A 112,463-nucleotide genomic window follows, 5' to 3' on the forward strand; every position below is an offset into this window, starting at 1 on the left:
CCGCCGATGATCAGAATGAAGGTCATGCCGACGGCCAGGACCATCAGGTCCGGGATCTGGTTGGCCAGGGTGCTGAAGGTTTCGTAGGACAGGAAGTGATCGCTGAGAAAGGAGAACAGCACGATCATCGCCAGCAAGGCGCCCGCCAGGCCCAGATAGGTACCGAGGCCGAAGTAGATGCCGCTGCGCTTGCCTGGCGAAGGCAATGCGGCGGGTGTGGTAGAGGTTTTCATCAGTCGTTCCTGGGCGCGGCTTCAGACAGCAGCGCATCACGTTTTTGGTAGCCGGCGAAGGCTGCGGCAAGCAACTCGTCCTGAGTCCAGGTATCGCGCTCGAAGGTGTCGATCAGCCGGCCGGCGGAGAGCACGCCGATGCGGTCACAGATCAGCATCAGTTCACGCAGATCGCTGGAGACCACCACCAGCGCCCTGCCCTGACGGGTCAGTTCGCCCAGCAGGGCATAGATGTCGAATTTGGCACCGACGTCGATCCCGCGTGTTGGCTCATCGAACAGCATCACTTGGCAATCTCGCTCCAGCCAGCGGCCGATGACCACTTTCTGCTGGTTGCCGCCGGACAATTCCGACACCAACTGCGTCGGGCTGGAACTGCGGATGCGCATGGCGTCCACCTGACGTCTGGCCAGGGACATTTCTGCGCCGCCGTTGACCACGCCAGCGTTGGAAATGGCTTGCATGTTGCCCAGTGCGATGTTGGCGCTGATCGACTGAGTCAACAGCAGGCCTTCACCCTTGCGGTCCTCGGTGATCAGGGCGATGCCATGGCCGACCGCGTCGACCGGCGAGTTGACGCGAACCGTCTGCAACGGGCTACCGACCGCGATGGAGCCGCTGTCGGCGGCGTCCGCTCCGTAGATCAGACGCAACAACTCGGTGCGGCCGGCGCCGATCAGTCCGGAAATCCCGAAGATCTCTCCGGCGCGAACCTCGAATGACACATCGCGCACCTTGTCGGAACGGCTCAGGCCTTTGACCGACAGGGCGACCTCGCCGATTTTTCGTGGCCCCAGGTCGATCTGCTCGCCCAGTTCACGACCGACCATCAGCGTGACCAGTTGCTCGCTGTTGTAATTGGCCATGGCGTCAACGCACACCAGTTTGCCGTCACGCAGCACGGCGATGCGCTGGGCGACGCGCGCCAGTTCTTCGAGGCGATGGGAGATATAAATGATGGAAACGCCGCGATCCTGCAGACGGGTAATCTGCTCGAAGAGCATTTCCACTTCACGGGCCGTGAGCATTGCCGTTGGCTCGTCGAGAATCAGCACGTGACAATCGCCGATCAGGTTACGGGCGATTTCGACCATCTGCTGATGACCGATGCCCAACTCGCTGACCAGGGTGTCTGGGTCGATGGCTTCCAGCCCCACTTGGGCCATGGCCTTGATTGCGTCTTCACGCAGCTTTTTACGGTTGATGAAACCGGCACGGCTGGGCAGGTTGTCGAGGAACAGATTCTCCGCGACCGACAGCGTCGGCAACAGATTGAGTTCCTGCATGACCATGCGCACCCCGAGCTTTTCAGCCTGGGTGCGACTGGCAGGTTCGTAGGACTGACCCTGAAACTGCATCTGGCCGGTGGTGGGTGTCACCAGCCCGCCGATGATTTTCGACAAGGTGCTTTTACCCGCTCCGTTTTCCCCGGTCAGCGCCAACACTTCGCCGCGCATCAGCGTCAGGTCGATGTCACCGAGGACAGGTTGGGCGTAGGTTTTGCCGATACCGCTGACAGATAGAACAGCGGCCTGAGCAGACGCTGACATAACGCTCTCCACGCGCCAGCCCGGATGGACTGGCGGTATTTACGGATGTAGAAGACCAGCCAGGCTTACTGAGGCTTGGTGACCAGTTCGACCGGGGTCTCGATCACACCGTCCTTGATGTCGAGCTTTTGGCCCTTGACCATTTTCAGCGCGGTATCGATGCCGAATACTGCCTGTCGCGCGGCAAACTGGTCAGCCGTCGCCAAAACGCGACCGTCCTTGAGCATTGGCTTGATGGCGTTGATGTTGTCGTAACCGACGACTTGCACCTTGCCTGCCTTGCCCGCTGCGCGAACGGCCGACACTGCACCCAGCGCCATGCTGTCGTTACCGGCCAGCAGTGCTTTCAGGTTCGGGTATTCGTTGAGCATGGCCGAAGCGACGGCGTTGCCCTTGTCGATTTCCCAGTTACCCGACTGCGTGGAGACGATTTTCATCTGCGCCGCGTCCATCGCATCCTTGAAGCCGGCGGTGCGCTGTTGAGCGTTGGTGGTGGTCGGTACGCCTTCGATGATGCCGACCTGGTCACCCGCGGTCAGCTGCTTGGCCAGGTAGTCACCCACCAGCTTGGCGCCTTTACGGTTGTTCGGGCCTACGAAAGGCACTTCCATCCCTTTGCTTTTCAGTACGTCAGCATCGAGCTGGTTGTCGATGTTGACGACCTTGATGCCTGCGTCCTGAGCCTTCTTGAGCACTGAGGCCAAGGCTTTGGAGTCGGCGGGGGCGATGACCAGGGCATCGACTTTCTTGACGATCATCTGGTTGACGATGTCGATCTGCGCGGCAGTGTCGGACTCGTTCTTGATGCCGTTGGAGATCAGGTCGAAATCGGCGGAATGGTCTTTCTGATAAGCCTTGGCGCCGTCTTCCATGGTCAGGAAAAATTCGTTGGCCAGGGATTTCATCACCAGTGCGACGGTAGGTTTCTTCGCGTCGTCGGCGTAGGCAGAAGAGAGAGGCAGGGTAACAGCGCTCGCGGTGAGCATGGCAACAGCAAGAAGACGTGCAGCGAATGGCAGCTTCATGGAAACACTCCGACATTATGATTATTTTATCGGCACCGGTTGCGGGTCGGTTTTGCGGACCTGGACCAATCGCAAACGTTTGCGTGAGCGAAACTATGAGAATCCTTCCGGGTTTTGTCAACAGCGTCTTCGCACACCGCTCTACGGCGCGCCCTGATCGCGAAACATATTCTCGCTGCAGAGTTCTGCGGCCGCTAACCCTGAGCTAAGATGGGCGGCATTAAGGCATCACCGCTCGCACAATAACGATGCCGCCATATTCAAAGGACTCCTGGAGCAGTAACGATGGACCCGGCCGTAATGGACATTCGAATCGAGGAAGGCGCCGATCCCGCCTCCGACTTCGTTCAATCGATCATCTCCACCTTGCCCGGCTCGGGCGCTGTCGCAAAAAGCCGTGAGGCCCAGCGGCAGTGGTACGAATCCTTGTCCCAGGAACAGCAGATGCAGGTTCGCGACCGGATTCGCCAAGAGATTTCCCGCGTCAGGGCCCAGTTCGGCAAGCGGACCGACGCCGTGTCCTCGCATTATCCGGTCAGGCTCAGGGACCACGGTTAAGCCCAGGTGCTGCTGACTCAGCCGAAAGATCCTGATTCACTAAAAACTCGCGCCCATGGCGCGAGTTTTTCGTTGCGCGCCGGTATCGGCGCAGCCGATAGAAACTGCGAATCAATCGATTTGAGCATTGGCGATGACGCCGTGATGATGATTCCCACGAGAACAACAACAAGAGGAATCGCAATGGCCGCTCTTTTTCACAACCCTGTCGCGACGTACTTCGGCAGCGGCAGCCTTGATCAGATCACTGCCCTGACTACAAATCAGCGTGTGGCATTGGTGACCTTCCCGGAAGCTCGCGGTCTGGGGCTGATCGACAAGGTTCAGGCGTTGCTCGGCGACCGTCTGGTGTATGTCTTCGAGGACGTTCAGCCCAACCCTGACGTCGCTCAGTTGCGTGCGGTCTACGAGGACTTCTGGTCCAGCGCCGAGCACTGCGACACGGTGTTCGCCCTCGGTGGCGGCAGCGCCATCGACACGGCCAAGGCATTGATCGTCGGAACCGAGTCCGGGCGTTTCGATGATCTGCTGGCGCTGCTCGCCTTGGGCAAGCCCTTTACCCCGTCTCGCCACAAAACCCTGATCGCCGCGCCCACCACGGCCGGGACCGGCAGCGAAGTCACGCCTTGGGCGACGATCTGGGACACCGCGCAGAAAAGGAAATATTCGCTGCATCTGGACTGCACCTGGCCCAAAGCCGCGATCGTCGACCCAGACCTGATGCTCACCGTGCCTGCCGGCGTCACGGTATCGACCGGGCTGGATGCGCTGTCCCACGCACTGGAGTCGATCTGGAACGTCAACGCCAACCCGATCTCCGACACCTTCGCCGTGTCTGCCATCGAGGAAGTGTTTCAGTGCCTGCCCGGGCTGCGCCACGACCTCGGCAACAAGGAGCTTCGCTCGCGCATGGCGCTGGCCGCGCTGAAGGCCGGCATGGCCTTTTCCAACACCAAGACTGCCCTCGCCCACTCCATTTCTTACGAAATGACCTTGCGACACGGCCTGCCCCACGGCATCGCCTGCTCGTTCTCCCTGCCCTACGTGCTCGGTCTGGCCTGGGGCCGCGATGCCGGACGCGACCGCGTGCTGCAACGCATCTTCGGCCCGGACCTGGCTCACGCCCAGAGCCAGTTGCAGCAGTTCCTGCAAAGCCTTGAGGTGAAGACCGAATTCTCCGACTACGGCGTCAGCGACACCGAAGCCCGAGAGATGGTCGAGTACGCCCTGCAAGGCGCGCGCGGCAAGAATTTCATCGGCGCTCTCGCTGCCTGAAGCCGCCATCGAAACTACGCTGGAACGAAGAACCGTCTCGTTCCATTTCCTGTTGCACCGTAAAGAGTGCCGACTCGCCGGCTGCTGGCCTGCGAGAGCGAAACAAGAAAGGAAAACACCATGAATCGCGCCGAAAGTCTTTCAGGTCTTGCCGTACCGATGTCGCGTTTTCGTATCGCTCAGTGGCGGATGTTGCTGGCCGCCATGTTTTGCTACCTGTTTTTCTACACCGGCCGGCAGACCTTCGGGTTTGCCATTCCCGGCATCCAGGCCGAATTCGGACTGAGCAAGGAAACCCTGGGCTGGGCCTCCAGCGCAATGCTCTGGGCGTACGCCATCGGCCAGGCGATCAACGGCAACCTCGCTGACAAGTTTGGCGGCCGACGCATCATGACCCTCGGTGCGGTGCTGTCCTGCGGCGCCAACTGGGTCACCAGTTTCGCCGGCGGATTTGGCAGCCTGATCCTGCCGTGGGGCATCAACGGTTACTTCCAGGCCCTCGGCTGGGCGCCCGGCAGCCGCCTGCTCTCCAATTGGTGGAGCGCCGGCGAGCGCGGCAAAATGTATGGTTTCTACGTGTTCGCGGCCGGTTGCGCCTCCGTTCTGTCCTACGTCACCTCGGTCGTGGTGCTGGAGGTCTTTCATCTCGAATGGCGCTGGATCTTCCGCTTGCCTGTGCTGCTGATGCTCGCGGGCGGAATCATCTTTTATCTGGTGGCCCGGGAAAAACCCCAGGACATGGGCTTCGAACCACTGGGCGACACTGGCGTCGCCAACGCCGACGACAAGTCCCACGAAGTCGACCACGGCAACGAAGAGACTTCTGCGCAACGCTACAAGGCGGTGTTGAAAAACGTGCGCCTGCTGATCGCCGCCGTGTCCTTGGGCTTTCAGAACGCTGCGCGTTACGGGCTGATCGTCTGGGTACCGGTGCACTTCCTCGGCGCCGACTGGCAGAAGGGCCAGAGCTTCGTCGATCCGAAGTGGATCACTGTGGCGCTGCCGGTCGGGATGGCGGTCGGTGCGCTGAGCAACGGCTGGGTGTCGGACAAACTGTTCGGCTCCAAACGCTATCTGGCGATCATGCTTTACATGTGCCTCGGCGCGATGACCAGCCTGTGGATGTGGAGCCTGCCCGCGCACAGCTCGGTTGGCCTGATTGCCCTGTTCCTCTGCGGGTTCTTCGTCTACGGCCCGGCTTCCAGCTTCTGGGCGCTGTGCCCCGATCTGGTGGGCGCAAAACGCGCGGGTACTGCTACCGGCATCATGAACTTCTCGTCGTACCTGTTCGCCGGTCTGGCAGAACCCTTGATCGGGCGCATGCTGGACAGCACCGGCAACACCTCGCTGATCTTCATCGTGGTAACCATCAGTTGCCTGTGCAGCGCATTCGTGGCGTTGTTCGTCAGACGCTGACCGCCGCCTACACTAGAAAGCCGACGACTCAGGATCCGAACGTTCATGTACCAGTATCACAAGTGGTTACGTTCCTTTCACGCAGTGGCCAAGACCGGGAGTTTTTCGCTCGCGGCCCAGTACCTGAGCGTCGGCCAGCCCACCATCAGCGAGCAGGTGAGCGCGCTGGAAAAACGTTTTTCGGTGGAGCTGTTCCACCGTCGCGGCCGGTTCGTCGAACTGAGTGCATCGGGCATGAAGCTTTACGAAATCACCCAGGGGGTCTTTGGCCAGGAAGACGAAGCGCTGCAACTGCTGCAGAGCTTCAGTCAGCGCAAGCACGGGATGCTGCGGATCGGCGCGGTGTCACCGCCGATTGCCATGAGCCTGACCTACTCGCTGATGCAGCAGTATCCCGACATCGATCTGGAAACCTCGTTTACCACCGAAGCCGAAACCCTGGAGCGTTTGTACAGTTTCGACATCGACGTGGCGATTCTGGCGCTGTCCGAGTTCGACCACAGGCTGACAACCCAGCTGTATCGCACTTACCCGATCCTTGGCGTAGTGCGCGAAGACCATCCCTGGGCCGCGCGCGAACAGGTCAGCATCAAGGAGATCAGCTCGCAACGGGTGGTGCTGCGGGAGAAAGCTTCGCGTACCCGGCAGCTGGTCGAAGAGGCCTGCCACAGACACATGGTCGCGCTGGACTGCGTGATGCAGCTCAACAGCCGCGAAGCCATCGTGCATGCGGTGGTTCAGGGCATCGGCATCGGATTCGTATCGGCGGTGGAATACGCCGATCAGCCAGGGACCAAGGCGGTTTCTTTCATCGAGGACCCGATCCACATCAACTACTTCCTGTGTTGCCTGGGTATTCGGCGCAACCGGCCGATCATTGCCGAACTGTTCGAGTCCTGCGCCCTGACGCCTGCATCGCCTGACTGAACGCCTGACTTCATCTGCTTTACCGGCCTTTTTCCTTACGAAGAAGCGGGCCACTTTTATCTAAAAACAAGGAGAACACCCATGAACTACCAATCCCCTGAACGCCTGCAAGCCGTGGTCCTCGACTGGGCGGGTACGGTCGTCGACTTCGGCTCCTTTGCCCCGACGCAGATTTTCGTCGAGGCCTTCGGCGAGTTCGGCGTTGCGGTTACCCTCGAAGAAGCTCGCGGCCCGATGGGCATGGGCAAATGGGACCACATCCGCACCCTGTGCAACCAACCGGCAATCGCCGAGCGCTATCAAGCCGCCTTCGGGCACCTGCCGACCGATGAGGATGTGACGGCAATCTACAACCGCTTCATGCCGCTGCAGATCGAAAAGATCGCCGAGCACTCGGCGGTGATTCCCGGCGCGCTTGAGGTGATTGGCGAGCTACGTGAAAAGGGCCTGAAAATCGGTTCGTGCTCCGGCTATCCGGCGGCGGTGATGGCCAAGGTCGTGGAACTAGCGCGCACCAACGGCTACGTCGCCGATCATGTGGTAGCCACCGACGAAGTCCCCAATGGCCGACCCTACCCTGCCCAGGCCCTGGCCAACGTGATCGCGCTGGGTATCGATGACGTCGCTGCCTGCGTGAAAGTCGACGACACCTGGCCGGGAATTCTGGAGGGACGCAAAGCGGGCATGTGGACGGTCGCGCTGACTTGTTCCGGCAACGCACTGGGGCTGACTTTTGATGAGTTCAGGAAGTTGTCGAGCGAAGAACTGGCGCGGGAACGCTCGCGCATCGGCGAGATGTTCGAAGGCTCACGCCCGCATTACCTGATCGACACCATCGTCGACCTGCCAAAGGTGATCGATGACATCAATGCGCGCCTGGCCAGAGGGGAAGTGCCTCAGGCCTGCTAAGGGTACTGCTGGATGTGAAGATGCCCGCCCCCACGAGCGGGCATCTGCATCCAGGCTCAGCCGCGCTGCCTGGCCAGCAGTTGCTCCAGCACCACTTCCAGCGGATGACGCAGTTGCTTGTCGGCCATGCGCTTGACCTGGCTGCGGCAGGAATATCCGGTCGCCAACGCTTCACCCTGCTTGTCCAGTCTGGTGCCCCAAGACTGCTCGAAGATGGTCCGAGAGGTGTCCTGATTGCGCGCGTCGTGGCCGTAGGTGCCCGACATGCCGCAGCAACCGGTGGCTTCGGTCACCAGCTTGAGGCCCAGTCGACCGAACACCTTCTCCCATTGCGAGGTACTGGCCGGCACGTTGGTTTTCTCGGTGCAGTGCGCCATCAGGCGGAATGTCTGCGTGGTGTCTTTCGGCGCGTCCGGCAGCGCATCGATCAGCCATTCCTGCGGCAACAGGACCTTCGGGCAATCGTCCAGCCCAGGTACCTTTTGATACTCCTGGCGATAGACCAGGGTCATCGCCGGATCCAGACCAACCAGCGGCACGCCACAATCAGCCAACGCTTTGAGCTGACTGCCGTTGCGCACCGCCGCTTTGGCAAAGGCACCGAGGAAACCCTGCACATGCAGCGGCTTGCCGTTGGCGCTGTAGGGCGCGAGGAATACGCGATAACCCATCTGATGCGCCAACTGGATGAAGGACGCCAGCAGCGGTGTTTCGAAGTAACGGGTGAAGGCGTCCTGCACCAGCACCACGCTGCGCTGACGTTGCTCCTCGGTCAGTTCGCGCAGGGCCGGAACGCTGGCCACGCCGACCTTGCATGCACTCAACGTTGCCTGCAGGTTGTAGCGATGGATCAGCGGGCTGTCGAGCATGCCGACGTGGCGCTCCAGCAAGCCACTCACCCACTTCGAGCCCATCACCGCGTTGTACAGGCCCGGCGCGTAAGCCATGTAGGGAATGGTGAATTCCAGCGAGCCGATCAGATAGTCGCGCAGTGGACGCTGATAACGGCCGTGGTACAGCTCGAGAAAACGCGAGCGGAATTCAGGGACGTTGACCTTGATCGGGCATTGCCCCGCGCAGGATTTACAGGCCAGGCAACCGGCCATGGCGTCGTAGACTTCGTGGGAGAAATCCGCCTCTCCTCGTTGCCGGGCCCTGTTGTTTCGCACACGCGCAGGAAGCTCCTTGAGCCAGGCCACCTTGCCTCGCGCAGCTTCCAGTACATCGATGTTGGCAGCACCCTGCAGACGCAACCACTCACGAATCAGCGAAGCACGGCCTTTGGGCGAATGCTGGCGTTCGCGGGTGGCTTTCCACGACGGGCACATGGCGTCATTGGGGTCGAAGTTGTAGCAGGCACCATTGCCGTTGCAATGCACGGCGCTGCCGAAACTCTGCCAGACGCGCTCGTCGATTGTGCGGTCCAGATCGCCACGCAGGGTTACTTCGTTGACCTTAAGCAGACCTTCGGCGGCATCCGGCGGGGTGCAAATCTTGCCCGGGTTGAGTTGGTTGTGAGGGTCGAACGCGCCCTTGAGCGATTGCAACGCCGGGTACAGTTCGCCGAAAAACGCAGGCACGTATTCGGAGCGCAAGCCCTTGCCATGTTCGCCCCATAGCAGGCCGCCATAACGCTGCGTCAGCGCCGCGACTGCATCGGAAATCGGTTTGACCAACGCGGCCTGCGCCGGGTCTTTCATGTCCAGTGCCGGACGCACGTGCAACACGCCAGCGTCGACATGCCCGAACATGCCGTAGGCCAAGCCATGGCTGTCCAGCAGCGCGCGGAATTCGGCGATGTAATCGGCCAGTCGCTCCGGCGGCACGGCGGTGTCTTCCACGAACGGTTGCGGGCGAATCTCGCCTTCGACGTTGCCCAACAGACCTACCGAACGCTTGCGCATGGTGTAGACCCGTGTGACAGCTGCCGCGCCTTCGGCCAACGTGTGGCCCAGACGCTCGATGGTCTTGTCCACTTGCAGGTGCTCGACGAAGGCCGCAACGCGCGCGCTCACCTCATCGACTTCATCACCGCTGAATTCCACCAGATTGATGCCCAGCGTCGGGCGCTCGGCATCGGCCGGGAAGTATTCGGCGACGCTGTGCCAGACGATGTCCTTCATCGCCAGCATCAACACTTTGGAATCCACGGTTTCGATGGACAGCGGCTTCTTGGCGAGCAGCGCATTGGCATCGCGCAAAGCGTCCATGAAGCTGCTGTAGCGCACGTTCACCAGTACCGAGTACTTCGGAATCGGCAAGACGTTGAGCTTGGCTTCAACGACGTAACCGAGCGAGCCTTCGGCGCCACACAGCACGCTGTTGAGGTTGAACCTGCCTTGCTCGTCACGCAGGTGCGCCAGATCATAACCCGTCAGGCAGCGGTTCAGTTTGGGGAAAATCGACTCGATGAGATCTGCCCGGGTTTCCTGAATCTGCCGCGCGGTGCGATAGACCTCACCGATACGGCCGGGCTGCGCGCATGCCGCTTCAAGCTCGGCATCGGACAGCGGCTGGCTGTGCAGACGCTCCCCGCCGAGCAACACACTGTGCAGTTCCAGCACATGGTCGCGAGTCTTGCCGTAAGTGCAACTGCCCTGCCCGCTGGCGTCGGTGTTGATCATGCCACCGACGGTCGCGCGGTTGGAGGTAGACAGCTCCGGCGCGAAGAACAGGCCGTGAGGCTTGAGCGCGGCATTGAGTTGATCTTTGACCACCCCCGCCTGCACCCGCACCCAGCGCTCGTCGACGTTGATTTCAAGGATGTTGTTCATGTGCCGCGACAGATCGACGACGATGCCATCGGTCAACGACTGGCCGTTGGTCCCGGTGCCGCCGCCGCGCGGGGTCAGCTTGATCTGCTGGAAACGCGGCTCGGCCATCAGCGTGGCGATGCGCGCAACGTCGTCGCCGTCCAGCGGAAACACCGCCGCCTGGGGCAGTCGTTGGTAGATGGAGTTATCGGTCGCCAGCACGGTGCGCGTGGCGTAGTCGGCACTGAGCTGGCCGCGGAAACCGCTGGCGCGCAGGGCGTCGAGAAAATCGGGGTACTGTGCCGCAGGTTTAACGGTAGGCAGTTGGGCGATCATCGTGGGATGGCCTCTTGTCGGTCTGATCACGGAAAACATCAAAATACTTGTCGCCCAGGCATTAATCGGTCAGCCTCGGGTCGTTGTTTGCGCCAATGATCCCGCAGGTTCTGGCGCGGTACAAACAGATATTCCTGCCGCTATCGATGACTTTTCTGAATGAATTACCGTCACCTCACGCCCTCCATGTCACTGCTGCTGGCTTTTGAAGCGGCGGCGCGTCATGAAAGCTATACCCGCGCTGCCGTCGAGCTGTCGCTGACTCAGAGCGCGGTGAGTCGTCAGGTACAGGCGCTGGAACAGCAACTGGGCCTGACGCTGTTCCGTCGCGAAGGCCGGCAAGTGCAGCTGACCGATGTCGGGCGCCTTTATCAGCGGGAAATGAGCGATGCCCTGGGGCGTATTCGCAGCGCCACCTTGCAGGCCATGGCCTATCAATCCGGCGGCGGCACTCTGCGTCTGGCCACGCTGCCCACCTTTGGTTCGAAATGGTTGCTGCCGCGCCTGCATGACTTCTACAAGACCCACCCCGGCATGCTGGTGCACATCAATTCACGCATCGACGCCATCGACTTCGAAACCAGCGGCATCGACGCCGCCATCGTCGTCGGCCATGGCGATCTGCCTGGGCTGATCAGCCATCGCCTGCACGCCGAAGAACTGGTGGTGGTGATCTCGCCGCAGACCGCCGAAGTCCACGGGGAATGGACCCCGGAACTGATTGCCGGAGAAATGCTCCTCAACGTCGCGAACAACCCCAATGTCTGGGGCGACTGGTTCAGCCATCATCGCCTGCCCCACCGCATGATGCGGCTGGGGGCCAGTTTCGAATTGACCTCGCACTTGATCCAGGCCGTGAGGGCCGGCATCGGCATCGGCCTGGTACCGCGTATTCTGGTGGCCGACGAACTGGCGAACGGCGAGCTGATCAGCCTCGACATGCCGTTCGCCAGTCAGCGCAATTACTACCTGACCTACCCGCCACGCAACGAAATGCTGCCCTCGCTGCAAGCGTTTCGGGCGTGGTTGCTGGAGCAGATTTGAACGCTGGAATATTTCGCGGGTTTGCCAATGCGATGAGCGGGCGGGATGCTCATGAAAGCCGCGAGCTGGAACGGCGGACGATCTTGATCGAATGCTTGACGTTCGGCTTGCGGGTCACGCTGATCGCGCGCTGGGTCACCGTGTCGATGGTGATGTTCCAGAAACCGGTGCTCGGCACGACGATTTTTGCCGGGAAGCGGTCGAACGCACCGCCGTGGTAGGTGTGGCGTCCACCGTTCTTGAAACTGCGAAAGTTGGCATCGCTCATGAGGCGGATGTTGCAGGTATTGGAGCACTCGATCACCACGATGTCGCCTTCGTTGAGGTGCTCGCGCTGGTGGATGAATTTCACGGAAATCCCATAGGGTTCAGGGTTGGGGCGCAAGAATATCACTCCAGCGTCGGTTAAGCCCCGGTGCGGCCTATCGAATTCGGACCGACTGTCTGCAACGAAACGGTCGGGCAGAAAAAAGCCTGATCGAAACGGCCTCGATCAGGCTCTGTGTATCAATCTTCCTCCTTGACCGTCGCGACCTCGTCAGCGCGAACTTTCACGGTCTTGCCGGAGATGTCCTGGAACTCGTAGAAACCATCCTTGCTCTTGGTCTTCGGCGCGTCCTTGGTCACGTATTGCGTACCGTTCTGCAGCGTCACCACGGTGGACGTCGAGCACCCGGCCAACACAGCGCAACATGCCAGCGCCACAGTCAGACCCAACCCTTTGATATTCATGCCGACTCCTTTATTTCCGATCATCGCGAACTCAATCGCTAACAAGGGATCAGATCGACTCAATCACGTTTGGTTCGCGGATGAAATGTGCGTAGGGGAAATCAGCGATTAAAGTCGCCATCCAGGTTCACCCTACTCCAGAGTTGCGAAACGTCCCACACTGAAATACTGTATGCACATACAGCAAAAACAAGGGATCACTTTCGTGTCTAACTCTGCCGCTTCAGCCCCTGCTCCTGGCCCCTATGAGCGCATGGGCATTCGCATCCAAAAGATCATCAACTCACCTACCGCGCAGAAATCCCGTTCCGCGCTGATCTTTCGTCTGACCGACGAACTGGAAGATGACTGGAATCAGTTGCTCGAGGAAATCGCCGAAAACGACAACGTCACTCTCGCCTACCGCGATGACGGCGGCGTGCAGATTTTCTGGACCGTGCCCAAGGAAGACTGATCCCCCTCTGAACCCCTCATTTGGTCGAACCCGCTCAGCATTACCGGCGAGTCATTGCTGTCTCGCCTTCGCGTCAATCAGCCCGTAGTTGGAAAACAATGCTCAGATTTTTTGTTTCATTCCTGTTGGCCCTTTCTTTTCTGCAAAACGCTTCAGCCGACGTCAATATCGGCACCTGGAATCTGGAGCACCTGAGCGTGCGACCGAACAAGGATTTTCAGGGCATTGCCAAGGTGGCGCAGAAGGTCGACTTCCTTGCTGTACAAGAGTTGATGAACGAAGACGCGCTGCAGGCGCTGGCCAAGGAGTTGACCCGACAGACCGGCAAACACTGGAGCGCGATGGCGTCCCACGCGGTAGGCCGGTCGTCTTACAAGGAGATGTATGGTTTCGTCTGGCGTGACGACGTCGTGGCCTATGAAGATGGGGCAGTGACCTACCTGGACCGCAACGACACCTTCGAACGCGAGCCTTACTCTGCCCGATTCAAATCGCTCAAGGACGGCACCACCTTCGTAGTCGCCACGGTGCACATTCTGTACGGCAAGAGTCAGGCGGACCGCGCTTCGGAAATCACCGCGCTGTCCGATTACTGGGCGTGGCTGAAAGACACCTACCCCGGCAATAACCAGATCATGCTGATGGGTGACTTCAACACACCGCCGACCTCACCCGCCTGGGACCATCTGGATGCCAGCGCCAAACCGCTGATGCTTGCAGGGGCCAGCACGCTGTCGACCACCGATGGCAAGTTTGCCAACCTCTACGACAACATTTTCGTCAGCAAGAACACGGCGATCCGGGTCAACGACGTGCAAGTGTTCAACTACCCGAAATTCCTGGGCATGACCCACGCCAAAGGACGTGACAGTGTTTCCGACCACGCGCCGATATTCCTCAGCGCCAACTTCAGTGGCGGTAGCCCTTCAACTGCCTCGGCGCAGCCACGCCCTACACTGCCCAATCCCATGAAGCCCGCGGTAATCGCCAACAACGGTGCGAAGAACCTGACCGTGGCGATTCGCGGCAACAAGAAAACCATGGTCTACCATCGCCCGGATTGCCCGTCGTACAACGCGATCTCGGAGAAAAACCGGGTCGAATTCGATACCGCCGCAGCAGCCGAAGCACAGCACTACCACTTGGCGGGCAACTGCCACTGATAGTGGATTTCGGCATCATTACTTTTTGTGGCAGTCGGGCCTTGCGGTAGCGGCGATCTCAACGAGTTCACCGCCGGCAAGCCGGACTGCTATGGGCGTGTCACTTGCGCGCCAGGTCGTGCTGGATGCAGCCTTCGTAATAAGTCTGCCTGACCGCTGCCGGTTTCAGACGCGAAGGACTCTTGTAGGTTTGTTCGGTGATGCCCACCGCCATCTTGCTCATCCACGGCTTTGAATATTTCTTCGCCTGTAGCTTTTTTCGTGCGCTATACAGCGTGGTCCCGGAGAGCTTGGATTGCTGTGCCACGCCTGCTATGCCCGCTCCCCATTTGCACACCTGCTGGTCGTTCTTGCTGACGCTCCGGGCCTGAGCGGGGAATGCCGCCACCATCAAAATAAACGCCGCCACGCCAAAACCCACTTTACGCATACGCTCTCGTCCCGGAATTGCCTGAAAAGAAAGGATTTTTCCAGAAAAGCGGCTGCCTGCGGGCCATCAGATTGCCCTTTTTCGACAAAAGATTTCCGCTTACGCCTGTTTTCGAGCGCCCTGCCATAAAGGGCCGTGCAATACCTCCAAAACAGTGTAAAAACGGGCGCACCGATGGCCTCGAAGTAGCGGGTTCATCCAAACAGATGTGGCACATTGCCGCTGATCGGCTGGGGATGCAAAAGGTCCTCGAACAATGCAATTCTCTCGCAGTCGGTGGGACCGCACGGCAGCTGCGGACCACTCGTCTCAGGCAGAGAAAACGCAACACGATCCCGGGCCCTTGACGCAGAGGTACGCCTGCATCGGTCTCGAAATGAAGTGACAGCACCGTGGATGCACACGACGGCCATCCTGTCAGGTACATAAGGAAGTACTCAATTTCAGCGCGGCGTGCACGACGCCCCACAGGCCAATGACGATGAATGACTCTAAGGATTTTGAAATTCATTACCGGTTTCGAGGCGAACCCAGGCACTTCTCCCACCACGCGAGACATCTGTGCGAAAGCGACGCCCTGCATTTCGCTACCCTGCACGCGGGCGTAGGAAATCTTGATGGCAGTGTCGTTGCGGGCCCTCTCAGGCTCGCCCTGCTCTACGCCGAAGGACTGGGCGTCACTCAGGTTCAGTGGAAGCGAACCTGAAACGATAAAAGTCCAAACGAACGTGGCACACCGTGGTCGGTATTTACATGCAGCGCTCATGAAACCAGCAAAGCGAGGTAAATATGACCATTGATAACGCGCTCAAGAAAGAAGTCCTGACCCGGCTGTTGCACGCTCATCCGGCCGGTTTGGGTAAAGAGGTGCTGGACAATTACAGGGGGGAACATGCCGTCGCCGACACCTTGGAACATCTGCAGAACGCCGGGTTGATACACGACGGATGCGTCGACAGCCCGGCCAAGGGTGAACGCTTGCTGAAGTACCCGGTCAAGTTGAGTTCCGCGGGCGTTGAAGCCGCCAAGCAACTGCAAGACTAGAATCGACGCCCACAAAAAAACCGGCCAAGGCCGGTTTTTTCATGAATGACGTATGGTGTTCTCCCCAAGTGCTGCCGATCTGATCATCCATGAGCCGGTCAGGCAGCAGCACTACAGGGGAACGAGAAAGAGCCTACAAGGTAAGTCGTCTTTTCGTCACTTATGCAATTGTGACTTTATTCTTCCAGGAGAGACTTTTCTCACACCGCCGGGTAATCGCCGGTGCCTTCCGGCCAAGGGGTCAGCAGCTCGAAACCGGTGTGCGTCACCGCCACCATGTGCTCCCATTGTGCCGACAATGACTGGTCGCGGGTGAGCACGGTCCAGCCGTCGTCCAGCACATGAGTTCCGGGCTTGCCGGCGTTGATCATCGGTTCGATGGTGAACACCATCCCCGGTTTCAGCCGCAACCCCTTCCCCGCCGCACCGTAGTGCAATACCTGAGGCTCTTCATGGTATTTGCGACCAATGCCGTGGCCGCAATACTCACGCACCACACTGAAGCCTTCGCGGTACGCCACGGTCTGGATTGCGTTACCGATATCGCCCAGCGTCGCCCCAGGTTTCACCGCATGAATGCCGGCCAGTGTCGCTTCGTAGGTGGTTTCCACCAGACGTCGAGCCAGCGGGCTGACCTCGCCGACGTAGTACATGCGACTGGTGTCGCCGTACCAGCCGTCCTTGATCACCGCGACATCGATATTGATGATGTCGCCGTCCTTGAGGATGTCATCGGCGGACGGAATGCCGTGGCAAACCACCGAATTCGGCGAAATGCAGGTGGTTTTGGTGAAGCCGTGATAGCCGACGTTGGCCGGGATGACCTTCAGCTCATTGACGATGTAATCGTTGCAGATGTCGTCCAGCGCTTCAGTGCTGATGCCCGCCTTCACATGCGGAGCAATCATCGCCAGCACGTCGGCCGCCAGACGCCCTGCCACTCTCAACCCGACCAGATCGGCTTCGCTCTTGATACTGATGCTCATCGCGCCACCGCCCTGACTGCGAGTTCGTTGGAGACAGCCTCGTCTGGCTGCGCGCTCAGCGACACATCGCCCGCCGCTTCGGCGCGGATCAGCAATTGGCAGATATCGCTGTAATTCAGACCGGGATTGAGTTCGGCGAGCATGCCGACGCGCATCCAGTGCTCGGCTTGAGCATTGATCGAACGGCTCAGCGCGGCGCTGGCCGAGCGAATGTTGTCGTGCATCTGTTCGGAAATCTTGACCAGTCCCATAAATGACCTCGCGTTTAATATACGAAGCATATACGTTTCATATATTTTTTCGCAAGCAGGCGATCAGCTCACCCCTCCTTGCTTCACGCGGACTGTTGCGCGGCGGCGTCCATCGCGCACTCGGACAAGGAATTGGCCAGTTGCGAAATCGCATCCCGATCGTCCTCGCTCAAGGCACGGTAATGGGTGATGATCGCGCGTTCGGCGTCATTCAGGGTGTCGACGGAGATCGGCGTGCGCTTGCCAGAGAGCACGTAAAGGACATCGACCCCCTTCTTGCCCAATGCCGCGAGGTAGTCGGAACGAGGAATGCGCTCGCCGCTTTCATATTTCCCCTGGGCGTTGGCTTCGACTCCGCCAATCGCACCGAACTCCTGTTGCGAGAGGCCGAGGCTTTTGCGTTCTTCTTTCAGGCGTGAACCAAGATCTTTCATAAACATGGGCCTCGAGTTTGACTATGTTTAATGCAAGACCCCATTGGTCCGGGGGAGTTGCGCAGTACCCGACAATTGTTCAAGCTGCGCGCTTTTCGGCCTCAGGAAATTCGCGACACGGCCGATAGATTCGGATGGACAGCTTGTCATTTTTCATGGCAACCCGATTTCTGCAGTTCGGAGAACCAGACGTGATTACATTTTTGCTCGGTTGGTGCGTTTTATCCGTCATTGGCACGCTGATCGCACTCAGCCTCATCAGAACCGGCAAGCAGCGTCAGCCCGAAGCTGACAGCGCGCCAGTTCCGGAAGTCGCTGTGACGTCCGCCACACCCTACAAGGCCTGACTCACCTGTACCGATGTTCACCATAGGCCTGTTATGACGCCAGCGGTGAAATCATTCGGCTGCAAGCTGAGCGTGTTCCGTAGAATAAGACAGAGTCCCGGAGACGAACGCCAGGTCGACCTGGGTTGCACTGAACTGGCGCACGCCAGCGGCCAGGGCGAGAAAGTCTTCGCGTTGCATCTCGTTGCCCCAGACACTGCTGAAGGTTGGCTCTGTGGCCTGGACGGTAAATGCAATGTTGTTGTCGGCTTGGTTCACTTGCATGGTCGATTCCTCTTCGCTGAATACTGTTTAAACATACAGTATTTTTATCAGCTTCCAAACGCAAGCCTCGACTCGACGAGCGGTCGTTCGGTTGCGTCCCCTGCAATCGTGCCTGAACCCTGTCCAAGGCAGGGTCAGGGCAGTAATCGAACACGCCTAAACGCTGGCCAGTTCTCTGAGGCGGACCAGATCTTGCGCCGACAGGACGATGCCTTCGGCCAGAGACTTCTCGCGCTGGCGATAACGACGGTCCCCCGGCATGCGTTGCTGGCCGACGCCGTGCATCTGCCTGACCAACTCTTCACTGCGCTCGGCGAAAGCCTTGCCCCGGCCCTTGTCCGGATCGATGACGATGATCGTCTGGCCGGTCCACGGTGTTTGCGCGCCGGGCTTGCTGGACATGTCGAAATCGAACGAGAAATTGCCGCCGGTGAGTGCTGCTGACAACAGTTCGACCATCATCGACAACGCCGAACCCTTGTAGCCCCCGAATGGCAACAGTGCACCGCCGTCGAGAATCGCCTTGGGGTCTTCGGTCGGCTGACCTGCGCTGTCCACGCCCATGCCGGGCGGGAGCATGCGCCCCTCCCGCGCGGCGATCTGCACATCACCGTGGGCGATGGCGCTGGTGGCCATGTCGAAGACAATCGGCTGACCGCCAGCGCGGGGCGCGGCGAAGGCAATCGGGTTGGTGCCGAACAGCGGCTTCTGCGCATCGTGCGGGACCACGCAGGTCATGCTGTTGACCACGCTCAACGCCACCAGCCCTTCTTGGGCGAACGGTTCGACGTCCGGCCACAGGGCAGCGAAGTGGTGTGAGTTACGAATCGCCAGAATCGCGATCCCGGCAGTCCGGGCCTTGTCGATCAACAATGCCTTGGCCGCTTGCATCGCTGGCTGGGCGAAGCCGCCGCCTGCGTCCACCCGCACGAACCCGGCACCGACGTCTTCGACCTGCGGCACCGCCTGGCCATCGACCCAGCCAGCGGCCAGCGACGACAGGTAACCCTTGATCCGGAATATCCCGTGACTGTGCGAACCGTCGCGCTCGGCACTGGCGCAGTTCTGCGCCAGAACCCCCGCAACCTCATCCGACGTGCCGTGGCGCAGAAAGATCTGCCGCAGCAGTTCGGTTAGATCAGTAAAGGAAATGGACTGGGTTTCAACGGGGTCGCGGGGTGAAGACATCTGAAGCTCCGGTGTGATTATTGGAAGAGGAAGCCGAACAGAACGTAGCAAGCGTCTGGAGAGTACTGCGCGCCAGCAAACGGGTAAACTGCGCGCCTGTCTCTCGCTGCACGTTCGTTTACAGCCCTTCAAGGATCGATCATGGATTGTCAGACCCTCGTCCTCGGCGCCGGAATCGTCGGCGTCTGTTGCGCATTGCACCTGCAAGCCGCAGGCCAGAGCGTCATTCTGCTCGATCGCGACGAGCCCGGTCGCGGCACCAGCCACGGCAATGCCGGCCTGATCGAACGCTCCAGCATGGTCCCCTATGCATTCCCCCGCCAATGGTCGCGGTTGCTGCGCTATGGCCTGAACCAGCAGTCGTCGATGCGATTCAGCCCGATGTTTTTGCCAAGGCTGGCGCCGTGGTTGCTGCAGTACTGGCGGCAGTCGTCGCCGGCGAATCTGGCCGAAGCCGCTCGCGCCATGCGACCGCTGATCGAGCGGTGTGTCGAGGAACACGATGTGCTGGTGGAAGCCTCGGGAATGAGCGGGCTGATTCGCGCCAAAGGCTGGATCGAGTTCTATCGCGACCGAGACGAACTCGACGTGGCCGTTGCCGACGCCAGAACCTACGACCAATACGGCTTGCGCTACGACATTCTCGACGCTGCGCAACTGCGTGAACGTGAACCCGACTTGAAGGGGGTGGTCGGAGGCATTCACTGGCTCGACCCGAAAACCGTGAGCGATCCCGGTGCACTGGTGCGCGGTTACGCGGCCTTGTTCGTCAAGCGCGGTGGCGTGTTGCTGCAGGGCGATGCCGGCACGTTGCGCCAGCAAGGCAGCGAATGGATGGCCGACAGCGACGAGGGCACAGTGCACGCGCGTAACGTTGTGATCGCCATGGGGCCGCAATCCGCTGAGGTGTTTTCACGGTTTGGCTATCGCATCCCGCTGGCGATCAAACGCGGTTATCACATGCATTACGCCTCGCAGCCCGGCGCCGAACTGCGACATTCAGTGATCGACGCCCAGGCCGGATTCGTCCTCGCGCCAATGGCTCGTGGCATCCGCCTGACCACCGGAGTGGAGTTCGCGGCCAGCGACGCACCCATTAACGAAATCCAGCTACGTCGCTGCGAAACCATTGCCCGAACCCTTTACCCGCTCGGCGCGCGTCTGGACGCGGAACCCTGGCTGGGACGCCGCCCCTGTCTGCCAGACATGCGCCCGGTGATAGGCGCGGCGCCAAACCATGAGGGCCTGTGGTTCAACTTCGGTCACGCGCACCATGGCCTGACCCTGGGGCCGGTAACCGGCCGCCTGCTGGCGGAATTGATGACCGGTGCGCCGACTTTCACCGACCCCGCGCCGTACAGCCCGGGTCGCTTTCGATAAACGCGCCGTTGAATCGATCAGCCCGCGTGGCTGATCAATCGAGCCGTTTCTGGAAGAACAAGCGCTGGTGGCCTGGCGGGTAATCGTCCAGATGGCCGAATTCCTGATAGCCATGCTTGCGATAGAAATCCGGGGCCTGGAAGTCGAAGGTGTCGAGCCAGACCCCGACGCAATTGCGTTCACGGGCGAAGCTTTCAGCCATGTCCATCAACTGGCTGCCCATGCGCTGCCCGCGCGTCTGTTCGGGGATCACCAGCAGTTCGATGAACAGCCAGCGGTAGAGAATCCGCCCGTGCAGGCCGCCGATTACAGCATCGGTGGTTTCGTCACGAACGAACAACGCGAACTTTTCCGACAGCCCGTCCCCTGCCTTCGCGGCGTTGTAGGCCCTGAGGGGTTCGAGGATCTGTAGACGTTCGTCTTCGCTGGGGTTGCTTTTGAACTCGATCCGCACGCTCATGCGTCGCTTCCTGCTGACGTGAAATAGGACGGCAAGGGTGTCGGATTCGGTGAGGGGAGTAAAGAGAGGGAGTGGGAGCCGCCGGACGGCGACCCCACAGGCGGATCAGGACTGAAAGTAATCAGTCTTTCTGATCGCGCAGAATGTTGCCGGAAGTGCCATCGATGCGGAATTCGTAGGTCAGGCTGTCAGCCTTGCGGCCCTCGCCTTCCCAATAACCGTTGTCGTCGGCTTCGATCTTGTAGATCTCGGTGTAGCCCGCCGACTTGGCTTTTTCGATCGCCTTTTCGATGGTGATCCAGCCAGCGCCCGGCTTGTCCGCCAGCGCGAACTGGGCAGTGGTCAGGGCGGCAGTGGCGAGGACGGCAGCGGTAAGTTGTTTGATCATGTTTGAACTCCATTTCCCTTTGCGGGCTTTATGACAGGCGAGTTTTTGGAGTTCAAGGGATAAAAAATAGTTCAGGCGAGGTTATGTAACGGAGTGCTGCGAAGCGCATTCAGGCATTCACCGCATCCTCCTGTCCCAGTCCGGCTTGCTGGCGGCAAGCAGTCTCACAGACACCGCCGCCCTCACAGACCGTCGCCCTCACAGACGCCACCGCCCGCAAGCCGGACTGCTGCAGGTGAGGTGTGCGGGCAACCCCGCACAACCGCTCGGTCAGTGCTTGACCTTGCGGCGCAGGACGCCGTTCAAGACCACCACGACCACCGCAACGAAGATCGCGATGTACTGAAAGGTCTTCTCGTCGAGCACGCCAATGCTCTGCAAGTGCGACAGGCCGAGCATGATTACCAGCACGCTCAAGGCAATGATGATCGAGTAAATCAGACGCTGTTTGTTGGTCATTACGGGTTTCCTGAAAACGGGTCGAGATCATGTGCGCGGCGCAAACGCGCCCGACATGTTACGCCGTCACGGCGCCGCTGGCACGTCGGGGTGCCGAACGAACCTGCGGCGAAGCGTCTCGGTCGGCGTTCGTTGTCACTTTGACGTGGTTTAATACCCGCCTCGCGTAAGAAGTTTCCCAGTTTTCTGTAAGGAGTCCCCAATGCCCCATGAAGGCAGCCTGTTACAGGCCGCAGTCGTGTTTCTGCTCGCCGCCGTGGTCACGGTCCCTCTGGCCAAGCGCCTGCAACTGGGCGCCGTGATCGGTTACTTGATCGCCGGCGTCATCATCGGCCCGGCGGGTCTGGGCCTCATCGGCAACCCCGAGAGCGTCGCGCATTTTTCTGAACTCGGCGTGGTGTTGCTGCTGTTCATCATCGGTCTGGAACTGTCGCCCAAGCGCCTCTGGGTCATGCGCAAATCGGTGTTCGGCGTCGGCCTGGCGCAGGTTCTGCTCACGGGCGTGGTGATCGGCGTCGTCGCCCTGCTCGGCTTCGGTCAACCGCTGAACAGCTCCATCGTGTTGGGTCTGGGGCTGGCACTGTCGTCCACCGCTTTCGGCCTGCAAAGCCTGGCCGAACGCAAGGAATTGAATGCCCCCCACGGCAGGCTGGCCTTCGCCATTCTGCTGTTTCAGGACATCGCCGCAATCCCGCTGATCGCGCTTGTTCCGATGCTCGCGGGAGGCGAACACAACCCCACATCCGCCGACTCGTTGCGTCACGGCCTGGAAGTCCTCGGTGGCATCGCGGTGGTGGTGATCGGTGGGCGCTATCTGCTGCGACCGGTGTTCCGCATCGTCGCCAAGACCGGGCTGCAGGAAGTGTCCACGGCCACTGCGTTGCTGGTGGTGATCGGCACGGCGTGGCTGATGGACCTGGTGGGGGTGTCGATGGCCCTCGGAGCGTTCCTTGCCGGTCTGCTGTTGGCGGACTCCGAATATCGCCACGAGCTGGAATCGCAGATCGAACCCTTCAAGGGTCTGCTGTTGGGTCTGTTCTTCATCAGTGTCGGCATGGGCGCCAATCTCAGCCTGCTGTTCAATTCGCCGGTCACGGTACTGGCCCTGACGCTGCTGCTGATCGCCCTGAAGCTGCCACTGTTGTTCGTCGTCGGCCGCCTGGCCGGGGGGCTCGGCAAGCAAAGCGCCCTGCGTCTTGGTCTGGTCCTGGCGGCGGGGGGTGAATTCGCTTTCGTGGTTTTCAGCATCGGTCGTGACAAAGGCCTGTTCGATGCCAACCTCTACGACACCCTCGTTCTGACCATCACCCTGTCCATGGCCCTCACACCGCTGCTGTTGCTGGTGATGGCGCGCTGGCTCAAGCCCAAGCCGGTGGTCAAGGAAGTGCCGGACGAGTACCGGGAAATCGAGTCCGACGACCCGCGTGTGGTCATCGCCGGCATGGGCCGGATGGGGCAGATCGTGGCGCGTATCCTGCGCGCGCAGAACATCCCGTTCATTGCCCTCGACACGTCGGTCGAAACCATCGAGTTCACCCGCAGTTTCGGCAATGTACCGGTGTTCTACGGCGACCCGCTGCGCCCGGAAATCCTGCGTGCGGCCAAGGTCGATCAGGCCGAGTTTTTCGTGATCGCCACCGACGACCCGGACACCAACATCAAGACCGCCGAACTGGTGCGCAAGCTCTACCCGCACTTGAAAATCATCGCCCGGGCCCGTAACCGCCAGCACGTCCACCGCCTGATGGACCTGGACGCCCAGGCCGTGCGGGAAACCTTCTACTCCAGCCTTGAGATGACCCGCCGTACGCTGATCGGCCTGGGGTTGAGCGAAGCTCAGGCGGCGGCGCGGATCAACCGCTTCAAACGTCATGACGAACAGGTGCTCAACCGCCAGCACCTGATTTACGACGATGCCGCCAAGGTCATGCAGAGCGCACGGGAAGCCAGAACCGAGCTGGCCGAGTTGTTCGAATCCGACCGCGTGGACGAGGAAGCCGAAGCCGCTAAACACTAGAGCGGCTCAGCGGCTCAGCGCGACCACGAATTCGAGAAAGGCGCGCACCTTGGCCGGGGGCAAGTGCCGCGACGGGTACAGCGCATACAGCGGGAAGTACTCGTCCGGCCAGTCCGGGAACAGCTCGATCAATCTGCCCTCGCGCACAGCCGATTCCACACCCAGTTCCAGCACCTGCGCCACTGCCTGGCTTTCCTCGCAAACCCGGTGCATGGTCCCGACATCGTTGACCATCAAGCGCCCACGGGTGTTGACGAACAATCGCTCGGCCCCTCGATGAAACTCCCACGGATAGGGTCGGCCGGTCTGCGAATCGCGAAAATCGATGCAGACGTGCTCCGGGCTTTCCAGGTCGGTGGGATGCTGCGGTCGGCCGTGTTTCTTCAGATAGGCAGGTGACGCTACGGTCAATACACGGGTCTTGAGCAACTGCCGACCAATCAGCGAAGAAGACGGTTGCTCGCCGAAGCGCACCGCCAGATCAACGCCATCGGCTACCAGATCTCCCAACTGCTCGCGGGTGACCAGATCCAGTTCCAGCTCGGGATAGGTGGCCATGAAGTCGCCCAGGGCCGGGGCCAGAATCAATCGCGAAAAGTACGGATCGACGTTCACCCGCAAGCGCCCGCGCACCGCCGTGGCACTGCCGGACGCCAGCGCAGCCGCCTCCTCCAGCCCGGCCAGCAGTGGCGCTATTTCCTCGTAGAGTCGCCGACCCTCATCGGTCAGTTTGACTGAGCGCGTGGTGCGATCGAACAGGCGAATTCCCAGTCGGGTTTCAAGCCGGGCTATGGCGCGGCTGACGCCGGACTGGGTCATGTCCAGCACGTCGGCGGCCTTGACGAAGCTGCCGGTGTCGACCACCGCTGACAGCACCCCCATGCCACTGGCCAAGCGTCCATCGAAGCTCATTGATGATTCCTAGGCATGTATGCAATGACACCCATGCTATCGGAGAATCAACGCACTGGACGCAATAATTCTCGCAACGGCGGCAGTGGGTCGCCCTCTCTGAGGAGTTGTGGGCATGTACACGATCATGGGCGTTACCGGGCAAGTAGGCAGCGAAGTCGCGAACAACCTGCTGGCCGCGGGCAAGCCAGTCCGTGCGGTGGTGCGCAGCGCCGAAAAAGGCCAGGCATGGGCGGCCAAGGGCTGTGAAACAGCGATTGCGGATGTTGATGATGTGTCCGCCCTGACCCGCGCGTTTCAGAACAGCGCAGCGGTGTTCATCCTCTTGCCGCCCAACTTCTCACCCACCGAGGGCTTCCCGGAAACCCGCAAGGTCATCGCCAACATTCATGAAGCACTGGCCAACGCCAGGCCTGGCAAAGTGGTGTGCATTTCCACCATTGGCGCTCAAGCCTGCCAACCCAACCTGCTCAATCAACTGCAACTGCTGGAGAAAAGCCTGAGCAATCTGGAGCTGCCGGTGACCTTTCTGCGCCCCGGCTGGTTCATGGAGAACTGCCTGTGGGACGTCGAACCGGCAATCCAGACCGGGGTGATCCCCAGCTTTCTGCAACCGCTGGACAAGCCAGTGCCAATGGTCGCCACCGCCGACGTCGGCCGGGTCGCGGCCGAGCTGCTGCAAGAGCAATGGTTCGGCAAGCGCATTGTCGAGCTGGAGGGTGAAACACCGGTCACACCGAACCAGATCGCCGAGACCTTCAGCCAATTATTGGGCAAACCGGTGACGATGCAGAGCGTGCCTCGTGAGACCTGGCAGGCGCTGTTTACCGCTCAGGGCATGAGCAACCCAGTGCCGCGCATGCAAATGCTCGACGGTTTCAACGAAGGCTGGATTCGCTTTGAGGGCTTGCCGCGCAAAGGCATCGTCGATCTGAAGAGCGTGCTGCAAGGGCTGCTCGCGCGCGAGGGATGATCAAGCCTCGCGCGAGGCCTTGACGTGCTCGATGAAGCGCGTGACCGCCGGCGCTTTTTCGTAGCGCCGGTGGATCAGTGACAGGTACGAGGTCGGCTGACAGTCCTCGATGCGCCTGAACACTACATTGGGCAAGTTGATGTGATCGACGACCGACTCCGGCACCACCGCCACGCCCTGTCCCAGGCTGACCAACGCCACCACCGAGACCAACCCTCCAGGCTGCGGCCCCAACGTCGGCGCGAATCCGCCCTGTGCCGCGACTTCGAGCGTTCCGGAAATCTGCTCGGGGAGGATGAAGGTCTCGTTCTGCAAATGCATCGCGTTGATCGTCTTGAGCTTGCACAGCCAAGAGCTGTCCGCCAGTGCCAGGGCAAACCCTTCGGTCAGTAGCTTCACCACGCTGACCGACTCCGGCAGGCTCATGGGTGAGCGGATGAAACCGACGTCCAGCCGGCCCTCCTCGATCATCCGTGGCAGGGCCGGCATCAGGTATTCAGTGATGGTGAAATCGACGTCGCTGTAGCGCTGACGAAATTCGCCGACCTGACGCTGCAGTACACCTGAAAACACCGCCGACGCCACGTAACCCAACTCGATCTTGCCGGCCTCGCCACGTCCGGCGCGCTGCACGTTGTATTGCGCGGTTTCGAACTGACGCACCGCCAGTTCCGCTTCGATCTGCAAGGCGCGGCCCGCGTCGGTCAGGCGCACCTCGCGCTGCTCGCGCACGAACAAGCGGGTGCCGAGGGCGCTTTCCAGGTCCTGAATCTGCCGTGTCAGGGTCGGCGGCGCGATGCCCAGCTGCTCGGCGGCGCGGGTGAAATGCCGGTGTCTGGCGACCGCCAGAAAGTAGCGAAAATGACGGATTTCCATGAGTCGTTACCTGACAGGTAATGAAATTGCTGGATGCGGGTAACGAAGCATAAGCGATCCCGGAATATTCTGTGTGCAGCGCGCAACATCTGTAGCAGCTTGGGGTGCCGGCAGCCGCACTAGTAACACCACCGCCGCCGGCAAGCCGGGTTGCTACAGAACAGGGCGCACCGTGAGAAAATCACGCCTGGATATTAGCTGAAACCTAACAGCTGTCGGAGTTACCGCTATGCCTGTTCACAAACCCAGCCCACGCATGACGCTGCTTACCGCTTCGGGCGTGTGTGCGCTGATCGTGCTCGATACCAATATCGTTGCCGTGACCCTGCCCAGCATTGCCCGCGATCTGGGCGCCGGATTCGCCGACATCGAGTGGGTGGTCAGCGCCTACATGCTGGCCTTTGCCGCCCTGCTGTTGCCTGCGGGCAGTCTGGCCGACCGTTTCGGCCGCAAAAAGATGCTGATTACCGGGCTGGTGCTGTTCATTCTCGCCTCGGTGGGCTGCGGCGCGGCACCGAACATTCTGTTCCTCGACATTGCCCGGGCAATCAAAGGGGTGGGCGCGGCGCTGTTGTTGACCTCGGCGCTGGCGACCATCGGCCACGTCTTTCATGACGAAGTCGAGCGGGCCAAGGCCTGGGCGTTCTGGGGCGCGTGCATGGGAGTGGCGATGACCGCCGCGCCGACCGTGGGCGGACTGATCGCCGAACTGGTGGGCTGGCGCTGGATTTTCTACCTCAACCTGCCTGTCGGCCTGGTGCTGCTGAGCATGGTGACGCGCAACATTGAAGAATCTCGCAACGAACAATCGGCGCGCCTCGATCCTTGGGGCAGCCTGTTTTTCAGTGCCAGTCTGCTGAGTCTGATCTGGGGCCTGATCGAGGCCAACCGGATCGGTTGGGACAACCCGCTGACCTTTGCCCGCTTGCTGGGCGGTGGCCTGCTGCTGGCGCTGTTTTTACTGGCCGAACGTCTGCAACGTCGCCCGATGGTGGATTTGCAGCTGTTCAAGTACCCGCGTTTCATCGGCGCCTTGCTGGGCATGTTCGCCTACGCCTGCTGCGCGCAGGTCATGATGACCCTGTTGCCGTTTTACCTGCAGAACGGCCTGGGGTTCAGCGCCATCGCTTCAGGGCTCGGCATGCTGCCGTTCGCGATCACTATGTTGCTGCTGCCGCGCCTGGGCCCGAAGCTGTCGCGCCACCTTTCACCCGCGGCGATGATGGCGCTGGGACTGACGCTGGTGAGTGTCGGCAATCTGCTGTGCGCCTGGGCGACGTCCATTGGCGGCTATCCCTCCTTCGCTGCAGCGATGGCGGTGACCGGCGCCGGTGCGGGTCTGCTCAACGGCGACACGCAGAAGAACATCATGGCCTGCGTGCCCCGCGAGCGCACCGGCATGGCCTCCGGCATGAGCACCACCATGCGCTTCAGCGCGATCATGCTGGGGGTCGGCGTGTATGGCGCCCTGCTCGCCAGCCACACGTTGAACGCCCTGAATATCAATCTGCGAAACGCCGCGCCGGACTGGCTCGACCAGGCCGAATACATTGCCTCCCGGGTAGTGGCCGGGGACATGAGCGCGGCGTTGCAATCGGTCAGCGAAGGCGCACGGGAAGTCGTGCAACCGCTGGCACAACAGGCGTTCGTCACGGGCTTTGGTTCGGTGCTATGGGTGGCCGGATGCGTCGGGCTGTTCGCCGCCGCGCTGGTGGGTACGTTGATGCGCAAACCTATTCCGGTGATGCATCTGAAGGTGGCCTGAGCAGTCCTGCCGCCTGGGCCATTCCCCCGGCGGCAGCCCCAGCCCCGCCCGCAGGTGATAAGGCGGCTGAAAAATCTAATTTCACCTCGAACGGAATAACCCTCCCCGCGCTTCGTCATACGGGCTCAAGAAAGTCATCCCGGCCACTATGAGGAAGCCCACCATGAAAACCACCCTGTTTGCCCTGACGCTTACCGCCCTGAGCGCCTTCGCTTTGACCGCCAATGCCGACGTGAAGAACATGCCGCAGGTTCAGCAATACACCTACGGCACCAAGGTCGACATCGCTGAAGTTACCAAGACCCCGAACCTGAATTTCTGCGGCGTACGCCCGGTGGATCTGGGTTACGTCGACCACATGGGCAAAGCGCACACCCTGCGCTACGAAACCAGCGGCAACGTTTGCTTGGGCGACAACTGATCGAGCAGGTTGCAACCGCTCTACGAGACATGCCGCTTCAACAGCGATAACAACAGCGGCCTCTCGAATTCGTGACTTGTAAGCAAAATTTTTGTACCTGAAATGGGATTTTTTTCATGAGTCTCTCTGCAGATATTGGTCATTCGATGTGGCGCAGCGTTTCGTCAAGCGGTCGAGCTGATCAAAATGCCACACCGCAATCGCGACCCTCGTACCTCGGGTTGCTCCCACAGTGATGTGGCAAACCGCGAATTCGTGCCGAACCCTGGACCTGTGGGAGGGAGCTTGCTCGCGAAGGCGATGGGTCGGGCAGTCAGTCGGTGAACGACACACCGCAATCGCGACCCTCGTAACCTCGGGTTGCTCCCACCGTGATGTGGCAAACCGCGAATTCGTGCCGAACCCTGGACCTGTGGGAGGGAGCTTGCTCGCGAAGGCGGTGGGTCGGGCAGTCAGTCGGTGAACGACACACCGCAATCGCGACCCTCGTAACCTCGGGTTGCTCCCACAGTGATGTGGCAAACCGCGAATTCGTGCCGAACCCTGGACCTGTGGGAGGGAGCTTGCTCGCGAAGGCGGTGGGTTGGGCAGTCAGTCGGTGACCGACACACCGCAATCGCGACCCTCGTAACCTCGGGTTGCTCCCACGGAGATAGCGGGACGCCCGACAAGCTGTGGTGGACGCAGAGCCTGTAGCAGTCCGGCTTGCCGGCGGTAGCGATTTCAAGGACGCCACCGCCCGCAAGCCGTGCTGCTAAGGCCAGTGTGGGAGGGCCTGGATCACCGCGCAGCCAAGGCCCACACCCTTGCCAGATCCCGCGCGCGGTCGTGCAGCAGAGTGGCGGCGTCGCGGCAGGCCTGGTCGAGGGTCATCGGGCCGCTGGTCAGGGCAAACGCCGCGCTGATGCCGTGTTCGTAGAGATCGGCATACCCATCGCCCAAGGTTCCGGCCAGCACGATCACCGGCACGTTCTTGCGCTGAGCGATCTTCGCCACCCCGAACGGGGTCTTGCCGCGCAAGGTCTGGGCATCGAAACGGCCTTCGCCGGTGATCACCAGGTCAGCGCCTTCCAGCGCCTCGGCAAGTCCGGTGAGGTCTGCCACCACTTCCACGCCCGGCCGGAACGAAGCATTCAGATACGCCTTGGCCGCGAAGCCCATGCCGCCCGCAGCGCCGCTGCCAGGGTGCTCACTCTCATCCTTGCCCAGCACCTTCGCCGAGTGTTGGGCGAAATGCCCCAGCGACGCATCAAGCGCCAACACCTGCTCGGGAGATGCGCCTTTCTGCGGGCCGAAGATATGCGAGGCGCCATGAAGCCCGCAAAGTGGATTGTTCACATCGGCGGCCACTTCGAACTGCACGTCATTGAGCCGCGTGTCCATGCCGTCGATGTCGATTCGCGCCACCTTGCTCAATGCCAGACCGCCTGGCGGCAGAGGGTCATCGCTGCTGTCGAGAAAGCGTGCGCCCAGGGCGGCCAACATCCCGGTCCCGGCGTCGTTGGTGGCACTGCCGCCGATGGCCAGGATCACCCGTTGCGCGCCCGCCTCCAGCGCTGCGGCGATCAACTCGCCGGTGCCATATGACGTTGTGATCGTGGCGTCCCGCTGCTCCAGGGTGAGCAGTTGCAGACCACTGGCCATGGCCATTTCGATGATCGCCGTGCGGGTTTCGGCCAGCCATCCCCATTGCGCTTCCACCGGCTCGCCGAGCGGGCCGGTCACCCGGTTTTTCATCCACTGCCCATCGCACGCCGCCAGCACCGCCTCGATGGTGCCCTCACCGCCATCGGCCATGGGGCATTCGACCAGACTGGCATCCGGCCAGACTTCGCGCAGCCCGGTTGCGATGGCCTGCGCCACACCTTGAGCGCTGAGGCTGTCCTTGAAGGAATCCGGGGCGATGACGATTTTCATGTTGTTCTCCTTATCCGATAATCGCGATCTTCGCATTACTCGCTGAAATTTCCGCCTGACCTTCGCACAACAGGTGATTCGGCAAGTTGTTCATACGAACAAAAAGCAGCGCTGCGACGAGCGCCAATCGACGCGTTGCCGGTTGTTCTCTATAAAGATAAATATGTCGCGGGCGATTCAGCCACATTACCCGCCAGATATGACACTATATAGCCACTATTTTTACAGGGTCTCTGACCGGATCTGAATGCTCCGCCATATAAGGTCAGATCCCGCCTCTTGATGATGAAAGCTGCAGCCTTATGCTCCTGAACGATCCGGTTACCCTGCTTTTCATCATCATCCCCTTCGGACTCATGACCACGCTGATGCTCTGCCTGTCGTATGTCGGCACCAGCGACCATCGTGCGCCGCTGCATTGGTGGATCGCCGGCGATCTGGTGCTCGCAGTCTATCGCGCGGTGGATCTGCTACAGCCGGGCGTAGTCGCGCCCGAATACGACTGGCTCGGCATACTGTCGCCACAGACGGCCTTTATCGCCAATACTGCCGGGCTGCTGCTCGCCATCGGCTGCCACACCCTGGCGTTGCATCAATTATCCGACCAGCGCTGCAATGTTCAGTGGCACGCACGGACGCTACTGGCTCCGGTGCTGATCTACGGCATCGGCGCCAGTGCGCTGCTGCACAACGAATACATGCTGTCGTGGTTCTTTCTGTTCTGCGTGATCACCATCGGCATCCAGTTCTACGTGACCTGGCCCTTGAGGAAACGCTTTCGCGGTGCGTGGGCACTGCTGACCGGGCATGTGGCGCTGCTGATTTTCCATGCGCATTCGACCGTAATCCTGACGCTGGAACCCCCACCGCCGTTGAGTTTCGATGAACCGGACATGTTCTCTCTGCCCGCGCTGGCGATGGATTTCATGGTCTCGTTCCTGTTCACCTTGAGTTTCGCGCTGATGCTGCAGGAGCAGCTGCGCCAGCAGGTGGTACAACTGAGCATCACCGACACCCTGACCGGCGCGCTCAACCGTCGAGGTGCGGTGTCGACCATTCTTCAGGAGCGGCGTCAGAACGGCCCGCAGCGCTACCCGCTGTCGGTGGCGATGATCGACCTGGACAACTTCAAACGTATCAACGATCAGCACGGTCACGCTGCCGGCGATACGGCACTGCAAGTGTTCGCCAGCACCGTCACGCGGCTGATTCGCAAAGACGATATCTTCGTGCGCTGGGGCGGCGAGGAGTTTCTGCTGGTCTTCCCCGGGACGGATATCGCTCAGGCGCAGGGGTTCATGAGTCGCCTGCGCGAAGCCCTGAACAGCGAGCAGCCCACGCCATCACTGCCCTTGCCTATCGGCTTCAGTGCGGGACTGGCGCAGACTTCGTCGATGAACAGCCGGGAAGACTTCGAAGCGTTGCTGCGCTCGGTGGACAAGGCGCTGTACCGGGCCAAGCGCGTGCGCGGGCGGGTCGAGGTGGTTGAGGCGGTCGATCTTTAGCGATCCGCGCCGCTCAGACTCGCGCCACCATCTGCATCCCCAGATACAAGCGCAACAGATCATCGGTGCGATACGGGTCGCAACCGCTGACCTCGGCAATCTTTTCCAGGCGATAACGCAGGCTATTGCGGTGAATGCCCAGTGCGTCGGCACAGGCCTGACTTTCGCCGCTGTAATCGAACCAGGCGCGCAGGGTGTCGAGCAGTTGCCCGTTGCCTTGCAGCCGGGTCACGGGTTCGGCCACACCTTCAGCCAGCCAGTCGTGACGGTTTCGCCAGAACAACACCGAGAGCCGATGACTCGCCAGCCGCAACAGCTTCTGTTGCGGTTGAACGTGGCGAGCGTAGTCGAGCAGGTCGCGGGCGCCAGCGCAGGCGTTACGCAGCGATGCCAGGTCGCTCGAAGGCTCGACCGTCGCCATGCGCAGCACCGGCCAGCCCTGCTCATCGAACTGTTCAAGGAGCAAGGCATCGTCGCGGTCCTTGCCCGCCGCCCGACACCAATAGACCAGACTCGGCTCGCAGGACACGCACCAACTGTTGGCGTAACGGCCGTTGAGCCAGGCGGCAAGTTGCCCGGCGTAAGTCGTGTCAGCAGGCAGCTCGATCACTACCGCCTGACGCGGCAACTGCGGCTGCAAACCCAGCTGCTCGGCCTCCTCGACCAGATGCCCGGCACTGTCGCCCAGCAGCAAACGCGACAGCAAATCCTCACTGCGCTGATGCCGCCACTGCTGATCGGCCTGCTGACGCCGGTGCTCCATCAACATCTCGGCGGTCATTTTCACCAGCTCGGCGTAAACCCGCACCTCGTCGGGCTCGCCGGTGATGCCCAGCACCCCCACCAGCTTCTGATCCAGCATCAACGGCAGGTTCACTCCCGGCCGCACGCCGTTCAATTGCCGAGCGGTATGGGAGTCGATCTCCACCACCCGACTGTTGGCCAGCACCAGTTGCGCCCCCTCGTGCCGCGTGTACAACCGCTCCGCTTCGCCGCTGCCAATGATGATGCCCAGGTAATCCATGACATTGACGTTGAACGGCAAGATCGCCATCGCCCGATCGACGATGTCCTGGGCCAGGGCATGATCAAGGGCGAACATGAGGCACATCCGGCGAGCGAGGGGATAGAAGGTTCATACACATCACGACTTGTTTTTGTTGGTGGGGGGAGTCTGCCTGATTTTTGCGGCGAGTTCCTGCATCAGAATGTGAGCCCCCGATACCCAGCGCGCAAACGCCATGGCACAGTGCCGAACATTGTCGTCAGAAATTCTTCTCTCAGTCAGCGAGTAAGCCATTCAGTGATGCACAGAGCAGCCCGCCACTTGCGCCTTCCCCACCTCGCCCTATCGCTGTCGCTATTGACCCTGCAAGCCTGCGCGTCCGGCGATGCGCCGCTGGGGCAGGCGAGTTTTGCCGAGTATCGCCAGCAGACGCTCGCCTGGATGCAGGCAAACCGGACCTTTCAGACCGACGACCATGGCGCCGAGCTTGAATGGAATGCACCGCGTGAATGGCGACCGGATGGCGTTGCCAAGCGAGGCATTTTGCTGGTCCACGGCCTCGGCGATTCGCCGTTTTCGTTCAACGATGTCGGGCAGAAGCTGGCTGACCAGGGGTTTCTGGTGCGCTCGGTGCTGCTGCCCGGGCATGGCAGCAAGCCTTCGGACATGCTCGATGTGACGCTCAAACAGTGGCAGGAAGTGGTCCGCGAGCAGGCGCAGATCATGCAGCGCGAGGTGCCGACGGTGTATCTGGGCGGGTTCTCCACAGGCGCGGATCTGGTGCTGGACTACGCCTATGAGCATCCGGAGATTGCCGGGCTGGTGTTGTTTTCTCCGGCATTCCGCCCAGAAAACACCTACGCCTGGCTCACCCAGTACATCGGCTGGTTTCGTCCGTGGCTGGCAAAACCGGACGATGGTGTCCGGCCCATGCAGACGCCGGTTCGCTACCTCAACGTGCCCACCAACGGCTTTGCCCAGTTCTATCGCAGCGCGCTGCTGGCTCAGGACCATATCGAACAGCGGCCTTACGACAAACCGGTGTTCATCGCCATTACCCAGCACGATTCAGTGCTCGATACGGCCTATGTGCTGGACAACTTCAACACCCGCTTCCGCAACCCGACCAGTCGGCTGATCTGGTATGGCGACACGCCGGCGCCAGCCGCAAAAACGCCACGGGTGCTGGTGCGCAATGACTACCTGCCGCAATACCGCATCGCGCAGTTCTCGCACATGGGGTTGATGTTCTCGCCCGACGACGCGCTGTACGGCAAGGATGGCAAGCAGCGGATCTGCTGGAACGGACAGCAGGCCGAAGACATGCACAAATGCCTGAATGGCGGCCCGGTGTGGTATTCGGATTGGGGACATCGCGAGCCGGGCAAGGTGTTCGCGCGGCTGACGTTCAATCCGTATTTCGAGTGGCAGATGGGGGTAATGATGGGGGTTTTGAACGGCGAAAGATCTAGCGCACCGCTCTCGCTGGTTGATGAACCTCCCAGCAGACGACACTGACCTGTGAGAGGGTGCAGGCCAAGCCGACGCACTGTGGAGATATTCAACTCACTCCACCGGCGCGAGGCGCTCGCGGCTGTTGCTCAAATGCGTCCACATCGCGGCCCGCGCAGCATCCGGGTCTTGCCGGCGAATCGCGGCCAGGATGGCCTCATGTTCGAGGTTCGCCAGATAGGCGTGATGGGTGAGGCTGCTCCCCGCCCTTTCGCTGGATGCAATGCGGCTGCGGGGAATCACGGCATTGCCCAGGTTGTGCAGGATCTCGACGAAATACGGATTGCCGGTCGCCTCGGCGATCAGCAGATGAAAACGTCGGTCGGCCTCCACGCAGCTGTCCTCCTTGGCCAGCAGGTCCTGATAGTCATCCAGCGCCATGCGCATGGCCGACAATTGCTCAGGGGTCCGACGCTGGGCTGCCAGCGCCACGGACTGCGTTTCAAGACCCATGCGCAGCTCGATGATGTGCCGCACGCTGAACGCCGTCTCCACTTTCAAGTGCAGGCCGCTCTGTTCCGAGCGTTGCAGCACGAAGGTGCCCTTGCCCTGATGGGTTTCCACCAGACCGGACGCCTGTAACTTGGAAATCGCCTCCCGCACCACGGTTCGGCTGACACCATGCTCGCGGACGATCTCGCTTTCGGAGGGCAGCTTCTCACCCGGCGCGATGGAGCCCATCAAGATGCGCTGACTGAGATCGGTGACCAGATCCGTCGCCAGGTTGTGTTGCCGTCGTTTGGGTAGCGTTCGTTCAGGCGCTTGCATGGGCAGTTGTCCGATCAGTGACATCATCAGAGCCGCAAATCAGCCTCGGCCCACTTGTATTTTTTTAACCTGACGGGCTTGACCAGGCGATCAGCCGTTATCGTGAAAACGGCACTCGCCGTGCGCAAACCCCTCATTAATCCGAGGCCAAACGCGTGTCGACCTACTCATCCAACTTGTCAGACAGGCAAGAATATTCCTTCGAAAAATTTCCCACAAGGCCCGCAAAATCGCTTGCGGAGCGCCACCGTACTTGTATGATGACTGGCAACAAGGCGCACACACCTTGTCACACACATTAGAAGTAACAACCCGCATAAAAATAATCAGTGGGAGTTAATCAGCGTGAACACATCCTCATCACGGGTGGATGACGCCCCGGATTCCGTGTTGCAGTCGGCGGTCTCCAAGGTCAAACGTCATATCCTGCCGCTGTTCGTCATCATGTTCATCGTCAACTATATCGACCGGGTCAACATCGGGTTCGTGCGTAGTCACATGGAACATGATCTGGGTATTGGCGCTGCCGCCTACGGCTTCGGTGCCGGCCTGTTCTTCATCGCTTACGCGCTGTTCGAAGTCCCCTCCAACATCCTCTTGCAGAAAGTCGGCGCACGCATCTGGCTGACCCGGATCATGTTCACCTGGGGTCTGGTTGCCTGCGGCATGGCTTTTATTCAGACCGAAACCCACTTCTATATCCTGCGTTTCTTGCTGGGGGTGGCCGAAGCCGGTTTCTTTCCGGGTGTGATCTACTACTTCACCCGCTGGTTGCCTGGCGTCGAACGCGGCAAGGCGATTGCGATTTTCCTCAGTGGCTCGGCGTTCGCCTCGCTGATCTCCGGCCCCCTCTCCGGCCTGCTGCTGCAGATCGAAGGTCTGGGTTTCCACGGCTGGCAGTGGATGTACTTCATTGAAGGCATGTTCTCGGTGGTGCTGTGCTTCTTCGTCTGGTTCTGGCTGGACTCCAAGCCCCACGATGCCAAATGGCTGAGCGCTGCCGAGAAGGACGCACTGGTCAACGCCATCGATGCCGAGCAGAAGGCCCGTGAAGCGGCAAATCCGGTAAAGCTGTCCATCGGCAAGCTGCTCAAGGACCCACAGATCATCCTGTTCTGCCTGATGTACTTCTTCATTCAGTTGACGATCTACGCCGCCACCTTCTGGCTGCCGAGCATCATCAAGAAAATGGGTGACCTGAGCGACTTCCAGGTCGGCCTGTTCAACTCGATCCCCTGGTTCATCGCCATCGTCTGCATGTACGGTTTCGCCGCCATGTCAGCCAAATGGAAGCACCAGCAGGCCTGGGTGGCCACCGCGCTGCTGATCGCCGCTGCCGGCATGTTCATGTCCACCACGGGTGGCCCGGTGTTCGCCTTCGTCGCTATCTGCTTCGCGGCGATGGGCTTCAAATCGGCCTCTTCGCTGTTCTGGCCGATCCCTCAGGGCTATCTGGATGCGCGCATCGCAGCCGGCGTCATCGCCCTGATCAACTCGGTGGGTAACCTTGGCGGCTTCGTCGCCCCGACCACCTTCGGCATCCTTGAACAGCAGACCGGCTCGATTCAGGGCGGCCTGTACGGCCTGACCGCGACTTCGATCATCGCCGCGATCCTGGTGTTCACCGTACGCACCACGCCCAAGCCGGGCGCGGTGCCGGTGGCCAAGGTCAACGCCACGCCCAGCCATTCCTGATGCTCTGAACCTTCAAAGCCCTGAACCTCGTTTTGACGGCGCCCGCGTGGCGCCCTGTAGACCCAAGGATTTAGCCATGACCACACAGCACAACGGCGGCACCCCAGTCATCACCGAGATGCACGTCATCCCGGTGGCAGGCCACGACGACATGCTGCTCAACCTGAGCGGCGCCCACGGCCCGTATTTCACCCGCAACATCGTGATTCTGAAGGACAACGCAGGCCACACCGGTGTCGGCGAAATCCCTGGCGGCGAGAAGATCCGCCAGACCCTGGAAGACGCCCGCTCGCTGGTGGTCGGCAGCACGGTCGGCAATTACCAGAAGATTTTGAACGATGTGCGCCGCACCTTCGCCGAACGCGACTCCGGCGGCCGCGGCCTGCAGACCTTCGACCTGCGCATCACCATTCACGCCGTCACCGGTATCGAAGCCGCGGTGCTCGACCTGCTGGGTCAACATCTGGAAGTGCCGGTCGCCGCCCTGCTCGGCGAAGGCCAGCAGCGCGATGAAGTGAAGATGCTCGGCTACCTGTTCTACGTCGGTGACCAGAAAAAAACCAACCTGCCGTACCGCACCGAAAACGACGCCGACAACGAGTGGTTCCGCGTGCGTCACGAAGAGGCGCTGACCCCCGAAGGCGTCGTGCGTCTGGCCGAAGCGGCGTTCGCTCAATACGGTTTCGAAGACTTCAAACTCAAGGGCGGCGTACTCAGCGGCGATGCGGAAATCGAAGCCGTGACGGCGCTGGCCGAGCGCTTCCCGAAAGCGCGCATCACCCTGGACCCGAACGGCGCCTGGTCGCTGAAGGAAGCCATCCGCCTGTGCCGCGATCAACACAAGGTGCTGGCATACGCAGAAGACCCGTGCGGCGCGGAAAACGGCTATTCGGGCCGCGAGGTCATGGCTGAATTCCGCCGTGCTACCGGTCTGCGCACCGCGACCAACATGATCGCCACCGACTGGCGTGAAATGGGTCATGCGATCCAGCTGCAATCGGTGGACATCCCGCTGGCCGACCCGCACTTCTGGACCATGCAGGGTTCGGTGCGCGTGGCGCAGATGTGCAACGAGTGGGGCCTGACCTGGGGTTCGCATTCCAACAACCACTTCGACATTTCGCTGGCGATGTTCACTCACGCCGCCGCCGCTGCACCGGGCAACATCACGGCCATCGACACCCACTGGATCTGGCAGGACGGTCAGCGCCTGACCAAAGCCCCGCTGCAGATCGTCGGCGGCAACGTGCAGGTGCCGAAGAAGCCGGGCCTGGGGGTCGAAATCGACATGGACCAGGTCGGCAAGGCCCACGAGCTGTACAAAGGCATGGGCCTGGGTGCGCGCGATGACAGCGTTGCCATGCAGTTCCTGGTGCCGAACTGGAGTTTCAATAACAAGCAGCCTTGCCTGGTGCGCTAAGCGCCGGGGCTGTTTGTAACCGATCCACGTTAACTGCCATATGGCGACCGGCGCGTAACCCCTTGCGCGCCGTTTTTCTTCCCCCGCTGCAACGACTTCGGCGTGCTAAGGTTTGCGCATATCGCTGCCGTGAAGCCCTCCATGTCCCACCTGACCCAGACTCACCCTCGCCTGACCATCGCCATCGGCCTCGGCTTTGCGGCGGGAATCGCCTCTGCCTTCATCGCGCCCGAGATCACGCTGACCAGCAAATGCCTGATCGCCTGGAACGTCGCGGGCTGGATCTACATGATTCTGATCATGCAACGCACGTTCAAATCCAACGCCGAGGACGTCAGACGCATCGCCGAGGTCGAGGACGAGAACGCCGGGCTGGTGCTGATGGTGGTCTGCGTCGCAGCGATTGCCAGCCTTGCCGCCATCGTGCTGGAACTCGCCGGAATCAAAGGGATGAGTGCCAGCGACAAGGCGCTGCATTACGCCTTTACCGGCTTTACGATCCTCGGCTCATGGCTGTTGATCGGTGTCATTTTCAGCCTCCACTACGCGCGGATGTTCTACACCTGGGACGGCGAAGATGCAGCCCTGCGTTTCGCCGATGGCGAGCAGAACCCCGACTACTGGGACTTTCTGTATTTTTCTTTCACCATCAGCGTGGCGGTGCAGACCTCTGACGTGGGGGTGGCGACCCGGGATCTGCGCAAAGTGGTGCTGGCGCAGTCGCTGATCGGGTTTCTGTTCAATACCTCGATTCTGGGTTTCTCGATCAATATCGCGGCGGGGTTGTTTAACTGAGCTCCGCCCCGCTGTGATCGATGAGCGCATCACCTGTGACCTCCGGCGGCGCCCACAGAGTCCGGTGGCGGCCTCGGACCGGACGAACGCTTGAGAATGCGCTGTTCAGGGTTCCACTCGGACTTGCTCAGGCGTAGTGTGAGCGCCACAAATCCAATGTGCTCCTTGAACGAGGCCTAACCGAATGACTCAGGTTCCCGCGCTGAGAATTGCCGTGCTCGATGACTGGCAATCCGTTGCCCAGGATGTAGTGGACTGGACAGTCTTGAACACGATCGGCGACGTCAGCTTCCTCCACGAATACCCCGCCGACACCGCGACCATGGTCTCGCGCCTGAAAGACTTCGAGGTGATCTGCGTGATGCGTGAACGCACGATTTTCGACGACGCGCTGCTCAGCCAGTTGCCCAGGCTCAAGCTGCTGGTGACTGGCGGCATGCGCAATGCCGCGCTGGATCTGAAGGCCGCTGCGCGTCAGGGCATTACCGTCGTCGGCACCGAAAGCTACAAATACGCTGCACCTGAGCTGACCTGGGCGCTGATCATGGGCGTCACCCGCAATATCGTCGATGAAGCCAATTCGCTACGTGCGGGCAATTGGCAGATCGGCATCGGCAGCGATCTGCATGGCAAGACGCTGGGAATTGTCGGCCTGGGCAGCATCGGTCAGAAGATCGCCCGCTACGCCTTGGCTTTCGACATGAAGGTGATCGCCTGGAGTGAAAACCTGACCGCCGAGCGCGCCGCCGAACATGGCGTGACCTGCGTCAGCAAGCAGGCACTGTTCGAACAGTCGGACATCATCTCGGTGAATCTGGTGCTCAGCGACCGCAGCCGTGGGCTGGTGGACGCCGAGTCGCTGAATCGCATGAAGCCGACGGCGTATCTGGTCAACACCGCCCGCGGGCCGATTGTCGACGAGGATGCGCTGGTCGAGGTGCTCAGGCAGAAGAAAATCGCGGGGGCTGCGCTGGACGTCTACAGCATCGAGCCACTGCCTGCCGATCATCCATTCCGCAGCCTGCCGAACCTGCTGGCCACGCCCCATGTCGGTTACGTCACGGAGAACAACTACCGGATGTTCTTCAGTCAGATGATTGAAGATATCCAGGCCTGGCACGCGGGTGAGCCGATTCGGGTGTTTGCGTAGTCGCTGAAATTCATCAAAGGAACACGATGATGACCCACTTCCTCAACCTGTTTCCCTCCGATCCGCGCTGCGCGCTGCTGGTCATCGACATGCAATACGACTTCATGCCTGGCGGTGCGCTGGCGGTGGCCGAAGGCGATGCGCTGGTGCCGCTGATCAATCGTCTCGGCGCGCTGTTTCGCAATGTGGTGATCACCCAGGACTGGCACCCGGCCGGGCATATCTCGTTTGCCGCCAGCCACGCCGGTCGTGCGCCGTTCGACAGCATCACCCTGCCCTACGGCCCGCAGACCCTGTGGCCGGAGCATTGCGTGCAAGGCACTCACGGCGCGGCACTGCACGCAGACCTCGCCATCGATCATGCGCAATTGGTCCTGCGCAAAGGCTGCAATGCAGGGATCGACAGTTACTCGGCGTTTGTCGAGGCTGACCGCATCACCCAGACCGGCCTTGCCGGTTATCTCAAGGAGCGCGGCATCGACAGCGTGTTCGTGGTCGGCCTGGCGCTGGATTTCTGCGTCGCCTGGTCGGCGCTGGATGCACGGGCTGCGGGCTTCAACACCTGGATCGTTGCCGATGCGTGCAAGGCGATCGATCTGAACGGCTCCCTGGACAAGGCGTGGAAGGATTTGCAGGCGGCGGGTGTCGTCCGCATTGAGAGCACCGATTTGTCCGCCTGAAGACAGACCTGTAGCGGCCCGGCTTGCCGGCGGTGGCGTTTTTGAAATCGCTACCGTCGGCAAGCCGTGCGGCTACAGGTGATCGGCCCGTAATCGGGTAGCTCCGCACACTGTCATTGCCTGGGCGAACGACGCTGAGCGGAACGGGTCTGAACCATCAGTGCGGCGCAGACCCCTTCAGGCAACTCTGGCCGTCCACCCCCCCCCCGAGAAGAACCAGAGAACCTCCATGGACAGTAAAGAAGACGGCAAGACCCCGGGCCTTACGCCTGAGGAAGAGCGCGACATCGACCAGAACCAGCCACCGCGAGCCGCCGTCCTGCACGAGACGATCCGCATGCAGGGCGATCAGGAACTAGAGCGCAATGTGGCGGCGCTATTCTGGTCGGCGCTGGCAGCGGGGCTGACGATGGGCTTGTCGCTGATGGCCATGGGATTGCTCAATTCCCGGCTGCCCGAGGGTGAGGCCTTCAAGGTCATCGCCAGCGTCGGCTACAGCGCGGGCTTTCTGGCGGTGATTCTCGCGCGTCAGCAACTGTTCACCGAAAACACCCTGACCGCCGTCCTGCCAGTCATGACCAAACCCACGCTCAACAACTTCGGCCGCCTGCTGCGGCTGTGGAGCGTGGTGCTGGTCGGCAATCTTTGCGGCACCTTGCTGGTGGCCTACGTCATGCTGGAACTGCCGATCTTCGACAGCAAGACCGACGAGGCCTTTCTCGAGATCGGCCGCAAGGTCATGGAAAACGGCACCACTCAGATGTTCGCCAAGGGCATCATTTCCGGCTGGATGATCGCGACCATGGTCTGGATGATCCCGTCCATGGAAAACGCCAAGATGTGGATCATCCTGATGATCACCTACCTGATGGCACTGGGGGACTTCACCCACATCGTGGTCGGCTCGGCGGAAGTGTCTTATCTGGTGTTCGCCGGCGAGCTGTCATGGAAAGAATTCTGGCTGGTGTTTGCCGGCCCAACACTGGCGGGCAATATCATTGGCGGCAGTTTTATCTTCGCCTTGATCAGCCATGCGCAGATCCGCAGTGAGAGCGGTACGCCGAAGAAGCAGGCCGATGCCGGCAAGCGTCGCGAAAACGATGCGGCCCCCCTTCAGGGGGAACAGAAGTCCCGCAAGACCACCTGAATCAAACCAGACCTGTGGGGATAGAGCTTGCTCGCGAAGGCGGTCGCTCAGTCAAAGCTGCGTCGCCTGACCTGCGCTCTTCGTGAGCAAGCTCTCTCACAGGTAAAGCGTTTCATTCATAAATCAAGGCGCCACCGGCTTCTTAAATTATTTTTAAGAAATACCGACTACGTTTAAAGGCAAAATACAGCCTTCAGTCACTACGTGGTTCAGACATCCCAATGACCCGAATCCTGACAATCGAAGACGATGCCGTCACCGCCAAGGAAATCGTTGCTGAACTCAGCAGCCATGGCCTTCATGTGGATTGGGTCGACAATGGTCGCGAAGGCCTGGTGCGCGCAGTCAGCGGCGATTACGACCTGATCACCCTTGATCGCATGCTGCCGGAAGTCGACGGTCTGGCGATTGTCACGACCATGCGCGCACTGGGCATTGCCACGCCGATCTTGATGATCAGCGCCCTGTCCGACGTCGACGAGCGGGTCCGCGGTCTGCGTGCCGGTGGCGACGACTATCTCTCCAAGCCTTTTGCCTCTGACGAAATGGCCGCGCGGGTCGAAGTATTGCTGCGCCGCAGCAACCCGGGCACCCAGGCCGAAACCATGCTCAAGGTCGCTGACCTGGAGCTGAACCTGATCACCCGCGAAGCCAGCCGCGCCGGGCAGCCGCTGAACCTGCTGCCAACCGAATACAAGCTGCTGGAATTTCTGATGCGCAACAGCGGCCAGATCATCACCCGCATGATGATCTTCGAGGAAGTCTGGGGGTATCACTTCGACCCCGGCACTAACCTCATCGATGTGCACATCGGTCGCTTGCGCAAGAAAATCGATCCCCCTACCCTGACGCCGCTGATACGTACCGTTCGAGGCTCAGGTTATGTCATTGCCGAACCCGTCTAAGGGCTGGCGCTCCTCCAGCAGCCGTCTGCTGGCGCTCTACAGTTTCCTGTTCGTGGCCTGGAGCAGCATCCTCATGGGGGTGCTGTACTGGGAAGTCACCAGTTACCTGAACACTCTCGCCCGCCACTCGCTGATGCAACGCCAGCAGCTGTTCTCGCGCTTCGAAGGCGCACAACTGGACGATGCGTTGCGCACCAGTGACAAGTTCGATATCCGCACGGTGGACGCCTACGGACTGTTCGACAGGGATCTCAAACCCATCAGCGGACCGGTCCAGGAGATCCCCGAAGGCCTGAAACTGACCGGCGAAATCCAGGAACTGGACACCTGCATCGACTCCGACGACCCCAATCTGCCCCGCGCCAGTTGCGATGCCGTGGCGATTCATACCCTCGATGATCGCTGGCTGATTCTGGTCCGCGACAACGGCTCGCTGTTTGCGGTAACCACGCTGATCCTGCGCGCGTTGGCGTGGGGGATCTCGCTGACGATCATTCCCGGCGCCCTGGGCTGGCATCTGTTGCGTCAGCGCCCGTTGCGGCGGATCGGCGCGATTCAGGCCAGCGCCGAGGCAATCGTCACCGGCGACCTGACCAAACGCTTGCCGGTCTCGAATCGGCGCGACGAACTGGACATGCTCGCTGATATCGTCAACGCCATGCTCGACCGCATCGAGCGCCTGATGAACGAGGTCAAGGGCGTCTGCGACAACATCGCCCACGACCTGCGCACCCCGCTGACCCGACTGCGCGCGCAGTTGTATCGGATCCAGCAGCAATCTGCCGAAGACTCGCCGCAAGGTGAGCAGATGGCCCAGGTCATTGCCGACGCCGATACCTTGATGGCGCGCTTTCGCGGCTTGCTGCGAATTTCCGAGCTTGAGGACCACCAGCGTCGTTCGGCCTTCGGACAGCTGGATCCGGTGCCGTTGCTGCAGGAGCTGCATGACTTCTATCTGCCGTTGGCAGAGGAAGGTCGGGTCTCGCTGCAACTGAAAGTCGCCGACAACCTGCCGCCAGTGGTGGGTGATCGGGCGTTGCTGTTCGAGGCTCTGTCGAACCTGCTGAGCAACTCGATCAAATTCACCCCGCCCGGCGGCCAGGTGCTGATGATCGCTCGCGCAGAGGGCGAGACCACTTTCTTGGAAGTCCAGGACACCGGCCCCGGCATTCCCGATGCCGAGCGCGAGGCGGTCTTCAAGCGGTTCTATCGCAGCGAGACGGGTAACCAGCAAAGCGGCTTCGGACTTGGGCTGTCCATCGTCGCCGCCATCGTCAGCCTGCATGGCTTCAAACTGCGCATCGGCAACAGCCCGTCCGGTGGTGCAAGCCTGGTGCTGGAGTGTCGGCAGGTGTTGGCGTTAGGGTGACCTGAACGACAAAGCCGCCTTGAGGGCGGCTTTGCTTGATCGGATTCACATCACATGTTGCGGGCTTTCTCGATGATTCGATCCTGCCGCTCCCACGCCTTCTTCATAACCTCCTGATAGACACGTTCCTAACGTGATCGCTCCCACGCTCTGCGTGGTAGCGCAGCGGCTGACGCTCCGCGTCAGATTGGATGCGGAGCATCCTGACAGGCGTTCCCACGCGGAGCGTGGGTACGATCAACTTGGTTACTTGGTGTCTTTTCAAGTAACTCGCCGGAGGCGAAACAGGTCTGGCGCACGCCAGACCTCAACGCAGGACGTATCCGTCTCTGTTCACCCCGGCATGCAGGTGAAATCCTTGCTATGCCCGATCTGGTGCCCCTGCGAATCCTCAAGCTTGACGCTGTACTCATCGCCCAGACTCGACTCCACCAGCTTGTAATGCTCGCCGGCCTTGAACTGGCTGAACTGGATACCCGCCTCGCAGTTCATCTGGTCGTCGTTGTTGCCGGCGCCTTCGACGATGAGGTTCACGTCGAGTTTGTGCGCGCCGGGTTTGACGTCGAAGTAGCGGCCGTCGTTGAGGCGCTTGCCGTCCACGTCCTCGGCCATCAATACGCCAGAAGGTTCTTCCTGCAGGCCGATCCAGGCCTCGGTCGGGTCAGCCTTGGGCATCGGCCCGGCGCACGCCGACAGCACCGCAACGACACTCAACAGGGGAACAAGCAACAACGATCTGGCTTTCATGGCGCACACCTCAGGCAGTGAAAAAGGAAGTGAAAAGAAGCCTTACAGACAGGCTGGACTTCGACGCGGCAAGGCTGCGCGCCGCCCCGATGAACAACAAATGAATCCCCCATGAAAGCTCTTTGTGCGCCGGAGTAACGATTTGTTCATCTGGCTGAAAGCTGCCTGTTAGGCGCTCGCACCAAGACTGCGCTGATTCGAAATGGGAGGTTTGCGGCATGCTCGGGCTGGTCAAGACTGCATTGCTAAAGCCGTACACGTTCATCGTGTTGGCGATATTCATCTGTATTGTCGGGCCCATGGCGGCCCTCAAAACGCCTACCGACGTCTTCCCCGACATCGGCATTCCGGTCGTCGCCGTGGTCTGGCAGTACGCCGGGCTTTCACCGGACGCCATGGCCGGTCGCGTCATCTACACCTACGAGCGCTCGCTCAGCACCACGGTCAACGACATCGAGCACATCGAATCGCAGTCGTTACCGGGCATGGGCATCGTCAAGATTTTCTTCCAGCCGGGCGTCGACATCCGCACCGCCAACGCGCAGGTGACAGCGGTTTCACAAACCGTGCTCAAACAGATGCCCGCCGGGATCACCCCGCCGCTGATCCTCAATTACAGCGCTTCGACCGTGCCTATCCTGCAAATGGCGTTCTCCAGCCCCACGCTGTCCGAAGCGCGGATTCGTGATCTGGTGCAGAACAGCATTCGCCTGCCCCTCAGCGCCGTGCCGGGCCTGGCGATGCCGACACCCATGGGCGGCAAGCAACGGCAGATCACCCTCGACCTCGACCCCCAGGCGCTGGCGGCCAAGGGCCTGTCGGCACAGGACGTCGGCAACGCGCTGGCCGCTGGCAACCAGATCATTCCGGTGGGCACGGCGAAGATGGGCAGCGATGAATACACGGTGCTGCTGAACAACAGCCCCAAAGCCATCGACGAACTCAACGACCTGCCGATCAAGACCGTCAACGGCGCGCTGATCACCATCGGCCAGGTGGCTCACGTGCGTGACGGCTCGCCGCCGCAGACCAACATCGTGCGGGTCGACGGCCGGCGTGCGGTGCTGATGCCTGCGTTGAAGAACGGCAATATTTCTACACTGTCGATCGTTGATGACATCCGCAACATGCTGCCGCTGATCAACGAAACCTTGCCACCCGCGCTGAAGACCTCACTGCTGGGTGACGCTTCCGTGTTCGTGAAAGAGTCGGTGGGCAGCGTGGCTCGCGAAGGCATCATCGCCGCGCTGCTGACCAGCGTGATGATCCTGCTATTCCTTGGCAGCTGGCGCTCGACCGTGATCATCGCCGCATCGATCCCGCTGGCTGTGTTGTCGGCCATTGCCCTGCTTTCGGTCACCGGGCAAACGCTTAACGTCATGACCCTCGGAGGTCTGGCGCTGGCCGTGGGGATTCTGGTGGATGACGCCACGGTGACCATCGAGAACATCAACTGGCACCTGGAACAGGGCAAGGCGGTCAAGGACGCGATCATGGACGGCGCGCGGCAGATCGTCGGCCCGGCGTTCGTCTCGCTGCTGTGCATCTGCATCGTGTTCGTGCCGATGTTCATGCTGCAAGGCATCGCCGGTTACCTGTTCCGGCCAATGGCGCTGGCGGTGATCTTCGCCATGGGCAGCTCGTTCCTGCTGTCGCGCACGCTGGTGCCGACCCTGGCGATGTTCCTGCTCAAGCCGCACGTGCTGGAAAGCGGCCCCGGCCATCACCCGGAAGACGCGTTCATCAATCACCACGAGGGCGACCAGCATGGCCGTCAGCGCAATGTTGTCCTGCGCGGCGCGCTGCGGTTTCAGCAGGGATTCGAGCGACGCTTCTCGGCGATTCGCGACGTCTATCACGGCCTGTTGGGGCTGGCACTGAAACGCCGCAAAGCCTTCCTTCTGGGTTTCCTGGCCTGCGTGCTGGCGAGCTTCGCGCTGTTGCCGAGCCTGGGTGAAGACTTCTTCCCGGCCACCGACGCCGGAGCCCTGTCGATGCATGTGCGCTTGCCGCTGGGCACGCGTATCGAGGAAAGCGCCGCCGCCTTCGACCGCATCGAACAGCGCATTCGCGAGATCATTCCGGCCAACGAGCTGGACACCGTGATCGACAACATCGGCATCCCGCTCAGCGGCATCGACATGGCCTACAGCAGCAGCGGCACCATCGGCCCGCAGGATGGCGATATTCAGGTTACGCTCAAAGCCGATCACGCGCCGACCGCCGATTACGTCAAGCGTCTGCGCGAAGCCCTGCCGCAAAGCTTCCCCGGCAGCCAGTTCGCGTTCATGCCAGCGGACATCAGCAGCCAGATCCTCAACTTCGGCGCCCCCGCCCCGCTGGATCTGAAAATCTCCGGCCCCAACGGCGACGCCAACCGCGCTTATGCACTGGAACTGCAACGCCGTCTGCAGCACGTGCCCGGCATCGCTGACCTGCGCATTCAGCAGTCCACCGGCTATCCGTCACTGCAAGTGGACGTCGATCGCCTGCGGGCCAAACAACTGGGGATCACCGAAAAAGACGTGACCACCAGCCTCGGCGCCTCGCTGGCCGGGACCTCGCAGGTGGCGCCAACCTACTGGCTGAACCCGAAAAACGGCGTGTCGTATTCGGTGGTCGCAGCGACCCCGCAGTACCGCCTGGACAGCCTGCCGACGCTGGAAGCCTTGCCGATCACCGGTAGCGCCGGCCAGTCGCAGATTCTCGGCGGTCTGGCGACGATCAAGCGCGTCGACAGCCCCGCGGTCGTCACCCACTACAACATCCAGCCGACCCTGGACCTGTTTGCCAACGTGCAGGGACGTGATCTGGGTGGGGTCGCCAAAGACGTGCAGAAAGTCATCGACGACATGGCACATCTGCGGCCCAAAGGCGCGACGGTCAGCCTGCACGGCCAGATCGACGCCCTGCATGAAGCCTTCAGTGGTCTGAGTCTCGGACTGCTGGGCGCGGTGGTGCTGATCTACCTGCTGATCGTGGTCAACTTCCAGTCCTGGATCGACCCGTTTGTGATCATCACTGCCCTGCCCGCCGCGCTCGCCGGGATCGTCTGGATGCTGTTCCTCAGCGGCACGTCACTGTCGGTTCCGGCATTGACCGGGGCGATCCTGTGCATGGGCGTCGCTACCGCCAACTCGATTCTGGTGGTGAGCTTCTGCCGCGAGCGTCTGGCCGAACATGGCGACGCGTTACTCGCTGCACTGGAAGCCGGGTACACGCGCTTTCGTCCGGTGTGCATGACCGCCCTGGCGATGATCATCGGCATGTTGCCCCTGGCGATTTCCCAGGAGCAGAACGCCCCGCTCGGCCGTGCGGTAATCGGCGGGTTGATTCTTGCCACCACCGCCACGCTGCTATTCGTGCCGGTGGTCTTCAGCCTCGTGCATCGTCATTCGCAACCCAAATCAGCTGCCACCCAGGCAAACGCTACTGATGGAGAAACACCCCATGTCGTCTGAAAACGCCCCTTCGCGCAAACGCCTGATGCTGATCGGCGTCGGCGGTCTGACCCTGGCGGCGCTGTTGGTCGCCAACGGGCTGGCCGCACGTACCCGCCATGAACACGCCGTCGCGGCCTGGACCGAAACCCAGTCGGTGCCGGTGGTGACCGTGGTCTCGCCTTCGCAGAATGCCCAAGGCGATACCCTGCAACTGCCTGCTCGACTGGAAGCCTGGAGCACGGCGTCGATCAACGCCCGGGTCAGCGGCTACCTGAAAGACTGGAGCGCGGACATTGGCAAACAGGTCCAGGCCGGTCAGGTGCTGGCGCAGATCGACAGCCCCGAACTGGATCAGCAACTGGCGCAGACCCGCGCCCATCTCGCCCAGCAACAAGCCACCGCGCGCATCGCCGAAACCACTGCCGCGCGCTGGCAACACCTGCTGGCCACGCATTCAGTGTCGCAACAGGAAGTCGACGAAAAGGCCTCTGCCGCTACGGCTGCGAAGGCCGACATGGAGGCCGCTGCCGCCGATTATCAACGCCTGTCGGACCTCGCTGCCTACAAGACCATTCGCGCGCCGTTCAGCGGCACCATCACCGCGCGCAACACCGACATCGGCCAATTGATCAAGGCCGACGATGGCGGCGGCACACCGTTGTTCAGCATGGCGGACACTCACCGCCTGCGGTTGTACGTGCCGGTTCCGCAAAACTATGCCAGCGTGATTCGCCCCGGCATGCAGGTTCAGCTCAGCGTGCCCGAGCATCCCGGACAGACCTACAAGGCAACGCTGATGGGCGATTCCACGGCGGTCGATCCGCGCTCCGGCACGCTGCTCGCGCAGTTCGTGGCTGACAACCCCGATGGCGCGCTGTTACCCGGCGATTACGCCGACGCGACCTTGCCGATTGCCGCCGGCAGCCACGGCATGAGCATCCCCGCCAGCGCACTGATTTTCCGCGCCAAGGGCACGCAGGTGGCGACCATGGACAGCGGCGGTCATGTGCATCTGCGCAACATCCACATCGCCATGGATCTAGGGGACCGGCTGGTGATCGATCAAGGGCTTCAGGCCTCCGACAAGGTGATCGACAACCCGCCCGATGCCCTGCGCGAAAACGACGCCGTGCAACTGGCCGACGCCGGAGGTGAGCATGCGCCCAAGGCTTGAAGGTCTGGCCCTGATCATCGCGATGACGCTGCAGGGTTGCTCGCTGGCGCCGACCTATCATGTGCCGCAAGTCTCGCTTCCCGAGCATTACAAGGAAGCCGCCAGCGGCTGGCACCCCGCGCAACCCGCCGATCGATTGCAGGCCCAGTGGTGGGAGGTGTTTCAGGACAGGCAACTCAATGACCTGCAACAGCAGCTGCTCAAGGCCAACCCCGATCTGGCGGCCGCACTGGCCCATTACAATGCGTCCCAGGCCTATGCCAGCCAGCTGCATGCCGGGCTATTTGCGCAGGTCAACGCCAGCGTCGCACCGTTGCGCCAGCGTCAGTCGGATCGCAGGCCCTTGCGCGGTGACACCCAGCCATCGATCTACAACAGCGATACGGCCGGTTTCAGCCTGAGCTTCGACCCGGACCTGTGGGGCAAGATCCGCAATCAGGTGGCCGCCGGTGACGCACAGGCCCAAGCCTCCGCCGACGACCTGGCGGTGGCGCGCCTGAGCCTGCAACGCCAGTTGGCCACCCTTTACGTGCAAGCCCGAGGGCTGGACGCCCAGAGCCGGATTCTCAAGACCTCGCTGGACGACTACACCCAGGCCCTGCAACTGACTCGCGACCGCTACGAAGGCAAGATCGCCTCGGAACTGGACCTGACCCGCGCCCAGAGCCAGCTGGCCGAAGCCCAGGCGCAACTCGATGACGTGAAGGCCCAGAGCAACCTCAGCGAACACGCCATCGCTGAACTGGTCGGCGTCTTGCCCAGCGACTTTGCGCTCGCCCATGACGCCGACCCGCTGGAACTTCCCCAGATCCCGCAAACCCTGCCCGGCAGCCTGTTGCAGCAACGTCCGGACATCGCCGCGGCAGAGCGACGGGTGTTCGCCGCCAACGCCAACATTGGCGTGGCGAAGGCTGCGTGGTACCCGGATTTCAGCCTGACCGGCCTGCTTGGCGGGCAGACTCAGGGCAGCGGCAATCTTCTTGCCGCCGCCAACCGTTACTGGGCGCTGGGGCCGCTGGTGAACCTGCCGATCTTCGACGGCGGGCGGCGCAGCGCCAACGAACGCCAGGCCAAGGCCGAGTTCGAAGAAGCCGCCGCGCAGTACCACAGCCAGGTGCTAAAGGCCGTGCGCGAGGTTGAGGACAATTTGGGGCAGCTGCGGGACTTGCAGCAGGAGTCGCAGGATCAACAGGCCGCGGTCGATGCCGCGCAAAGCGCCGAACGCATGGCGATGAGCAGTTATGAGGCCGGGGCAGTCAATTATCTGGACGTGGTCACCGCCCAGACCACGGCCTTGCAGGCACAACGCCGATTGCAGGTGGTCGACACCAGCCGCTTGCAGGCCAGTGTCGGATTGTCGGTGGCGTTGGGTGGAGGGTGGAAATCCGGCAGTTGATAAGCCCTGATTTCCAGTCACGCGTACATCCTTGTGGGAGACGCCGGAGGTCACGACGGCAGCGATAGGGTTCATCCGGCAGCGAATAGGTTGCCGATCCGCCGCTTCGCCCGAATCGCGGCCCGTACCATCGGGACCTCCAGCGTCTCTCACAGAAATCGCGAAGTTGCAGGACTTAGCACATCCCCTCAGAAATCTAGGTGCGGTGTCTGTAGGAAAACTAACTGTCGAGATCAAAAATATCCTACGTCCTGCGACGCCTCAGGCAGCTGCGCAACGCCTTGCTTTACCAGAACACTCCAGTACCGAACCGTTTCGGTAAGGACACTGGAGAAAAAATATGGCGTCAGACGCATTCATCAAAACCGACGGGGTCAGTGGCGAGGCCCTGGCTTACAAACACAAGACCTGGATCGAAATCGACGGCTATCAGTTCGGCAGTCATCAACGTACGGCCGCCACGGCAAGTTCCACAGGTGGCTGGGACCAAATCGGCTACAAGAAATACGCCTGAGGAATCCCATGGCCACTCCCTACAGCTTCATCAACCCGCGAATGCAAACCTACCAGGGCCTGAAATCCAGCGTTTCACTCGCCGGTAAATCCCTGGCCAAGTTCGACACCCTCAACGCGCATATCCGCGACAGCGTGGTGCTCGCCGGCGAACTGGTCATCATTGGCGACTACTCGACCAAATCGTGCACCGCTCAAGAGGCCTACCTGATGAGAAAGGCCACTGAAGTGCACCACATGCTGCTTATCAACGGCATGGAAGGCGACAGTTACGTCCTCGATAACTACGACTTCCTGCAGGACATCCTCGACAGAACCTCGATAGCGACCGGCGTCGCTTCCGATGGCTGGAGCCGACACCTTAGAAATATCGAAAGCAGCCTGCAAGACATCAAAGCGTTGTACAAAACCCACCTCTCTTCAGGGAAGCTCGAGAACAAGGACATATTCTTCCAAAAACGCGCACTGCTCGAAGCCAACATCCAGAAGCAACTGAACAGCTACGCCAGCACCGGCTCGGGACTGGGTCGAAACACCCGCATCAAGGACATGTTGGGCCTGTCGACCAAGAGCTATTCGAAGCAACGCGAAATCGCCCGTTACGCCGACACCGTTGCTGGCGTGGCGAAAGCGGCAACTATCGTTAAACGAGGTGGATACATCGGCGTCGCGCTTGATGTGGCGTCAACTTCGCTTGAAATCAGAGAAGCTTGCCTTGCCGGGGATGAGCGACAGTGCAGGAAGGCGCGGTATGTGGAGGGAGGGAAGTTGATCGGAAGTTTGGGTGGCGGTGCTGTCGCCGGCTACTACGGTGCAACTACTTTGGAGAGCGCGTGCGTGGTGATCATGGGCGCAGCCACTAGAGGGCTTGGAGCTTCAGTATGTCTTGCATTGGGTGGCGCAATAATGAGTTGGGCGGGTAGCGAGGTTGGCTCAAATCGTGGAGAAGCGCTCGGTGAAATAATGTATGAGAGTCTTTATGACTAGATCGGTGATAGAGAAAGTCGTGACACTGGTGGTAATGTTACCCCTTCCGATGATTGTAATCTGGACAGGTGTCACATCTCATATTCTGTCGAATAGACTGCAGCAGATATTTGAGAACAGTCTGATCATACGTCAAAATCGCGACCTGCATAGGAGGCTTGGAGTCGCTGGGGAGATTATCATATGCGGGCATGTCTGCCTTGTTTGTTTGATGCCCAGGTTATATATCTGGAGAGGGGTAGCGCTGCGTAGCGAAATAGAGGCGCTACCCAAAAACCTCAAAATGTGGCTGTATCCACCCTTCATTGCGTCCTTTGTTTGGTGCTCCGCTTTGTTAATCAGCGGTTTGATTTTTTAGGCAAGTGAAACGCTATGCGCCGCCGTGTCCTTAATAAGAAAAATCCTTGTGTAAGGGAGCTTGCTGGCGAAGGCTTCGGCACTGCCAATGCAGATGTATGTAATCTACCGAAGTCTTCGCAAGCTCCTTACCCAGAACCGATGTTCAGTCTGGATAAAATCTCAGGCCTCAACCATCGCAAAATCGAACAACACCTGGGGCGCTTCGATCAGCAGTGAGCGCATGACCTGCGGCGGACATTCCAGTGCCTGTAGTTGCTCGACCACCGAGCCGTAACTCACCCGACCTTCATGCTGGGTATGGGGCCAGTCGCTGCCCCACACCAGACGTTGCGCGCCGAAACTCTGCACCAGCAGCGGCAAAGCGGCGCGGGCGAAGTCGAGGTTTTCCTGTTCGCTGCCCTCCAGCCGATAAATGCCCGACACCTTCATCCACAACCGACCGCTCAGGCCCAGTTCCAGCATCTCGCGAAAACCCGGTTGATCCAGCCCCAGTCGTGCGTCCGGTCGACCGAAATGATCGATCACCAGCTTCACGCCGAACGGCATCAACGCCCGGATCAAATCCGGGATGTCAGCGACATGGCGGTGCAGTTCCACATGCCAGTCCAGCTCGGCGATGTGATGAAACAGCGTTTTCCACTGTGGCTCGGAAAAGTCTGGCAGCGCCTTGCCCATCAGGTTCAGGCGAATGCCCACCACGCCCAGACGATCCATCTCGTCGAGCTCGGTGCGGCTGATAGCGCGATCGACCACCACCACGCCGCGCAACTGCCCGGGCGCCTGGCGCAAGGCGTCGAGCAGGTAGCGGTTGTCGGTGCCCAGAAAGCTCGGTTGCACCAGCACGCCGTGGCTCAGGCCATGGGCCTGCAAGTGCCTGCAATACATTGCCAGCGTGGCGTCGTAATCCGGTGAATAGCGTCTTGCCGATGTCAGATCCAGCTCCCTGCTGAATACGTGTGCGTGGCCGTCGATGCCAAGAATCGACGCGGGAAAGGTATCGGACATGGATCTCATCTATCGAAAAATGCGCGATGCGAAGGGCACCGCGCAGGAAAGGCATCAGGCACTCGCGGTCTCGTTGCGACCGGTCGAACCCTGCGCGGCGGCGGCGCTGGCTTCCAGGCTGCGACCACGGGTTTCCGGCAGGCACAACGCGGCGATCACGGCAACGCCGTAAGCAATGCCGGCGTCGATGCCGATGGCCGAACCCAGCGACATGGATTCGCTCATGTGACCGACCAGAAACGGGAACACCGAGGACAGCACGCGGCCGAAGTTGTAGCAGAAGCCCACCCCTGCCCCGCGCACATCAGCCGGGTACAACTCGTTGAACAAGGCGCCGAGGCTGGCCGGGATACCGGCGGCGAAGAAGCCCAGCGGGAAGCCGAGAAACAGCATCTGGGTGTTGGTCAGCGGCAGGAACACGTAGCACTGCACGGTGATCACGCAGCACAAGGCGAACAGCACGATGTTCATGCGCCGGCCGATGCGGTCGATCAGGAACCCACTGGCCACGCAACCACACCAGAAGGCGAAGATGATGACTGCCAGGTAGCCACCGGAGTTGAGTACCGACAGGTTGCGTTCGGTTTTAAGGAAGGTCGGCAGCCAGGTCATGACCGCGTGGTAACCGCCGTGGGCGCCCAGACCAAGCAAGCCGCCGAGCAGGGTTACGCGGATCAGTTCGGGGCGGAAAATACCGGCCAGCGACTTGAAGAAACTCTGCGGGATGGCTTTGTCTTTCTGCAGACGCTGGAAGCTGTCCGGCTCTTCGACGTTGCGGCGCACCCAGATGATCAGCAGCGATGGCAGCAGGCCGACCAGGAACATCACGCGCCATGCCATGTCTTGCGGCACGAAGGAGTAAATGAGGGCAAACACGCCCACCGCGAGGCCCCAGCCCACGGCCCATGCGCTCTGCACGGTGCCCATGACCTTGCCACGGTATTTCGGGTTGATGGTTTCAGCCATCAGCACCGCGCCCGCAGCCCACTCGCCGCCGATGCCGAAGCCTTGCAGCGCCTTGACCACCAGCAGTGAGCTGAAGCCGGTGACGAACGCGGACAGGAAGGTGAAGAACGAGAACCAGAGGATCATCCATTGCAGCGTGCGCACCCGACCGTAGCGGTCAGACAGCGTGCCGCCGACCCACCCGCCCAGCGCCGAGGTGATCAGGGTCACGCCGCTGATCAGGCCGGCATCGCCCTTGCTCAGGGCAAACGCGGCGATCAGGGCCGGAATGGCCAGACCGAACATCTGGACTTCAAGGGCGTCCAGCGACCATCCGCCGAAGCAGGCCCAGAACGTCTTGCGCTCCCGAGGTGTCACCTGGCGATACCAATTGAACATGGTTCTTGTCCTTATATGTGTGTGAAGCGGCAGTTATCGAGCCCGCTCTAAGTGGCAGGATTCGTCGTTGCGTCAGCGGATGTCGACGCTGTAGCGGAAGTGGCTGGCATGCCCGCGAGAGCGGCGCCATTCCAGTGGTTGACCGGCGTAGTTGCGGGCCAGACGCTCGATCACCACCACCGGGCTGTTGGCCGGGACCTGTAGCAGGCGCGCATGCACTTCGCTGATGGCCTCGGCGGTCAGGGTCTCTTCGGCGTAGGCCACGACCTGCCCGCACAGCTCTTCATAAATGGGATAAAGCAGCGGGCCCTGCTTGCTCAGGTCGATTTCCAGCAGCGTCTGAAACTGCACCTGCGGCAGCCAGATTTCCTCGGCGAGCACAGGTTGTGCATCCAGCAGACGCAGACGGATCATGCGAATCACTGGAGCGTCCAGTGGCAGACCCAGAGCGTGGGAAACGGCAGACGGCGCGCTGACCGGCTCGATCGACAGAATGCGGCTCTCGGGCACCTGACGCTCGCCGGAAACGCTTTGAAAGCGGAAAAAGCGGAACAGGGAAGACTGAAACTGCGGGCGACGAATGAACGTGCCACGGCCCTGTTGCCGTTCGAGGATATTCTCGCTGACCAACATGTCGATGGCTTTGCGTACAGTGCCGGTGGACAGGCAGTACTCGCTGGACAATGCGGCTTCGGTGGGAATCGCTTCGCCCGGACGCCAGCGGTTATTGGCGATCTGCTCAGCCAATTGATCACGCAGACGTTGGTAAAGCGGCAGACGGACATCACTGGATAGACGGTTCATAGGTCGCTTCGCTGTTGTAGTTATATATTCATCTATATGAATCTGAGCGAAGTATTGTCCCGTTACAATTTGTCGTCAAGGGTGGACGATGCGGTTGCCTGATGAGCGGTGCTGCTGCGAATGATTTCAAATCGACGTAAATCCTGTGGGAGGGAGCGCAGCTCGCGAGTCATTGGACCAGTCACCGCAGTGACATCTGCTCCACCGTCATCGCGAGCTGCGCTCCCTTCCACAGGTTATGCGGCGCAAAACTCAGCGGCTTGCGACCTTGCGCTCAGCCACCGCCCCGACAATATGCTCCACCACATATTGCGCATCCTGCGCCACGCCGGAGAACCGCCCCGAGCCCCAGGTGTAGAGCCAAGGCAGCCCGAGAAAATACAGCCCCGCTTGCGCCGTGACCCCGCGCTCATGGCCCGGATGACCACGACCGTTGAACACCGGCGCTTCGACCCAGGTGAAGTCCGGTGTGAAACCGATGCACCAGATGATGCTGGTGATGCCCTGCTCCACCAGATTCAACTCGCCGCGTTCCTCGGAAGGCGTCCACACCGGCTCGTAACGTTCGCCCGCAGGCGCGTCGATGCCCTGCTCGGCGATGTATTTGTCGATGGAGCCGTTGATCCGGTTATAGACCGCATCGGCGCTGTCCAGGCTGGCGCTCAGGTTGCTCGCGAACTGCAACGTTTGGCCCTGCAACCCTTCCAGGCGGCCGAACAACTCCATGCCCTCCAAAGCGAATTTGCGCAGGTCGATGTCCCGCCCGCCATCGCGCCCGGTCACGTAATGGTTAGTGTTGTCGCGCACACCCTCACGCAGCGGATGGGTGTCGACACCGATCCGGTAATAGCCCATTTGCGCGAGCCAGTCGACCACGTCCTTGCCGCGATAGAAGCGTGCACAACGGGGCGCATCGCCTACAGCCAGAAACACTTTGCGCCCCGCCAGATGCAAGTCTTCGGCGATCTGCGCACCGGACTGCCCGGAACCGACGACCAGCACATTGCCCTCTGGCAGCGCCTGAGGATTGCGGTACTGCTCGGAATGAATCTGGGTGATCCCGGCCGGCAGACGCTCGGCCAGGCGCGGAATGATCGGCGTGTGATAACCGCCCGACGCGCAGATCACCTGATCGGCGGTGAAGTCGCCTTGAGAGGTGTGTACCTCGAAGCCGCCTGCCGCACGGGGTACCACGCGCCTGACCGCCACGCCTTCACGCACCGGTGCGTTGACGGCTTTGACGAAGCCTGCGAGGTAGTCGTTGATTTCGTCTTTTTTCATGAAGCCGTGAGGGTCCTGGCCACCGTGCTCTTCGCTATAGCGATAGCCCGGCAGCGCGCACTGCCAGTTCGGCGTGACCAGGCTGAACGCGTCCCACCGCTGGTTGCGCCAGGTGTGGGTCAGGCTGTGTTTTTCCAGCACCAGATGATCGACGCCCTGCTGTTGCAGGTAATAGCTGGCGGACAAACCCGCCTGGCCGCCGCCGACGATGATGACGCTGTGGTGAGGTGCTTTGATGGAAGTGATCGAGCTGGTCATGATGGAGGCTCCGCCGTTGAATATGTGAGTTGTTAAACCTTTGGCAGCACGGCCGGCCGTCAAAACGAACTCCAGCCAGCCCCGGTCACCCGGCCGCCACCTTCGGTTCTCATGCTGAGGACTTCCACCTGCCCGCCCTCCAGACCATGGGCTTGCCCCTTGAGGCTGCCGAGGGTGTCCATGGCCGAACTGCAGTAGAACCCCTTCACCTGTTTCACCCGCTCGGAGGCATTGTTCAGACCGCCTTCGATCCGTTGCAGAAAGTCCGCCAGCGGGTAACTGGCGCCTTCCTGCAAGTGTTCGTAGATCACGGTCGAGGGCGAGTAACCGGCGGCTTCTTTGCCGTTGGGCCAGCGGATCCTGAAATTGACGGCGGGCATGTCAGTGCTCCTGTTTTGCAGACAAAGGTGAAAGATCGAGATCGGGGTAGCTGAAACCGGTGAACGGCTGTGCTTTCAGGTTCCAGAAAGTGCGACGCTGAAAGCCGTGTTGAACGTTGAGCTCGGCGCTCTCGGTGATCACACCGATGCGTTCGCAACGCAAACCTTCAAAGGCGAATGCGGTCTGGACGCTCGGCCAGTCGGCCTCATCCAGGGTCATGAGAAAACCGTAGCTGGGGAACACTTGCAGCCAGCGCAGCAGATCGGCATCTGCCGGACACGGCAAGGCTTGCAGATCGATATCGCCGCCACAGCCGGTGGTCTCCAGCAACATCAACAGACTGCCCAGGACCCCGGCGTTGCTGATGTCCTTGGCGGCGTGCAGCAGTTGCGCTTCGGCCAGACGCGGCAGGACTTCCAGCTTGCTGCGCAGGCGTTCGGCAGGCACGCCTTCGAAGGCTTTCCAGTAGGTGCTGTCGGCGTGCCAATAACCTTCGAGGTCCACCGCCATGGCGATCACCTGACCGGGTTTGACGTGCAGCGTCGACAGCAACTTGCTGGCGATACCGGTGATCGCCACGGCCAGCGCGGTCGGGTTGTGTGTAGCAAGGCTGGTGTGTCCGCCCGCCAGCATCAGCCCGTAGGCTTCGCAGGCGGCGCGAATCCCGGCGAGGATTTCCTGGGCGGCGGCATCGTCGTGATGCCAGTAGGCGTTGACTACCGCTGTCGCCCGGCCGCCCATGGCCGTGATGTCGCTGACATTGGCCATCACCGCCGACCACCCGGCAAACCACGGTGCGGCTTTGACGAAGCCGGGCAACATGCCTTCGATGGCCAGCAGCTGAAACTGATCGCCACAGGCAATGGCGGCGGTGTCGTCGCCAGGCAAGGCGTACAGCTGCGCGCGGGTCAGCTGTTTTTCAGTCGCGCCAATCACCCGCGCCGGTTGCTGGATCGCCTGTTTCGACAGCATCGCCGGGGTGCCGCGCAGCGTTTCCAGCAGCGCATCCAGATCCAGTGAGTCAGCCATGGCGCGCCACCTTCAGTGCACGCAGCGAGACCTGACGCGGCATCAGCGGGTAGCTCGCCAGATCCGCCTGCATCAGGCAGTGAGGCTGACCAAGCAATTTGAGGTGTTCGAGGGTCTGCCATTGCAGGCCATGGAAATACCCCTCGTTCGGAGCCTGGACAGTGGCGCGGAACACTTCGCAACCCAAGTCCTTGGCCCGGGACACCGCTTCGTTGACCAACGCCTTGCCGATCATGCTGTGCCGACGATACGCCTGCGCCACGCACAGGCGACCACCGAACCAAAGACCCGGCTCGGGTTGATAGATGCGAACGGCTCCGACCACCTGATCCGCCATGCCGCAACTGCCCGCCAGCGCAACGATGGCGGTGGCCTGAAAGTCGTGGCTGTCCTTGTCCTGGGGCAGCAGTTGTTGCTCGTCGGAAAACACCGAGCGCCGCAGCGCGAAGTACGCCTGTTTCTCCCAGTTCTCGGTGGCGGGCTTGACCACCAGTTCACCGGCCCTAAAGGGTTCGAAGGTGCTGTCGACAAGCGCAAAGGCCAAGTTGTGCATGATCCGTCTCCCGAGGCGCGAAAAGGTCTGATCGCGGTTCGCTATTCGTGATTTTTGAGCGCCGAACACGCGCCGCACTTGGCACACCCGGCGTTGATATTTTCCGAGTGCAAGCCGTGACGCCGCAGGCTCGCGCCGATCTGTGGATACAACCGGGCCATCATTGCGCTGTCGGGTTTCGGGTGGCGGGCCAGTGGCGTGCCGTCGATGGGCACGAAAGGCACCACGAAGGGATAAACGCCCATCGCACTCAAGCGCTCGCTCATCTCGGTGATCGCGCGTTCGCTGTCGCCCAGCCCTGCGAGAATGTAGGTGCTGACCTGGCCGCGCCCGAACACCTTCACCGCCGCTTCAAAGGCTTCGAAATAGCGGCTCAGCGGTACTTCGGCCTTGCCCGGCATGATCCGCTGACGCACCTCGTCGGTGACCGCCTCCAAGTGCATGCCCAGCGACACCACACCGCTTTCAGCAAGGCGCTCGAACCAGATGTCGTCATCCGGCGGTTCGCATTGCGCCTGAATCGGCAGGTCGACAGCAGCGGTCACGGCAGCGGCGGATTCACAGAGAATCGCAGCGCCACGGTCCGGCGTCTGCGGGGTGCCTGTGGTCATCACCATGTGTTTGACGCCATCCAGTTCCACGGCGGCCTTGGCCACTTCGGCCAGTTGCTGTGGGCGTTTACGGGCAATGGTCTTGCCCGCTGCCAGCGACTGTCCTATGGCGCAAAACTGGCAGGAGGTGCTGCGATCGTTGAAGCGGATGCAGTGCTGCAAGACGGTGGTCGCCAGCACGTCCGAGCTGTGCAGCGTGGCGATCTTCCAGTACGGGATGCCGTCGGCGGTGCTGCGGCTGTAGAAGTTCGGCACGCCGGGCATCTTCACCTGCCCGACCTGCAAGCCCTCGCGAAAGATCAGCGCCAGGCTGCCATCGGCGCTGGGCTGGGCCTGATAGGGCGAGCTTTGCGAGGCCTGATTGAGGATCGGCACCATCATGGTCCGCTCGCCAAAGGTCAGCGCCTTGTGGTCCGAAGGCCCGGCGCCGCCCTGCCGCGACAGACCGTTTTGCGCAGCCGGCCAGCGCACCCCATGGCATTGCAGCTCGGCGAGCAGTTCATTGGTTTGCATGATCGAGCTCCTTGCCCTGCAGGGTCATGTGATGGGCGCCGCGCTCGTGGACCTTGGCGGTCGGCGTGCGGTCGATCAGCAGGCTGAGCAGCTCCGGGCGGCTGTAATGCCCCACCGAATCCATCATCCGTTTGCGTTTGTCGATCAGCTTCAGGTCGAGATCGGCAACCACCCAGCCCTCGCCCTTGCGCAGCGGCTCGCCGAGCAATTTGCCTTCCGGCGAGACGATCGCGGTGAAGCAGCCACCGGAAATCGGTCCTAGGGCGCAGCCGGTGTCCTGCATGATCTGGCCTTGCTGATCGGCGTCGAGCCAGGCAGTGGCGTTGACCACGAAGCAGCCGGATTCCAGCGCGTGATGGCGGATGGTGACTTCGATCTGTTCGGCAAAGATGTCGCCCACCAGCGAGCCCGGAAACATCGCTACGTGAATCTGCTCGCCGTCGGCCATCAAGGCGTAGCGCGCCAGCGGGTTGTAATGTTCCCAACAGGCCAGCGAGCCGATACGGCCCACGGCACTGTCGACGGCGCGCAGCCCGGAGCCATCGCCCTGCCCCCAGACCATGCGTTCGTGATAGGTCGGGGTGATCTTGCGCCGGTGTTGAATCAGCGTGCCGTCGGCGTCGAATAGCAGTTGTGCGTTGTAGGTCGTGCCGCCTTCGCGCTCATTGACGCCGATGGAGGCGACGATTCCGGCTTCACGGCAGGCCTCGCCAATCTGCCGGGTAACGTCGGAGGGCACGGTGACCGATTGTTCCAGCAGTTGCAGGTGTTCCTTGCCCATCGCGAACGGCGGCTGGACGAAGGAGAAATAGGGGTAGTAAGGCACCACGGTTTCCGGGAAAACCGCGAATTGCACACCCTCGCGACCCAGCGTGAGCAAGGTCTCGCACAACTTGGCGACGGTGGCTTCGCGGGAGTACAGCACGGGGCTGAACTGAACGGCGGCGGCGCGGATGGTGGTCATGGGGTGGTCCTGACGAAGCTGTTGATTCCCTGCCTCAAGCAGGTCCAATTACTCTGCGGATGGCACACGTCTGGAAATGAACAAATCCGTGGGAGGGAGCTTGCTCGCGAATGCTCTATCAGACGCTGAAGATGCGTCGGCTGTATCGACGTATTCGCGAGCAAGCTCCCTTCCACAGGGGATTGCGTCATGGTGCAGACGCTGTGAAATCAGGCCGTCCAGGTATCGATGATCATCGCGCCCTCGCGGCGCATCAGCAGGCGCAGGTCCATCACGTCCAGCGGGTTGATCGGGCGAATGCCTTCGATCAGCGCTTTTTCGGTCTGGCCGTACAGCGCCTGCAAGGCAAAACGGCAGGCGTAGACTTCGCCGCCTTCGGCCATGAATGCCTTGATCTGGTTGTTCACCGCCAGATGCCCCGGAAACGCCTCGGCACCCAATGTCGGGAAGCCACGTTGCACACCCAGTTGCACGCCCGGCCCGTAGAGCAGCACCTTGGTTTCAAAGCCCTTACGCAGCAGACGCTTGGCCTGAAGCATGTTGACCAGGCCGATGGACCCCTCGAACGCGATGGTGTGGAAGGTCAGCAGGGCTTTTTCCCCCGGCTCGGCTTTGACGTCCTCGAAGACCTTCTCTTCGTAATTGACCAGGAAGTCGCCGTCTTGATAGTGGTTGATGTCTACGCTTGGCATGTCGTCGCTCCGTTCGTTCGAGTGTTGTCGGTGTTCTGGATCGTTCACCGGGTGACACCTTGGATAGAGCGAACGCCGTGCCAACAAATAAAAGGCGTCCGTCGTGGGCACTAACTCTTTGATATCGCAGAAGATCGCTATCTGATCCGGTTATTTGCCAGCGTTCTGATGCTTTCGGGAAATTACGCATTCCCGTAGAAGTACGAATATTCGTAATGCCACATCACGAGATTTCGTACTCATGAACGAGCCAGACTCGCTGATCGGCTGGGCCGACCTCGCCTATTCCTCGCGGCACATGGTGTTTGAGCACTGCGCTGAAGCCATCGCCCTGCTCGACCCTTTCACCGACCATTTCGGCGACCTCAACATTGCCGCCTGCAAGCTGCTCGGCTATCCGCGACAGGAATTGCTGGAGCTTCCCGTGAGCAAGCTGTTCGGTCACCAGTTGGCGGACCTGATCGTGTTCACCCAGGCGGTGATGGACAAAGGCCGCGGCTGGACCGACGACCTGAGCTGCAACATCAAGACCGGCGAGCGCATCGAGCTGGAAATCTCCGCCACCACCTTGCAGATCAAGGGCAGCCCACAGCTGATTCTGGTGATGCGCGAAGCCAGCCAACAGAAATATCAGCAGGATCAAGCGCACACCGAGCGCACCATGCGCGGCGGGCTGATCGAGTGGCGCAACATCCTTAACCTGTTTCAGGAATCGGAGCGCGACAACCAGTTGCTGCTCAGCTCGGTCGGCGACGGCATCTACGCCATCGACAGCGAGGGCCTGGCGACCTTCGTCAACCCGGCCGGGGCACGCATGCTGGGTTGGGGGGTGAAGGACATGATCGGCAAGAACATCCACCGCATTCACCATCACAGCCATGAAGACGGCAGCCACTACCCCGTGGAAGAGTGTCCGATCTACAAGGCCGTGCATGACGGCGTGGTGCATGAGGGCCGACAGGAAGTGTTCTGGCGCCGCGACGGCAGCTTTTTTCCTGTGGAATTCACCAGCACACCGGTGATCTCCGATGGGCGCATTGCCGGGGCCGTGGTGGTGTTTCGCGACATCACCGAACGCCGCAGCACCGAGACCCAGCTGCAAACAGCACTGGATGAACTCAAATTGCTCAAGCAGCGCCTGGAAGACCAGAACGCCTACTTGCAGGAAGAGATTCACATCGAGCACAACTTCCGCGAGATCGTCGGCCAGAGCGCGCCGATCCTGAAGATCATCAAGCAGATCGACGTGGTCGCACCGACCGACGCCAGCGTGTTGATCAATGGTGAATCCGGCACCGGCAAAGAGCTCATCGCCCGCGCCATTCACCAGGCCAGTCGACGCAGCGCGCACCCGCTGATCCGGGTCAACTGCGCAGCGATCCCCACCGAGCTGTTCGAGAGCGAGTTTTTCGGCCACATTCGCGGCGCTTTTACCGGCGCGGTGCGCGATCGGGTCGGGCGATTTGAACTGGCTGATGGCGGTACGTTGTTCCTCGACGAGATCGGCGAAATCCCGCTGGAGCTGCAAAGCAAATTGCTGCGGGTATTGCAGGAGGGTCAGTTCGAGCGCGTGGGCGAAGAACGCACACGCAAGGTCGATGTGCGCATCATCGCGGCCACCAACCGCGACCTGCGTCAGGAAGTCGGGGCCAGGCATTTTCGCGAGGACCTGTACTTCCGGCTTAACGTTTTCCCGATCCAGTCCCCTGCCCTGCGCGACCGCCCGATCGACATCGCGCCGCTGGCCGCGCACTTCCTCAAGCAAGTCGGCAAACGCCTGAACATGCCCGGCCGCCGCTTGCGCAACAGCGACATCGAGCGGCTGCAGAACTACTCCTGGCCGGGCAACATCCGTGAATTGCAGAACGTGATCGAACGCGCGCTGATTACCTCCACCGGCGCCGACCTCAACCTCGATCTGCCCGACGAACCCAAGAGCCTCGACAGCGGGGCTGCGGGCGTAATTCCGGAACAAGGCTTTCTCACCGAAAACCAGATGCGCGACCTGGAACGCAACAACATGCACGCTGCGTTGAAAGCGGCGAACGGCAAGTTGTTTGGTAAAGGAGGTGCGGCCGAGCTGCTGGGAGTGAAGCCAACGACGCTGGCTTCACGGTTGAAGCGGCTGGATATTGAGGTGGATTGACCGGCTGTGTAACGCCTGATCACGAAGCTGACCAACGTCTCAAAACCCCACACTCGCCTGCACGAAGAACGTCCGCGGCTGGCCCAGGTAGATACCCGAGTTGTTGTCGCTGGAGCGGGTGAAGTATTGGTGGTCGAAGACGTTTTTCACCCCGGCGCCGAGTCTCAGGTTCGACAGTTGTTTGCCGAAATCGTAGGCGCCGCGCAGGTTCCAGGTGACATAGCCGGGAATGTTGCCGTATTGACCATCGGCGGACGGTTCGGTGATGTAATTGCCGTTGAAGCTGCCGTCAGCGTTGGTGCCGGTGCCCGGCGCGCGTTGTCTGGACTGGGCGAAACCGTCGATGTTGTAGGTCCAGCGGTCAACTTCATAACGCAGGCCGACAGTCGCCACCTGGCGCGAGTAGAACGGCAGGTCGCGGCCTTTGAAGCCGGGGATTTCGCCTTCATAGGTGGCGCGGGTGTAAGTGAAACCGGCGTTGGCGGTCAGGCCTTGCAGGCGTGAGTCCAGCGAGCTCAAGTCGTAGTGCGCCGAGGCTTCGATACCCTGGTGTTTGGTCGCGCCGAGGTTGGTCCAGCCCACATCGTTGCTGATGTATTGCAGCTCGTCGTCGAAGTCGATGTAGAACGCCGTGAGCTCACCGCCCCAGGTGCCATTGTCATAGCGGGTGCCGAGCTCGTAAGTCTTGGCCTTTTCCGGTTGCAGGCCGTTGGCGGTGTCGTTGCCGTTACCACCCTGCGCCACCTGGAAGTACTGCAGGCTGCCGAACGAGGTCTCGTAGTTGGCGAACAGTTTCCACTCATCGGACAGGTGATACATCACGCTGAGCGCAGGCAGCGGCTCGTTGTTGTTGACGCTGCGGTCCTTTTCCTGGACCCGCACGCCGTTGGTGCCGAGCACCGGTCGTTCGTGCCAGTCGGTGCTGATGCGTTCGAAGCGAATCCCCGGGGTGACGGTCCATTTGCCGATATCGATCTTGTCGTCGATGTAGAACGCCGTGGCTTCGGTGCCCCCGGTGCGGTCCTGATAGACGTGGCCGTCGGAACCGGGAATCGCCACGGGCGTGTTGTTGACCAGGCCCAGACGCGACGCCTGTTCGTGCATGGCTTCTTTGAGGTAACGTGCGCCGACGCTGACTTCCTGTGTGGTCGGCCCGAGGTCCAGCACATGAGACACGCGCGGCTCGATACCAAAGGTGTGATAGGTGCGAGGAAACGAGCCGAGGGTCTTCTGGTCGCGGGCGGCGATGTTGCTGCCTCGGAAACTGTCGGTGTAATAGGTCAGCACTTCAGCCTGGGTCGACTCGTCGATCTGGCGCTTGTACTTGATCGACACGTCCTTGCGACGGCCGCTGAAGTTGTCGTAGTCGCGGTCCGACTGGTATGGATTGGCGTCGAACTGTGCCTGAGTGAGGCCGCCCGGCATGTCGGCCTTGGCGTCGTAGTAGTGGAAGTTGACCGACAGATCGTCTTCATCGGTCAGCGCCCAGTGGGTCTTGAGCAACACGTCGTCGATATCGTTGTCGTTGTTGCTGGAGCGATAACCCGATCCGTTGACGGTGGAATAGAGCAAGGCCGCGCCCAGACCGTTGTCGGCAGTACCCCCGATGAACAGGGTCTCCATGTTCTTGTAGCCACCATGACGGCTGGTTTCGAGGGTGCTACTGAGGTCGCCGCTGAGTTTTTCAGGAATTGCGCGGGTCACGAAGTTGATGACCCCACCGACGTTCTGCGGCCCATAACGCACCGAGCCTGCGCCGCGTACCACGTCGATGCTGTCCAGGTTGCCCGACGAGATCGGCGCCATCGACAACTGCGGCTGGCCGTAGGGCGCGAACGCAGCGGGAACGCCATCGATCAGAACCGTGGAGCGCGGCGACAGGCGCGACGTCAGACCACGAACGCCGACGTTCAGGGAGATGTCGCTGCCACCCGTGCCATTGGACTCCTGCACTTGCACACCGGGAATCCGACGCAGCACATCGCCGACGTTCTGCGCGCCCTGCTCGACCATCGCCTGGCGGCGCACCACCGTACGTGCGCCAGGGTGATTCTGCACCACGGCCTGATCGGCGTCGCCGAGCCAGTCACCGACTACGTTAACTTCCATCGGCGCGATTTCCATGCTGCCGGGGGTGGCCGATGCACTGGCACCCGCCAGTTTGAGCACCACGGTGTCGGCAGACATTTCGTAATCCAGGCCACTGCCTTTGAGCAGCGAACGCAACGCCTGTTCCGGCGACAGGTTGCCGTCCACCGCGGGGGCCTGTTTGCCGGCGACCAGATCAGGACTGAAGAACAATTGCAGAGAGGTCTGCTGACCCAACTGACTCAACGCTGCGCTCAGAGGTTGCGCCTGGATGTGAATGGCGGTCGGCGCCCCCTCGGCATACGCGCCGCTGGCTCCGGAGCCAACGGCCAGGGCCAGGACCCAAGGCAGCCAGCGCGAGGATGGCGCTGCGGGGACAGTGCGAGTGACAGCCAGTTGAAGCACGTTGAGTCTATTGTTTTTCACGTCGGGTCTTGTCCTGAGGGTCCAGAATGCGGAGCACTTCTGCGCTGCTCTGAATGCTAAGCAATCGCAGTTGGACAAGAAGACGAAGAGCCGGGAAAAAACCTGAATCTATTTTGAAAATATTTCCTGACTGCCATCGGCGAGGGTGCGAACCGCCACCGGCAGAATACTCGGCAAGGCCCGTAACAGAGCGTCTGTGTCGTCGGATTTGAACACGCTGGTCAGTCGCAGATTGGCGGCCTTGCCTTCGGCGACCCGCAGCGGTTTTGCGCGATAGCGCGAGACTTCCTGCACCACCTCACTGAGCGTCGCGTCATTGAATACCAGCTTGCCGCCCCGCCAGGCAGTGACCGCCGCGGTGTTGATGGTCGACGCTGGCGTGACGTTGCCACTGGCGTCGATGCTCGATCCCAGACCTGCTGTCAGCGTGACCTGATTAGCCTGTTCATCGGCGCGCCCCTTGACCTTGACCGTGCCGGATTCCACCGCCACCAGGGTCTGGGCCGGATCGCGTCGCACGTCGAAACGCGTGCCCGTCACGGTCACAGAGCCATCGCCGGTCTGCACCACGAACGGCCGCGAGGTATCGTGCTCGACGCTGAACATCGCCTCGCCCTCGATCAACTCCACCTGCCGACGGGCACTGAAGAAATGCACTTTCAGGCGCGTGCGGCTGTTGAGGTCGACCACCGAGCCATCGGGTAATGGAACCTGACGCCGCTCGCCCAGCACAGTGGCGAATTCGGCGCTGTAATCGGGTTGCTGATCGAGACCGAAATACAGGCCGCCTGCGGTCACCATCGCCACCAGACTCGCCGCCACTGCATAGCGGACGAAAGTGCGGCGCGAGGGTGATCGAGGCGTTGGCAAAGGTACCGCAGCGTCTGGTTCGCAGAGTGCCTGCAAACGTGCCTTCGGCAACAGGTCGGCGGCGCCCCAGAGATTCTGCAGCAAGCGATATTCATGGGCGTGCTGGTCGTGTTCGTCCAGCCAGGCCTGAAAAGCCGCGCGCTCCTCGGCCGGCAGATCACCGTCGCGCGAGCGGGCAAACCAGAAGGCCGCCTGATCCCGTACAGTCTGTGCGCCGCATGCGCATTCACGATCCGTCGTCATGGAATGTCCTGAACAGATAAAGGGCGGGCCAGTTCCCGATGACAATGCCTCATGGCGCCGAAGCGTCCAGCCGGTCGCGCAAGTGGCGCAACGTGCGGATCATATACTTTTCCACCATGTTCTTGCTCAACCCCAGGCGCTCGGCGATTTCCAGCTGGGTCAGCCCTTCGAGCTTCTGCCAGATGAACACCTTGCGACAATTGAGGGGCAACTCTGCCAAGGCTCGCTCGATGGAATCCGCCAGCTGAATAGCCTGCATGAACGCCTCCGGGTCACCTGCGTGGCCCGCTGAACTGTCGATGGACTCCATTTCCAGTTCGGCCCGCCGATCCTCACGCCGCCAGGTATCCACCGCAATGTTGCGGGCGGTCTGGTGCAGATAGGCGCGCGGCTGCTCGACACTGGCCCCACCTGACGACTCCAGCACGCGGACGAACGCGTCGTGGGTCAGGTCTTCGGCCTGATGACGGTTCTTCAGTCGGCGAGTCCAGGTACCCACGAGCTCTTCGTAGTGATCAAGAAAGCCTTTGCTTCGCGGCAGCTTGAGGGTCATGGGGGTGGTGGGATGGGTTGTAGAGAGGAAGGCGCGGATAGTAACGATTCTTATTACACGGCGCAATGCGCGGTTATCACGTTGCGAAATCCGTAGCAGTCCGGCTGGCCAGCGGTGGCGAACAACCGACCCCACCGCCGGCAAGCCGTGCTGCTACGCGTCAGGCATCCGTATTGACGAGGGTGGACAAGCCTCAGGCCAGATACTCGTCCGCCGACATTACGCTCGCATAACCGAAGCGCAACGCCGCCATGAACGCCGCATGCACGTGAGCGGCAGGAACGGTCACGCCATTGAACTCCAGATCATGGGTCGCGCAGGCGTCGTGGATCACCGTGGTCTTGAAGCCGAAGTCATCCGACGCCCGGGTCACCGCGTCAATGCACATGTGGCTCATGTTGCCGATCACGGTGACGGTTTCAATGTTGCGGGCTTTCAGGACATCCAGCAGCTCGGTCTCGCGATACGGGTTCATGAAGTGTTTGAGGATCACCGTTTCTTCTGGCAATGCCGCAGCCTTTGGATGCAGCTGCGCGCCCTCGCTGCCGGGTACGAAGAATGGCGCATCCGGGGACAGTGTTTCGTGGCGAATGTGGATCACCAGGTCCCCCTTCTCACGGGCTCCAGCGATGATACGGGCCGCGTTGTTCGCTGCAGCTTCGACGCCTGCAAGCAGCCACTTGCCGCCAGGGAAATAGTCGTTCTGGATGTCGACGACGATCAATGCATTGTTGCTCATGGGGGTAGCTCTCTGAGTGGGCGCAATTGACGAATCTGCCGACAAGGTCGGGATTGGCGGTGACCTGGATGATCATCGTAATCTTTAGCGCACAGAAGCCACGCCCGGGGCAATGGATCATTTCAGCCACTGAAATGAAGCCTGAAGAATTGACCAAGAAGGTGGCTGGAAACGCAAAAAGGCGCACGTAAGCTGTGCGCCACTTTGCTGGATGCAGGGAAGGGATTCGAGCGCCAGCAGCGGATCAGATTTCTTGCTGGCTTGAATCCCTGTGTATCAGCTCGGCGGAATGGTCGCCAGCATGCCGATGGTGATAGTCAGAGCCAGAAATCCCAACAGAAAAATCGTCATCTTGGCCATGGTGGCCTCCTCTCGACGCCAGGTTGCGGTACAGGCTTGAACACTTCACTCAAGCCTTGCGTCCAGCCGTATCAGGGCGGCTGGGAATGCCGACGATTGTGTGTCGAGATGCGCTTGCAGTACAGATTCAGCTGACCTATAAAAATACGGATCAGATGGGTTTATGGGACCCCACGAACCTGTAGCAGCACGGCTTGCCGGCGCTATCGATTTCGACGACGTGACCGCCGGCAAACGGAACGCCGCCCGGCCGGACTGCTACGGGGATCGTGATGAGGTCTACAACGCAGGACGCTGAAAATTCACCCACTCCTGCACCGCTGGATGCTGCCACTGACGCTGCGCGTAGTTCACCAGTTCAGCCGGAACCGGGTCGCCATTGAGGATCAGGCGGTTGAGCATCAAGGCCAGGTCGACATCGGCAATTGACCACTCACCGAGTAGATATTCGCGCCCATCCGCCAGCAGGGCCTGAGCAGCGTCGATCAGTTTGCGCGCTGCAGCTTGCCCTTCAGTCGACAACGCCGGGTATTGGCGTCCGTAAAACACCACCAGCGTCGAGCGCTCTTCGCGGATTGGCATCAGGTCACTGCGCAACCAGGCCTGGACCTGCCGCGCGCGAGCACGCTGTTGCAAATCCCGAGGGTAAATCGGCGTCTCTGGAAAGGCGTCCTCCAGATACTCGGTGATCGCCGAAGACTCGGACAGGGAAAAGTCGCCATGCACCAGCGTTGGCACACGCTGGGTCAGCGACAGGTCGGCGTAGTCTTTCGCCTGATGCGCTTGGGAATGGAGATCGACCTGAATCAGCTCGAAATCAATGCCCTTCTCTCGCAGCGCCACAAACACCGACATCGCATAAGGGCTGGTGAATCGGGCATCGACATACAGGCGCAAGGGGGCAGCATTCACGGGGCGATCTCCATATTCGTATCAGTGGGAATGCCACGCTACGAGAATGCCCCGCGTAAGGGAAATTCAGGTTTTTTATGGGCCTATTCCCGCGCGGAATGCGGCTATCTGATGGGCATCAACCGAGGATTTCGCGCAGGCGCGGCGCGGCGAAATCAAGGAAGCGGCGCATCTTCAGGGGCATGTGGCCCCTGGAGGCATGCAGCAGATGAATCGGCGATGGCTCAAGCTCGAAGTCTTCCAGCACCAACTGCAATAAACCCGCTTCGAGGGCGTCGCTCACCTGATAGCGCATCAGGCTTACCGCGCCCACTCCACGCACGGCGGCCTGCATGGCGGCTTCCGCTGTCGACACGGCCAGGCGCGGAAGGATGGGGATTTCGATTTCACCCCGACCATCGGGAGAGAGAAAACGCCAGCCCGGTGACAAGACCGGCATCACCACGCGCACGAAGGGGAAGCGCCGCAAATCGTCAGGCACCTGGGGCACTCCATGTTCAGCCAGCAATTGCGGACTGGCACAGACCACGTTGCGCATGCTGCCGACGCGGGTGGCGATCATGTTGCTGTCGGGCAGGACGCCGATGCGCACGGCCATGTCGACGTGCTCCTCGACCAGTTGCAGGTTGTGATCCGCCAGCAGTAAACGAACGTTGATTTCGGGGTACAGCGCGAGAAAGTCCGTCACCACCGGCAGCACATGCAGACGCCCGAAAAATACTGGCGCAGTGATCACCAGCTCGCCTTTGGGCATCTGAAACTCACCAGCGGCCTCGCGCTCGGCATCGTCCACCTGTTCGAGAATGCGCCGCGCGGCTGCGACGTAGGCCACGCCCGCGTCGGTCAGGGTCAGTTTGCGCGTGCCACGGATGAGCAAACGCGTGCCCAGCCGCGATTCAAGGTCAGTGATCTTGCGGCTCAGTGTCGGCAGCGGCACGTTCAGCGCACGGCCTGCGGCCGAAAGACTGCCGTTCTCTATAGCGGCCACCAGCATTTCCATTGATTCGAAGCGATCCATCAAGCCTTCCGGATTTCGGTAAGTTGGTTACCGATATTAGGGGATTCTGCAAATTATTGGATACCTGCAGTATTGCTCTCAACGAGCCACTACCGGCTTGAACCCGTGACAGGCGATAGCCCACTACTTTCTTGCAGGAGCACTTCCATGTCTTTGAACCGCTTACTGGCCACCACCGCGCTGACCGCCACTCTGGCCGCCGCCCTGTTCGGCGCCACCGCACAGGCCGCATCCGCGCCAGCCGCTGAACCTGTGGTCAGCCACCACTACGTTCAGGTGCAGGGCGTGAAGATCTTCTACCGCGAAGCCGGTGATCCATCGAAGCCGACTGTGCTGCTGATGCACGGTTTTCCGACCTCGTCGTTCATGTACCGCGAGCTGATCCCGAAGCTTGCGGACCGTTATCACGTGGTCGCTCCTGACATGCCAGGCTTCGGCTTCTCCGACAGTCCGGATCGCTCGCAATACGCTTACACCTTCGACAATCTGGCGAAGACCATGGACGGCTTCACCGAAGCCCTTTCACTCAAGCGTTATGCCATCGAAGTCTTCGACTACGGCGCGCCGGTAGGCTGGCGCATGGCGGCGGCGCACCCCGAGCGCATCACCGCGATCATCAGCCAGAACGGCAACGCCTACGAAGAAGGTCTGAGCAGCGGCTGGAACCCGATTCAGCGCTACTGGAAAGAACCGACTCAGGCCAACCGCGATGCCTTGCGTGAAATGCTGACGCCAGCCTCGATCAAGTGGCAGTACACCGACGGTGTCAAGGACCCGAACAGCGTGGCGCCTGAGGCGTACACACTGGACGCAGGCTTCGTGGCGCGGCCGGGCAACGACGAGATTCAACTGGACCTGTTCCGCGACTACGCCAACAACGTGAAACGCTACCCGCAATTCCAGGCGTATTTCCGTAAGCACCAGCCGCCGATGCTCGCGGTCTGGGGGCAGAACGATCCGTTCTTCCTGCCAGCGGGTGCGAAGGCTTTCAAACGCGACATCGCCAACGCCCAGGTGTACTTCTACGACACCGGTCACTTCGCGCTGGAAACCAATGTCCAGCAGATCGGCGATCAGATCCACCGCTTCCTCGACGCCAATATCGCCAACGCAAAATGACCTCGCGACACCCTTGAACCACGCACAAAAAACGCCTCCCGAGGGAGGCGCTTTTTATTGGCTACAAAGGCTGATCAGCGCAGATCGAAACGGTCCAGATCCATCACCTTGGCCCAGGCGGCGACGAAATCACCGACGAACTTCTCATGGGCATCCGCGCTGCCATAGACCTCGGTCAAGGCCCGAAGCTGCGCGTGGGAGCCAAACACCAGATCGACGCGAGTGCCGGTCCACTTGACCTCACCGGTCTTGCGGTCCTTGGCTTCGAAGGTGTCATTGGCGCCCGAGGTGGGTTTCCATTCCACGCTCATGTCCAGCAGGTTCTTGAAGAAGTCGTTGGTCAGCACGCCCGAACGGGTGGTGAACACGCCATGTTTGCTCTCCCCGACATTGGCCCCCAGGACGCGAAGCCCGCCCAGCAGCACGGTCATTTCCGGTGCAGACAGGGTCAGGAGTTGCGCCTTGTCCACCAGCAGCTTCTCGGCCGACACTGTGTACTGGCCTTTGAGGTAGTTGCGGAAACCATCGGCGATCGGCTCAAGGAAGCCGAAGGACTCAACGTCGGTCTGCGCCTGCGAAGCGTCCACACGGCCCGGCGAGAAGGGAACACTGACCGTCTGACCGGCATCCCTCGCGGCTTTTTCCACCCCGGCGTTCCCGGCGAGAACGATCAGGTCGGCCAACGAGATTTTCTTGCCGCTCGACCCACCGTTGAACTCGCCTTGAATGCGCTCGAGCACTTGCAGCACCTTGGCCAGTTGTTCGGGCTGATTGGCCGCCCAGTCCTTCTGTGGTGCCAGACGCAGACGCCCGCCGTTGGCCCCGCCGCGCTTGTCAGAGCCGCGGAAGGTCGACGCCGCAGCCCAGGCAGTGGAAACCAGCTGCGCAACGCTCAGGCCGGATTCGAGGATCTTGCCTTTCAGCGCCGTGGCGTCGTCCGGACCCATCGCCGGGCCACTCGCTGCTGGCAGCGGATCTTGCCAGAGGAGTTCTTCGGTCGGTGTTTCCGGGCCGAGGTAACGGGCCAATGGCCCCATGTCGCGGTGGGTCAGCTTGAACCAGGCGCGGGAGAAGGCGTCGGCCAGTTGATCGGGGTTTTGCAGGAAGCGCCGAGAGATCGGCTCGTAGATCGGGTCGAAACGCAGGGCCAGGTCCGAGGTCAGCATGCGCGGTTCCTGACGCTTGTTCGGGTCATGAGCGTGGGGGATCTTGCCAGCGCCTGCTCCGCCTTTGGGCTTCCACTGATTGGCGCCCGCCGGGCTCTTGTCCAGCTCCCACTCGAAACCGAACAGGTTCTCGAAGTATTCGTTGCTCCACCTTGTTGGCGTCGAGGTCCAGGTCACTTCCAGGCCGCTGGTGATGGTGTCACCACCCTTGCCGGTGCCGAAGCTGTTGCGCCAGCCCAGCCCCTGCTCTTCCAGACCTGCGGCTTCGGGCTCAGCGCCTACGTTGTCGGCCGGGCCTGCGCCGTGGGTCTTGCCGAAGGCGTGACCACCGGCGATCAATGCCACGGTCTCTTCATCGTTCATCGCCATGCGGCCGAAGGTTTCGCGGATGTCTATGGCCGACTTGACCGGATCGGGATTGCCGTCCGGGCCTTCTGGGTTGACGTAAATCAGCCCCATCTGCACGGCTGCGAGGGGGTTTTCCAGATTGCGGTCGCCGTCGGTTCGGCTGTGTTCTTCCCCGTGCTTGGCCGGTTCTGCGACCAGATCGCCCTGGCCTGGCTGTTCCATTTCCTTGTGTGCGCCGTAACGTTCTTCGCCACCGAGCCAGGTGGTTTCCGAACCCCAGTACACATCTTCATCGGGCTCCCAGACATCCGGGCGGCCACCGGAAAAACCGAAGGTCTTGAAGCCCATGGATTCCAGCGCGACGTTGCCGGTGAGCACGATCAGGTCGGCCCAGGAAATCTTGCGGCCGTATTTCTGTTTGACGGGCCAGATCAGCCGGCGCGCCTTGTCCAGGCTGACGTTGTCCGGCCAGCTGTTGAGCGGCGCAAAACGTTGCTGACCGGAGCCGGCCCCGCCCCGGCCGTCAGCGGTGCGGTAGGTCCCGGCACTGTGCCAGGCCATGCGCACGAACAGCGGGCCGTAGTGACCGAAGTCGGCTGGCCACCACTCCTGGGACTGGGTCATGAGCGCTTCCAGATCCTTCTTGACCGCCGCGAAGTCCAGGCTCTTGAACTCCTTGGCGTAGTCGAAGGCCTCGCCCATCGGGTCGGACAGGGAAGAATGCTGGTGGAGGATTTTCAGGTTCAGTTGGTTCGGCCACCAGTCGCGGTTGGTGGTGCCACCGCCGGCTGCGTGGTTGAAGGGGCATTTCGATTCATTTGCCATGTCTGGATCTACCTTTGGTCGTATCCATCGGCCATCCCGCCCATCGGGGCTAAAGACTGCGATGAGTGAACTTCAGTAGCACAAGGTGCTTATTCTTATCGCCTGATCAGGTGTTGACTGGACGGCCTCGGCCGACGCTAGATCAAGGGTAGCCGTGTTCCGCCAGAGTACTAATAGTCAAAACATTCTGTAGCGATAGAGCGAGACTTTCAGACCGTGTTCGCGCTGACATGCCGCTGTCACATCATCGCCCCGGCGCTCTGCTACCCTGCCCCGTCCGACTTTCGACAGGCCCTCCCATGATCAACATTCGAGTGATGACGATGGACGACTATGACGCCGTCATCGAGCTGATGCGCAACACCCCCGGCATCTCTCTGCGCGATGCCGACTCCCGCGAAGCCACCGCTCGCTACCTGCAACGCAACCCCGGCATGAGCTTCGTCGCTGAAAGCGAGACCGGCCTCTGTGGCTGCGTGATGTGCGGACATGACGGACGCCGCGGGTATTTGCAACACGTGCTGGTGCTGCCCGAGTTGCGGCGCCAGGGCATCGCCCGATCGCTGGTGCAACGCTGCCTGTCGAGCCTCGAGGCGCTGGGGATCGGCAAATGCCATCTCGACGTACTCAAGACCAACGACGCCGCCGCCCGCCACTGGAAAAACCAGGGCTGGCAACTGCGCCAGGACATCGACCGCTATTCGTTCACCCGCCCAGGCAACGAGAACGCCTGAGCCCCTCAGGCGTCTGCCGACAACTGCGCTGCCGTTTCCGCCAGCACCTGACGAAGCCACTGGTGCGCCGGATCGTTGCGATAACGAACGTGCCAGGCGATGTCCACCGGAAACGTGCCCAGATCCACCGGGGGCTCCAGCACCTTCAGCCGCGGGTCCTTGGCGATCTGGTTGCAGATCAGCCGGGGCAGCGTGGCGCAGTAGTCGGTCATCGCGATGATTTCCGGGACGGCCAGAAAGTGTGTCACCGAGATCGCCAGTTCCCGTCGCAGCCCTTGGCGCTCCAGCGCCTGAAACAGCCCGACGCGCATTCTCCCGGGTGGCCTTACGTTGACGTGCCTCAGTTGCTCGTATTGCTCGCGCGACAGGCTGTCACCGACGTCGGGATGCTCGGCCCGCACCACGCAGGCCAGACCGTCGTCCATCAAGTGCTGAACGATCAGGTTGTCGGGCGGATCGACAATGCGGCCCAGCACCATGTCGGTCGAGCCCGAGATCACGCCTGTTTCGGTCAAGTCAGTGCCAAACGGCGCCAGTGCTACCTTTACCCCCGGCGCCATCTGGCGAAGCCGGGCGATCACCCTCGGCATGAGGACGATTTCGACGTAGCTGTTGGGCGCAATGCTGAACTGGCGCGTAGAGATCGCCGGATCGAAATGCTGTCGGCCGAGAATGACCTCATCGAGGCGGGCCAGCGTCTCGGCGATCACTGGGGCGATCTCTTCGGCGAACTGAGTGGGCTTGATGCCGTAGCGCTCACGAATGAACAGCGGGTCGCGCAGGGTATCGCGCAGCCGGTTCAGCGCATTCGACAGCGCAGGCTGGGTGATGCCGAGTCGCGCGGCCGCCCGGGTCACGCTGCGTTCTTCCATGAGTGCGGTAAAAACCGGGAGCAGATTGAGGTCGTAGCGCATGTCTTATAACGCTCTGTGAATATCTGAAATCAGATAAGTAAATTTCTCGAATATCTGCGAGTGGCGCAAAGTTAGCTCATCCAACGGGATTCACCAAATCGCCACACTAAACGCACCCACTGAGAGGCATTCGTCATGAGCATCAAACACGTACTGTTCGTTCTGACCAACACTGCACACATCGGCCCTAACCAGCGCAGCACCGGCTATTTCTTCCCTGAAGTCGCCCACCCGTATGAAGTGTTCGCAGAAGCGGGCGTCGCGGTGGAATATGCCTCGCTGCTGGGCGGCACCCCGCCGGAAGACGGCTACGACGAAACCGATCCGGCGCAACTGGCCTTCCGCAACAGCTCCGCGATCCGCCGCATGTCCCGCAGCCGCAAGCTGTCGGAAGTCGATGTGCTGGACTACGACGCGGTTTTCTTTCCAGGGGGGCTGGGCCCGATGGTCGACATCGCCAACAACCCGCAAATCCAGCGTGTCGTGGAACGCGCCTGGAACGGCGGCAAGATCGTCGCTGCGGTGTGCCACGGCCCTGCCGCGCTGCTGGGTGCGAAGCTGGAGGACGGCACGCCGCTGGTCCAGGGTCGCAAGCTGACCGGGTTCTCGAATGACGAAGAATTGGGCTACGCCCAGGACGACGTGCCCTTCCTGCTGGAAACCGCTTTGCGTGCTGAAGGCGCTGAATACTCCTCAGCCGACGTGTGGCAGGAAAAGGTAGTGGTCGACGGTCGCCTGATGACCGGCCAGAATCCGGCGTCCGGTGGCGCACTGGCGAAAGTGATCGTCGAGGCGCTGCGCTGAGATCCACCAGACAGATTGACCTCTAGCAGCCCGGCTTGCCGGCGGCGGCGCCCTTGAAATCGCTACCGCCGGCAAACGGAACGCCGCCCGGCCGGACTGCGACAGAATCTGATTGCCCCGTATCACCCTTGACACCGAACCACTATTTTCTTGAGTTAACCCGAGGAGCACACATGTCCGCTTACGTCATTTTCATCCGCGAGAAAACCACCGACGCCGCAGAAATGCAGCGCTACGCAGAAACCGCACCCGCCGCCCGCACCGGCCACGACATCACCCGCCTGGCGTTCTACGGCCAACTTGATGTGCTGGAAGGTCCATCGGCCGAAGGGGTCGCGGTCCTGCGCTTCCCCGACATGGCCGCCGCACGCGCCTGGTACGACAGCCCTGCGTATACCGAAGCGCGCCAGCACCGTTTCAAGGGTGCGGAGTACCGGATGCTGCTGGTGGAAGGGGTTGATGCGCTACCGGTTTGATCCTGAACAGGCTCAGTAACGAATCTGCACGGATACTGAGCCTAAACATCACGAATTGTCTTTGAACCTGAGTCAGCGCTTGCCTGACCCTTGATGAGCAAAGAGGTGACGTTCGCGAGCCCAGACGATCGCCTCTGCCCTGCTGTGGACATCCAGCTTCGAATACACCGTGGCCACATGGTTTCGGATCGTGTTGAGCGCGAGATTCAAGCGGGAGGCGATTTCCTTGTCCGCCAGACCCTCGCAGATCAGACCCAGGACATCTCGCTCCCGAGCGGTCAGATCAGTGAATGACGCACTGGGCAGGCTCCGGGTGTTGACGCGCTTCGCGTTCGCCAGCTTTTCGATCAGCGTCTGGCTGAACCAGGAGGCATCTTTCATCACGGCCTCGATGGCTTCCACCAGCTCAAGCTCCGATCGCTTGCGCTCGCTGATGTCCATGAACACGAAGAGGTAGCACGCCGCATCTTGAATGGTCACCGTATCGGCAGCGAGAACGCAGTCCATGACATCGCCGCCTTTCTTGCGAACCTTGAAATCCATGCCATCGATGCGGCCGGTCTTCTCCAGCACATCGAAGAGTTGCGCAGCGACCTTGTCTTGCTGAAGGAAATCGATCTCGAGCACGGTTTTGCCGATCAGCTCCATCGTGGTGTAACCCAGGGTTACGAAGAAGGCTTCATTGGCATCGACAATCTGCTGCCTGTCCGCGGTGCACACCATGATCGGCACCGGCGTCAGCTTGAACGTCTTGGCGAAGCGTTCTTCGCTCTGGCGCAACGCGGTTTCGGCCTTGCGCCGGGTTTCCAGATCGATGAAGGAGAACAGCATGCAGTCCTCCTCGTTCATGTCCAGAGGTTGCCCCGCCACGATGACCAGCTTGGTGCCGCCCTCGGGCATTTTCAGCTCGGCCTGCATCTGTGGAATGGTCGCCCCCTCGTTCAGCCGCTCGATAGCCAGGTCCTTGCGCTCGGCGTTTTCCAGCACATCGACCTCGTACACCGAACGGCCGATGACGTTTTCCCGGGAATGGCCGGTCATCTCGAGAAATCCCTGATTGACCTTGATGAAGCGCAGATCGCTCAGGCGGCAGATCACGGCAGGCGCGGGATTGGCGTTGAAGGTCTTCTCGAATCGTTGCTCGGCGCTCGCCCATTGCGTGGCGTCAGCCATGATCAACACCAGCGACTCCGCCTCCCCGCTGCTGTCTTCCAGCACCATGCTGCGCACACGATGAACCCGGCTGCGATCGTCCTCATCCCCTACCCGGCTGACATCGACGAGAACGTCGCTGAACACTTCGCCTGATGCCACGCGGCTGATCGGGTACTGGTCGGCGTCCAGCGGATGGTTATTGCGATAGCGCAGGGAAAACCGTTCGCGATACTCATCGCCATTCGCCCCCAGCTCGCCCACTTCGTCGACACCGTGCATGAGCAGAGCCGCTTCGTTGGCCCAGATGATGGTCTGATCGTTCTCGACCAGGATGACCCCGTCTGACAAGCCGGAAATGATCTGCTGCAACTGACGACGGTTGGTTTCTCGAGCAAGCACAGCATCTGTCGTGTCATCTCCTGGCGTTTGCGGGCCGATGCTGAATCCGATTATTCGGGCACGGCAGATCTTCGGACTCGCCGCACAGAGCTTAGTGCAGCAAGCGCTGCAAGAGTCGGTGCGAATGCACCAGCGCAAGGGGTGCAAATGCGCCATTACACGTCCCGTGCACCTCACCACACTGGTACTACGTCGCAAAAGACGAGATGAGTGACTCCCCTGAGTGATTCATACAAACCAATGCAGGGGGTGCACGGCCCTTGCACGAGAGGAACCGCTTATGACTTCAACTTACGTAACCTCCACTGCCGTCAATCCCGCCTCCCCGTTCAGGGTGTCCTGGAGTTCGGTCTTTGCCGGCGCCGCCATCACGCTGGTGACCTACCTGGTCTTGAGCGTGCTGGGCACGGCAATTGGCGCCGGGGCGATCAACCCGTTGGCGCAAGGCAATTCGCTGCAAGGATTCGGCACCGGCGCCGGTGTCTGGCTCTTCGTGAGTACGCTGCTGGCGATCGGCGTCGGCGCATGGGTATCCGGGCGCACTGCGCCAGATCGCGGCGGCTTGCACGGCCTGCTGAGCTGGACAGTAAGCACGCTGCTCACCACCTGGCTGCTGGCTTCATTGGCGGGTTCGCTGGTGGGCACAGCGGGCAACATCGCCGGCAAGGGGCTTTCGCTGGCAGCCGATGGTGTGGCCGCCGCAGCCCCCGGTGTTGGTCAGACGATCAAGCAGCAACTGGACAAAAACGGCATCAGCCTGGATTGGGACAGCCTGAAATCACAGCTGGACACCACCCTCAAGCAGTCCGGCAAACAGGAGCTCGATCCCTCGAAGCTTGACCAGAAAACCGACGCTGCCGGGGCCGATGCCAAGCAGGCGGCGACCGAGGCATCCACTGACCCGACCCAGGCCGGCGACCAGCTCAAGCAGTGGTTCGATCGCATCCAGAAAGCCGGAGAACCTGCGCTTAATGCAGCGGACAAGGACGCGCTGGTCAACATCGTCGCGGCTCGCACTGGTAAAAGTCAGGATGAAGCCCGCCAGATCGTCGATAACTATGCCCGCGCCTATCAGGAAGCCGCAGCGAAGGTCAGTCAGCTGAAACAACAGGCCGAACAGCAGGCCCGCGAAGCAGCGGACGTCGCAGCCAGACAAGTCTCCAAGGCTGCATGGGGCACCTTTTTCATGTTGCTGCTGGGTGGGGCGCTGAGCTTCGGGACGGCTCGCTACGCGTTGAGGTCACGCCCTGCAGTAGTGGTCACCCCGGTTTAAACATCACGAATCTGCTGTCTGAATCGGCATCTGGCACCCGTCCCCTTTCGTGCCAGATGCCGATGACCTGCCCTCTTTATCAACTGAGTGCCACAACACGCACAGCTCAACACGCAACGCTGTCAGGTGTGTCGCTATGTCAGGACGATGTTTTCAGCAATTGCTATCATCGGGATTAATGTTCATATCCTATCAATGACCTGGCGCTGCAATGTCCATCCACTTCGATCTCAACGACCTCCAGGCCTTCCGCGCCGTCGTCGAAAACGGCAGTTTCCGCAAAGCAGCCGAGGCCGTGCAGATTACCCAGCCTGCCCTTAGCCGACGCATCGAAAAGCTGGAAACGGCGCTGAATGTAAAGCTCTTCGAGCGCACCACGCGCAAGGTCAGCTTGACTACCGTGGGCCGAGCGTTCCTGCCTCAGGTTGAACGACTGCTCGACGACCTTGATATTGCCTTGATGACCATCGGTGACGTCGGCTCCACCCGGATGGGGAGCATCACGGTGGCCTGCGTGCCGTCAGCGGCGTATTACTTCATGCCCAAAGTCATCAGCGCGCTCCACCAACGCTATCCGAAGATCAGAGTCAAACTGCTGGATGCGAGCGCGAACGAGGTCAATAGCGCCGTGGCGCTCGGGGAGGCTGATTTCGGCGTCAGTTTCAGCGGTAACCTGGCGCCGGAGGTCGAATTTGAATTACTGCTGCAGGAACGCTTCGTCCTCGCCTGCCGCCATGACCATCCGCTGGCTACACGCGAAAGCGTGACCTGGGAGGAAATGTACGAATACGACTATGTCTCGCTGGATAAAACATCGGGCAACCGCCTGGTGCTGGACCAGGCTCTTGTACGCATGCCATCCGACAAACCGAGTATGTGCGAAACCCGGCACGTCACGACGATGATCGGCCTGGTAGAAGCAGGACTTGGCGTGGCAGCGGTTCCATCAATTGCGATGCCAATGACCCCTCACCCCATTTTGGCAAGCGTGCCATTGGTTGATCCGCAAGTGATTCGCAACGTGGGTTTGCTCAAGCGTCGAGGGCGTACGCTGACGCCCGCCGCGCTTGAGTTGGAACGCCTGGTAAGAGAGCTTCCGATTCCGTCAGCGCGCCACTGAGTCCAGCCCGGTTGACTGGACCGCAGCTTGTGCCTTGGGCGAGGCCATGTAGTCGAGCAGTGCCTTTGCCTGTTTCGGATGCTCGGCATTGACGGGGATACCCGCTGCGTATCGCGTCACTGACTGAACATCCTCAGGAATTTTTGCAACGAAGGTCACACCCGGAATCGGCAGCAACTCGGCAACCTGCTGAAAGCCCAATTCGTAGTCGCCTTTGGCGACCGCGGAGGCGACCGGGATACGTTCGATCATCTTGCTTTTGGGCACAAGCTGTTGCTGGATGCCCAGTTTCTTGAACAGTTCTTTCTCGATATACACGCCACTGGCGCTGTCGGAGTAAGCCACCGACCGGGCGTTGAGCAACGTATGTCTGAGCTCGGCGTCGGTGCTGATCGAGGGTTTGGCGGCGCCTTGTCTGACGACCATACCGATCCGCGAATCCGCCAGCTCCACACGGGATGCGGGATCCACCTTGCCTTGCTTGATCAGCTCATCGAGCGCGTAGCCCACCATGATCACCACGTCAGCCCGTTCCCCACGCGCCAGGCGGTTCGGGATGGCCTCAGTGGCCTTGCCCATGGAGGGCCCCAGAATGGTAGTCAACGTATCCCCAGAGGAAGCGGCGTACTCTGGCCCCAGCAGCTTGTAGGCTGCCGTGAACCCGCCGGATGTCATGACGTTGAGTTCCTCTGCCTGGGCAGTGGCGCTCAGCGCCGCGCAACTTAAAAACAAGCCTGCCAGAGAAGTTTTATAGAGCGATGTCATTGTCGTTTCCTTGTTTATACGGCCAACTGGGGACGGACTGAAATGTGCCTGTACAGGACCAGCGTCGCAGCCAGCGCACAGACCGCAGCGAATGTCATCCAGTACGCGGGAGCGGCTTTGTCACCGGTGAGATGGATCAGCCAGGTGGATATCGCAGGCGTGAAACCGCCGAACACAGCCGTCGCCAGGCTGTAGGCCAATGAAAATCCCGCGACTCGCACCTCCACCGGCATGATTTCGGTCAACGCAGGAATCATCGCCCCGTTGTACAAGCCGTACAGAAATGAAAACCAGAGCAGCGCTTCCAGCATGTGAGCGAAGCTGGGTGCCTGAGCCAGAAACGACAGCGCCGGATAAGCGCTGATGATGGTCAAGAGGGTCATCGTTACCAGCAACGACTTGCGGCCAAAACGGTCACTGAGCGCCCCGCCGATCGGCAGCCAGAAAAAATTCGAGACACCTACGAGCAAGGTCACAAGCAATGCATCGGAAGTGCTCAGATTCAACACCGTCTTGCCGAAGGTCGGTGCATAGACTGTGATGAGATAGAACGCCGTGGTCGTCATCGCCACCATCAACATCCCGGCGACCACCACTCGCCAGTTCTGCAACAGGGTCGCGAAGACCTCTTTCATGGTGGGACGGTGAGAACGGGTAGCGAACGCTTCGGTCTCTTGCAGGCTACGGCGCAAGATGAAAATGAACGGGATGATCAGGCAGCCAATGGCGAACGGAATCCTCCAGCCCCAGTCGGCCACCGTTGCAGGCGCCATCCACTGGTTCAGCGCGAACCCCAACCCTGCCGCGACAACGATTGCCACCTGCTGGCTGCCGGATTGCCAACTGGTATAGAAACCCTTGCGCCCAGGAGTCGCCATCTCCGCCAGGTACACTGAGACACCGCCCAACTCCGCGCCGGCGGAGAACCCCTGTAACAGGCGCCCCAGCAGCACAAGGGCCGGAGCCCACAGCCCGATACTGGCGTAGCCAGGCACCAGAACGATCAACAGCGTACCGCTGGCCATGATCGACAATGTCACGATCAAGCCTTTACGCCGCCCGACGTCGTCGATGTAGGCGCCAAGAATCACCGCCCCCAGGGGGCGCATGAGGAAGCCCGCGCCAAAGACTGCGAACGTCATCATCAATGACGCGAATTCACTTGAGGCGGGAAAGAAGGCGGCGGCAATCTGGGTGGCGTAAAAGCCGAAAAGGAAGAAATCGAATTGTTCGAGGAAGTTGCCCGATGTCACCCGGAATACCGCTCCGGCGCGGGCTTTGGCGGATGTCGCCCGCAGATGGGGTGAGCCATGCATGATTGTTCTCCAGCGATCTTATTGATGTGCTTATTAGCGCTTGTCGCCGGAGATTGTGATTGACACACCTTGAAACGTTAATTGCTAAGTTTTCATCGATTGATGTGAATCGCTTATCAATGGTGGACTGACCTCAAGCTGCACATCCATCGGTCAGCAGTAGTGAGTGGGTCCGCCCCGGACAGTCGATATGTGTTCTCAAAGGACCGCTGCGGCGCTGCTCCAAGCCCGCGCTCAGCGGTCACGCTCGACATGTGTCGAAGGTGTAAGCCGAGCGCGGGGCGTGCCACCCGACGCTTCGCCACAACTACACCAACGGCGTTTCCGCACCGTCCATCGTGATCGTGGTGGCGGTGATGTAGCTGGCTTTGTCCGACGCCAGAAACAGCACCAGATCGGCGATTTCTTCAGGCCTGGCCATCCGTCCCATGGGGATTTTCTGGACGCTGCGCTCAACGGCGGCGTCGACTGAAATCCCCGAGTGTCGCGCATCGGCGGCCATGCCCTCGGCGACGCGGCCGGTCTCGGTCAGGCCCGGATTGATCCCCACCACCCTCACCCCCGAACCCGCGTAGGCGTTACCCAGCCCGGCCGTTGCCAGCATCAGCGCTGCATTGGCCGACCCACCGGCCAGATGAATCGGCTTGGCCACCTTGCCGCCGGATCCGATGATGTTGACCACCACGCCGCGCCCGCGCGCCGCCATGAGTTTCACAGCCGGGTCGAGGACATTGATCGTCGAGAAAAACTTGGCGTCCATCGCGGCGCGCCAAAATGCCGGAGTGAGGTCTTCGGGCGGCGAGCGTCTGGCCGCGCCCGCCGAGTTGACCAGCACCTCGATCGGGCCGACTTCCTGCTCGACGCGCTGCACCAATGCGGCGGCGGACTCTTCGTCACACAGATCGGCAGCAAAGCCGACCGCGCCCGGAAGTTCTGCCAGCGCGGCCTCGATGTTGGCCTGCGCGCGCGAGCTGATCACCACCCGCGCCCCTTCTGCCACGAACTGTCGGGCACACGCCAGACCGATGCCCTTGGACCCGCCTGTTACCAGCACAACCTTTGCGTCAACGCTGTTCATGACCCTGGTTCCTTGATTGGAGAATGTGTCGAGCACCCGAAAGCGAAAGCCACATTACGCCAGAGCACCCGGCGCACGACAGTGAAACCGCACGTTCACCCCACGGAGGTGGCCTCGCCACGACCTCTGTGGGAGCAACAGGAGGAACGACGGTCGCGATGAGGCCGCTACATTCGACTGACTGCGCAACGACAGTTGCCGCCCCCCGACATTTCTGCTGGGATGCGGCATCCATCTTTTACAGAGCAATCAGCATGATCACCTACCAGCAACTGTTCGACTTCGGCGAAGACTTCAAGTCGTTCGTCAGCCGTGGCATGTCGGCGGAGATCGCCGCCGTTCGACAGATTCAGGAAAAACTGGCCGAGCCTGGAATCATTACCCCGCAAAGCCTGCAACGTCTGGCCGATGTAAAGGGCCGGTTTCATCTGCTGGTGGCCGGTGAGATGTGGTGCCCGGACTGCCAGATCAATGTCAGCGTCATGGACTTTGTGCACCGCTTTCAACCGAACATCGAGCTGGCGATCATCACCAAAGGACGTGCCGAGAACGAACTGAAGCAGCGTCTGGAGCTGGACCGCATTTCCATCCCGTTCGCACTGGTGCTGGACGATGAATTTCAGCCGGTCGGGCGCTTCATCGAAAGACCGCTGAAAGTGATTGGCGGCGGTGATGCACTCAAGCCCGACTATCGGGCCGGAAAGTATCTGGACAGCACGCTGCAGGATTTCCTGGATATTTTCGAAGCGACACGGTGATCCGCAGCCGCCACTACGAAATTTCGTTACCGCCCTTGTGTTTTCCCGCCGGTGAGCCTTACTCATTAGCGTGCTGAGCCGAAAGCGACTCGCGTCTTGATCACTTGCGCACCGCCAAGGAGATTTTGACATGGCTATTGCAAGTTCACTGGCACCGCTGTTCCGACAATCGGTAGGTTTTGACCGTTTCAACGATTTTTTCGAATCGGCCCTGCACAGCGAAAAAGCCAGCTGCTATCCACCGCATAACGTTGAACGCTATGGCGACGATCATTACCGGATCGTCGTCGCCGCTGCCGGGCTGTCCGCCGACGATCTCGACCTGCAGATCGACAAAGGCGTGCTGACAGTCTGCGGCGGGGAACGGGACACCGACGCCGGCGTGACCTACCTGCATCAGGGCATCGCCCATGGCGCGTTTCGTCTGGTGTTCCACCTCGCCGATCATATTGAAGTCCAGGGCGCGACCTTCGAAAGCGGGCTATTGATGATCTTTCTGTTGCGCGTCGTGCCGGATGAGTCGAAAGCCCGTCGGATCAGCATCAACCGCCCGGGGGACGGGCCGGACCGGTGGCAACTCAAGCATCACTGAAACGGCAAAGGCGCTCCTGAGAGCGCCTTTTTTACTCAGGCATTCACCGCCGATGGCATCGACATCGTCACGCGGTTCTGAACGCTGGGCCGTTCCTCCATCCGCGCGTACCAGGCCAGCAGCGCCTCGCATTCAGCAGGAATCGGCAAATCCACGAGTTCGGCAAAAATCAGCCCGCCAATCACCGTGATATCGGCCATCGAGAAACTGTCGCCGGCGATGTAAGGCTGCGTTCTCAGTACCGAATCGAAGTAATGCATGCCCCGCACTGCCTTGTCGCGTTGCCGGAAACCCCACTCCGGGTTCTGGTACAGCTCGACGTCTGGCCCGAGGCCCGGCGTGCCGTGATGGAAATACACGCTGACGGCATCGAGCAGTTCGATCTCCGCGCGTTTGTTCATCATGTGGATCAGGCCCTGCTCCAGCGCTGTTCTGCCGGTCAATGTGGGCTCACCATCCAGCGTGTCGAGGTACTGGGTTATGGCCGTGCATTCGGCGAGGAAGGTGCCGTCTGGCAGTTCGAGTACCGGTAGGGTCCCGGAATAATTCCTGGCGAGAAAGTCGGGGAGCTTGTGCTCGCCCTTCCACAGATCGACCGATATGAAACGAACCTGCGACTGCAGATTCTTCTCGGCCAAGGCAATGCGCACACGCGCTGGGTATGGGCCAGTGTGCCAATCGTAGATGTTCATCATGGGACAACCTCAAAGGTTCAAAGAACGGGTAATGGAAGGCATGGAATTTACCTACCTGCCAGTTGACAGGTAAAAAGGTAGGCGTTAAAAAATTGCCGGTCAAGCGGTTTTTTTCGCTTAAGATGCCCAGCCAATGCAGCAGCGAGACAGCGACGTGAGCTCAAACAATCGGGAAGCGATCCTGACTGCGGCCAAGAGAGCCGCGCAGGCCCATGGCTACAACGGCCTGAATTTTCGGGATCTGGGGGAAGATGTCGGCATCAAGAGTGCGAGCATCTACTACCACTTTCGCAGCAAGGCCGAGCTTGGCGCAGCGGTCGCCAGGCGTTATTGGGAAGACGCGGCAGCGGTGCTGGAGGCTATGCAGGCGCAGACACCGGACCCGTTGCAATGCCTGCACCGGTACCCGGAAACCTTCCGCATTTCGCTGGAAAATGAAAACCGCCTGTGTCTGGGGAGTTTCCTCGGCGCCGAATTCGATGACCTCCCGGAAGAGGTGAAAACCGAGGTTCAGGCCTTCGCCGACGTTAACGTGGCGTGGCTGAACAAGCTGCTTTGCGCATCCTGTCCGGAAACGACGCAAGCTAATGAGGCGCGCGCCAAAGCCATCTACGCGGCAGTCGCCGGCGCTCAGCTCATGGCGCGCAGTCGTGCAGACATCGCGCTGTTCGACGCGTTGATCGACAGTTACCGCGCGGCCGGATTGTTGCCATCAGCCGGCTAAACCCGCCGCTTTCGCCCGTGCGCTGTGCAGCTTTTTGTAGCTTTCGACCAGACGCAAGTGGCGGTCGAGGCCTTCGAGTTTGATGCTGGTCGGCGTCAGGCCGTAGAAACGTACGCTGCCGTTGACCGAGCCGATGGCGGCGTCCATGCGCTCGTCGCCGAACATGCGACGGAAGTTGACTTCGTAGTCGGCCAGGTCCAGATCCTCGTCCAGCGCCGTTTCCAGCACCACGTTGACTGCCTGATAAAACAGGCCGCGCTCGACAGTGTTGTCGTTGTACTGCAGGAAGGCTTCAACCAGATCCTTGGCCTGGTCGTACTTCTGCAGGGCGAGATAGATCTGCAGCCTGAGTTCCAGAATCGTCAGTTGGCCCCAGGCGGTATTGTCGTCGAACTCGATACCGATCAACGTGGTGATGTCGGTGTAGTCGTCGAGCTCGCTGTCTTCCAGACCCTTGGCCAGGGTTCTGAGGCCGACCTTACTGAGGTTGTGCAGGTTGAGGATGTCGGCGCGAAATTGCAGGGCCTTGTTGGTGTTGTCCCAGATGAGGTCGTCGACCGGATAGATCTCCGAATAGTCCGGCACCAGTATCCGGCAGGCGGTTGCGCCGAGGTCGTCGTACACCGCCATGTACACCTCCTTGCCCATGTCTTCGAGGATGCCGAACAGGGTTGCGGCCTCATCAGCGTTCGAGTCTTCGCCCTGGCCGGAAAAATCCCACTCGACGAACTCGTAATCGGCCCTGGCGCTGAAAAAGCGCCAAGACACCACGCCGCTGGAGTCGATGAAGTGCTCGACGAAGTTGTTCGGCTCGATCACCGCCTGACCTTCGAAAGTGGGTTGCGGCAGGTCGTTCAGACCTTCAAAACTGCGGCCCTGGAGCAATTCGGTGAGGCTGCGTTCCAGCGCCACTTCAAGGCTGGGGTGCGCGCCGAACGAGGCGAACACGCCACCGGTGCGCGGGTTCATCAGGGTCACGCACATCACCGGGAATTCGCCGCCCAGCGACGCATCCTTGACCAGCACCGGGAAACCCTGCGCTTCCAGCCCCTGGATACCGGCGAGAATGCCCGGGTACTTGGCGATCACGTCCTGGGGTACATCCGGCAGCGCGATTTCGCCTTCGAGGATTTCGCGCTTCACCGCGCGCTCGAAGATCTCCGACAGGCACTGCACCTGGGCTTCGGCCAGGGTGTTACCGGCGCTCATGCCGTTGCTCAAGTACAGGTTTTCGATCAGGTTCGACGGGAAGTACACCGTCTCGCCATCCGACTGACGTACGAACGGCAGCGAACAGATGCCGCGCTGAGTATTGCCGGAGTTGGTGTCGTATAGATGGGAGCCGAGCAGCTCGCCATCGCGGTTGTAGATCTTCAGGCAGTACTCGTCGAGGATTTCAGTCGGCAGCGCGTCTTTTGCGCCCGGCTTGAACCAGCGCTCGTTCGGGTAATGCACGAACTCGGCGTTGGCGATGTCTTCGCCCCAGAACTGATCGTTGTAGAAGAAGTTGCAGTTCAGTCGCTCGATGAATTCGCCCAGCGCCGACGCCAGCGCGCTCTCCTTGGTCGCGCCCTTGCCGTTGGTGAAGCACATCGGTGAATGTGCATCGCGGATATGCAGCGACCAGACGTTGGGCACGATATTGCGCCACGAGGCGATTTCGATCTTCATGCCCAGCCGCGCCAGAATCCCCGACATGTTGGCGATGGTCTGCTCCAGCGGCAGATCCTTGCCGGCGATATAGGTGCTGGCGTCCGAGGTCGAGTCCAGCATCAACAGGGCCTGGGCGTCGGCGTCGAGGTTTTCCACCTGTTCGATCACGAACTCGGGGCCGGCCTGCACCACCTTCTTGACCGTGCAGCGGTCGATGGAGCGCAGAATTCCCTGACGGTCTTTATCCGAGATGTCGGCGGGCAATTCGACCTGAATCTTGAAGATCTGGTTGTAGCGGTTTTCAGGGTCAACGATGTTGTTCTGCGACAGCCGAATGTTGTCGGTGGAGATGTTGCGCGTTTCGCAGTACAGCTTCACGAAGTACGCCGCGCACAGCGCCGACGACGCCAGGAAGTAATCGAACGGCCCCGGTGCCGATCCATCGCCCTTGTAGCGAATGGGCTGATCGGCAATCACCGTGAAGTCGTCGAACTTGGCTTCAAGTCGCAGATTGTCGAGAAAGTTGACCTTGATTTCCATGGGGGTACCACAAGCGAGATAACGATTTGGCGGCCATTATCCGGCTTTTTGGCCGCAAGTCTCGGTTTTCGTCGGATGCCCCGCGCAAAACTGCCGTATCCCCTTTTCTCGCCGCTTACTCCCCACTGGGAACGAACTTCAGGGTCCCGATCAACCCGTCGCCCGGCCGCTCTTTGTGATCCATCGGATGGCGCACGCCGTCGTTGACCGGCACGTCCTCGAAATCGAACGGACTGATCCCGTCCAGACATGCGGCGTTGATGCCGTATTGATCGGGGCTGGAACGGCGCTGGTGGTGGGTGTAGATGCCGCAGATCGAGCAGAACCAGTGCCTGGCGACCTTGGTGTTGAACTGATAGAGCGTCAGGGCCTGCTCGCCCGAGGTGATTTTCAAGTCCTGCAGCTGCGCGCTGACCACCACCGCCCCGCGCATCCGGCAATAGGAGCAATTGCAGCGCCGCGCCGAGTGCAGCCCGTTTGTGAGTCGCACCTCGAATTGCACCGTGCCGCAATGACACTGGCCCTTGATCTGTTCGATATCTTTGTTCATGGCAGGCGTCCTTCTTGAAAGCGGGAATACAAGCGACCTCTTGAGTCAAAGAAACATAGCAACAGTCGCGGCCACTCGCTAACACATTCATGGAACTCAGCCGTCGAATCCCGGCCATATAAGCTGTACGCCTCTGGAACGGTGCTTATGCAGGGGGCAGGCACGGACAGCGAACACGCTGTCTCTTGGAATCCACTCGCTTACAGGTGACGCAGTGAATACTTTTGTCCCGCTGGAAAAACTCAAGGAATTCGATCTTCAGGATTATCACGAGGTCTGGCTGACGACCTCCGAGCGCTGGCCGCAAGACCCTGAAACCGCCGAGCGCATGTGTTTGTGGCGCGTAGATCGCGAACTGACGACAGACGTGGAAATCGACGATCTGTATTTTCAAAACCTGCCAAGGTTGTGGCTGGTGGTCGACAGCCTGAGTGACCAGACCGCCGTGAATGGCGTGGAGCAGGCGTTGACTACTCGTCTGAACGAGCTGGACCTCACTGGAGAATTTCATCCGCCGGAAAAAGAAAAGCTGCCGTGTGGCAGCGAAGACAAAACAGATCTGAGAAGCTGAAAAACTGAAGCCGAGTGGCAGTCGCTGCATCAGCGCTGCCAGCGGTCAATCGCCCAGTTCCTCGAGAAAATCCAACGACGGCACGAAGAACAGCGTGCCGCTGACCGCCTTGCTGAAATCCAGTAATCTGTCGTAATTACCCACCGGACGCCCGACGAACATGTTTTCCAGCATCTGTTCCAAGGGTTCGGGCGAGCGTGCATAGCCGATGAAATAGGTGCCAAATTCATCCGATCCCGGTCGGCCGAACGGCATGTTGTCGCGCAGAATCTTGACCTCTTTGCCGTCCTTCTCGATGACCGTCAGAGCGCTGTGAGAGTTGCTGGGCTTGACCGAGTCGTCCAGCTCGATGTCCGAGAGTTTCTTGCGGCCGATGACCAACTCCTGCTGTTCCACCGTCAGCTTGTTCCAGGCGGTCATATCGTGCAGGTACTTCTGGACGATCACATAGCTGCCGCCCGCGAAGGTCGGGTCTTCGTCGCCGACGATGGTGGCGTCGACGGCTCTATCGCCCACCGGGTTCTCGGTGCCATCGACGAAACCGACCATGCTGCGCATGTCGAAATTGCGGAAGCCGTGGACTTCTTCGACCACGGTAACGGCGTCGCCAAGCGGCAGCAGCAACTGGGTTGCCAGCTCGAAGCACAGGTCCATGCGGTCGGCACGAATGTGCATCAGGATATCGCCGGGGGTGGCGATGGCCTTGCGCCCTTCTACCCCGAACTCGCGGAAGTTGTGCAAAGAAGCCGGTCGGGTGCTGCCGAATAACGCATCCCAGGCGTTGAAACTGAAACCGCAGACGCAGGACAGGTTGCCGTCCGGCACGCGTTTGCCGACCGCCCGCACCCGCCCGGCAATATCACCACACCATGCCTTTACCTTGTCGGCGGATTCAGCGCCCGGCGCAATGGTCGCGACCATGAAGATGGCGCTGCTGGTGATCGGGACATCGACGCCCTGCGGATAGGGGGTGGTTTTCATCATGGCCGGACGGTTCCTGGACGGGTTCGATGACGGGTGGGGGTAAACAGACGCGAGCCTACCATTGCTTCAGACGTTGCGCCGCACCTGTGGCAGCACGGCCTGCCGGTGGGTTCGCGCACAAAGCGCCACATCACAAAGCGAACACGAGCCTGGAGTGTTGACGCCACTCCTGTCGGAGACGTCGGAGGTCACGACGGTACGGGCCGCGATTCGGACGATAGCGGGTTATCAGTTGCAGATGAGCCGCCTGACCTACCCCTATCGTCCCACCGCGGCCCGGCCTGTCAAAGCTCCAGCGTCTCACACAGGTTGCAGATGAGCCGCCTGACCTACCCCTATCGTCCCACCGCGGCCCGGCCTGTCAAAGCTCCAGCGTCTCACACAGGGTTTCGTGTGCAGCTGGAAATCTGGATACGCCACGTAATAGCGGCGCGGCCAATAGGGATCTGGCTAACGCCAGACCTGTTTCGCCTTCGGCGAGTTACTTGAAAGGACACCAAGTAACCAAGTGTCCTTGCTCCTGGTTTGGCGCTTCCTTCGTCAGCGTTCCCTCACTCCGGCGACGCTCCGTGGGCACGCCGCCATCCGCCATCCATGGCGGGGGGCGGCTCTCGCGGCATCCATGCCGCTCGGCCCACTCCACGTCACCGCCATCCGCCATCCATGGCGGGGGGCGGCTCTCGCGGCATCCATGCCGCTCGGCCCACTCCACGTCACCTGCGTTCAGCCTGCACCCAAGTCGCGATTTGTGGCGTCCGAACTGGCGCGCACATAGAAGCAAGATCAAAAGCGAACAGTGACCTGTCGTCCGGATACGATCCCTGTGGGAGAAGCCGGAGCTGTGCGACGGCAGCGAAGCGGTGGGTCAGTGATGAAGTTGTCTACTGACCTGCCCCTATCGTCCGACCGCGGCCCGGGCTGTCGCACAGCTCCAGCAGCTCCCACAGCGTTCCGTGTACAGCTGGAAATCTGGATACGGCACGTAATTGCGGCGCGGCTGGTGGGGATCTGGCTAACGCCAGACCTGTTTCGCCTTCGGCGAGTTACTTGAAAAGACACCAAGTAACCAAGTGTCCTGGCTCCTGGTTTGGCGACTCCTTCGTCGTCGTTCCCTCACTCCGGCGACGCTCCGTGGGCACGCCGCCATCCGCCATCCATGGCGGGGGGCGGCTCTCGCGGCATCCATGCCGCTCGGCCCACTGCGCGTCACCTGCGTTCAGCCTGCACCCAAGTCGCGATTTGTGGCGTCCGAACTGGCGCGCACATAGAAGCAAGATCAAGATCAACAGCGAACACAGCTGTCCGTCCTGACGCAATTCCTGTGGGAGACGCCGGAGGTCACGACGGCAGCGAGGCGGTGGGTCTGTTATGAATTTGTCTACTGACCTACCCCCATCGTCCGACCGCGGCCCAGGCTGCCGCACAGCTCCCACAGCGTTCCGTGTGCACCCGGAAATCTGGATACGCCACGTAATCGCGGCGCGGCAGATACGGGTCTGGCTAACGCCAGATCTGTTTCGCCTTCGGCGAGTTACTTGAAAGGACACCAAGTAACCAAGTGTCCTGGCTCCTGGTTGGATTCCTCCTTCGTCGGAATATTACTTGAAAGGACACCAAGTAACCAAGTGTCCTGGCTCCTGGTTGGATTCCTCCTTCGTCGGAATACCCTCACTCCGGCGACGCTCCGTGGGCCCGCCGCCATCCATGGCGGGGGGCGGCTCTCGCGGCATCCATGCCGCTCGGCCCACTCCACGCCGCCTGCGTTCAGCCTGCACCCAAGTCGCGATGTGTGGCGTCTGAACTGACGCGCGCTTAGAAGCAAGATCAAAAGCGAACACAGCTCTGGGGTTTCACGCGAACCCTGTGGGAGACGCCGGAGGTCACGACGGTACGGGCCGCGATTCGGACGATAGCGGGTTATCAGTTGCAGATGAGCCGCCTGATCCACCCCTATCGTCCGACCGCGGCCTGTCAAAGTTCTAGCGTCTCCCACAGGACTGGTGTTCAACTCAAAATCCGGGTACGCCGCAAATCTGTAGCCGCCCGGCCAGGCTGCTACAGGACTACTCGTTGCGATGTCAGCTGATATCCGACGCCGAATGCCGCTCCGGCACTTGTTTGTCTTCGTCGCCCCAGGTGCGGTTGACCCGCAGACCGCGCACCACCGCAGGCCGCTTGGCGATTTCCTTGGCCCAGCGCTGTACGTAGGTGTACTCCTCGGCAGCCAGAAACTCGGCCGCTGAATACACATTGCCCAGCACCACCTGGCCGTACCAGGACCACACCGCGATATCGGCGATGGTGTAGCTATCGCCTGCCAGATAAGCGCTTTGGGCCAGACGCCGATCAAGCACATCCAGCTGACGCTTGGCTTCCATGGTGAAGCGGTTGATCGCGTACTCGATCTTCTCCGGCGCATACAGGTAGAAATGCCCGAAACCACCGCCCAGGTACGGCGCCGCACCCATCTGCCAGAACAGCCAGTTCAGGGTTTCGGTGCGTGCGGCCAGGTCGGTCGGCAGCAGTTCCTTGAACTTCTCGGCGAGGTACAGCAGGATCGAGCCGGATTCGAACACACGAACCGGCGGCTCGACGCTGCGGTCGAGCAAGGCAGGAATCTTGGAGTTGGGGTTGATCTCGACGAAACCGCTTGAGAACTGATCGCCCTCGCCGATGCGGATGAGCCAGGCATCGTATTCAGCGTCCTTGTGCCCGAGGGCCAGTAGCTCCTCGAACATGATCGTGACTTTCACGCCGTTGGGCGTGGCCAGCGAATAAAGCTGAAACGGCTGTTCGCCGACAGGCAGTGTCTTCTCGTGGGTAGGCCCTGCGACAGGCCGGTTGATACTTGCGAACTGGCCACCGGACGCGGCCTCGTTTTTCCAGACCTTTGGTGGAACATAGGCTGCTTTAGTCATCGAACGAACCTCTGGGTTGGTCACTGCGGCCATTCATGAACCGCGACGCGAAGACGCGGCGATGCAGAATGAGACCGGATGTAAGTGAAAGCGGTTCAGGGTATGTGTTCGAGCGGGTTGTGCTCAAGATTATTTCACTGCCATGCATCAGCCGCCGCCCGCCCCTCACTCTATTGGCCAGAAGAGAAACAAAGACCATGCACCCACCGTTCTCCGGCGCCAAGATCGCCCTGTTGTGCGAAGACCGAGTGTTGACCTACCTGCGCGACGACAAGCCTTCGATTCCCTGGCCCGGCCTTTGGGACCTGCCGGGCGGTGGTCGCGAACACGGGGAGACGCCAGAGCAATGCGCTCTGCGTGAAACCCATGAGGAGTTCGGACTGACCCTCGATCCTGCGTGGATCGTCTGGCGCAAGGTGTATCCGGGCCAGGGCATGAACGGGCTCGATACCTGGTTTTTCGTTGCCGGTGTGCCACACGGTACCTTCGAACAGGTGGTATTCGGCGATGAGGGCCAGCGCTGGGAGGTCAGGAAGGTGGAAGACTTTCTGGCCATGGATAACGCAATCGAACGCCTGCAACAGCGATTGCGCGAGTTTCTCTCTCTTGATGCCTGACCCCCCTGGCCTCTGGTCTCCTTGTTCCGGTGTCGATCAAACGTCATGCGAGGCGTATGCGGACAAGGCCTTGCTCAAGGTCTCACGCATATATTCACGCAGCCCCAGCGGCTCGATCACCTCGATCTGATCTGCATTGCTCAGCAACCACAAGCGCAGACCCTGGCCATCATGAATGCCGCAGGTCAGTCGCCAATGATCGGCGCCGTCAGGCTCAATGCGCTGGTCGGGTGCCAGACGATTCTCGCTCAAGCGTTTTTGCAGGTTGAACCGGATACGCAGCACCAGGCAGATGGGTTCCTGCGAATAAAGGGAGAGCAGATCTCGGCGCACCTGGGGTGCATTGATGTCGTAATTCCCGGGTACCTCCCGTTCCAGCAGATCCACGCTGGCGCTCAGCACGCGATGCATCTGAAGCACCGAAAGCGTCCGGGGACCGTTGCTCTCGTACTTGTGTCGCGGCTGATTCGCGTCGGGCTCACTACCGGCTGGCCAATGCTCCTCATGCACGTAACAGGACACATAGATATTGGCGTCCTGAAAGGAAAGCCCGCGCACCCCTAGTACGTAGCCGACCAGCGCATCCCCTCTTTCGGGAACGCGATAGCTGACGCTGATCGTCCTCTGCGACAGCAGAGAAGTCTGGATGATTTTGAGCAGCTCTGGATCGAACGCCGCCGGCTCCAATGTCACGAAGCGTGTGGTACTGGTCAGAGTTCGAGATGACCAACCGTTTTCCGCCGTGGCTTCGAGCAATACGGATTCGGCGTAGTGCTTGATATGCGCCAAGCCCTCGACCTGCTCTTTCATGCCGAAGCGGGCGCCATGTTCCAACAGCAGCACCAGGTTCATGGCTTGATTGGCGTCCAGTTGCCCCAGGCGGTCAAGCGACACAACCAGTTTTTTCCTGAACCAATGACCACCATCGCTGCGTTCGTCGACGCCAGCTGCACCCGCGTCCTTGAGACGATTGAGATCGCGCTGGGTCGTCTTGATCGTCCTGGCTCGCCCCAGGCGTTCAACGACTCTGGCGTGCACCTCACGGGTCTTCAACTTGGCATGCTTCTCGTTGAGGCAATCCAGTACCAACATTTGCCGAATTGAAAGGCGTTGCATAAAAAGTTTTCGGTCCACGACATGAAATGTCGCGAGTCTATAGCAGACTCCATTCATTCGACAGCCACAGCCAAGGACCTTGCATGAACCGTAGTCATTACCTCGCCAACCCCGTCGTGCAAAGCTTCATTACCTGGATGAGCCGCAATCTAAACAGTGCGGTTTTCCAGCATCAGTACGTCAACCGCATGACCGGTAAACAGTGGAAGTGCGCAAACCTGAGCGATGCTTATTTCCAGTACAACTGGGACCACCCGGCCATTACCCGACTGGACGTCAAGAAAGGCGCTGACGCTCACAGCAATGGCCTGGCCCTGCTGGCGCTCAAGCAGGATCTGCAACGCGCACTGGGTGCACCAACGGCGGACGATGCGGCATGCCAGGCAGCAATCGACGTGATGATCTGGGGTGGCGTGCAGGCGTACAACATCGATTGGCTGAATCAGAACCGTCAGGGACTCGCCGCACATTTCATGGCCGTCCGCGACGCCATTGATCATGCAGACTTGAGTGCCGAGGTGCTGTTGGATGAAAACCTGCGTTTCAATGCCGGCTTGACCAAGGTCTATTCGCTGATCTGTCGAGACTTCATCATCTACGACAGCCGTGTCGCCGCAGCCCTGGGATGGGCGGTCGTCAAATTTTGCGCGGAGCACGGGATCGCCGACGTACCGGCCGTGCTGGCTTTTCCGTGGGCCCCCGCTCGCAAGACGTCGGCATCCGCAGCAAAGAACCGCAACCCGGGTCAGGGAACCTGGACATTCCCCGCGCTGGTTGGCGGCACCTTGCATGCGCAATGGAACATGCGCGCAAGCTGGCTGCTGCGCGGCGTTCTGGATGCCCCAACCGCGACCGACAGCGAATTTTCCATGGGTGACGGGCTTCGTAAACTGGAAGCGGCGCTGTTCATGATCGGTTACGACCTTGATCGCAACATTGAACAATCTGTCACCGCTGTTACCCCTTCCAGCAACGACTTCGACTGGATCGATGGACGCACCGCCGCCCAACGGCGAGCGTTCCGCTACCGAATCACTCCTGACGAAATCATCATCGACAGCAAGCCGCGCTTCGCCCTCGCGACCATCAACCTGATGCTGAATCAATTGCGCGATACGTTCGGGACCTCGCCCTTCCCTCTCGCCAACAGCGCCGACGGAGTGCGCAACGGCACAAGCCCGGAAGGCATCGGCCTGGCCTATCTGCGCGCGACGTCCGGCAAGGGCAATGTCCCGGACACCAGCAAGCTGGCCGCAGTGCTGAGCGATCTTGGCGTGTTGTCCATCACGGGCAAGCGAGGTTACTGGGTGCTCAACCCTGATCTCGCAACCGTCGACCGCCATCAGCAGATCGACATAGCTGCTGTGCTGGCGCGAATGGCCGACGACCGCAAGGCCGCCTGACAGCGTTGAATTCACGTCTTATCCGGTCAGAACATCAGGTTCTGGCCGCCCCCCCGAAAAACCGCACCCCCCGAGGCGGAAATCCCCACAGGAGAACGTTATGTCAGCCAGATAACTCTCGGGGGAACCAGCATGAGCCGTACCTATCGACGCGTCGGGTGTCACTACGATTACCCATTCGCGCTATGGCAATTCGACCATAACCAAGCCATTGCCAGAACACCTGTAGTGAGGGCTCGTCTGGCATGGTTTCACAGTGACAAATCAGTGGGCTGTCGCCTGCCTGCGCCGAAAAAATTCCGGATGGCGTGCGATGCCGGCCAGCGTTCGGCCAACCGGGCCATTCTGCGCAGTTGGGTGAGAAATCCGACCTTTGAGCCGCTGTTTTTTGATGCCCGCCACTGCACAGCCTGGTTACCGATGTGAAGGCTGGGCCTGCGCCATCAAACGACCGATCTGATCCGCCGGCACCGCCTTGCTGAAGTGGAAACCCTGCACCTCATCGCACGGATGACGTTGCAGGCACTCCAGTTGCTCCAGCGTTTCCACGCCCTCGGCGGTGACGGTAATGCCCAGCGACCGCCCGAGATCGATCATGGCTTGCACGATGGCTTGATCGTTGCCCCGCTCGGTCATGTGGGAGATGAAACTGCGATCGATCTTGATCCCGTCCAGCGGGTATTTGCGCAGGTAGGCCAGCGACGAAAAACCGGTACCGAAGTCGTCGAGGCTCAGGCGCACACCCAGTGCCCGCAACGCGGTGAGGGTGCTCAGCGCGCTGTGGGCATGATCGAGCAGGACCCGTTCGGTGATTTCCAGCTCCAGCCGCGAAGCGGGCAGCCCGGTGCTGCGCAAGGCGTTGGCCACGACTGCGACCACGTCTTCGTTTTCTGCCAGTTGCCCGGGTGACAGGTTGACCGACAGCCCGATCTCTTCAGGCCAGGTCATCGCCTCGTGGCAGGCATGTTCCAGCACCCAGCGACCCAGCGGCTGGATGAGCCCGGTTTCTTCCGCCAGCGGGATAAACGTGTCCGGTGGCAACAGGCCGCGCTGCGGATGCTGCCAGCGCACCAGGGCTTCGAAGCTGCGCAGTGCGCCGTCGACAGTGGCGTAACGAGGCTGGTAGTGAACGCGCAACTGATCGTCGAGCAAGGCATGGCGCAGTTCCTGCTCCAGTTCGCGACGAGCCAACAGATGGGCATTCATGCCATCGGCGTAAAAGCACCAGGTGTTGCGCCCGGCCGCCTTGGCCCGGTACAGCGCGATGTCACCCATGCGCAACAACTCTGCCGGGGTTCGCGCGTGCACCGGCGCCAGGGCAATACCGATGCTGGTGCCAATGAACACTGTCTGCGTGTCTATTTCGAACGGTCGACACAGGTCAGCGACCAGACGCGCGCACAATGCTTCGATGCCGTCGTGATCGGTTTCACCCTCGCGCACCACGATGAACTCGTCGCCCCCCAGGCGCGCGACCATGCCGTTGGCCTGAACATGCTGCTGCAGTCGTTGAGCGACTTCTTGCAGGACCCGATCACCGAAGGCATGGCCCAACACGTCGTTGATCGGCTTGAAACGGTCCAGATCCAGGCTCAGCAACGCCAGCGGCGGCGTGATCTCGCGCTCAAGGCGATCGCTCAAGAACTGCTGAAGCTGAAAGCGATTGGGCAGACCGGTCAGCGAGTCGTGCAATGACAGCAGCGTCAGTTCCTTCTGGCTGACGTGCAACGCCTCGAACTGAGCATCGATCTGCCGCGCCGAGGTCATCGCGTAGCGCACCAGCATCGTCAGTACCGCAGCCAGAGCCAGGACACCGGCGATGAACAACGGCAGGGTCTGGCGCAGCAAGTCCATACCGGGGGTCGGCGGGGTCCAGCTTAAGAGAATGTTCGAGCCCAGCAAGGGCATGGAATCGTATCCAGCCTGCGGCTCCCGGGCGACCTCGATAGTCGGCAAGCCATAGGTTTCGCTCAAGTGGGCGAGCTTGTCGGCATCCAGTACGCTGACGAACATCATGACCGACGCGGGGCCCGGGATCTGCTGGATCATCGGGTCCCACCCCGGACTGATGGTCGCGGCGGCCACCAGTGCAGGCTTGCCCGCCACTTGCAGCGCCCGCACCACGCCATCGTTTTCCTGGGTGCTTTGGCGTGCTTCGTCGATCAGCGCGTTCAGGTCGCCTTCCAGCCAGTCACTGGCCTGCATCATCGACGGCTTGCCATCGATCACCGCATACACGGTGCGATCCTGGGCGTTGATCACCAGCACGCCGTTGTAGCCGTAAAGCTCGTAAGGAATGGAACCGACGTTGCGCTGATCGTCCGCCCAGGCCTTGTCCACCGTCAGGTGCAAATGCTTGTAGGCCTCGCCCCACTTGGCGTAATTGATGATGTTGCGGCCCACCTCGTTGCGCACCTGATCCAGGGTGCGGGAGATGAACGTGCGCGAGCGCTGCTGCACGTCGAGGTCCTGGCTCAAGGCGTTCTTGACCAGCAGATAACCGCCCAGCCCGATCAATAACAGCAGCGCGCAGATCGCCGGGAACAGGCGCAGGATCAGTTGTCGGCTACGACGGGTAGCGGCCCAGCCGGCAAGTGTGGGTTTGGACATGCGGACACCTGATGACATCGGGAATGACGATGAACAGCGCACGTAGATCGGCGGACAACAGATGCCTGTCACGTCGACCGATGATTGCGGTTGGCTATCCTAACCGTCTGTTTATGCAGGGGCTAGCCATCATTAGGCTTCGCCAAAGGAAGTTGCGACTGGATCGCGGCCTTGTCGATCAGCGAATAAACGTTGCACACCCGCCCCTCCCGAAACTCGTAAAACACGTTCTCGGTAAAGCGCACGCGCTGGCCGTTGACTGGCAGATCGAAAAGTTCGCCCACTGGCGTGCAATCGAAGCACAGCCGGGCGGCGATATGCGGCGGGTCGGCTATCAGCAGATCGATGACGAAACGCAGATCGGGAATCGCCCGAAAATCGTTCTCGAGCATCGCCCGGTAACCCGTCAGACCGATGCGTTGGCCGTTGTAATGCACGTCGTGGTCGACGAACTGACCCAGTGCGGGCCAGTCCTGACGATTGAGACAGTCGATGTAACCGCGATAGCGATCACTGAGTTCCTGCTTGTCCATGGGAGGTGCCCTTTTGCAGTTGCGACTAAGCACTCGCAAATTAGGGCGCCAGAGCATTGCGTTAGTTCAACACCACGCCCTTACCGGACAACCGCAGGTCGGGATTTCCAGGACAACCCCTCGTGGCGTCGGCGAAGCGGATCCGCTCACTCACCGACCGCTTCCGCTGCCGGGCTGCGCATCTGCGAGAAGGCTGAAAACAACGGCTCGAAGCTCAATTGCCGACGCGCTTCCACAAGGCTCGTGGTGACCGCGTCGCGGCCGGCAATGGTCCCCTGCAGATAGATGAAATGCACATCGCACAGACCGATACTGCTCAACACATGGCGCAGGTAAGACGTGAAGAACTCCGGCTGACGCGCCGCAGGCCCGCGATGGAAGCCGCCGGAACTGACCAGAATGTATACCGGACGGTCGGCCAGTAGACCCACCTTGCCTTGCGGCCCGGCATCGCAGGTGCGGTGGATGCGCACCACGTTGTCGATCCACAGCTTCAGCGCGGCCGGGAGGGTGAAGTTATGGATCGGCGTCGCGATCAGCAACATTTCGCTGCGCTCAAGTTCAACGATCAGCCGTTCCGACTGTTCGAAAACGGGGTCAGCGGCAGCGCGGCCGTGCAGGATCGCATCAGCGTATTCGGCGCTCACCGGTTGCAGCGGATCGGCGACCAGATCCCGCGAGGTGACCACGATGCCGGGGCGGGCCTGGCGCAGGACCTCGATCATCTCCATTGCCAGATGAAAACAGGCCGATTCGCCGCGCTGTGGGCTGCTGTTGATCATCAATAGTTCGTTCATGCGACATGCTCTCCTGGTGTCTGTAACGGCTGTACGAAGTGCATGCCCCTGGCGAGCAAACCTTCACGGAAATAAAAACGCTGGGCCAGCGGCATGTGCAGGCCGGTGTCCAGAACCAGATGCGCGCGGCCAAGGCTAATCGCCTCGTTGCGAACGCTGTCGAGCAGCCTCGCCCCCAGGCCCAGGTGCCGCATGGAGGCGTCGACGACCAGATCGTCGACATAGATGAAGCGCCCATACAGCAGGTTCTCCTGCGTCCTGTAGCCAATGAGACCGATGGTTTTGCCACCCTCCACTGCGCTCAGTAACCGATAACCCTGCTGCACCTGACGAGCGATCTGTTCGGCGAACGCAGCCGCCGAGACAAGCCCCGGGCGCAGTATTTTCATCAGTTCGAAGCACCCTTCGAATTCCGCCTTCGCAGTCAATGCCTGCAGTTCCACATGTGGCGTCATGACCAGTCCCCTTGCAAACGTGGATTCACTGTAGGGCAGCCATGACTCACTCTGAAGAGCCATAAAATCATTAAATGGCTATGCCATGAATCAGCCTGGTCTCGGATCAACAGACGCTTGGCTGCCCGGCGGATCAGCGTCGGGTGAAGGTAGAGCTGCGCGTTGATGGGATGCCTGGCGCTGCACGCCGTTCAAGACCCGCTATTGTTACCAAACCCACAACAGTGTTTATCCCGTCGAGCCAAGGACAATTTGCCGCAGCGCGAGGATTTTTTGGTAATCTTTGCAAATTAACTAACTGGTTAATTACAGCATGAACGCAGCCAGGCATCTCCCGCGTCCATTGGCAATCGTTCTGCAAAACCGTTCTTCCCACCACCGTTGAGCGTTCGCGCAACGTTCAGCGTCAGCAGGATCACGCAACATGACTACGTCTCGACCTTCGACATCCGTCAGTCGGTGGCCCATCTGGGTTGTCGCACTCGGCGTGCTGGTATTTGGATTGCTGTTCGCAGCGGGCGGCGGCTATCTCGTCACCCTCGGCGGCAGCTGGTACTTCCTGCTTGCCGGTCTCGGCTTGATCGCATCGGCATTTTTGCTGTTCAAGCAACGCGTCGCGGGCGCCTGGTCGTTCGCGGCGGTCATGGTGCTGACCCTGATCTGGGCACTGGTGGATGCCGGGCTGGTGTTCTGGCCGCTGATTTCGCGCCTGTTCGCACTGGGCGTGCTGAGCCTGCTGGTGGCGCTGGTCTACCCGACGCTGCGCAGGGCCAATGGCTTGGCAGGTGGTCGCGGTGGCTACGTGCTGGGCGGCGTGCTGGCGATCGCCATGGCGGCGGGTTTCTGGGGCATGTTTCAGCCTCACGCGTCGGTATCGCCAACCGGTGACGGCCCGGCGCTGACCAAGGTCGACCCGGCTCACGCGCAGAAGGACTGGGCGCACTATGGCAACGACGAAGGCGGCAGCCGCTTCGCTGCGCTGGATCAGATCAACCGCAGCAACGTCTCGAAGCTGGTGCCGGTCTGGACCTATCACACGGGCGACATCGCCATCAGTGATGGCAACGGCGCGGAAGATCAGATGACCCCGCTGCAAGTCGGCGACAAAGTGTTCATCTGCACCCCGCACAACAACGTCATCGCACTGGATGCCGACTCCGGCAAACAGCTGTGGAAGCACGAAACCAACGCCAAGTCCGCCGTGTGGCAGCGTTGCCGCGGTCTGGCCTACTTCGACGCCACCGCCGCCGTCGCGCCAACCACTGACGGCAGCACCCCCGCCACCCCGGTTGCGATTCCGGCCGGTGCCAATTGCCAGCGTCGTCTGCTGACCAACACCATCGACGCACGCCTGATCGCGGTTGACGCCGACACCGGTGAGTTGTGCAAGGGCTTCGGCACCAATGGTCAGGTTGACCTGAAAGCCGGTCTGGGCAATGTCCCTGACTCTTACTATCAGCTGTCGTCCGCACCGTTGATGGCGGGCACCACAGTCGTGGTGGGCGGTCGCGTGGCCGACAACGTGCAGACCGACATGCCTGGCGGCGTGATCCGAGGTTTCGACGTGGTCACCGGCGAAATGCGCTGGGCCTTCGACCCGGGCAATCCTGAAGACAAGAAAGCCCCGGGCGCTGACAGCACTTATGTGCGCAGCACGCCGAACAGCTGGGCGCCGATGTCTTACGATCCGGCGATGAACACCGTGTTTCTGCCGATGGGCAGCTCGTCCACCGACATCTACGGCGTTGAACGCACCAAGCTCGATCACACCTACGGCGCTTCGGTGCTGGCCCTGAACGCCACGACCGGCGAACAGAAGTGGGTTTATCAGACCGTCCACAACGACCTGTGGGACTTCGACCTGCCGATGCAGCCGAGCCTGATCGACTTCACCAAGAAGGACGGCAGCAAGGTTCCGGCCGTCGTGATCGGCACCAAGGCCGGCCAGATCTACGTGCTGGATCGCCACACCGGCCAGCCGCTGACCGAGGTCAAGGAAGTCCCGGTCAAGCCGTCGAACATTCCCAACGAGCCTTACTCGCCGACCCAGCCTAAATCGGTGGGCATGCCGGAAATCGGCGCGCAGACCCTGACCGAGTCCGACATGTGGGGCGCTACCCCGTTCGACCAGTTGCTGTGCCGTATCTCGTTCAAGAAAATGCGTTACGACGGCCTGTACACCGCGCCGGGCACCGACATCTCGCTGAGCTTCCCGGGTTCTCTGGGCGGCATGAACTGGGGCAGCCTGTCGACTGACCCGGTCCACGGATTCATCTTCGTCAACGACATGCGTCTGGGCCTGTGGAGCCAGATGGTGCCGCAGCAGAAAGACGCCAAGGCATCGAGCGGTGGCGAAGCGCTGAACACCGGCATGGGCGCCGTACCGCTCAAAGGCACGCCTTACGCGGTCAACAAGAACCGCTTCCTGTCCGTGGCCGGCATCCCTTGCCAGGCGCCGCCGTTCGGCACCCTGACCGCCATCGACATGAAGACCCAGAAGATCGCCTGGCAGGTGCCGGTCGGTACCGTGCAGGACACCGGTCCCATGGGCATCAAGATGCACATGCAATTGCCGATCGGCATGCCGACGCTCGGTGGCACCCTTTCCACTCAAGGCGGCCTGATCTTCATCGCCGGTACCCAGGACTACTACCTGCGCGCCTTCAACAGCGCCAACGGTGAAGAAGCCTGGAAAGCCCGCCTGCCCGTGGGCAGCCAGGGCGGCCCGATGACCTTCGTCTCGCCGAAGACCGGCAAGCAGTACATCGTCATCACCGCCGGTGGCGCACGCCAGTCGGCTGACCGTGGCGACTACGTGATCGCTTACGCGCTGCCTGACAGCAAGTAAACGGCCACAAACAAAAACCCGCTGTCACCGTTTGGGTGGCAGCGGGTTTTTTTGTTGGTTTCGGCACGTGGATTGGTGGAGTTTGGTGTTGAAATTTGGTGTCGGCCCAACGGCCAGGATCTGCAATCCTGGTGCTATCTCTGTGGGAGACGCCGGAGCTGTGCGACGGTACGGGCCGCGATTCGGACGAAGCGGTGGGTCAGTCAGCTGATGAGTCGTTTGATTCACCGCCTCGTCCGAATCGCGGCCCGTACCGTCGCACAGCTCCGGCGTCTCCCACAGGGTCGGTGTTCAACTCAACATCCGGGTCCGCCGCAAGTCCGAAGGGGGAATGTTCGGAAAGAAATCAGTTGCCAGCGACCTGCGCCACTTCACCTGAAGTCACCAGCGCCTTGAGCGACATGTCGAACTGTTTCAGCGCGTTGACCTGAAGTGCACGTTGCTGGTCGATCTGTGCGGCGATTTCAGGGGCGGCCTTGTCGTGGACCCAGACCGAAGTCAGCTCTTTGGCGCCCACACCTTCAGCCTTGCCGATATATTGCAGGTTCGAGTCGTAGAACTTGGCGACAAACCGCGCCTGGACCTGGCTGTTACGCTGGGTCACCAACTGGCTGTAGGTGTCGAGCATCACCACCACATCAGGACGCGCCTGCATCAACGCATCGAGGTTGTCGTAAACGGTGACCGACGCAAACTCCTTCTTCAACGAGCCCTGCAGCCAGTCGATGGCCAGTTTAGGATCGGAGCTGTTGACGAAGGCTTCACGAATCCGCGAATCCAGTGCGCCATTCTTCACGCCTTTCAGCGCAACGGCGTGGTAACGCTCCAGATATTCCAGAGTGCTGACGGTGTTCTCGCTGTACAGCACACCCACCGATTGCGAACTTCTCAGGCCAACGCTGCTGTCAGCGACCGGCATGAAATGGCAGGCCTGCTCTTTGGAAACATAATCAGAGGCATAAGAAGGCGCGGCGGCGACACCGCCAGCCAATGCGGCGACAAGGGTCAGCAGGGTTGAGATTCTCATCGCGGTCGTCCTTCTTAAAGCCAGTTCGGTATGGCTCTATCCTGCTCCTTTGCCGGAAAAAAAGAACTCTCAATCCTTAATGTTAACTATCGATTTCACGAATGGTATGCCCACGGAGATAGTCCTTTACGTTTTCCTGAATAAAGCAACTTTTCAATATGCTTATCCAGACTAACTCAGCCGCCAAAGTTGCTGATTACTTGGCGGACTTTATGCAGTGCCACCTTCAAGGCATCCGCTTCGAGTGACCCCAACGCCAGGCGGATCGCATGGGGCGCAGGGCTGGAGATGGCGAACGGCTCGGCGGTCGACACCGCAATGTTCTCTGCCAGCAGCGCCACTGCCACCTGATCGGCACGGATGTCTTCCGGCAACGGCAGCCAGAGGAAATACGAGGCCGGGTGACTGACAAGAGTAAGCCCCGCCAATGCTGTGCGAGCCAGACGCTGCCGGGCCATGGCATCCCGACGTTTTTCAGCTTCCAGACGAGCCACCGTGCCGTCTTCGACCCAGCCACAGACCAGCGCAGTCATGACTCCCGGCGTATTCCAGGTGGTGGCTCTGATGGCTCGCTCAATGGCCGCTACCCATTGCAGCGGCGCCACCACGTAGCCAACCCGCAACCCGGTGGCGATGTTCTTGGAAAATCCCGAAACGTAGACGGTCAGCTCCGGCGCCAATGCCCGCAGCGGCACAGGCGGGTCTTCGGCCAGAAACGCGTAGGCGCCATCTTCGATCAATAGCATGCCCTGTTCACGGGCGATGCTCACCAAACGCTCGCGCCACGCCAGATCCATCACCCAGCCCATGGGATTGTGCAGGGTCGGCATCGTGTAGACGGCCTTGATCCTTCGCTTGCGACACAACCTCTCCAGCCCGTCCAGGTCCGGCCCGTGTTCGGTCAGCGGGATGGGCACCAACTCCAGGCGATGAGCTTCGGTGATTACCTTGAAGCCCGAATACGTCAGCGCATCGACGGCGACCACATCCCCCGGTTTCAGCAGCCCCATGACGGTCGCCGCCAGGCCGTGTTGGGCGCCGCTGACAATCAGCAACTCCTCCGGCTCGACCGACAGTCCACGATCCAGCAGATGCCGCGCGATGCAGGCCCGTTCATGTCCCCGTCCGGCGTGGGGCTGATAGCGCAGGAGCGCTTCCAGATCCCCGGACAATGCCAGTTGACGCAAGCCATTGCGCAGCAGTTCGGCCTGGCCGGGCAACGAGGGATAGTTGAAGTTGAGATCGAGCATGCCCGCGGCAGTGGCCTGCTGGTCGACGCCATGGCTCAGCGGCAGCGCGATTTCCCGCACGAACGTACCGCGCCCGGTTTCGCCGCTGATCAGGCCCATCGCCTCAAGTTCCGCGTAAACCCGTGACGCGGTCACCAGTGCCAGACCTTGCTGTTCAGCCAGTTGACGATGAGTCGGCAGGCGCGTGCCTGGCGGCAGAACGCCCGAGGCAATGTCCCCGGCAAAGGTATCGACAATGGCTTTATAACGGGCGCGGGGCATGGGCAATGTATCCATGACAATTTTTTGATTGTAGTGATTCTGCCCCCTAGGATGACGGCAACACAACAGACCGGGCCGTGGCACGCGAAATCAGTCGCGCCTTGCGAACCGGTCAACATCGAGTCGTCGCACATGGAACAGGCATCGAACCTGCAACACCGCAGCAGCGAAAAAACCTCGGCCGGCTGGATCAACGGGCTAATCGGCGTGGTGATCTTCAGTGGTTCGTTGCCCGCCACCCGCATCGCCGTGCTGGAATTCGCCCCGGTATTTCTCACCGTCGCGCGCGCCTCCATCGCCGGGGTCATTGCGGTGTGCATGCTGGTGCTGCTGCAGCAAAGACGCCCGGCGAAAAATCAGCTCATGCCGTTGTTCATCGTCGCCATGGGCGTCGTCGTCGGCTTTCCCCTGCTCACCGCACTGGCGTTGCAATACGTGACTTCCGCGCACTCCATCGTATTCGTCGGCCTGTTGCCGCTGGCCACCGCCGTGTTCGGCGTGTTGCGCGGCGGCGAACGACCCCGACCGGTGTTCTGGCTGTTCTCGATTCTGGGCAGCGCGCTGGTGGTGGGTTTTGCCTTCTCCAAAGGCGTAACCGCGTCGCCAACCGGTGATTTGCTGATGCTGCTGGCGATTCTGGTGTGCGGTCTGGGCTACGCCGAAGGCGCGAAGCTCTCACGAACCCTCGGCGGCTGGCAGGTCATCTGCTGGGCGCTGGTGCTGGCGTTGCCAGGCATGCTGGCCCTGACTTGGCTGACGTTCCCTCCCTCCCTGGCAACGATCACTTTACCCGCCTGGGTGAGCCTGGGTTACGTGTCGCTGTTCAGCATGCTGATCGGCTTTGTCTTCTGGTATCGCGGGCTGGCACAGGGGGGTATCGCTGCGGTGGGTCAACTGCAGCTGCTGCAGCCGTTCTTCGGCCTGGCGCTGGCAGCCACCTTGCTGCATGAGCAGGTGAGCTTCGGGATGCTGGCGGTGACACTTGCGGTGATCCTCTGCGTCGCGGGGGCACGGCGTTTTTCCCGCTGATCGCGCCTTTGGCAACACTCGCACCTCAGCTGGAGAGCGCAGCCGAGGTGCGTCTGGCGTAGACCAGCAGTCCGCTCACGCAGATCAACAGCATCCCGAACACCGAGGTCATCGCCGGATAGTTGCCGAAAAACAGCACCCCATACACCGTGGCGAAGACGATCTGTAAATAACCCAGCGGCGCCAGCACGGCCGATGAGGCAAAACTGTAGGCCTTTGAAATCAGGAAATGCGCCGACAAGCCCATGCCCCCAAGCACCAGCAGCAACAGACACTGCGAAAGGCTTGGCGATGCCCAGTAGAAAGGCACCACCACGCTCAGCAGCCCGGTGCTGAAAACCCCCACATAAAAGCTGCAGACCGATGGGCTGTCAGACTCGCCAGCCAGTTGCGTGAGCAATTGATAGACCGCGAAGAAGAATGCGGTCGCCAGCGGAAACAGCATCCACAGTGAAAAGCCGTCGCCGGTGGGGTTGATGACCACGAGCACGCCGACGAACCCGACGATCACCGACAGCCACTGCAAACGGTCCGCCTTGATGCCGAACAGCAAGGGCGACAGGATCGTGACGAACGCAGGGGCGAGAAATACCAGCGCTGTCGATTCGGCCAATGGCACGTGAGTCAGGCCGAATAAAAACGTCAGACTGTCGGCGAGCAATACCGCTGCCCTGAGCAGATGCAGCCATGGGCGTTTGCTGCGAAAAGCCCCCTGCTCCCTTTTCCTGAGGATGGCCCCGGTGACGATCACCGTGTGAACCAGGTACCGCGCCCAGGCGACGAAGATCACCGGAAGCGCAAGAATAAGCGTCTTGGAAATGGCGTCGTGGCTGGCGAACGCCAGGGCCACGCTGGCCATCAACCACATGCCGATAACGTGACTGTGGGAGCGAGTAGAAGAATTCATCGGGCCGACCGGTGATTGAATGAGGGGTTCGGGCAATTGGCGAAGTACACCACAAGCAGGCGTCGCGTCCAATGCGCAACCTAAACTGCCGGGTTTGTGCCAACTTGCGTAGTCTGAAAACGCGGGACAGATGCGCAGCAGCGACCCGACGGGCGTTTCCAGCCTATATAATCGCCCCCGACGCGCCCCCGATGGAGCGCCCTCGCCCAGGAAGTCTGCAGACGTTATGAGTTTCAAGGACCCCGAAAAGCCCGGCGCCGTGCCGCGCATGGCCGATGTCGCCAAGCTGGCCGGCGTCTCCAAGATGACCGTTTCCCGGGTGCTGGCCGGACGCGACGTGTCGCCCCTGACCACGCAACGGGTGCAGGCCGCCATCGACAGCCTTGGCTATTTGCCGGACGCTTCGGCGGGCACGCTGTCCAGTGGGCGCTCGGAGTTCGTGGTGGCGCTGGTGCCGTCGCTGGTCAGTTCCAACTTCGCCGACACCGTGCGCGGCCTCAACGATGTGGTGAGTCAACAGGGGCTGTGCCTGCTGCTGGGCGACACCGATTACCATCTGGAACAGGAAGCGCTGCTGGTGCGCACGTTGCTGCGCCATCGGCCGCTGGGCGTCATGCTCACCGGCAGCTCGCACCTGGACAGCACCCGGCAGATGCTGCGTCAGGCACAGGTGCCGGTGGTCGAAACCTGGGACGTGCCGGACGACCCCATCGAGCAGTCAGTGGGGTTCTCCAACGCCGAAGCCGCCGCGACCATGGTTCGCCATCTCCACGCCAAGGGCTATCGGCGCATCGCCTTCATCGGTGGCGCCTCGATGCTCGACCATCGCGGCCAGCAGCGCCAGCGCGGATATTTGCTGGCGCTGACAGCACTCGGGCTTGAGCCGCGAATCATAGAGCACGGCGAGTCCCCGATCACCATGAGCCACGGCGGCGAATCGGTGAGCCTGCTGCTGGAACAATGGCCCGACACCGATGCGGTCATGTGCGTGAGCGATCTGTCGGCGTTCGGCGCGATCATGGAATGTCATCGCCGAGGCCTGAACGTGCCACGCGACATCGCCGTGGCAGGTTTCGGCGACTTCGAAGTCTCGCGCTATTGCACCCCGACCATCACCACCATTGCCGTCGATCCGTATCAGATCGGCCGCCGTGCCGGTGAGCTGTTGCTGGCCGGCGCCAAGGCCCGCCGCGAGGGTTCGCCGCGCCCTGCCGAGACGGTGGTGACCGGCTACGAGATTCTGTCGCGGGAAAGTACGTGAGGGTTTAAACGCTGGACATTCTCGGGAGCTCAACACCCACCCCATCGCTGCCGTCGTGACCTCCGGCGTCTCCCACAGGAATTATGGCCAGCCGCAGATCCGCGTCGGGCACAGATCCTCCGTGAGCAACACACAATTCTGCGGCAGCACGGAACCTGTGGGAGCAACCCGAGGTTACGAGGGTCGCGATGGCGGCAGGCGGTTCAACCTGAAGGCTGCTGACTCAACACCCACCCCATCGCTGCCGTCGTGACCTCAGGCGTCTCCCACAGGGACCTTGTACGACGCTTAACCGTGCGCCAGGCTTCATGTTTGAAAGGCTGAACGGCTTCTGCCGTGCCTTACCAGTCGTACGTCATTTCCACCGACGCAACCCGCTCTTGCCCGTAGTAACAGCCGAACGAGTAGTTGCAGTCAGAAACATACTTGCGATCAAACACGTTCTGCACATTCAGGCTGGTCTGCAGACCACGCAGGCTGGGGTTGAGCTTGCCGAGGTCGTAGCTGACGGTGGTGTCGTAGACAACATAGGACTGCGTGGTGAAGCTGTTGGCAGAGTCACCCGGCTTTTTGCCGGTGTAGCGCGCACCTGCTCCGAACGTCAGGCCGTCGATGCTCGCCTG

General features: G+C 60.9%; 106 protein-coding genes (2 of these 106 running past the window's edge). 48 read left to right on the forward strand and 58 right to left on the reverse strand.

The features are described from left to right. From BWR59_RS17355 to BWR59_RS17365, 3 genes are all read right to left on the reverse strand, one after another. Positions 1-236, reverse strand: the 5' end (the start) of a protein-coding gene (locus BWR59_RS17355) for an ABC transporter permease (protein WP_178111240.1). It extends 763 nt beyond the left edge of the window; only the first 236 of its 999 coding nucleotides appear in the window; it begins with the start codon at positions 234-236; its stop codon lies beyond the left edge, outside the window. Beyond that, the gene (locus tag BWR59_RS17360) at positions 233-1,783 is read right to left on the reverse strand and encodes a sugar ABC transporter ATP-binding protein (RefSeq protein WP_081566868.1); all 1,551 of its coding nucleotides are present in this window, start codon (positions 1,781-1,783) and stop codon (positions 233-235) included. The genes BWR59_RS17355 and BWR59_RS17360 overlap by 4 nt, the downstream gene beginning before the upstream one ends. Positions 1,784-1,848: 65 nt before the next feature. After that, on the reverse strand, positions 1,849-2,808 hold the full coding sequence (locus BWR59_RS17365; RefSeq protein ID WP_081566869.1) for a sugar ABC transporter substrate-binding protein: 960 nt from the start codon (positions 2,806-2,808) through the stop codon (positions 1,849-1,851). 285 nt (positions 2,809-3,093) lie between these two features. Here BWR59_RS17365 and BWR59_RS17370 point away from each other — a divergent pair, with 285 nt between their 5' ends. From BWR59_RS17370 to phnX, 5 genes are all read left to right on the forward strand, one after another. Then, positions 3,094-3,366, forward strand: a complete 273-nt coding sequence (locus BWR59_RS17370; protein WP_081566870.1) for a hypothetical protein — start codon at positions 3,094-3,096, stop codon at positions 3,364-3,366. A 183-nt stretch (positions 3,367-3,549) separates the two neighbouring features. Further along, positions 3,550-4,641 carry an iron-containing alcohol dehydrogenase PsrA gene (psrA, locus tag BWR59_RS17375; RefSeq protein WP_081566871.1) on the forward strand — a complete coding sequence of 364 codons (1,092 nt, stop codon included), beginning with the start codon at positions 3,550-3,552 and terminating at the stop codon, positions 4,639-4,641. Between the two features lie 120 nt (positions 4,642-4,761). Continuing rightward, a complete protein-coding gene (locus BWR59_RS17380; protein ID WP_081566872.1) occupies positions 4,762-6,057 on the forward strand; it encodes an MFS transporter in 1,296 nt (431 codons plus the stop codon). A gap of 45 nt (positions 6,058-6,102) precedes the next feature. Continuing rightward, positions 6,103-6,984 (forward strand): LysR substrate-binding domain-containing protein, encoded by an 882-nt coding sequence (locus BWR59_RS17385; protein WP_081566873.1) that lies wholly within the window; start codon positions 6,103-6,105, stop codon positions 6,982-6,984. Between the two features lie 81 nt (positions 6,985-7,065). Then, on the forward strand, positions 7,066-7,893 hold the full coding sequence (phnX, locus tag BWR59_RS17390) for a phosphonoacetaldehyde hydrolase (protein ID WP_081566874.1): 828 nt from the start codon (positions 7,066-7,068) through the stop codon (positions 7,891-7,893). A gap of 56 nt (positions 7,894-7,949) precedes the next feature. Here the strand turns inward: phnX and BWR59_RS17395 are convergent, their stop codons facing one another. Beyond that, positions 7,950-10,982, reverse strand: a complete 3,033-nt coding sequence (locus BWR59_RS17395; protein ID WP_081566875.1) for an FAD-binding and (Fe-S)-binding domain-containing protein — start codon at positions 10,980-10,982, stop codon at positions 7,950-7,952. A gap of 159 nt (positions 10,983-11,141) precedes the next feature. Between BWR59_RS17395 and BWR59_RS17400 the strand changes: the two genes are divergently transcribed. After that, entirely contained in the window at positions 11,142-12,026 is an 885-nt protein-coding gene (locus tag BWR59_RS17400) for a LysR substrate-binding domain-containing protein (RefSeq protein ID WP_081566876.1), read from the forward strand. 49 nt (positions 12,027-12,075) lie between these two features. Here BWR59_RS17400 and BWR59_RS17405 read toward each other — a convergent pair whose 3' ends face one another. After that, entirely contained in the window at positions 12,076-12,378 is a 303-nt protein-coding gene (locus BWR59_RS17405; RefSeq protein ID WP_081567171.1) for a DUF1883 domain-containing protein, read from the reverse strand. A gap of 155 nt (positions 12,379-12,533) precedes the next feature. Further along, positions 12,534-12,758, reverse strand: a complete 225-nt coding sequence (locus BWR59_RS17410; RefSeq protein WP_081566877.1) for a YgdI/YgdR family lipoprotein — start codon at positions 12,756-12,758, stop codon at positions 12,534-12,536. 172 nt (positions 12,759-12,930) lie between these two features. On the opposite strand from BWR59_RS17410, the gene BWR59_RS17415 reads away from it, so the two are divergent. Further along, complete coding sequence (locus BWR59_RS17415) at positions 12,931-13,212, forward strand: DUF1654 domain-containing protein (protein WP_081566878.1); 282 nt, start codon at positions 12,931-12,933, stop codon at positions 13,210-13,212. Between the two features lie 98 nt (positions 13,213-13,310). Then, complete coding sequence (locus tag BWR59_RS17420; protein ID WP_081566879.1) at positions 13,311-14,375, forward strand: endonuclease/exonuclease/phosphatase family protein; 1,065 nt, start codon at positions 13,311-13,313, stop codon at positions 14,373-14,375. A 100-nt stretch (positions 14,376-14,475) separates the two neighbouring features. Here the strand turns inward: BWR59_RS17420 and BWR59_RS17425 are convergent, their stop codons facing one another. Then, complete coding sequence (locus BWR59_RS17425; RefSeq protein WP_081566880.1) at positions 14,476-14,805, reverse strand: hypothetical protein; 330 nt, start codon at positions 14,803-14,805, stop codon at positions 14,476-14,478. Between the two features lie 481 nt (positions 14,806-15,286). Between BWR59_RS17425 and BWR59_RS32870 the strand changes: the two genes are divergently transcribed. Both BWR59_RS32870 and BWR59_RS17435 read left to right on the forward strand, forming a co-directional pair. Then, entirely contained in the window at positions 15,287-15,511 is a 225-nt protein-coding gene (locus tag BWR59_RS32870; RefSeq protein WP_081567172.1) for a DUF6555 family protein, read from the forward strand. A gap of 83 nt (positions 15,512-15,594) precedes the next feature. Next, complete coding sequence (locus BWR59_RS17435) at positions 15,595-15,849, forward strand: hypothetical protein (RefSeq protein ID WP_081566881.1); 255 nt, start codon at positions 15,595-15,597, stop codon at positions 15,847-15,849. A gap of 200 nt (positions 15,850-16,049) precedes the next feature. Here BWR59_RS17435 and map read toward each other — a convergent pair whose 3' ends face one another. From map to BWR59_RS17450, 3 genes are all read right to left on the reverse strand, one after another. Beyond that, a complete protein-coding gene (map, locus tag BWR59_RS17440) occupies positions 16,050-16,835 on the reverse strand; it encodes a type I methionyl aminopeptidase (RefSeq protein WP_081566882.1) in 786 nt (261 codons plus the stop codon). Further along, complete coding sequence (locus tag BWR59_RS17445; protein ID WP_081566883.1) at positions 16,832-17,086, reverse strand: ParD-like family protein; 255 nt, start codon at positions 17,084-17,086, stop codon at positions 16,832-16,834. Before BWR59_RS17445 ends, map begins: the two co-directional genes overlap by 4 nt. Positions 17,087-17,169: 83 nt before the next feature. Then, complete coding sequence (locus BWR59_RS17450) at positions 17,170-17,520, reverse strand: helix-turn-helix transcriptional regulator (RefSeq protein WP_081566884.1); 351 nt, start codon at positions 17,518-17,520, stop codon at positions 17,170-17,172. A 134-nt stretch (positions 17,521-17,654) separates the two neighbouring features. Here BWR59_RS17450 and BWR59_RS17455 point away from each other — a divergent pair, with 134 nt between their 5' ends. After that, positions 17,655-17,867 carry a hypothetical protein gene (locus BWR59_RS17455; protein WP_081566885.1) on the forward strand — a complete coding sequence of 71 codons (213 nt, stop codon included), beginning with the start codon at positions 17,655-17,657 and terminating at the stop codon, positions 17,865-17,867. A 51-nt stretch (positions 17,868-17,918) separates the two neighbouring features. On the opposite strand, the gene BWR59_RS17460 is transcribed toward BWR59_RS17455, so the two are convergent. Then, positions 17,919-18,131: a hypothetical protein gene (locus tag BWR59_RS17460; protein WP_081566886.1), complete on the reverse strand. Its 213-nt coding sequence runs from the start codon at positions 18,129-18,131 to the stop codon at positions 17,919-17,921. A 156-nt stretch (positions 18,132-18,287) separates the two neighbouring features. Next, positions 18,288-19,319: an Ldh family oxidoreductase gene (locus tag BWR59_RS17465; RefSeq protein ID WP_081566887.1), complete on the reverse strand. Its 1,032-nt coding sequence runs from the start codon at positions 19,317-19,319 to the stop codon at positions 18,288-18,290. A 141-nt stretch (positions 19,320-19,460) separates the two neighbouring features. Here BWR59_RS17465 and BWR59_RS17470 point away from each other — a divergent pair, with 141 nt between their 5' ends. After that, the gene (locus tag BWR59_RS17470; RefSeq protein ID WP_081566888.1) at positions 19,461-20,699 is read left to right on the forward strand and encodes an FAD-dependent oxidoreductase; all 1,239 of its coding nucleotides are present in this window, start codon (positions 19,461-19,463) and stop codon (positions 20,697-20,699) included. A 34-nt stretch (positions 20,700-20,733) separates the two neighbouring features. Here BWR59_RS17470 and BWR59_RS17475 read toward each other — a convergent pair whose 3' ends face one another. From BWR59_RS17475 to BWR59_RS17485, 3 genes are all read right to left on the reverse strand, one after another. Beyond that, positions 20,734-21,159 carry a GNAT family N-acetyltransferase gene (locus BWR59_RS17475; RefSeq protein ID WP_081566889.1) on the reverse strand — a complete coding sequence of 142 codons (426 nt, stop codon included), beginning with the start codon at positions 21,157-21,159 and terminating at the stop codon, positions 20,734-20,736. 121 nt (positions 21,160-21,280) lie between these two features. Further along, positions 21,281-21,547, reverse strand: coding sequence for a PepSY domain-containing protein (locus BWR59_RS17480; protein WP_081566890.1), 267 nt, complete (start codon positions 21,545-21,547; stop codon positions 21,281-21,283). A 270-nt stretch (positions 21,548-21,817) separates the two neighbouring features. Then, positions 21,818-22,006 carry a hypothetical protein gene (locus BWR59_RS17485; RefSeq protein WP_081566891.1) on the reverse strand — a complete coding sequence of 63 codons (189 nt, stop codon included), beginning with the start codon at positions 22,004-22,006 and terminating at the stop codon, positions 21,818-21,820. A gap of 202 nt (positions 22,007-22,208) precedes the next feature. On the opposite strand from BWR59_RS17485, the gene BWR59_RS17490 reads away from it, so the two are divergent. After that, positions 22,209-24,023 (forward strand): monovalent cation:proton antiporter-2 (CPA2) family protein, encoded by a 1,815-nt coding sequence (locus BWR59_RS17490; protein ID WP_081566892.1) that lies wholly within the window; start codon positions 22,209-22,211, stop codon positions 24,021-24,023. Positions 24,024-24,029: 6 nt separating this feature from the next. On the opposite strand, the gene BWR59_RS17495 is transcribed toward BWR59_RS17490, so the two are convergent. Beyond that, the gene (locus BWR59_RS17495) at positions 24,030-24,935 is read right to left on the reverse strand and encodes a LysR family transcriptional regulator (RefSeq protein ID WP_081566893.1); all 906 of its coding nucleotides are present in this window, start codon (positions 24,933-24,935) and stop codon (positions 24,030-24,032) included. A gap of 115 nt (positions 24,936-25,050) precedes the next feature. Here BWR59_RS17495 and BWR59_RS17500 point away from each other — a divergent pair, with 115 nt between their 5' ends. Further along, on the forward strand, positions 25,051-25,908 hold the full coding sequence (locus tag BWR59_RS17500; RefSeq protein ID WP_081566894.1) for an NmrA family NAD(P)-binding protein: 858 nt from the start codon (positions 25,051-25,053) through the stop codon (positions 25,906-25,908). Here the strand turns inward: BWR59_RS17500 and BWR59_RS17505 are convergent, their stop codons facing one another. Continuing rightward, entirely contained in the window at positions 25,909-26,784 is an 876-nt protein-coding gene (locus BWR59_RS17505) for a LysR substrate-binding domain-containing protein (RefSeq protein WP_081566895.1), read from the reverse strand. A gap of 229 nt (positions 26,785-27,013) precedes the next feature. Here BWR59_RS17505 and BWR59_RS17510 point away from each other — a divergent pair, with 229 nt between their 5' ends. Both BWR59_RS17510 and BWR59_RS17515 read left to right on the forward strand, forming a co-directional pair. After that, positions 27,014-28,549 carry an MFS transporter gene (locus BWR59_RS17510; RefSeq protein WP_081566896.1) on the forward strand — a complete coding sequence of 512 codons (1,536 nt, stop codon included), beginning with the start codon at positions 27,014-27,016 and terminating at the stop codon, positions 28,547-28,549. Positions 28,550-28,712: 163 nt separating this feature from the next. Then, positions 28,713-28,970, forward strand: a complete 258-nt coding sequence (locus BWR59_RS17515) for a DUF2790 domain-containing protein (protein WP_081566897.1) — start codon at positions 28,713-28,715, stop codon at positions 28,968-28,970. Between the two features lie 780 nt (positions 28,971-29,750). Here the strand turns inward: BWR59_RS17515 and BWR59_RS17520 are convergent. Continuing rightward, entirely contained in the window at positions 29,751-30,887 is a 1,137-nt protein-coding gene (locus BWR59_RS17520; RefSeq protein WP_081566898.1) for a glycerate kinase, read from the reverse strand. Positions 30,888-31,189: 302 nt separating this feature from the next. Between BWR59_RS17520 and BWR59_RS17525 the strand changes: the two genes are divergently transcribed. After that, positions 31,190-32,392 (forward strand): GGDEF domain-containing protein, encoded by a 1,203-nt coding sequence (locus tag BWR59_RS17525; protein ID WP_081566899.1) that lies wholly within the window; start codon positions 31,190-31,192, stop codon positions 32,390-32,392. A 13-nt stretch (positions 32,393-32,405) separates the two neighbouring features. Here the strand turns inward: BWR59_RS17525 and BWR59_RS17530 are convergent, their stop codons facing one another. Beyond that, positions 32,406-33,494 (reverse strand): sugar diacid recognition domain-containing protein, encoded by a 1,089-nt coding sequence (locus tag BWR59_RS17530; RefSeq protein WP_081566900.1) that lies wholly within the window; start codon positions 33,492-33,494, stop codon positions 32,406-32,408. A 204-nt stretch (positions 33,495-33,698) separates the two neighbouring features. Between BWR59_RS17530 and BWR59_RS17535 the strand changes: the two genes are divergently transcribed. Continuing rightward, positions 33,699-34,916 carry an alpha/beta fold hydrolase gene (locus BWR59_RS17535; protein WP_081566901.1) on the forward strand — a complete coding sequence of 406 codons (1,218 nt, stop codon included), beginning with the start codon at positions 33,699-33,701 and terminating at the stop codon, positions 34,914-34,916. Between the two features lie 48 nt (positions 34,917-34,964). Here the strand turns inward: BWR59_RS17535 and BWR59_RS17540 are convergent, their stop codons facing one another. Beyond that, positions 34,965-35,678: a FadR/GntR family transcriptional regulator gene (locus BWR59_RS17540; RefSeq protein WP_081567173.1), complete on the reverse strand. Its 714-nt coding sequence runs from the start codon at positions 35,676-35,678 to the stop codon at positions 34,965-34,967. A gap of 345 nt (positions 35,679-36,023) precedes the next feature. Here BWR59_RS17540 and BWR59_RS17545 point away from each other — a divergent pair, with 345 nt between their 5' ends. The 8 genes from BWR59_RS17545 to BWR59_RS17580 all read left to right on the forward strand — a co-directional run bounded on the left by BWR59_RS17545 (position 36,024) and on the right by BWR59_RS17580 (position 44,839). Further along, positions 36,024-37,373 (forward strand): MFS transporter, encoded by a 1,350-nt coding sequence (locus tag BWR59_RS17545; RefSeq protein WP_081566902.1) that lies wholly within the window; start codon positions 36,024-36,026, stop codon positions 37,371-37,373. 76 nt (positions 37,374-37,449) lie between these two features. Next, positions 37,450-38,793 carry a glucarate dehydratase gene (gene gudD / locus BWR59_RS17550; protein WP_081566903.1) on the forward strand — a complete coding sequence of 448 codons (1,344 nt, stop codon included), beginning with the start codon at positions 37,450-37,452 and terminating at the stop codon, positions 38,791-38,793. 141 nt (positions 38,794-38,934) lie between these two features. Beyond that, entirely contained in the window at positions 38,935-39,588 is a 654-nt protein-coding gene (locus tag BWR59_RS17555) for a DUF1345 domain-containing protein (RefSeq protein ID WP_081566904.1), read from the forward strand. A 184-nt stretch (positions 39,589-39,772) separates the two neighbouring features. Further along, positions 39,773-40,738: a D-2-hydroxyacid dehydrogenase family protein gene (locus BWR59_RS17560; protein WP_081566905.1), complete on the forward strand. Its 966-nt coding sequence runs from the start codon at positions 39,773-39,775 to the stop codon at positions 40,736-40,738. Between the two features lie 29 nt (positions 40,739-40,767). Further along, entirely contained in the window at positions 40,768-41,418 is a 651-nt protein-coding gene (gene pncA / locus BWR59_RS17565) for a bifunctional nicotinamidase/pyrazinamidase (protein WP_081566906.1), read from the forward strand. A gap of 229 nt (positions 41,419-41,647) precedes the next feature. Next, positions 41,648-42,565 (forward strand): formate/nitrite transporter family protein, encoded by a 918-nt coding sequence (locus BWR59_RS17570; protein ID WP_081566907.1) that lies wholly within the window; start codon positions 41,648-41,650, stop codon positions 42,563-42,565. A gap of 221 nt (positions 42,566-42,786) precedes the next feature. Next, positions 42,787-43,470, forward strand: coding sequence for a response regulator transcription factor (locus tag BWR59_RS17575; protein ID WP_081566908.1), 684 nt, complete (start codon positions 42,787-42,789; stop codon positions 43,468-43,470). Next, positions 43,448-44,839 carry a HAMP domain-containing sensor histidine kinase gene (locus tag BWR59_RS17580; RefSeq protein WP_081566909.1) on the forward strand — a complete coding sequence of 464 codons (1,392 nt, stop codon included), beginning with the start codon at positions 43,448-43,450 and terminating at the stop codon, positions 44,837-44,839. The genes BWR59_RS17575 and BWR59_RS17580 overlap by 23 nt, the downstream gene beginning before the upstream one ends. A 333-nt stretch (positions 44,840-45,172) precedes the next feature. Here the strand turns inward: BWR59_RS17580 and BWR59_RS17585 are convergent, their stop codons facing one another. Both BWR59_RS17585 and BWR59_RS32425 read right to left on the reverse strand, forming a co-directional pair. Then, positions 45,173-45,586 carry a hypothetical protein gene (locus BWR59_RS17585; RefSeq protein WP_081566910.1) on the reverse strand — a complete coding sequence of 138 codons (414 nt, stop codon included), beginning with the start codon at positions 45,584-45,586 and terminating at the stop codon, positions 45,173-45,175. Between the two features lie 10 nt (positions 45,587-45,596). Further along, a complete protein-coding gene (locus BWR59_RS32425; protein WP_168184494.1) occupies positions 45,597-45,869 on the reverse strand; it encodes a hypothetical protein in 273 nt (90 codons plus the stop codon). On the opposite strand from BWR59_RS32425, the gene BWR59_RS17590 reads away from it, so the two are divergent. The 5 genes from BWR59_RS17590 to BWR59_RS17605 all read left to right on the forward strand — a co-directional run bounded on the left by BWR59_RS17590 (position 45,805) and on the right by BWR59_RS17605 (position 53,099). After that, a complete protein-coding gene (locus BWR59_RS17590; protein WP_081566911.1) occupies positions 45,805-49,047 on the forward strand; it encodes an efflux RND transporter permease subunit in 3,243 nt (1,080 codons plus the stop codon). The two genes, BWR59_RS32425 and BWR59_RS17590, sit on opposite strands and share 65 nt — an antisense overlap. Continuing rightward, positions 49,037-50,203: an efflux RND transporter periplasmic adaptor subunit gene (locus tag BWR59_RS17595; protein ID WP_081566912.1), complete on the forward strand. Its 1,167-nt coding sequence runs from the start codon at positions 49,037-49,039 to the stop codon at positions 50,201-50,203. Before BWR59_RS17590 ends, BWR59_RS17595 begins: the two co-directional genes overlap by 11 nt. Further along, positions 50,187-51,599 carry an efflux transporter outer membrane subunit gene (locus tag BWR59_RS17600; RefSeq protein WP_081566913.1) on the forward strand — a complete coding sequence of 471 codons (1,413 nt, stop codon included), beginning with the start codon at positions 50,187-50,189 and terminating at the stop codon, positions 51,597-51,599. Before BWR59_RS17595 ends, BWR59_RS17600 begins: the two co-directional genes overlap by 17 nt. 340 nt (positions 51,600-51,939) lie before the next feature. After that, positions 51,940-52,113, forward strand: coding sequence for a type VI secretion system tube protein Hcp (locus tag BWR59_RS32045; protein ID WP_143490858.1), 174 nt, complete (start codon positions 51,940-51,942; stop codon positions 52,111-52,113). A gap of 8 nt (positions 52,114-52,121) precedes the next feature. Next, on the forward strand, positions 52,122-53,099 hold the full coding sequence (locus tag BWR59_RS17605) for a hypothetical protein (RefSeq protein WP_081566914.1): 978 nt from the start codon (positions 52,122-52,124) through the stop codon (positions 53,097-53,099). A gap of 519 nt (positions 53,100-53,618) precedes the next feature. Here the strand turns inward: BWR59_RS17605 and BWR59_RS17615 are convergent. The 10 genes from BWR59_RS17615 to BWR59_RS17660 all read right to left on the reverse strand — a co-directional run bounded on the left by BWR59_RS17615 (position 53,619) and on the right by BWR59_RS17660 (position 62,894). Continuing rightward, complete coding sequence (locus BWR59_RS17615; protein WP_081566916.1) at positions 53,619-54,464, reverse strand: amidohydrolase family protein; 846 nt, start codon at positions 54,462-54,464, stop codon at positions 53,619-53,621. Positions 54,465-54,518: 54 nt separating this feature from the next. Beyond that, positions 54,519-55,808 carry an MFS transporter gene (locus BWR59_RS17620; protein ID WP_081566917.1) on the reverse strand — a complete coding sequence of 430 codons (1,290 nt, stop codon included), beginning with the start codon at positions 55,806-55,808 and terminating at the stop codon, positions 54,519-54,521. 72 nt (positions 55,809-55,880) lie between these two features. Continuing rightward, on the reverse strand, positions 55,881-56,612 hold the full coding sequence (locus BWR59_RS17625) for a GntR family transcriptional regulator (protein ID WP_081566918.1): 732 nt from the start codon (positions 56,610-56,612) through the stop codon (positions 55,881-55,883). A gap of 252 nt (positions 56,613-56,864) precedes the next feature. After that, positions 56,865-58,151: an MSMEG_0569 family flavin-dependent oxidoreductase gene (locus BWR59_RS17630; protein ID WP_081566919.1), complete on the reverse strand. Its 1,287-nt coding sequence runs from the start codon at positions 58,149-58,151 to the stop codon at positions 56,865-56,867. A 59-nt stretch (positions 58,152-58,210) separates the two neighbouring features. Then, entirely contained in the window at positions 58,211-58,531 is a 321-nt protein-coding gene (locus BWR59_RS17635) for an MSMEG_0570 family nitrogen starvation response protein (RefSeq protein WP_081566920.1), read from the reverse strand. 1 nt (position 58,532) lies between these two features. Further along, entirely contained in the window at positions 58,533-59,561 is a 1,029-nt protein-coding gene (locus BWR59_RS17640) for a sll0787 family AIR synthase-like protein (RefSeq protein WP_081566921.1), read from the reverse strand. Further along, the gene (locus tag BWR59_RS17645; protein ID WP_081566922.1) at positions 59,554-60,114 is read right to left on the reverse strand and encodes an MSMEG_0567/Sll0786 family nitrogen starvation N-acetyltransferase; all 561 of its coding nucleotides are present in this window, start codon (positions 60,112-60,114) and stop codon (positions 59,554-59,556) included. Before BWR59_RS17645 ends, BWR59_RS17640 begins: the two co-directional genes overlap by 8 nt. Before the next feature lie 41 nt (positions 60,115-60,155). Further along, positions 60,156-61,238 (reverse strand): MSMEG_0568 family radical SAM protein, encoded by a 1,083-nt coding sequence (locus BWR59_RS17650; protein WP_081566923.1) that lies wholly within the window; start codon positions 61,236-61,238, stop codon positions 60,156-60,158. After that, positions 61,225-62,202 carry a Nit6803 family nitrilase gene (locus BWR59_RS17655; RefSeq protein WP_081566924.1) on the reverse strand — a complete coding sequence of 326 codons (978 nt, stop codon included), beginning with the start codon at positions 62,200-62,202 and terminating at the stop codon, positions 61,225-61,227. The genes BWR59_RS17650 and BWR59_RS17655 overlap by 14 nt, the downstream gene beginning before the upstream one ends. A gap of 209 nt (positions 62,203-62,411) precedes the next feature. Next, positions 62,412-62,894 (reverse strand): MSMEG_0572/Sll0783 family nitrogen starvation response protein, encoded by a 483-nt coding sequence (locus BWR59_RS17660; RefSeq protein WP_062387355.1) that lies wholly within the window; start codon positions 62,892-62,894, stop codon positions 62,412-62,414. 241 nt (positions 62,895-63,135) lie between these two features. Between BWR59_RS17660 and BWR59_RS17665 the strand changes: the two genes are divergently transcribed. Then, on the forward strand, positions 63,136-65,040 hold the full coding sequence (locus tag BWR59_RS17665) for a sigma 54-interacting transcriptional regulator (protein ID WP_081566925.1): 1,905 nt from the start codon (positions 63,136-63,138) through the stop codon (positions 65,038-65,040). A 39-nt stretch (positions 65,041-65,079) separates the two neighbouring features. Here BWR59_RS17665 and BWR59_RS17670 read toward each other — a convergent pair whose 3' ends face one another. The 6 genes from BWR59_RS17670 to BWR59_RS17695 all read right to left on the reverse strand — a co-directional run bounded on the left by BWR59_RS17670 (position 65,080) and on the right by BWR59_RS17695 (position 72,249). Then, positions 65,080-67,533: a TonB-dependent receptor gene (locus BWR59_RS17670; protein ID WP_081566926.1), complete on the reverse strand. Its 2,454-nt coding sequence runs from the start codon at positions 67,531-67,533 to the stop codon at positions 65,080-65,082. A 129-nt stretch (positions 67,534-67,662) separates the two neighbouring features. After that, on the reverse strand, positions 67,663-68,667 hold the full coding sequence (locus BWR59_RS17675; RefSeq protein ID WP_081566927.1) for a FecR family protein: 1,005 nt from the start codon (positions 68,665-68,667) through the stop codon (positions 67,663-67,665). A 49-nt stretch (positions 68,668-68,716) separates the two neighbouring features. After that, on the reverse strand, positions 68,717-69,220 hold the full coding sequence (locus BWR59_RS17680; RefSeq protein ID WP_081566928.1) for a sigma-70 family RNA polymerase sigma factor: 504 nt from the start codon (positions 69,218-69,220) through the stop codon (positions 68,717-68,719). A gap of 193 nt (positions 69,221-69,413) precedes the next feature. Further along, a complete protein-coding gene (locus tag BWR59_RS17685) occupies positions 69,414-69,959 on the reverse strand; it encodes a cysteine hydrolase family protein (RefSeq protein ID WP_081566929.1) in 546 nt (181 codons plus the stop codon). A gap of 639 nt (positions 69,960-70,598) precedes the next feature. Then, entirely contained in the window at positions 70,599-71,231 is a 633-nt protein-coding gene (gene yfcF / locus BWR59_RS17690; RefSeq protein WP_081566930.1) for a glutathione transferase, read from the reverse strand. 118 nt (positions 71,232-71,349) lie between these two features. Then, positions 71,350-72,249: a LysR family transcriptional regulator gene (locus BWR59_RS17695; RefSeq protein WP_081566931.1), complete on the reverse strand. Its 900-nt coding sequence runs from the start codon at positions 72,247-72,249 to the stop codon at positions 71,350-71,352. 147 nt (positions 72,250-72,396) lie between these two features. On the opposite strand from BWR59_RS17695, the gene BWR59_RS17700 reads away from it, so the two are divergent. Next, positions 72,397-73,368: an alpha/beta hydrolase gene (locus tag BWR59_RS17700; protein WP_143490859.1), complete on the forward strand. Its 972-nt coding sequence runs from the start codon at positions 72,397-72,399 to the stop codon at positions 73,366-73,368. 74 nt (positions 73,369-73,442) lie between these two features. Here the strand turns inward: BWR59_RS17700 and katG are convergent, their stop codons facing one another. Continuing rightward, complete coding sequence (katG, locus tag BWR59_RS17705; RefSeq protein ID WP_081566932.1) at positions 73,443-75,707, reverse strand: catalase/peroxidase HPI; 2,265 nt, start codon at positions 75,705-75,707, stop codon at positions 73,443-73,445. A gap of 299 nt (positions 75,708-76,006) precedes the next feature. Between katG and BWR59_RS17710 the strand changes: the two genes are divergently transcribed. After that, complete coding sequence (locus tag BWR59_RS17710; RefSeq protein ID WP_081566933.1) at positions 76,007-76,441, forward strand: GNAT family N-acetyltransferase; 435 nt, start codon at positions 76,007-76,009, stop codon at positions 76,439-76,441. 5 nt (positions 76,442-76,446) lie between these two features. On the opposite strand, the gene BWR59_RS17715 is transcribed toward BWR59_RS17710, so the two are convergent. Next, the gene (locus BWR59_RS17715; protein WP_081566934.1) at positions 76,447-77,355 is read right to left on the reverse strand and encodes a LysR substrate-binding domain-containing protein; all 909 of its coding nucleotides are present in this window, start codon (positions 77,353-77,355) and stop codon (positions 76,447-76,449) included. Positions 77,356-77,490: 135 nt separating this feature from the next. Here BWR59_RS17715 and BWR59_RS17720 point away from each other — a divergent pair, with 135 nt between their 5' ends. Next, a complete protein-coding gene (locus tag BWR59_RS17720) occupies positions 77,491-78,159 on the forward strand; it encodes a type 1 glutamine amidotransferase domain-containing protein (RefSeq protein WP_081566935.1) in 669 nt (222 codons plus the stop codon). 173 nt (positions 78,160-78,332) lie between these two features. Beyond that, complete coding sequence (locus BWR59_RS17725; protein ID WP_081566936.1) at positions 78,333-78,635, forward strand: DUF1330 domain-containing protein; 303 nt, start codon at positions 78,333-78,335, stop codon at positions 78,633-78,635. 72 nt (positions 78,636-78,707) lie between these two features. Here BWR59_RS17725 and BWR59_RS17730 read toward each other — a convergent pair whose 3' ends face one another. Then, complete coding sequence (locus BWR59_RS17730) at positions 78,708-80,189, reverse strand: helix-turn-helix transcriptional regulator (RefSeq protein ID WP_230982038.1); 1,482 nt, start codon at positions 80,187-80,189, stop codon at positions 78,708-78,710. Positions 80,190-80,469: 280 nt separating this feature from the next. Between BWR59_RS17730 and BWR59_RS17735 the strand changes: the two genes are divergently transcribed. Both BWR59_RS17735 and BWR59_RS17740 read left to right on the forward strand, forming a co-directional pair. After that, positions 80,470-81,462, forward strand: a complete 993-nt coding sequence (locus BWR59_RS17735; protein ID WP_081566938.1) for a hypothetical protein — start codon at positions 80,470-80,472, stop codon at positions 81,460-81,462. Between the two features lie 211 nt (positions 81,463-81,673). Further along, positions 81,674-82,582 (forward strand): LysR family transcriptional regulator, encoded by a 909-nt coding sequence (locus BWR59_RS17740; protein ID WP_081566939.1) that lies wholly within the window; start codon positions 81,674-81,676, stop codon positions 82,580-82,582. Here BWR59_RS17740 and BWR59_RS17745 read toward each other — a convergent pair. From BWR59_RS17745 to BWR59_RS17755, 3 genes are all read right to left on the reverse strand, one after another. Continuing rightward, entirely contained in the window at positions 82,568-83,347 is a 780-nt protein-coding gene (locus tag BWR59_RS17745; protein WP_081566940.1) for a substrate-binding domain-containing protein, read from the reverse strand. The two genes, BWR59_RS17740 and BWR59_RS17745, sit on opposite strands and share 15 nt — an antisense overlap. A gap of 14 nt (positions 83,348-83,361) precedes the next feature. Then, positions 83,362-84,663 carry an MFS transporter gene (locus tag BWR59_RS17750; RefSeq protein ID WP_081566941.1) on the reverse strand — a complete coding sequence of 434 codons (1,302 nt, stop codon included), beginning with the start codon at positions 84,661-84,663 and terminating at the stop codon, positions 83,362-83,364. Positions 84,664-84,970: 307 nt separating this feature from the next. Continuing rightward, complete coding sequence (locus BWR59_RS17755) at positions 84,971-85,741, reverse strand: SDR family oxidoreductase (RefSeq protein WP_081566942.1); 771 nt, start codon at positions 85,739-85,741, stop codon at positions 84,971-84,973. Positions 85,742-85,995: 254 nt separating this feature from the next. On the opposite strand from BWR59_RS17755, the gene BWR59_RS17760 reads away from it, so the two are divergent. Beyond that, positions 85,996-86,499, forward strand: a complete 504-nt coding sequence (locus BWR59_RS17760; protein ID WP_081566943.1) for a thioredoxin family protein — start codon at positions 85,996-85,998, stop codon at positions 86,497-86,499. A gap of 130 nt (positions 86,500-86,629) precedes the next feature. Further along, positions 86,630-87,091, forward strand: a complete 462-nt coding sequence (locus BWR59_RS17765; RefSeq protein WP_081566944.1) for an Hsp20 family protein — start codon at positions 86,630-86,632, stop codon at positions 87,089-87,091. 35 nt (positions 87,092-87,126) lie between these two features. Here BWR59_RS17765 and BWR59_RS17770 read toward each other — a convergent pair whose 3' ends face one another. Next, on the reverse strand, positions 87,127-87,783 hold the full coding sequence (locus BWR59_RS17770; RefSeq protein WP_081567175.1) for a glutathione S-transferase: 657 nt from the start codon (positions 87,781-87,783) through the stop codon (positions 87,127-87,129). Positions 87,784-87,940: 157 nt separating this feature from the next. On the opposite strand from BWR59_RS17770, the gene BWR59_RS17775 reads away from it, so the two are divergent. Continuing rightward, positions 87,941-88,510 (forward strand): TetR/AcrR family transcriptional regulator, encoded by a 570-nt coding sequence (locus BWR59_RS17775; RefSeq protein ID WP_081567176.1) that lies wholly within the window; start codon positions 87,941-87,943, stop codon positions 88,508-88,510. Here the strand turns inward: BWR59_RS17775 and BWR59_RS17780 are convergent. Further along, positions 88,499-90,703 (reverse strand): OsmC domain/YcaO domain-containing protein, encoded by a 2,205-nt coding sequence (locus BWR59_RS17780; protein WP_081566945.1) that lies wholly within the window; start codon positions 90,701-90,703, stop codon positions 88,499-88,501. The genes BWR59_RS17775 and BWR59_RS17780 overlap by 12 nt on opposite strands. Before the next feature lie 115 nt (positions 90,704-90,818). Beyond that, positions 90,819-91,253 (reverse strand): GFA family protein, encoded by a 435-nt coding sequence (locus BWR59_RS17785; protein WP_081566946.1) that lies wholly within the window; start codon positions 91,251-91,253, stop codon positions 90,819-90,821. A gap of 214 nt (positions 91,254-91,467) precedes the next feature. Between BWR59_RS17785 and BWR59_RS17790 the strand changes: the two genes are divergently transcribed. Continuing rightward, a complete protein-coding gene (locus tag BWR59_RS17790) occupies positions 91,468-91,824 on the forward strand; it encodes a hypothetical protein (protein ID WP_081566947.1) in 357 nt (118 codons plus the stop codon). A 45-nt stretch (positions 91,825-91,869) separates the two neighbouring features. Here the strand turns inward: BWR59_RS17790 and BWR59_RS17795 are convergent, their stop codons facing one another. Then, on the reverse strand, positions 91,870-92,808 hold the full coding sequence (locus BWR59_RS17795; protein ID WP_081566948.1) for a Dyp-type peroxidase: 939 nt from the start codon (positions 92,806-92,808) through the stop codon (positions 91,870-91,872). Positions 92,809-94,886: 2,078 nt separating this feature from the next. Continuing rightward, positions 94,887-95,726, reverse strand: a complete 840-nt coding sequence (yghU, locus tag BWR59_RS17805; RefSeq protein WP_081567177.1) for a glutathione-dependent disulfide-bond oxidoreductase — start codon at positions 95,724-95,726, stop codon at positions 94,887-94,889. A gap of 197 nt (positions 95,727-95,923) precedes the next feature. On the opposite strand from yghU, the gene BWR59_RS17810 reads away from it, so the two are divergent. Continuing rightward, the gene (locus BWR59_RS17810) at positions 95,924-96,343 is read left to right on the forward strand and encodes an NUDIX hydrolase (protein WP_081566950.1); all 420 of its coding nucleotides are present in this window, start codon (positions 95,924-95,926) and stop codon (positions 96,341-96,343) included. Positions 96,344-96,379: 36 nt separating this feature from the next. On the opposite strand, the gene BWR59_RS17815 is transcribed toward BWR59_RS17810, so the two are convergent. Further along, positions 96,380-97,459: a WYL domain-containing protein gene (locus BWR59_RS17815; RefSeq protein ID WP_168184500.1), complete on the reverse strand. Its 1,080-nt coding sequence runs from the start codon at positions 97,457-97,459 to the stop codon at positions 96,380-96,382. Positions 97,460-97,542: 83 nt separating this feature from the next. Here BWR59_RS17815 and BWR59_RS32580 point away from each other — a divergent pair, with 83 nt between their 5' ends. Then, positions 97,543-98,862, forward strand: coding sequence for a hypothetical protein (locus tag BWR59_RS32580; protein WP_178111238.1), 1,320 nt, complete (start codon positions 97,543-97,545; stop codon positions 98,860-98,862). A 132-nt stretch (positions 98,863-98,994) separates the two neighbouring features. Further along, complete coding sequence (locus BWR59_RS32060; RefSeq protein ID WP_143490864.1) at positions 98,995-99,288, forward strand: hypothetical protein; 294 nt, start codon at positions 98,995-98,997, stop codon at positions 99,286-99,288. Here BWR59_RS32060 and BWR59_RS17825 read toward each other — a convergent pair. From BWR59_RS17825 to BWR59_RS17840, 4 genes are all read right to left on the reverse strand, one after another. Continuing rightward, positions 99,277-101,472: an EAL domain-containing protein gene (locus BWR59_RS17825; RefSeq protein ID WP_081566952.1), complete on the reverse strand. Its 2,196-nt coding sequence runs from the start codon at positions 101,470-101,472 to the stop codon at positions 99,277-99,279. The two genes, BWR59_RS32060 and BWR59_RS17825, sit on opposite strands and share 12 nt — an antisense overlap. 122 nt (positions 101,473-101,594) lie before the next feature. Then, positions 101,595-102,005 carry an ester cyclase gene (locus BWR59_RS17830; RefSeq protein ID WP_081566953.1) on the reverse strand — a complete coding sequence of 137 codons (411 nt, stop codon included), beginning with the start codon at positions 102,003-102,005 and terminating at the stop codon, positions 101,595-101,597. A 146-nt stretch (positions 102,006-102,151) separates the two neighbouring features. Continuing rightward, positions 102,152-102,802 carry an NAD(P)H-dependent oxidoreductase gene (locus BWR59_RS17835; protein WP_081566954.1) on the reverse strand — a complete coding sequence of 217 codons (651 nt, stop codon included), beginning with the start codon at positions 102,800-102,802 and terminating at the stop codon, positions 102,152-102,154. Next, a complete protein-coding gene (locus BWR59_RS17840; RefSeq protein WP_081566955.1) occupies positions 102,799-103,257 on the reverse strand; it encodes a GNAT family N-acetyltransferase in 459 nt (152 codons plus the stop codon). The genes BWR59_RS17835 and BWR59_RS17840 overlap by 4 nt, the downstream gene beginning before the upstream one ends. A gap of 424 nt (positions 103,258-103,681) precedes the next feature. On the opposite strand from BWR59_RS17840, the gene BWR59_RS17845 reads away from it, so the two are divergent. Continuing rightward, positions 103,682-106,105 (forward strand): glucose/quinate/shikimate family membrane-bound PQQ-dependent dehydrogenase, encoded by a 2,424-nt coding sequence (locus BWR59_RS17845; RefSeq protein WP_081566956.1) that lies wholly within the window; start codon positions 103,682-103,684, stop codon positions 106,103-106,105. 346 nt (positions 106,106-106,451) lie between these two features. On the opposite strand, the gene BWR59_RS17850 is transcribed toward BWR59_RS17845, so the two are convergent. Together BWR59_RS17850 and BWR59_RS17855 are read right to left on the reverse strand one after the other, a co-directional pair. Next, positions 106,452-107,132 (reverse strand): ATPase, encoded by a 681-nt coding sequence (locus BWR59_RS17850; protein ID WP_081566957.1) that lies wholly within the window; start codon positions 107,130-107,132, stop codon positions 106,452-106,454. 176 nt (positions 107,133-107,308) lie between these two features. Further along, on the reverse strand, positions 107,309-108,643 hold the full coding sequence (locus BWR59_RS17855; protein WP_081566958.1) for a PLP-dependent aminotransferase family protein: 1,335 nt from the start codon (positions 108,641-108,643) through the stop codon (positions 107,309-107,311). Between the two features lie 132 nt (positions 108,644-108,775). Between BWR59_RS17855 and BWR59_RS17860 the strand changes: the two genes are divergently transcribed. Further along, positions 108,776-109,672 (forward strand): DMT family transporter, encoded by an 897-nt coding sequence (locus BWR59_RS17860; protein WP_081566959.1) that lies wholly within the window; start codon positions 108,776-108,778, stop codon positions 109,670-109,672. Between the two features lie 25 nt (positions 109,673-109,697). On the opposite strand, the gene BWR59_RS17865 is transcribed toward BWR59_RS17860, so the two are convergent. Further along, the gene (locus BWR59_RS17865) at positions 109,698-110,579 is read right to left on the reverse strand and encodes a DMT family transporter (RefSeq protein WP_168184501.1); all 882 of its coding nucleotides are present in this window, start codon (positions 110,577-110,579) and stop codon (positions 109,698-109,700) included. Positions 110,580-110,805: 226 nt separating this feature from the next. Between BWR59_RS17865 and BWR59_RS17870 the strand changes: the two genes are divergently transcribed. Next, the gene (locus BWR59_RS17870) at positions 110,806-111,840 is read left to right on the forward strand and encodes a LacI family DNA-binding transcriptional regulator (protein ID WP_081566961.1); all 1,035 of its coding nucleotides are present in this window, start codon (positions 110,806-110,808) and stop codon (positions 111,838-111,840) included. 341 nt (positions 111,841-112,181) lie between these two features. Here BWR59_RS17870 and BWR59_RS17875 read toward each other — a convergent pair whose 3' ends face one another. Further along, on the reverse strand, positions 112,182-112,463 hold the 3' end of the coding sequence (locus tag BWR59_RS17875) for a TonB-dependent siderophore receptor (protein WP_230982049.1). Its footprint extends 2,118 nt past the window's final position; 282 of the gene's 2,400 nt are visible here — the last part of the coding sequence; the start codon falls outside the window, past its right edge; its stop codon occupies positions 112,182-112,184.

This window comes from Pseudomonas sp. Bc-h (assembly GCF_002080045.1).
GTDB lineage: Bacteria > Pseudomonadota > Gammaproteobacteria > Pseudomonadales > Pseudomonadaceae > Aquipseudomonas.

What these genes read in the sequence shown, in the direction of transcription:
- BWR59_RS17360 (WP_081566868.1), bottom strand. Translation starts at nt 1,783, where the DNA reads ATGTCAGCGTCTGCTCAGGCCGCTGTTCTATCTGTCAGCGGTATCGGC.
- BWR59_RS17365 (WP_081566869.1), bottom strand. Translation starts at nt 2,808, where the DNA reads ATGAAGCTGCCATTCGCTGCACGTCTTCTTGCTGTTGCCATGCTCACC.
- BWR59_RS17370 (WP_081566870.1), top strand. Translation starts at nt 3,094, where the DNA reads ATGGACCCGGCCGTAATGGACATTCGAATCGAGGAAGGCGCCGATCCC.
- psrA (WP_081566871.1), top strand. Translation starts at nt 3,550, where the DNA reads ATGGCCGCTCTTTTTCACAACCCTGTCGCGACGTACTTCGGCAGCGGC.
- BWR59_RS17380 (WP_081566872.1), top strand. Translation starts at nt 4,762, where the DNA reads ATGAATCGCGCCGAAAGTCTTTCAGGTCTTGCCGTACCGATGTCGCGT.
- BWR59_RS17385 (WP_081566873.1), top strand. Translation starts at nt 6,103, where the DNA reads ATGTACCAGTATCACAAGTGGTTACGTTCCTTTCACGCAGTGGCCAAG.
- phnX (WP_081566874.1), top strand. Translation starts at nt 7,066, where the DNA reads ATGAACTACCAATCCCCTGAACGCCTGCAAGCCGTGGTCCTCGACTGG.
- BWR59_RS17395 (WP_081566875.1), bottom strand. Translation starts at nt 10,982, where the DNA reads ATGATCGCCCAACTGCCTACCGTTAAACCTGCGGCACAGTACCCCGAT.
- BWR59_RS17400 (WP_081566876.1), top strand. Translation starts at nt 11,142, where the DNA reads ATGAATTACCGTCACCTCACGCCCTCCATGTCACTGCTGCTGGCTTTT.
- BWR59_RS17410 (WP_081566877.1), bottom strand. Translation starts at nt 12,758, where the DNA reads ATGAATATCAAAGGGTTGGGTCTGACTGTGGCGCTGGCATGTTGCGCT.
- BWR59_RS17415 (WP_081566878.1), top strand. Translation starts at nt 12,931, where the DNA reads ATGCACATACAGCAAAAACAAGGGATCACTTTCGTGTCTAACTCTGCC.
- BWR59_RS17420 (WP_081566879.1), top strand. Translation starts at nt 13,311, where the DNA reads ATGCTCAGATTTTTTGTTTCATTCCTGTTGGCCCTTTCTTTTCTGCAA.
- BWR59_RS17425 (WP_081566880.1), bottom strand. Translation starts at nt 14,805, where the DNA reads ATGCGTAAAGTGGGTTTTGGCGTGGCGGCGTTTATTTTGATGGTGGCG.
- BWR59_RS32870 (WP_081567172.1), top strand. Translation starts at nt 15,287, where the DNA reads ATGAATGACTCTAAGGATTTTGAAATTCATTACCGGTTTCGAGGCGAA.
- BWR59_RS17435 (WP_081566881.1), top strand. Translation starts at nt 15,595, where the DNA reads ATGACCATTGATAACGCGCTCAAGAAAGAAGTCCTGACCCGGCTGTTG.
- map (WP_081566882.1), bottom strand. Translation starts at nt 16,835, where the DNA reads ATGAGCATCAGTATCAAGAGCGAAGCCGATCTGGTCGGGTTGAGAGTG.
- BWR59_RS17445 (WP_081566883.1), bottom strand. Translation starts at nt 17,086, where the DNA reads ATGGGACTGGTCAAGATTTCCGAACAGATGCACGACAACATTCGCTCG.
- BWR59_RS17450 (WP_081566884.1), bottom strand. Translation starts at nt 17,520, where the DNA reads ATGAAAGATCTTGGTTCACGCCTGAAAGAAGAACGCAAAAGCCTCGGC.
- BWR59_RS17455 (WP_081566885.1), top strand. Translation starts at nt 17,655, where the DNA reads ATGGACAGCTTGTCATTTTTCATGGCAACCCGATTTCTGCAGTTCGGA.
- BWR59_RS17460 (WP_081566886.1), bottom strand. Translation starts at nt 18,131, where the DNA reads ATGCAAGTGAACCAAGCCGACAACAACATTGCATTTACCGTCCAGGCC.
- BWR59_RS17465 (WP_081566887.1), bottom strand. Translation starts at nt 19,319, where the DNA reads ATGTCTTCACCCCGCGACCCCGTTGAAACCCAGTCCATTTCCTTTACT.
- BWR59_RS17470 (WP_081566888.1), top strand. Translation starts at nt 19,461, where the DNA reads ATGGATTGTCAGACCCTCGTCCTCGGCGCCGGAATCGTCGGCGTCTGT.
- BWR59_RS17475 (WP_081566889.1), bottom strand. Translation starts at nt 21,159, where the DNA reads ATGAGCGTGCGGATCGAGTTCAAAAGCAACCCCAGCGAAGACGAACGT.
- BWR59_RS17480 (WP_081566890.1), bottom strand. Translation starts at nt 21,547, where the DNA reads ATGATCAAACAACTTACCGCTGCCGTCCTCGCCACTGCCGCCCTGACC.
- BWR59_RS17485 (WP_081566891.1), bottom strand. Translation starts at nt 22,006, where the DNA reads ATGACCAACAAACAGCGTCTGATTTACTCGATCATCATTGCCTTGAGC.
- BWR59_RS17490 (WP_081566892.1), top strand. Translation starts at nt 22,209, where the DNA reads ATGCCCCATGAAGGCAGCCTGTTACAGGCCGCAGTCGTGTTTCTGCTC.
- BWR59_RS17495 (WP_081566893.1), bottom strand. Translation starts at nt 24,935, where the DNA reads ATGAGCTTCGATGGACGCTTGGCCAGTGGCATGGGGGTGCTGTCAGCG.
- BWR59_RS17500 (WP_081566894.1), top strand. Translation starts at nt 25,051, where the DNA reads ATGTACACGATCATGGGCGTTACCGGGCAAGTAGGCAGCGAAGTCGCG.
- BWR59_RS17505 (WP_081566895.1), bottom strand. Translation starts at nt 26,784, where the DNA reads ATGGAAATCCGTCATTTTCGCTACTTTCTGGCGGTCGCCAGACACCGG.
- BWR59_RS17510 (WP_081566896.1), top strand. Translation starts at nt 27,014, where the DNA reads ATGCCTGTTCACAAACCCAGCCCACGCATGACGCTGCTTACCGCTTCG.
- BWR59_RS17515 (WP_081566897.1), top strand. Translation starts at nt 28,713, where the DNA reads ATGAAAACCACCCTGTTTGCCCTGACGCTTACCGCCCTGAGCGCCTTC.
- BWR59_RS17520 (WP_081566898.1), bottom strand. Translation starts at nt 30,887, where the DNA reads ATGAAAATCGTCATCGCCCCGGATTCCTTCAAGGACAGCCTCAGCGCT.
- BWR59_RS17525 (WP_081566899.1), top strand. Translation starts at nt 31,190, where the DNA reads ATGCTCCTGAACGATCCGGTTACCCTGCTTTTCATCATCATCCCCTTC.
- BWR59_RS17530 (WP_081566900.1), bottom strand. Translation starts at nt 33,494, where the DNA reads ATGTTCGCCCTTGATCATGCCCTGGCCCAGGACATCGTCGATCGGGCG.
- BWR59_RS17535 (WP_081566901.1), top strand. Translation starts at nt 33,699, where the DNA reads ATGCACAGAGCAGCCCGCCACTTGCGCCTTCCCCACCTCGCCCTATCG.
- BWR59_RS17540 (WP_081567173.1), bottom strand. Translation starts at nt 35,678, where the DNA reads ATGCAAGCGCCTGAACGAACGCTACCCAAACGACGGCAACACAACCTG.
- gudD (WP_081566903.1), top strand. Translation starts at nt 37,450, where the DNA reads ATGACCACACAGCACAACGGCGGCACCCCAGTCATCACCGAGATGCAC.
- BWR59_RS17555 (WP_081566904.1), top strand. Translation starts at nt 38,935, where the DNA reads ATGTCCCACCTGACCCAGACTCACCCTCGCCTGACCATCGCCATCGGC.
- BWR59_RS17560 (WP_081566905.1), top strand. Translation starts at nt 39,773, where the DNA reads ATGACTCAGGTTCCCGCGCTGAGAATTGCCGTGCTCGATGACTGGCAA.
- pncA (WP_081566906.1), top strand. Translation starts at nt 40,768, where the DNA reads ATGACCCACTTCCTCAACCTGTTTCCCTCCGATCCGCGCTGCGCGCTG.
- BWR59_RS17570 (WP_081566907.1), top strand. Translation starts at nt 41,648, where the DNA reads ATGGACAGTAAAGAAGACGGCAAGACCCCGGGCCTTACGCCTGAGGAA.
- BWR59_RS17575 (WP_081566908.1), top strand. Translation starts at nt 42,787, where the DNA reads ATGACCCGAATCCTGACAATCGAAGACGATGCCGTCACCGCCAAGGAA.
- BWR59_RS17580 (WP_081566909.1), top strand. Translation starts at nt 43,448, where the DNA reads ATGTCATTGCCGAACCCGTCTAAGGGCTGGCGCTCCTCCAGCAGCCGT.
- BWR59_RS17585 (WP_081566910.1), bottom strand. Translation starts at nt 45,586, where the DNA reads ATGAAAGCCAGATCGTTGTTGCTTGTTCCCCTGTTGAGTGTCGTTGCG.
- BWR59_RS17590 (WP_081566911.1), top strand. Translation starts at nt 45,805, where the DNA reads ATGCTCGGGCTGGTCAAGACTGCATTGCTAAAGCCGTACACGTTCATC.
- BWR59_RS32425 (WP_168184494.1), bottom strand. Translation starts at nt 45,869, where the DNA reads ATGAATATCGCCAACACGATGAACGTGTACGGCTTTAGCAATGCAGTC.
- BWR59_RS17595 (WP_081566912.1), top strand. Translation starts at nt 49,037, where the DNA reads ATGTCGTCTGAAAACGCCCCTTCGCGCAAACGCCTGATGCTGATCGGC.
- BWR59_RS17600 (WP_081566913.1), top strand. Translation starts at nt 50,187, where the DNA reads ATGCGCCCAAGGCTTGAAGGTCTGGCCCTGATCATCGCGATGACGCTG.
- BWR59_RS32045 (WP_143490858.1), top strand. Translation starts at nt 51,940, where the DNA reads ATGGCGTCAGACGCATTCATCAAAACCGACGGGGTCAGTGGCGAGGCC.
- BWR59_RS17605 (WP_081566914.1), top strand. Translation starts at nt 52,122, where the DNA reads ATGGCCACTCCCTACAGCTTCATCAACCCGCGAATGCAAACCTACCAG.
- BWR59_RS17615 (WP_081566916.1), bottom strand. Translation starts at nt 54,464, where the DNA reads ATGTCCGATACCTTTCCCGCGTCGATTCTTGGCATCGACGGCCACGCA.
- BWR59_RS17620 (WP_081566917.1), bottom strand. Translation starts at nt 55,808, where the DNA reads ATGTTCAATTGGTATCGCCAGGTGACACCTCGGGAGCGCAAGACGTTC.
- BWR59_RS17625 (WP_081566918.1), bottom strand. Translation starts at nt 56,612, where the DNA reads ATGAACCGTCTATCCAGTGATGTCCGTCTGCCGCTTTACCAACGTCTG.
- BWR59_RS17630 (WP_081566919.1), bottom strand. Translation starts at nt 58,151, where the DNA reads ATGACCAGCTCGATCACTTCCATCAAAGCACCTCACCACAGCGTCATC.
- BWR59_RS17635 (WP_081566920.1), bottom strand. Translation starts at nt 58,531, where the DNA reads ATGCCCGCCGTCAATTTCAGGATCCGCTGGCCCAACGGCAAAGAAGCC.
- BWR59_RS17640 (WP_081566921.1), bottom strand. Translation starts at nt 59,561, where the DNA reads ATGGCTGACTCACTGGATCTGGATGCGCTGCTGGAAACGCTGCGCGGC.
- BWR59_RS17645 (WP_081566922.1), bottom strand. Translation starts at nt 60,114, where the DNA reads ATGCACAACTTGGCCTTTGCGCTTGTCGACAGCACCTTCGAACCCTTT.
- BWR59_RS17650 (WP_081566923.1), bottom strand. Translation starts at nt 61,238, where the DNA reads ATGCAAACCAATGAACTGCTCGCCGAGCTGCAATGCCATGGGGTGCGC.
- BWR59_RS17655 (WP_081566924.1), bottom strand. Translation starts at nt 62,202, where the DNA reads ATGACCACCATCCGCGCCGCCGCCGTTCAGTTCAGCCCCGTGCTGTAC.
- BWR59_RS17660 (WP_062387355.1), bottom strand. Translation starts at nt 62,894, where the DNA reads ATGCCAAGCGTAGACATCAACCACTATCAAGACGGCGACTTCCTGGTC.
- BWR59_RS17665 (WP_081566925.1), top strand. Translation starts at nt 63,136, where the DNA reads ATGAACGAGCCAGACTCGCTGATCGGCTGGGCCGACCTCGCCTATTCC.
- BWR59_RS17675 (WP_081566927.1), bottom strand. Translation starts at nt 68,667, where the DNA reads ATGACGACGGATCGTGAATGCGCATGCGGCGCACAGACTGTACGGGAT.
- BWR59_RS17680 (WP_081566928.1), bottom strand. Translation starts at nt 69,220, where the DNA reads ATGACCCTCAAGCTGCCGCGAAGCAAAGGCTTTCTTGATCACTACGAA.
- BWR59_RS17685 (WP_081566929.1), bottom strand. Translation starts at nt 69,959, where the DNA reads ATGAGCAACAATGCATTGATCGTCGTCGACATCCAGAACGACTATTTC.
- BWR59_RS17695 (WP_081566931.1), bottom strand. Translation starts at nt 72,249, where the DNA reads ATGGATCGCTTCGAATCAATGGAAATGCTGGTGGCCGCTATAGAGAAC.
- BWR59_RS17700 (WP_143490859.1), top strand. Translation starts at nt 72,397, where the DNA reads ATGTCTTTGAACCGCTTACTGGCCACCACCGCGCTGACCGCCACTCTG.
- katG (WP_081566932.1), bottom strand. Translation starts at nt 75,707, where the DNA reads ATGGCAAATGAATCGAAATGCCCCTTCAACCACGCAGCCGGCGGTGGC.
- BWR59_RS17710 (WP_081566933.1), top strand. Translation starts at nt 76,007, where the DNA reads ATGATCAACATTCGAGTGATGACGATGGACGACTATGACGCCGTCATC.
- BWR59_RS17715 (WP_081566934.1), bottom strand. Translation starts at nt 77,355, where the DNA reads ATGCGCTACGACCTCAATCTGCTCCCGGTTTTTACCGCACTCATGGAA.
- BWR59_RS17720 (WP_081566935.1), top strand. Translation starts at nt 77,491, where the DNA reads ATGAGCATCAAACACGTACTGTTCGTTCTGACCAACACTGCACACATC.
- BWR59_RS17725 (WP_081566936.1), top strand. Translation starts at nt 78,333, where the DNA reads ATGTCCGCTTACGTCATTTTCATCCGCGAGAAAACCACCGACGCCGCA.
- BWR59_RS17735 (WP_081566938.1), top strand. Translation starts at nt 80,470, where the DNA reads ATGACTTCAACTTACGTAACCTCCACTGCCGTCAATCCCGCCTCCCCG.
- BWR59_RS17740 (WP_081566939.1), top strand. Translation starts at nt 81,674, where the DNA reads ATGTCCATCCACTTCGATCTCAACGACCTCCAGGCCTTCCGCGCCGTC.
- BWR59_RS17745 (WP_081566940.1), bottom strand. Translation starts at nt 83,347, where the DNA reads ATGACATCGCTCTATAAAACTTCTCTGGCAGGCTTGTTTTTAAGTTGC.
- BWR59_RS17750 (WP_081566941.1), bottom strand. Translation starts at nt 84,663, where the DNA reads ATGCATGGCTCACCCCATCTGCGGGCGACATCCGCCAAAGCCCGCGCC.
- BWR59_RS17755 (WP_081566942.1), bottom strand. Translation starts at nt 85,741, where the DNA reads ATGAACAGCGTTGACGCAAAGGTTGTGCTGGTAACAGGCGGGTCCAAG.
- BWR59_RS17760 (WP_081566943.1), top strand. Translation starts at nt 85,996, where the DNA reads ATGATCACCTACCAGCAACTGTTCGACTTCGGCGAAGACTTCAAGTCG.
- BWR59_RS17765 (WP_081566944.1), top strand. Translation starts at nt 86,630, where the DNA reads ATGGCTATTGCAAGTTCACTGGCACCGCTGTTCCGACAATCGGTAGGT.
- BWR59_RS17770 (WP_081567175.1), bottom strand. Translation starts at nt 87,783, where the DNA reads ATGAACATCTACGATTGGCACACTGGCCCATACCCAGCGCGTGTGCGC.
- BWR59_RS17780 (WP_081566945.1), bottom strand. Translation starts at nt 90,703, where the DNA reads ATGGAAATCAAGGTCAACTTTCTCGACAATCTGCGACTTGAAGCCAAG.
- BWR59_RS17785 (WP_081566946.1), bottom strand. Translation starts at nt 91,253, where the DNA reads ATGAACAAAGATATCGAACAGATCAAGGGCCAGTGTCATTGCGGCACG.
- BWR59_RS17795 (WP_081566948.1), bottom strand. Translation starts at nt 92,808, where the DNA reads ATGATGAAAACCACCCCCTATCCGCAGGGCGTCGATGTCCCGATCACC.
- yghU (WP_081567177.1), bottom strand. Translation starts at nt 95,726, where the DNA reads ATGACTAAAGCAGCCTATGTTCCACCAAAGGTCTGGAAAAACGAGGCC.
- BWR59_RS17810 (WP_081566950.1), top strand. Translation starts at nt 95,924, where the DNA reads ATGCACCCACCGTTCTCCGGCGCCAAGATCGCCCTGTTGTGCGAAGAC.
- BWR59_RS17815 (WP_168184500.1), bottom strand. Translation starts at nt 97,459, where the DNA reads ATGCAACGCCTTTCAATTCGGCAAATGTTGGTACTGGATTGCCTCAAC.
- BWR59_RS32580 (WP_178111238.1), top strand. Translation starts at nt 97,543, where the DNA reads ATGAACCGTAGTCATTACCTCGCCAACCCCGTCGTGCAAAGCTTCATT.
- BWR59_RS32060 (WP_143490864.1), top strand. Translation starts at nt 98,995, where the DNA reads ATGAGCCGTACCTATCGACGCGTCGGGTGTCACTACGATTACCCATTC.
- BWR59_RS17825 (WP_081566952.1), bottom strand. Translation starts at nt 101,472, where the DNA reads ATGTCCAAACCCACACTTGCCGGCTGGGCCGCTACCCGTCGTAGCCGA.
- BWR59_RS17830 (WP_081566953.1), bottom strand. Translation starts at nt 102,005, where the DNA reads ATGGACAAGCAGGAACTCAGTGATCGCTATCGCGGTTACATCGACTGT.
- BWR59_RS17835 (WP_081566954.1), bottom strand. Translation starts at nt 102,802, where the DNA reads ATGAACGAACTATTGATGATCAACAGCAGCCCACAGCGCGGCGAATCG.
- BWR59_RS17840 (WP_081566955.1), bottom strand. Translation starts at nt 103,257, where the DNA reads ATGACGCCACATGTGGAACTGCAGGCATTGACTGCGAAGGCGGAATTC.
- BWR59_RS17845 (WP_081566956.1), top strand. Translation starts at nt 103,682, where the DNA reads ATGACTACGTCTCGACCTTCGACATCCGTCAGTCGGTGGCCCATCTGG.
- BWR59_RS17850 (WP_081566957.1), bottom strand. Translation starts at nt 107,132, where the DNA reads ATGAGAATCTCAACCCTGCTGACCCTTGTCGCCGCATTGGCTGGCGGT.
- BWR59_RS17855 (WP_081566958.1), bottom strand. Translation starts at nt 108,643, where the DNA reads ATGCCCCGCGCCCGTTATAAAGCCATTGTCGATACCTTTGCCGGGGAC.
- BWR59_RS17860 (WP_081566959.1), top strand. Translation starts at nt 108,776, where the DNA reads ATGGAACAGGCATCGAACCTGCAACACCGCAGCAGCGAAAAAACCTCG.
- BWR59_RS17865 (WP_168184501.1), bottom strand. Translation starts at nt 110,579, where the DNA reads ATGAATTCTTCTACTCGCTCCCACAGTCACGTTATCGGCATGTGGTTG.
- BWR59_RS17870 (WP_081566961.1), top strand. Translation starts at nt 110,806, where the DNA reads ATGAGTTTCAAGGACCCCGAAAAGCCCGGCGCCGTGCCGCGCATGGCC.